Below are 115,343 nucleotides of genomic sequence, written 5' to 3'. Positions count from 1 at the left end.
CGTGGACTCTCTGATTACCATTCCTAACGACAAGCTGCTGAAAGTGCTGGGTCGTGGCATTTCCCTGCTGGACGCATTTGGTGCAGCGAACGACGTGCTGAAAGGCGCTGTTCAGGGTATCGCCGAACTGATTACCCGTCCGGGTCTGATGAACGTCGACTTTGCCGACGTGCGCACCGTCATGTCCGAAATGGGCTATGCAATGATGGGGTCTGGCCTGGCAAGCGGTGAAGACCGTGCGGAAGAAGCGGCTGAAATGGCTATCTCTTCTCCACTGCTGGAAGATATCGACCTGTCTGGTGCGCGCGGCGTGCTGGTTAACATCACCGCTGGCTTCGACCTGCGTCTGGATGAGTTCGAAACCGTGGGTAACACCATCCGTGCGTTTGCATCGGATAACGCGACCGTGGTTATCGGTACTTCCCTGGATCCGGATATGAACGACGAACTGCGCGTGACCGTAGTTGCTACCGGTATCGGTATGGACAAGCGTCCAGAAATTACCCTGGTAACGAACAAACAGCAGCAGCAACAGCCAGTGATGGATCGCTACCAGCAGCACGGCATGTCGCCGCTGACGCAGGAGCAGAAACCGGCTGCTAAAGTGGTTAACGACAATACGCCGCAGACCACCAAAGAACCGGATTACCTGGATATCCCAGCATTCCTGCGCAAGCAAGCTGATTAAGAATTAGCTGGAATTTGGGAATCTGCGCTCTTTGTGCTAAACTGGCCTGCCGAATGTATAGTACACTTCGGTTGGATAAGTAATTTGGCGAGATTATACGATGATCAAACAAAGGACTCTTAAACGTATCGTTCAGGCGACTGGTGTCGGTTTACATACTGGCAAGAAGGTCACACTGACGTTGCGCCCTGCGCCGGCAAATACCGGGGTCATCTATCGTCGCACCGACTTGAATCCACCGGTTGATTTTCCGGCAGATGCCAAATCTGTGCGTGATACCATGCTCTGTACTTGCCTTGTCAACGAGCATGACGTGCGGATTTCAACGGTTGAGCACTTAAATGCTGCCCTGGCGGGTCTGGGTATCGACAACATTATGATTGAAGTCGATGCGCCGGAAATCCCGATTATGGACGGTAGCGCTGCCCCGTTCGTTTATCTGCTGCTTGACGCAGGCATTGATGAACTGAACTGTGCGAAGAAATTTGTGCGCATTAAAGACACGGTTCGCGTAGAAGACGGCGACAAATGGGCTGAATTCAAACCGTTCAATGGTTTCTCGTTGGATTTCACCATCGACTTTAACCATCCAGCGATTGACGGCAGCAACCAGCGTTATGCTATGAACTTCTCTGCGGATGCGTTCATGCGTCAGATTAGCCGAGCACGTACTTTTGGTTTCATGCGTGATATCGAATATCTGCAGTCCCGTGGTTTGTGCCTGGGCGGCAGCTTCGATTGTGCCATCGTTGTTGACGATTATCGCGTACTGAACGAAGACGGTTTGCGCTTTGAAGATGAATTTGTACGCCACAAAATGCTGGATGCTATCGGTGACCTCTTTATGTGTGGTCACAATATCATCGGTGCATTCACCGCGTACAAATCAGGTCACGCACTGAATAATAAACTGCTGCAGGCAGTCCTGGCCAAACAGGAAGCCTGGGAGTTTGTGACCTTCGAAGACGACGCTGAACTGCCACTGGCATTTAAAGCACCGTCATTGGTTCTGGCTTAAGCCTGACACCAAACTGTAAATTCGACTGGTAACCTGGTACTCTCTCCGTCCAGGGAGCCAGTCGTTTTTTCTTTTTAGTTTCTGAAAATCCCTCATTCTCCAATTCTTCTTGTTTCTCACTTGCCCGACGTGTGCGATCGCTGCTTTCCTGAGCATATTTCCGCGTGGATTGCCCTCATTCGTGCTGCTGGCGTGAGCCATTAATGGTACTATCTGAACGCTTAGAAATTTTGAAGGGTTGCCTGGCAATCAAGGTGAAAAGGTAAGTGAACGGAATACTGACGCGCTGGCGACAGTTTGGCAGACGATATTTCTGGCCGCATCTCCTGTTGGGGATGGTCGCGGCAGGATTCGGCCTGCCTGCGATTGCCAATTCCGCAGAATCCACGCCACCGACCAAAACCGCCAGTAGCCACACGGCTACCACCAAAGTCAGTTTCACCCATCTGGCGTTACTGGAAGGCAACCGTCGTCCAACGTTTACCGTCGATTACTGGCATCAGCACGCCATCCGAACGGTCATTCGTCATCTTTCCTTCGCGATGGCGCCACAGGCGCTGCCGGTCGCAGAAGCGTCTGCGCCACTTGAAGTACATCACCTCGCCCTGCTGGATACGCTCAGCGCACTGCTGATGCGCGAAAGCCAGCAGCCGGTTATCGTACGCTCAGTGGCATACAGCGCTGATCCCATTTCACATCAAGCTTTTTCTGTCAGCGCCTGGGTAAGCCAGGTACACGGCATCCGCGCCGGACCTCAACGCCTTAGCTGAAAAAAATAAACTTCAACTAATGACTAAGACTCCGCATGGCGGGGCGATTGAGATTTTAATTATGCTTAATTTATTGACCAAAGTTTTCGGTAGCCGTAACGATCGTACACTGCGTCGTATGCGCAAAACCGTTGTTCAAATCAATGCCATGGAACCTGCGCTGGAAAAGCTCTCTGATGACGAGCTGAAAGCAAAAACCAACGAATTCCGTGAACGTCTGGAAAAAGGCGCAACCGTAGAAAGCCTGATCCCAGAAGCTTTCGCGGTCGTCCGTGAAGCCAGTAAACGTGTCTTCGGCATGCGTCACTTTGACGTACAGCTGCTCGGCGGTATGGTTCTGAATGACCGCTGCATCGCGGAAATGCGTACCGGTGAAGGTAAAACCCTGACCGCAACGCTGCCTGCGTACGTCAATGCCCTGTCAGGTAAAGGTGTTCACGTGGTCACCGTCAACGACTATCTGGCACAGCGTGATGCTGAAAACAACCGTCCGCTGTTTGAGTTCCTGGGGATGAGCGTTGCGGTAAACATGTCCGGTATGCCCGCTCCTGCGAAGCGTGAAGCGTACGCCGCCGACATCACTTACGGTACCAACAACGAATACGGTTTCGACTACCTGCGCGATAACATGGCATTCAGCCCTGATGAACGCGTTCAGCGCAAACTGCATTACGCATTGGTCGATGAAGTGGATTCAATCCTCATCGATGAAGCTCGTACCCCGCTTATCATCTCCGGCCCGGCTGAAGACAGCTCCGAGATGTACAAGCAGGTAAATAAAATTATCCCGCATTTGATCCGTCAGGAAAAAGAAGACTCCGATACCTTCCAGGGTGAAGGCCACTTCTCCGTGGATGAGAAATCGCGTCAGGTAAACATCACCGAACGTGGTCTAGTGCTGGTCGAAGAGCTGCTGGTTCGCGAAGGCATCATGGAAGAAGGTGAGTCCCTGTACTCGCCGACCAACATCATGCTGATGCACCACGTGACCGCCGCGCTGCGTGCCCACGTGCTGTTCACCCGTGATGTCGACTACATCGTGAAAGATGGCGAAGTGATCATCGTCGATGAACACACCGGTCGTACCATGCAGGGTCGTCGCTGGTCTGACGGTCTGCATCAGGCGGTTGAAGCCAAAGAAGGCGTGGATATTCAGAACGAAAACCAGACCCTGGCTTCTATTACCTTCCAGAACTACTTCCGTCTGTATGAAAAACTGGCGGGTATGACAGGTACTGCGGATACCGAAGCGTTCGAGTTCAGCTCCATCTATAAACTCGACACCATCGTGGTGCCAACCAACCGTCCAATGATCCGTAAAGATATGCCGGACCTGGTCTACATGACCGAATTGGACAAAATCGGCGCGATTATCGAAGACATTAAAGAGCGTACCGCTAACGGCCAGCCAGTACTGGTGGGGACCATCTCCATCGAGAAATCCGAAGTGGTTTCAAACGAGCTGACCAAGGCGGGTATCAAGCACAACGTGCTGAACGCCAAATTCCACGCCAACGAAGCAGGTATCGTTGCTCAGGCGGGTTATCCGGCGTCGGTGACTATCGCAACCAACATGGCGGGCCGTGGTACGGATATCGTGTTGGGCGGTAGCTGGCAGGAAGAAGTTGCTGCTCTGGAAGAGCCAACTCCTGAGAAAGTAGCCCAGATTAAAGCGGACTGGCAGGTGCGTCACGATGCTGTTCTGGCATCCGGCGGTCTGCATATCATTGGTACTGAGCGTCACGAATCTCGCCGTATTGATAACCAGCTGCGTGGTCGTGCAGGTCGTCAGGGGGACGCTGGTTCTTCCCGCTTCTACCTGTCGATGGAAGATGCCCTGATGCGTATCTTCGCCTCCGATCGCGTTTCCGGCATGATGCGTAAACTGGGTATGAAGCCTGGCGAAGCGATTGAGCATCCGTGGGTGACCAAAGCGATTGCCAACGCACAGCGTAAAGTGGAAAGCCGTAACTTCGATATTCGTAAGCAGCTGCTGGAATATGATGATGTGGCAAACGATCAGCGTCGCGCGATCTACTCCCAGCGTAACGAACTGCTGGACGTGTCTGATGTGAGCGAAACCATCGCCAGCATTCGTGAAGACGTGTTCAAAACCACCATCGATGCGCACATTCCGCCACAGTCTCTGGAAGAAATGTGGGATGTCGAAGGCCTGCAGGAACGCTTGAAAAACGATTTCGACCTCGACATGCCAATCAAAGAGTGGCTGGATAAAGAACCGGATCTGCACGAAGAAACACTGCGTGAGCGCATTCTGCAGAGTGGAATCGAAGTCTATCAGCGTAAAGAAGAAGTGGTTGGTACCGAAATGATGCGCCACTTCGAGAAAGGTGTAATGCTGCAGACGCTCGACTCCCTCTGGAAAGAGCACCTGGCAGCGATGGACTACCTGCGTCAGGGCATCCATCTGCGCGGCTATGCGCAGAAAGATCCTAAGCAGGAGTACAAGCGCGAATCGTTCTCCATGTTTGCGGCCATGCTCGAAACACTGAAATATGAAGTGATCAGCACCCTGTGTAAAGTGCAGGTGCGTATGCCGGAAGAAGTCGAAGCGATGGAAGAACAGCGTCGTGAAGAAGCTGAGCGTCTGGCACAGATGCAACAGCTTAGCCATGCGGATGACAACACCGCCGTCTCCGAAGAGCTGGCAGCCCAAACCGGCGAGCGTAAAGTCGGTCGCAACGATCCGTGTCCGTGTGGTTCAGGAAAAAAATATAAGCAGTGCCATGGCCGTATCAACTAAGCTCTGCTAAACACTCAGATCTGCGAAACAAAGGCGCTGGTGACAGCGCCTTTTTTATGGAATGAAGACAATGAAAAAACTGCAAATTTCAACCGGGATCCTGCGTAACGCCGCGGGCGAAATTTTTATCACCCAGCGTGCCGCCGATGCGCATATGGCAAACATGTGGGAATTCCCGGGTGGAAAGATTGAAGAAGGTGAAAGCCCGGAGCTGGCACTGGCACGAGAGTTATTCGAAGAAGTGGGGATCTTGCCGGAATCTGCAATGCTGTTTGATAAGCTGGAGTTTGAATTTCCGGACCGGCATATCACGCTGTGGTTCTGGCTGGTGGATAGCTGGCAGGGCGAGCCTTGGGGGAAAGAGGGTCAACCGGGACGTTGGGTCGCACAGAAAGATCTGTTGGCGGAAGAGTTTCCACCTGCCAACGAACCGGTTATTGCCAAACTGATAGCGCAGGCTTAAATCTGCTCTTCGCTCCAGTCGTCGCTCTCAGACAGATCGCCGCTGCTTGGGATCCGCTTCTCTTCGGCGGCCCACTCACCTAAATCAATCAGCTGGCAGCGTTTGCAGCAGAAGGGGCGAAACGGACTCTGTTCGCCCCAGATGATGGTTTTGCCGCAGGTGGGGCAGTTTACGTTAATCACGTCGCTCATGATGATTCCTTAACAACAAGCCAGTTCGAAATCCAGACGCTCTGGCACGGTGCCATTTTCGCTGTCCAGAGGCAGGAAACGGATGGCAAAACGGCTCTTGTGGCCGGAGATTTGTGGATACAGCTGATCGTCAAGCACCAGCTGGAGACGCAGAAGATCGGCATCTTCGCCGTTATCCTGGAAGAAACCATTCAGGCTGGTTTGCTTGCGGAACGCCGCAGAGTTACGGATCAGATCGACGATAAGCGTCAGCGCTTGATTCATCGGCTCAAGGCTTTCCAGCCAATGCGTTACCTGCGCGTCGCGCTTCGACTGTGGGGCATGCAGCCAGATGTGCAGCGTCGGTAAATCAAAGCTACAGCAGCCACCGGGAATGCTCAGACGCTGGCGGACCAGAGCAATCAGTTTGTCTTCGCGCAAAAGCTGACCCACGCGCGGGGCAGTCATAAGAATGCCGCTGCTGTTTTTCAACTGCTGGCGTAGGGATTCAATGCGGCTTTTATCGACGCCAGGGACTTCATCCCACTGCTTCAGTTTGCGCTGCTGGCGCTCCAGCTCTTTCAGTAAATCTGTACGAACCTCACCGCGTTCGAACACATCCAGTAAGTCCCCAATATTTCTAAAAAAATGCAATGCGCTGGCGTGATCGCGTACTGGCAGGTTGCAATTCAGTTGCTGAATCAGGAACTCAATGCGAAGCCAGGTGCGCATTTTCTCATTCAGGGGATGTTCAAAGAGGACGTGGGTGTGCATTACGATTTTTCCTGTGAATCGGCCTGATGCGCCAGCTTCAGATAGCGGGCGTGAAGGCGGGCTACATCCAATGCGATGGCATCTGGTGCGCCGTTGTTATCAATAACGTCGTCCGCCACGGCGAGGCGCTGTTCGCGCGTGACCTGGGCGGCTAGGATCTGTTTTGCATGTGCCTCTGACACATTATCGCGCTGCATCGTGCGCTGGAGCTGCGTTTCCTCAGAAACATCGACCACCAACACCCGGTCAGCTTTTTTCCAGAGCTGATTTTCCACCAACAGTGGAACCACCCACAGAACATAAGGCGAAGTTGCCTGCTGCATCTGACGCTGTGTTTCCTGCTGGATCAGGGGGTGAAGAAGGGCATTAAGCCAGGATTTCTCTGCGGGATTAGCGAAAATACGCTCCCGTAGTTGTCGACGATTCAGGCTGCCATCGGGCAAGCGTAGCGTATCGCCAAAGTGGCTGACAATGGCCTGTAACGCCGGCGTTCCGGGTTCGACAACCTGACGAGCGATGATATCGGCATCAATAACGTTAATACCTAAGTCGGCAAAGGCATTCGCAACGGTACTTTTTCCGCTCCCGATGCCGCCTGTTAACGCGACTGTATACCTCATACCATCCTATCCTGTGAATAATTACCGCTACAAATCAACCGGTTAAATTTAAGCTTTACGGTGACCAAAATGACAAACGTTAAAATCGCTGTTCACCAGGTAAATTTGTACGATTGTAGCGTAAAAAAAGTGAAAATCGCAGTCTTGCGAAGGGATGATTACTGCGTATGATAACGTCACTGGAGTTGTGCTTAGTCCATTTTTGCCTCTAACCCCAGGAATCCGTACATGCGTATCGAAGAAGATCTGAAGTTAGGTTTTAAAGACGTTCTTATCCGCCCTAAACGCTCTACCCTCAAAAGTCGTTCCGAAGTTGAACTGGAACGCGAATACACCTTTAAGCATTCTGGTCAGAAATGGTCTGGCGTTCCAATCATTGCTGCAAATATGGATACAGTTGGCACATTCGCAATGGCGAAAGCCCTGGCATCCTTCGGTATTCTGACCGCCGTGCACAAACACTATTCCGTTGAAGACTGGAAAGTTTTCGCTGGCAGCGTGTCTGAAGATGTGCTGAAACACGTAATGGTTTCTACCGGTACGTCCGACGCGGATTTCGAAAAAACCAAGCAGATTCTCAATCTGCATTCTGCGCTGAACTTCGTCTGCATCGACGTGGCGAACGGTTATTCCGAACACTTCGTTCAGTTCCTGATTAAAGCGCGTGAAGCCTGGCCGACCAAAACCATCTGTGCGGGTAACGTCGTTACCGGTGAGATGTGTGAAGAGCTGATCCTGGCTGGCGCTGACATCGTGAAAGTCGGTATTGGTCCTGGTTCCGTTTGCACCACCCGTGTAAAAACGGGCGTTGGCTACCCGCAGCTGTCTGCTGTTATCGAATGTGCCGATGCGGCACACGGCCTCGGCGGTCAGATCGTCAGTGATGGCGGCTGTACGACTCCGGGCGACGTAGCGAAAGCTTTTGGCGGCGGTGCTGATTTCGTGATGCTGGGCGGTATGCTGGCCGGTCATGAAGAAAGCGGCGGCACTGTAGTTGAAGAGAATGGCGAAAAATTCATGCTGTTCTACGGTATGAGCTCCGAGTCTGCGATGAATCGTCACGTTGGTGGTGTTGCTAAATACCGCGCGGCAGAAGGTAAAACCGTTAAGCTGGCACTGCGTGGCCCGGTAGAAAATACCGCCCGTGATGTCCTCGGTGGCCTGCGCTCTGCATGCACCTACGTCGGTGCATCACGCCTGAAAGAGCTGACCAAACGTACGACCTTTATCCGCGTTCAGGAACAAGAGAACCGCGTGTTCAACAGCTTGTAATGCCGTGAATCGCTGGCGTATCTTGCGCCAGCGATTACCCTCCACTGATAGCATCCCCCAGATGAAATATTGGCAGGTACATTGCCACCACCAGTGTTCCGATAATAATTCCCGTCACCAGTAACATCACTGGTTCGAGTAGCGTTGCCAGATTCTCAGCCTGCTGATGCGTTGTAGCACTGTGATAGTGCGCCAGATTCTCGAGCATTTTATCGAGAGAGCCCGATACCTCGCCGGTTCTGACCAGCTGCTTACACAGCGGCGTAAAGATTTTTTGCTGCTCCATTGCCTGCCAGATGGCACTGCCCTTGGTGATTGATTCGCTGGTCTGATGGATAACATCGCGCCACCACGGGCAGGTCAGGGTCTTTTCCACGCTTTCCAGCCCTTGCAGAAAAGGGATCCCGGCGTTCTGCGTTAAGGCGAGAACGGTATAAATCTGGCTGAGTCTTTGTCCGCGAATCAGTCCGGACACCACCGGAAGCGCTAACAGCAATTGCGGTCGAAGCCGCTGCCAGTGCGGGCTACGTCGCAAAAAAGGGCGCAGTAAAAAAGGCAGCGTTACCAGTAATCCAATCAGCGGTAATCCATTTTGTACTCCGGCTGACATCAACATCACCATCTGAGTCAGCATCGGAAGCGGCGTATTAAAGGTGCGATAAATGGCGGCAAACTCCGGCAATACAAAGGCACTCATTCCAATTACCACCAACAGCGCCAGTAGCAATATGATCAGCGGATAGCGCAGCGCCTTTTTCACCTTTTGGCTCAGCTTATTCTGTTCTTCCTGCTGACGGGCAAGATGGGCGCAGCAATAATCGAGCTTACCGGTCATTTCTCCGGCCTGGATCAGCGTGTGGTACAGCGGTGGAAAAGCCTCTGGCCACTGCTGCATGGCGTCGGAGAGTGACTCACCGTGCGCCAGGCGCTGGGCCAGATCCTGCATCATTGCTTGCCACTGCGCGACAGGGTGCTGCTCTGCCAACAGCATCAAACTTTCTGAAAGCGTAAGCCCTGCCTGCAGCAATGTGGCCAGTTGCTGCATTAGCTCGTTGCTGTATTGCGTCCGCCAGTGTGATTTTCGGGTAGCCCGGCGAGTGAGTGACAATGGCTGGACCCCGTCGCGCCCCGCACTCGCCATCGCGGCCATTTTATTTTCCGCCCAGACGCTACCCTGGCGGATTTCACCGAGCGACGTCACGCCCCGCCAGTGCCAGAGCTGTTTACTCGCCATCGGGGACGCCGATCACACGCAGCAGCTCTTCCACGGTGGTTTGTCCTTGTTCTACGGCTTCGCAGCCATGTTCAAACAGGGTCATCATGCCGGAATCACGCGCCAGACGCTGCACGTCTTCCGGACTGGCACCGCTGACAATAGCCTGTTTCAGAGAAGGCATAATGGTGAGTACTTCAAACAGCGCAATACGCCCGTGATATCCGTGATAACAGCGCTCGCACCCGACGGCTCGCCAGCGTGGCAATGCTTTGGGCCACAGGGAAACCGGGAGTGCGTCATGGTGTCCTTCTTGCTGGCAACAATGCGGGCATAAACGACGTACTAGCCGTTGGGCGATGACCAGCAACAGCGCCGAGGAGATCATCCAGCGGGCGACGCCCATTTGCTGGAGCCTGACCAGCGTTTCGGTGGTGGAGTTGGTGTGTAGCGTCGACAGCACAAGATGCCCGGTCTGTGCGGCGTTGATGGCGATTTCGGCAGTTTCGGTATCGCGGATTTCGCCCACCATCACGACGTCCGGATCCTGGCGCAACAGCGCTCGCAAAACGCTCTGGAAAGTCAGGCCTGCCCGGGTGTTGATCTGCGTCTGATTGATGCCATCGAGCGGGATTTCGACTGGATCTTCGACGCTACACAGATTTATCTCCGGGCGATTACGAGTCTGTAGCGCACTGTACAGCGTGACGGTTTTGCCGCTGCCGGTGGGGCCGGTGACCAGCATCAGACCCTGTGGTTGATGAAGCGCCTGAAGAAAGGCTTCACGCTGGGCGTTGTTCATTCCCAGCGTATTGATATCCAGTGCCAGCTTCACCTGATGCAGCAGTCGGAGAACCACTTTTTCACCGCCGCGACAAGGCAGGGTGGCAATGCGGAAGGAGACGCTGCGCCCTGATATGTCGACGGTAAATTGGCCGTCCTGCGGCAATCGCCGTTCGGCGATATCCAGATTGCCCAATACCTTGAGGCGGGCAATGAGTGGGGCGCTGAGCGTGGGAGAGAAATCCGGCAGGGAATGCAGCACGCCGTCCACCCGCAGCCGAATGCGCATAACGTCTTCCCCTGGCTCGACGTGAATGTCGGATGCACGCTGCTGGAGCGCCTGTTGAAAGGTCTGATTCAGCAATTCGACCACGTTGCTGTTGTCGTCCCTGGCGGCAGGTAAATGTGAATCATGAGCGGTGTGAAGATGCTGATCCATGCGGGGCTGATCCCAGCATTCAATATCGATGCGCTTTTGCGTGGCGAACCGCAGGGCGGCCATTAACTCACCCGGTGGCGTGCCGACCACCGCAATACTCAGAACCTGTTCGCCATTGCTGAGCAGTACCGCCTGGTGCCGCTGGCATAACGTGAGAAGTTTATCGTTTTTCATTTTCGCCTCTCAAGGTGCCGTGAAGCGGAATACGTCTTCACACGCCTGTTGCAGAGCGCCGTCGCTGGCGATGGTGCAGGTGCGCTGCCAGCCGGTTACGCCATTCGCATTGTCCCATGCGGGTTTCAGGGTAACGCTTAAGCCGTTCAGGCTTTCCTGGCCGGTTAATGTCACCGTTCCCTGTAGGACTTCCATGGCAGAGACATAGCGGCTGGTGGTGGGAGAAGGGATCCCGTTTGTGCCTCCATCGCAGGTGGTGGTTCCGCCATGGTCGAGAGCGCAAAGCTCAATGGCGGTGCGGTACGGCATAAACGTTTGTAGCATGTCAGTGAGGGCCGCTTTTCGCAGGTAGTTTTGATAAGCCGGAATGCCGATGGCACTGAGGATGGCAATGATACCGATAACAACCATCAGTTCGATCAGGGTGAATCCTTGCTGCTTGTCCATGTTTCGCTCCTTGTTAAACGGGAGCACTTTGGCAGGGAGAAATGCGGATGGCGAATAGCAAAAATGGGATCAGGAAGGCTGCTTCAAAGGTTTATGGCCGATTGCACGAGCGTTACATTTCGCTGCGAAGGGGCTCGCAAACCCCTTCGCAGAAGATGTTATTTAAAACGCATCGACAGGTCGAGTGCCTGCACGTGTTTGGTGAGTGCGCCAACGGAAATAAAATCCACGCCAGTTTCAGCAAATTCACGAATGGTGTCGAAGGTCACGTTGCCGGAGACTTCAAGTTGAGCCTGACCGTGGGTGATGTTCACCGCTTCGCGCATGTGTTCGATGTCGAAGTTATCCAGCATGATGATATCCGCCCCGGCTTTTAGCGCGGCCTGCAATTCTTCGAGGCTTTCCACTTCGACTTCCACCGGCACATCCGGGTGCAGCCAGAAGGCTTTTTCCACCGCCTGACGTACGGATCCGGAGGCAATGATGTGGTTTTCTTTGATCAAGAATGCATCCGACAGGCCGAGACGGTGATTGGTCCCGCCGCCGCAGAGCACTGCATATTTCAGCGCGGTACGCAGTCCTGGCAGTGTTTTACGGGTGTCGAGCAGTTGCGTTTTGGTGCCTTCGAGTAGATCGACATAGCGGCGGACGTTGCTGGCGACGCCGGAAAGGGTCTGCACAAAATTCAGCGCCGTACGTTCGCCGGTCAGCAGTACGCGCGATGGGCCATTCAGTTCAAACAGTGGCTGATTTTCTTCCAGTAAGTCACCGTCCTCAACGTGCCAGGTGATGCTGACGTCGTCTCCGGCGAGCTGAATAAACACTTCTTCCACCCAGCGTTTACCGCAGAATACGCCCGTTTCACGGGTGATCACGACGGCGTGAGAGCGCGTGTCTTCCGGCAATAACTGCGCGGTAATATCGTTCGCGGCGTTCACTTCGCCACCTAAATCTTCACGGAGAGCATGGGCAACGGCAGCAGGGATATCGAGGTTAATACGTTCCAGCAGTACGTCACGACGATGCTCAGGATTGTAGCGGCGAGGCGGCATGATAAAACTCCAAATGGTAAGGAATCATAAGTTATAAACATGCTACTCTGAACCGGATTTCTGCACCATATATTAAGGAGAGCCCGCATGCAGTTACACGGTGGCTGGCTGGAGAATGCCCGTCGCGTTCCATCGCCGCATCATGATTGCCGCCCGGATGATGAAGCGCCTTCGCTGCTGGTGGTTCATAATATCAGTTTGCCGCCCGGTGAATTTGGTGGCCCGTGGATTGACGCATTATTCACGGGAACTATAGACCCCGAAGCGCATCCTTTTTTCGCCGAAATTGCCCATTTGCGTGTTTCAGCCCATTGTCTGATTCGCCGTGACGGCGAAATCGTGCAGTATGTTCCCTTCGATAAACGCGCCTGGCATGCGGGTGTTTCACGCTACAACGGGCGCGAGAAATGTAACGATTTCTCGATTGGTATCGAGCTGGAAGGCACGGATACTCTGGCGTATACCGACGAACAATATCAGCAACTTGCGGCCCTGACCCAAGTGTTGATGTCGGCTTACCCGGCGATTGCCCGCAATATGACGGGCCACTGTGATATCGCACCTGAACGTAAAACCGATCCTGGCCCGGCGTTTGACTGGCCACGGTTTCGTTCTCTGGTGAGCCACCCGTCAGATAAGGAGATGACATGACGCTGTTTACCACCTTACTGGTGCTGATCGCCGAACGTTTGTTCAAACTGGGCGAGCACTGGCAACTCGATCACCGGCTGGAAGTTCTGTTCCGCCGCATCAAGAACTATTCCTTTACTGTCACCGTGCTGATGACCGTCATCGCGATGGCTATTGTGTATGTGTTGCAGCGCGCGCTGCTCGGGGTGTTGTTTAACGTTCCGCTGTTGGTGATGTGGATCCTGATTGGCCTGCTGTGTATTGGCGCGGGCAAGGTACGTTTGCATTATCACGCCTATCTGAAAGCCGCTTCCCGCAACGATGCCCATGCGCGTGATGCGATGGCCACCGAGTTGACGCTGATTCATGGCGTTCCGCCGGGCTGTGATGAGCGAGAGTTTCTGCGTGAGCTGCAAAATGCGCTGCTGTGGATTAACTATCGTTACTACCTCGCGCCGCTGTTCTGGTTCGTAGTCGGCGGTCCGTTCGGGCCTGCAACGCTGATGGGCTATGCATTCCTGCGTGCGTGGCAAACCTGGCTGGCGCGTTATCAGACGCCGCGGGATCGTCAGCAATCCGCTGTCGATGCCATTTTGCACCTGCTGGACTGGGTGCCGGTTCGGCTGGTGGGCGTTGTGTACGCGCTGATTGGCCATGGTGAAAAAGCGCTGCCTGCATGGTTTGCCTCGCTCGGCGATCGTCATACTTCGCAGTATCAGGTGCTGACACAACTGGCGCAGTTCTCGCTGGAACGTGAGACTCATGTCGATAAAGTAGAAACGCCGAAAGCGGCGGTGTCGATGGCGAAGAAAGCCTCTTATGCGGTGGTGGTTATCATGGCGTTGCTGACGATTTACGGCACGCTGGTTTAATACCCTGCAACTATTTGGGTATAGCAGCGTGCCGTTGTTTTTACAGTGAATCCGCATGCGGGATGCCGAAATCAGGCATCCCGTTTTCTTTCCAGCGGATAAGTTTTAAACGGGTATGACGGTTCGGATCGTACAGCGGGTCACCTTCGATTTCGGTGTAGTTGCGGGCGTGATAAACCAGCACATCGTCACCGTTCGGGGTTTGAGTAAAGCTGTTATGCCCTGGCCCGTACTGTTTGTTTTCATAGCTGGTCGTGAACACCGGATGCGGTGATTTATGCCAGTTGCTGGCCTGCATCGGGTCGGCGTCGAGCGCAATCCACAGCAGCCCCATGCAGTAGTTTTCATCGGTGGCGCTGGCGGAATAGCTAACGAACAGTTTGTCGTTATGAACCAGTACTGCCGGGCCTTCATTAACCAGAAAACCGCGACACTCCCAGTCAAATTCCGGTTTGCTGAGCATTAGCGGTGTGCCCTTAATCGTCCATGGATTTTCCAGTTCGGCCAGGTAGAGGTTGGTATTTCCGTCAATATCCGGATCTTTTTGCGCCCACAGATACCACTGTTTACCCTGATGCTCAAAGGTGGTGGCATCGAGGGAAAAGGTGTCGTATTGCGTCTTTATCTGGCCTTTCTCCCACCACATACCTGTCAGCGGATCGGCGTCGTCACAGGCCAGCGCATACATCCGGTGCTGGAACATGCCCAGCGTATCCAAATCATGGGTGTGGGTGGCGGCAAAATAGATAACCCAGGTGCCGTCGATACAGTGCAGTTCAGGTGCCCAGATAAGCTGGCTCATCGGGCCGGTGTCGGGTTTGCGCCACACCACCACCGGTTCGGCGGTGCGTAATCCGTCGATATCAGCGGCGCGGCGAATTTCCAGCCGGTCATATTCCGGCACCGAAGCAATGAAGTAATACAGGCCGTCATGGCGCAGGATAAAGGGGTCCGCGCGCTGCTCAATAAAGGGGTTGGGCCAGTGGCTCATTGTGGTTTCCTTACGAGTTCAGCCTCGGTCTGATAATCATTCAGTTCACGATAGTTCTGACGACGTTTTTCCAGGTCTGACTGGATCTGCTTCATCATTTCACGGTCCACTTTCAGCAGACGCACTACGCCTGCGGTAATCAAATACCCGACACCAGGGATAACGCTGAACAGCAGGACGATACCGTTGATGGCCTCCGGGCTCTGCGCTTTTGCACCCGCATCGTAACCGTACCAGGAGAGCAGGAAGCCGACCATCGCGCCTGCTACCGCCAGCCCGACTTTCAGGAAGAACAGATTACCCGAGAAGCTGATGCCGGTGATGCGTTTGCCCGTTTTCCATTCGCCGTAGTCATCGACGTCCGCCATCAGCGACCAGTGCAGCGGGGACGGGATCTGATGCAGGATGTTGAGCAGGAAGTAGAGAACCATAATCATCATCGTGGCGTGCGGGTCGAAGAAATAGAAGGCGCAGGAGAAAATCGCCAGCGCGATGTTGGTCCAGAAGAACACCTGCAGCTTGCACCAGCGGTCGGTCAGCACTTTCGCCAGCATACTGCCAATCATCATCCCCACCACGCCGAGGCTGATAAACAGCGTCGCAAAATGGGTACTTTGCTGCATCACCCAGGTAACGTAATACATGGTCGCCGCCATGCGGATAAAACCAGGACAGACGTTGCTCAGGGTCAGCAGCAGAATGCGCACCCACTGATCGTTTTTCCACACGTCTTTCAGGTCTTTCTTCAGTTCGTCGTTGCTTTGTACTGCCGGGCGGATGCGTTCGCGCACCGTAGCAAAACAAAACAGGAACATAAACAATGCGATAATCGCCATCACGCCCATCGACATCTGGTAGCCTTTGGCTTTATCGGCGCCGCCAAACCAGTCCGCCATCGGCAGTAAGGTCGAGGAGAGGATAAGCGTGGCGATACCCACCATAAAGAAGCGGTAAGACTGGCAGGCGACGCGCTCATGAGGATCGGCGGTGATCACTCCGCCGAGAGAGCAATAAGGAATATTGATGGCGGTGTAGGTCAGTGACATCAGGAAGTAGGTCACGAAGGCATAGACAACCTTGCTATGATAACCCCAGTCAGGCGTGGTAAACATCAGCACGCTAAACAGGACGTACGGGACGGAAATCCATAACAGCCAGGGTCTGAAACGGCCCCAGCGCGTGGAAGTTCGGTCGGCAATCGCGCCCATTATGGGGTCGGTCACGGCGTCAATGACGCGCACAGAAAGCAGCAGAATGCCCACCAGTGCCGGAGCCAGCCCGAAGACATCAGTATAAAAATAATTAAGAAACAACATGATGGCACCGCCAATCATGTTGCATCCGGCATCGCCCATGCCGTAGCCGATCTTTTCTCTCACTGACAGTTTAGTGTTGTCCATCAAGCGTTTCTCCCGTAGAGGTATGGGGGGAAGTATTCGCTTGTTCGTCAATAATAGCGTTGCAGAATCTAGGTGAAGAGATGGACAATTATGTCATGCAAAAAAAAGTGTGAGGCAGGTAACATGCTGTTGTAGCGGTTTTCAGCCGCTACAACATGTGGATAATTAGCGTAAATCCGTGGCGGAAACCAGCATACGACTCTTGCCGTACAGAATAGTCAGGATTGCCGGGACGCAGAAGGCCACCACAATCGCAATGACCTCGTAAATCGCTTTCGAATCCGGGCCGCTGAACAAACCGAGCTCAAAGACGTTCAGCACCGGCAGGAAGCTATAGGTTTTAACCCGCAGGAAGCCGGTGATAGCGCCACCCATTGCCGCACCGATACAGCCGAAGATAAACAGCATCCGGTATTTCAGATTTACGCCGTACAGCGCTGGCTCGGTGATGCCGAAGAACGCGGAGATAGATGCGGAAATCGCGAGCTGTCTGTCCTTCAGGTTACGGGCAATAAAGATGGCCCCGAAGGCCGCACCGAACTGGCCCATCACCGCTGACATAAACATCGCCATTACGGTGTCGTAGCCGTTGACCTGCATGTTGATGAGCGCAATCGGGATGATGCCCCAGTGTACGCCGAATACCACGAACAGCTGACCAATCCCCGCCAGTAGCGCGCCGGACAGGACCGGGCTCAGGTTATAAAGCCAGGTGTAACCGTTGGCGATGCCAATCCCCACGTAGTCGGCAATCGGGCCGATCACCGTGAACACCACAAACCCGCACACCAACAGAGACAGACACGGCACGAAAACCAGCGCCGCCACTTCCGGAACCACTTTCTTGAACCAGCGCTCGACGTAACTCAGGAACCACACCGCAAAAATTGCCGGGATCACCGCGCCGCCATAGATTTTTAGCGGGAAGGTGAGGTGGAATATCTCGATGCTGTTTGGCGTGGCGGCGTCCGTTAACGGGAAAATCATCGCCGCGGTCAGCGCCAGTGCGGTAAAGCGGTTAGTTTTGAATTTATCGGACGCGGTAACGGCGATAAACAGCGGCAGCATCACGAACACCCCGCTGGACAGCGCGTTCAGCACCACGAACAGCCAGGATTGGGTGGAAATCAGATCCATCGTTTGCAGTAAAACGACCAATCCTTTGACCACCCCGACGCCCGCCAATACGCCGATGTACGGCGTGAAAATGGCGGAGAGCGTCGCCAGCATTCGGTTGAACAGCGAGCTTTTTTGCGCAGGCTGCTCGGCGGGCGCGTTGCTGTCCGACAGCATTGGGCTCATCGCCGCGAAGACTTTCTCAACTTTAGGGCCGATAACAATCTGGAACTGGCTGCCGTTGTTCACCAGCTTCACCACGTCCTGCAGCATGTACAGCTGCTCTTCATTGATTTTGCTGTCGTCTTTCAGGTTCAGCCGCAGACGGGTGGCGCAATGGGTGGCGTGAACCACGTTTTCCTTACCGCCAACGGCGGCGAGGATCTGCTCTGCTATGGGTAAGTATGAAGTCGCCATGGTGAAGCACCTTATAAGTCAGAGGGTACGATCGGCTAATCAGGCGTAGTCGCCAGGTTTGGTTTTACTTTTTACGGCAATGCCAAAGTCGGTGAAGATACGCTGCGGCAGGTTGTTGCCTTTCCCCTCGGCGATGTGATGGGCGAGGATCTGGAAAGGAATAATCATCAGCAGCGGCAGCACGGTTTCCGGCACATCGACATTCAGAGCCAGCGTATGCGGGTCGTCGCTGCTGCCCGGCGTGACGGTGTAAACGTACTGGGTGTGGCGCTGCTCGTACTGGCGCAGCAGGTTCAGACGCTCACGGGCTACACTCGGCACATCGAGGAAAAACAGTCGGTGCTGCGGGTTAATTTCGAAATACGGGCCGTGCATAAACACTTCCATTTCAATGCCCTGAGACGGCACGCGCACGGTTTCAGTGAATTTGGTCGCCATCTCCATGCACACGCCTACCGCCGGGCCGTAGCCGATGCTGGTGAAGCGTGGGGAGGCGATGAGGCAGTCCTTCCAGCGGCTGAAAAATGATTCGGTGGTGTCGATAATGGCCGGGATTGCGTTCACGGCTTCGCGCAATGTCGCCAGCTCTTGCAGCTCCCGCGCATCATCAATCGCCCCGACGGCATGCGCATGGCGCAGACCCATCAGCATTAGCGTCAGAATGGTGGAGACGTAGCCTTTGGTCACGTAGCCCACGCGCTCTTCACCAATATCCAGCAGCACGAAAGTATCTGCCGTTTTCGCCAGCTCGCTTTGCGGTTTGCTGGTTACACCGACGGTTTTCACCGTGAAGCGCTTTTTCAGCGCTGCCAGGGCGTGCAGAGTCGAGGTGCTTTCCCCGCTTTGCGAAACAGCCACCACCGTACGAATGGCAGGATTATGCTTCTCGAAATGCTGGTAGTGGAATGGCTCAGCGATCGTTACCCGCACGTCAGACAGGCTTTCGATGTAGTACTTGGCGCTGACCGCTGCGTTGACGCTGGAGCCGGTGGCCAGCAGCAGCCACTCATTCTCGTCTTCGATTGCCGGGATTGATGCCGGATAGTTATTCAGAATTTGCGACAGCGTCGCATGCTCTTCGTGGATGTAAGTCATCATGGTCGGTTTCATCTTGCCCTCTCTGCGCTGAAAACCTGAAAACGTTTTCAGTAAAATATGATCAGGGAAAATGATTGGTCAATTTAATGATCTCAGATATGTGATTTGGATCGATTTGTAAGCCCGGTCAGGAGCGGTGCTACCGGGCAAGGTCGAGGGAAGAAATTAAGCAGATTCGCCCGTAATGAGCTGGGGGGTTATGTCGAGGGACTCGGGCAACATGTCCTGCAACAGGGTCATCATCTGGCGAATAACCTGTTGTCCTAACACATTATTCTGATGATCGACGGTGGTCAGGCGCGGAATATAATATTCGCTGCCGGGGAAGTATTCACAGCTGGCGACGGCGATATCGTCCGGCACGTTCAGGCCGTTGTCTTTGAGCGCACGAATGGCACCCATCGCCACACGGTCGTTGATCGCCAGTAACGCCTGGGGTAGGGCGCGCCCGGATTTCAGCAGGCGAGAAATGGCCTCATAACCATGCTGGGAGTAGAAGTTGGTTTCGATGATATGCGCGTTGTCCGCGTCGATCTCAGCCTGTCGCAGGGTGTCGCGGAAGGCGCTGACGCGCTGGCCGGTCATGTAGACGCCCGGCGAACCGCCGATAAACGCGATGTCGCGATGGCCTTTTTCCAGCAGATATTTGGTGACCATCTTCACGCAGTTCACCTGATCGCGCTGCAGGCAGGTGTAGTCGTAATGTGCCAGCTTACGGCCCACGACAATGACCGGCAGGGTGGCGATAAGCTTCTGTAAACCATCGAGATAGCCTTCGGGGATTTTCAGGTAGTCGATATTGCCGCCGAGGATAATTACCCCGTCGAGCTGGCTGTCGATGATGCTGCTGAAAATCTGATCTTCGGCAATCACCTGACTTGAATCAGTGCGCTTGTTGGCGGATTGCGTATCGAACAGCACGATTTTGTAGCCTGCCTGCAAACAGGCTTTTTCAATCTGTTCGACCAGAGTGGCAAAGTATGGGCTGGTGATGTCGGAAACCACAACGGCCAGCGTCATGCTCTTGCGGGAGATCATGCTGCGGGCCATCAGGTTCGGGCTGAAATTGTGATCGTCGATGACCTTCTGCACTTTCTCGCGCGTCTTGTCAGACACCCAGCTGTTGTTGTTCAGCACCCGTGAAACAGTCGCGATGGAGACGTTCGCCAGTTCGGCAATGTCTTTGATCGTCAGGTTCTTTTTCATCGGTCGCACGCATCCTTTTGTCGGCTGTTACCGCTGGATGGTACCTCTTTTTGGACAGGGGAGAAACGCTCTGTACCCGCAATGAGGTACAGAGCGTGAAAGGATTAAGCGCGGACGGCTTTAGCCCCTTTCTGTTTAACCATGTAGCCAATGCCCAGAATCACAATCCACACCGGGATCAGATACACGGAGATGGCCATGCCCGGCGTCATCAGCATGATGACCAGCACCGCAGCAACGGTAAACAGGCAAATCCAGTTCCCCAGCGGATAGAACAGGGCAGGGAAGCGCGTGGTGACGCCCTGCTGTTTCTTCGCGCGGCGGAATTTGATGTGCGCCAGGCTAATCATCGCCCAGTTAATTACCAGAGCAGAAACCACCAGTGCCATCAGCAGGCCAAATGCGGATTCCGGCGCCAGGTAGTTGATCAGCACGCACAGCGCGGTGAACAGTGCAGAAACCAGAATGGTGTTAACCGGCACGCCACGTTTGTCGACTTTAGACAGCGCTTTCGGGGCGTTGCCCTGCTGCGCCAGGCCGAACAGCATACGGCTGTTACAGTATACGCAGCTGTTGTACACCGACAGCGCGGCGGTCAGTACCACCACGTTCAGGGCGTTAGCCACGAAGGTGTCGCCGAGTTCGTGGAAGATAAGCACGAACGGGCTGGTGTCTGAAGTCACACGCGTCCACGGCAGTAGCGACAGCAGAACCGCCAGCGAGCCCACATAGAAAATCAGGATACGGTAGATAACCTGGTTGGTGGCTTTCGGGATGCTTTTCTGCGGATCATCGGCTTCAGCAGCGGTTATGCCGACCAGTTCCAGGCCGCCGAAGGAGAACATGATGATCGCCATCATCATCACCAGCCCGTGTATGCCGTGCGGCAGGAAACCTCCCTGATCCCACAGATTACGTACGGTAGCCTGCGGGCCACCGTTGCCGCTGAACAGCAGCCAGCCGCCGAACAGGATCATCGCCACAACCGCGACGACTTTGATGATGGCAAACCAGAACTCCATCTCACCGAACACTTTAACGTTGGTCAGGTTGACGGCGTTGATCACCACGAAGAACACCGCAGCAGACGCCCAGGTTGGGATTTCAGGCCACCAGAACTGGATGTATTTCCCGACCGCCGTCAGCTCGGCCATTGCGACCAGCACGTACAGCACCCAGTAGTTCCAGCCGGAGGCGAAACCGGCAAAGTTGCCCCAGTACTTATAGGCAAAGTGGCTGAAAGAACCGGCAACCGGCTCTTCTACCACCATTTCACCTAACTGACGCATGATCAGAAAGGCCACAAAACCTGCTATCGCATAGCCGAGAATAATCCCCGGTCCTGCGGATTGAATAACGGAGGCGCTGCCCAGAAACAGGCCCGTTCCGATAGCTCCACCCAGCGCGATCAGCTGAATGTGGCGGTTTTTAAGGCCGCGCTTCAGCTGATCGCCTTGCTGTTGACCTTCCATCATGAAAACCTCGTGTGTGGTTGATTTTTCTACACTTTTATAAGAACTCAGGTTCTAAGCGCGTGTCGTTATGAACTTTCCATATTCTGTACATTATTTTTTACAGGGCAGAGATCTGAAAGTTATTCAGGTGTCTTCCGCAGTTGGGAGAATAGTGGTAAGTGCGACTGAATGCACCTGCTTTATGAAGGGGTGATGACGAGTTGCATAAAAAGAAAGCAAATGTAAATGCGGGAAGGGAGTCGATCGGCCGTTTGATATTCAGAAATTGCCGGGAGAACATGAATTTTCATGCATTTTTTGTGGTGTTGAATCGCTTCAGGCTGCACATTTTTTCGTTTCTGCCTGGTTAAATCTCCTCCTTTATAGGTAAACGCGACATTTTTGCAAAGTTACATTTCTGAAACGTGTCTTCTGTAAGGTTGTTAAAATGTGCCGGGTTTACTGATTTCAATCAAAACCTGTATGGACAGAAGGTGAATACTTTGTTACTTTAGCGTCACGAACTATGAATTGGTAAGACCAATTGACTCCGGGTAAAATGGCTTGAGACAGGGAACCATGGCCTACAGCAAAATCCGCCAACCAAAATTATCCGATGTGATTGAGCAGCAGCTGGAGTTTTTGATTCTTGAGGGGACGCTGCGCCCCGGTGAAAAACTTCCGCCTGAACGCGAACTGGCAAAACAGTTCGACGTGTCCCGTCCCTCTCTGCGTGAGGCGATTCAACGTCTCGAAGCGAAGGGCCTTCTGCTTCGTCGCCAGGGCGGCGGTACCTTTGTTCAAAGTAGCCTTTGGCAGAGCTTCAGCGATCCGCTGGTAGAATTGCTCTCCGACCACCCTGAATCCCAATTTGATCTGCTGGAAACCCGCCACGCACTGGAAGGTATTGCCGCGTACTATGCTGCGTTACGCAGTAACGAAGAAGATCGTACGCGCATCCGCGAGCTGCATCGCGCGATTGAAGTCGCTCAGCAGTCTGGCGATCTTGATGCCGAATCCAGCGCTGTCGTCCAGTATCAAATTGCCGTCACCGAAGCCGCCCATAATGTGGTCTTACTCCATCTGCTACGCTGCATGGAACCAATGCTCGCGCAGAACGTTCGACAGAACTTTGAATTGCTGTATGCCAGCCGGGAAATGCTTCCGCTGGTCAGCAGCCATCGCACTCGTGTTTTCGAGGCGATAATGGCCAGAGAGCCGGAGCAAGCGCGAGAAGCTTCGCACCGTCACCTGGCCTTCATTGAGGAAATCTTGCTGGACCGCAGCCGTGAGCAAAGTCGTCGAGACCGCTCGCTTCGCCGCCTACAGCAACGGAAGGACTAGCAACACCTGATTTTTATGCGCCAGTATTTAGAGCGCGGCAACTAAACGCAGAACCTGTCTTATTGCGCTTTTGCACAGCGAAAACGCAATGGGACAGGTTCCAGACAAATCAACGTTATTAGATAGATAAGGAATACCCCCCATGTCAGACCGTTTGCAAAATGACGTGGATCCGATCGAAACTCGCGACTGGCTACAGGCGATCGAATCGGTCATCCGTGAAGAAGGTGTTGAGCGCGCTCAGTATCTGATTGATCAGCTGCTTTCCGAAGCCCGCAAAGGCGGCGTGAGCGTGGCAGCTGGAGCCGGGGCAAGCAATTATGTGAATACAATTGCCGTTGAAGATGAGCCGGAATATCCGGGCGATCTGGATCTGGAACGCCGCATTCGTTCAGCTATCCGCTGGAACGCGATCATGACCGTTCTGCGCGCATCCAAAAAAGATCTGGAACTGGGTGGCCACATGTCCTCCTTCCAGTCTTCTGCGACCATTTATGAAGTGTGCTACAACCACTTCTTCCGTGCACGCAACGAGCAAGATGGCGGCGACCTGGTGTACTTCCAGGGCCACATCTCTCCAGGCGTTTACGCACGTGCATTCCTTGAAGGTCGTCTGACCGAAGAGCAGATGAACAACTTCCGTCAGGAAGTTCACGGTAACGGTCTCTCTTCTTACCCGCATCCAAAACTGATGCCAGAATTCTGGCAGTTCCCGACCGTATCCATGGGTCTGGGCCCAATTGGTGCTATCTACCAGGCTAAATTCCTGAAATATCTGGAACACCGTGGCCTGAAAGATACCTCTAAGCAGACCGTTTATGCCTTCCTGGGCGACGGCGAGATGGATGAACCAGAATCCAAGGGTGCTATCACCATTGCAACCCGCGACAAGCTGGACAACCTGTGCTTCATCATCAACTGTAACCTCCAGCGTCTGGATGGCCCGGTCACCGGTAACGGCAAAATCGTTAACGAACTGGAAGGCATCTTCAGCGGTGCTGGCTGGAACGTAGTGAAAGTCATGTGGGGCGGTCGTTGGGATGAGCTGCTGCGTAAAGACACCAGCGGTAAGCTGATTCAGCTGATGAACGAAACCGTTGATGGCGACTACCAGACCTTCAAATCCAAAAACGGCGCTTACGTACGTGAGCACTTCTTCGGTAAATATCCTGAAACTGCCGCACTGGTTGCAGACTGGACTGATGAGCAGATCTGGGCGTTGAACCGTGGTGGTCACGATCCGAAGAAAGTCTACGCTGCACTGAAAAACGCGCAGGACACCAAAGGTAAAGCGACTGTCATCCTTGCACATACCGTTAAAGGTTATGGCATGGGTGAAACTGCCGAAGGCAAAAACATCGCTCACCAGGTGAAGAAAATGAACATGGACGGCGTTCGTTACGTCCGTGACCGTTTCAACGTACCCGTTACCGATGCTGACATCGAAAAACTGCCGTACGTCACCTTCGCTGAAGGTTCTGAAGAACACACCTACCTGCACGCACAGCGTCAGAAGCTGCATGGCTACCTGCCAAGCCGCCAGGTGAACTTCTCCGAGAAACTGGAAATGCCTGCGCTGGCAGACTTCTCTCAGCTGCTGGAAGAGCAGAACAAAGAGATTTCGACCACCATCGCTTTCGTTCGTGCCCTGAACGTGATGTTGAAGAACCCGTCTATCAAAGAGCGTCTGGTTCCGATTCTCGCCGATGAAGCGCGTACCTTCGGTATGGAAGGTCTGTTCCGTCAGATTGGTATCTACAGCTCCAACGGCCAGCAGTACACCCCGCAGGACCGTGAGCAGGTAGCGTATTACAAAGAAGACGAGAAAGGTCAGATCCTGCAGGAAGGTATCAACGAACTGGGTGCAGGCGCATCCTGGCTGGCGGCTGCGACGTCTTACAGCACCAACAATCTGCCAATGATCCCGTTCTACATCTACTACTCCATGTTCGGTTTCCAGCGTATCGGCGACCTGTGCTGGCAGGCAGGCGATCAGCAGGCTCGTGGCTTCCTGGTCGGCGGGACTTCCGGTCGTACCACCCTGAACGGTGAAGGTCTACAGCACGAAGATGGTCACAGCCATATTCAGTCTCTGACTATCCCGAACTGTATCTCTTATGACCCGTCTTACGCGTACGAAGTTGCTGTCATCATGCATGACGGCCTGGTTCGCATGTACGGTGAAGCGCAAGAGAACGTGTTCTATTACATCACCACCCTGAACGAAAACTACCACATGCCGGCGATGCCGGAAGGTGCCGAGGAAGGTATCCGTAAAGGTATCTACAAACTTGAAACCGTTGCGGGTAACAAAGGTAAAGTTCAGCTGCTGGGCTCCGGTTCTATCCTGCGTCACGTTCGTGAAGCAGCGCAGATCCTGGCCAACGACTACGGCGTGGGCTCTGACGTGTACTCCGTCACCTCCTTCACCGAACTGGCCCGTGACGGTCAGGACTGTGAGCGCTGGAACATGCTGCACCCGATGGAAACTCCGCGCGTTCCGTACATCGCTCAGGTGATGAACGACGCACCGGCAGTGGCATCGACTGACTATATGAAACTGTTTGCTGAACAGGTTCGTACTTATGTACCGGCTGATGATTACCGCGTACTGGGTACCGACGGCTTTGGTCGTTCTGACAGCCGTGAAAACCTGCGTCACCACTTTGAAGTTGATGCTTCTTATGTGGTTGTTGCAGCCCTGGGCGAACTGGCCAAACGTGGTGAAATCGACAAGAAAGTGGTAGCGGAAGCGATCACCAAGTTCAACATCGATGCAGATAAAGTTAACCCGCGTCTGGCGTAAGAGGTAAGAAAATAATGGCTATCGAAATCAATGTGCCGGACATCGGGGCTGATGAAGTTGAAATCACCGAGATCCTGGTCAAACCAGGCGACAAAGTTGAAGTTGAACAGTCGCTGATCACCGTGGAAGGCGACAAAGCCTCTATGGAAGTTCCGTCTCCGCAGGCTGGCATCGTCAAAGAGATCAAAGTCTCTGTCGGTGACAAAACCGAGACCGGTAAACTGATCATGATTTTCGATTCCGCCGACGGTGCAGCAGCTGCTGCACCTGCTCAGGCAGAAGAGAATAAAGACGCGGCACCTGCTGCTGCCCCAGCTGCGGCTGCGGCAAAAGACGTTAACGTGCCGGATATCGGCGGCGACGAAGTTGAAGTCACCGAAATCCTGGTCAAAGTGGGCGACACCGTTGCCGCTGAACAGTCCCTGATCACCGTTGAAGGCGACAAAGCCTCAATGGAAGTTCCGGCCCCGTTCGCAGGCACAGTGAAAGAGATCAAAATCAACACCGGCGACAAAGTGTCTACCGGCTCGCTGATTATGGTCTTCGACGTAGCGGGTGAAGCACCTGCTGCCGCTCCGGCACAGTCTGCAGCTCCGGCTGCGGCAGCAGCACCTGCTGCGACTGGCGCAAAAGACGTTAACGTACCGGACATCGGCGGTGACGAAGTTGAAGTGACCGAAGTGATGGTAAAAGTGGGCGATAAAGTTGCCGCTGAACAGTCACTGATCACCGTAGAAGGTGACAAGGCTTCAATGGAAGTTCCGGCCCCATTCGCAGGTACCGTAAAAGAAATCAAAATCAGCACCGGTGACAAAGTGTCTACCGGCTCTCTGATCATGGTCTTCGAAGTGGAAGGCGCTGCACCGGCTGCGGCTCCAGCTTCAGCACCAGCGGCCGCCGCTCCGGCACCCGCTAAAGCAGCACCTGCAGCGGCCCCGGCTACGAAAGCAGAAGGCAAATCAGAGTTCGCTGAGAACGACGCGTACGTTCACGCGACTCCGCTGATCCGCCGTCTGGCACGCGAATTCGGCGTGAACCTGGCGAAAGTGAAAGGCAGCGGTCGTAAAGGTCGTATCCTGCGCGAAGACGTTCAGGCTTACGTGAAAGACGCGGTGAAACGCGCTGAGTCAGCACCTGCTGCCGCAACCGGTGGTGGTCTGCCAGGCATGCTGCCATGGCCGAAAGTGGACTTCAGCAAGTTCGGCGAAATCGAAGAAGTGGAAATGGGCCGCATCCAGAAAATCTCTGGTGCTAACCTGAGCCGTAACTGGGTGATGATCCCGCACGTTACCCACTTCGACAAAACCGATATCACCGATCTGGAAGCGTTCCGTAAACAGCAGAACGAAGAAGCGGCTAAGCGCAAGCTGGACGTGAAGTTCACCCCTGTGGTGTTCATCATGAAAGCGGTTGCGACTGCACTTGAGCAGATGCCACGCTTCAACAGCTCTCTGTCTGAAGACGGCCAGAAACTGACACTGAAGAAATACATCAACGTCGGCGTAGCGGTTGATACCCCGAACGGCCTCGTTGTTCCGGTCTTCAAAGACGTGAACAAGAAGAGCATCACCGAACTGTCTCGCGAACTGATGGCTATCTCCAAGAAAGCCCGTGATGGCAAGTTGACCGCTGGCGAAATGCAGGGCGGTTGTTTCACCATCTCCAGCCTCGGCGGGATCGGGACGACTCACTTCGCGCCAATCGTGAATGCGCCAGAAGTGGCCATCCTCGGTGTCTCCAAGTCGGCGATGGAGCCGGTGTGGAACGGTAAAGAGTTCGTACCGCGTCTGATGATGCCTATGTCTCTTTCCTTCGACCACCGTGTCATCGACGGTGCTGATGGTGCTCGCTTCATTACCATCATCAACAACACCCTGGCTGACATTCGCCGCCTGGTGATGTAAGCGAAAAAGCCGGCCAATCGGCCGGCTTTTTTCTGGTAATCTCATTACGCACCATGAGGTTATCGTCGCAAAAAGACAATTCGTTTGCCGTTTGTTGTTTCAAAATTGTTAACAATTTTGTAAAATACGGGCGGATAGAACATCCCGGTGGCAATGGGCGAAGTAAGACCAGGGATCGTCGGGAATAAATAACAGAGGTCATGATGAGTACTGAAATCAAAACTCAGGTCGTCGTACTTGGGGCAGGCCCGGCAGGTTACTCCGCTGCCTTCCGTTGCGCTGATTTAGGTCTGGAAACCGTCATCGTCGAGCGTTACAGCACCCTCGGTGGTGTTTGTCTGAACGTCGGCTGTATCCCTTCTAAAGCGCTGCTGCACGTCGCGAAAGTTATCGAAGAAGCGAAAGCGCTGGCTGAACACGGTATCGTCTTCGGTGAGCCGAAAACCGATATCGACAAAATTCGTACCTGGAAAGAAAAAGTTATCACTCAACTGACCGGTGGCCTCGCTGGCATGGCCAAAGGCCGTAAAGTGAAAGTGGTAAACGGTCTGGGTAAATTCACCGGTGCGAACACGCTGGAAGTGGAAGGCGAAAACGGCAAAACCGTTATCAACTTCGACAACGCTATCATCGCGGCGGGTTCCCGTCCGATCGAACTGCCGTTCATTCCGCATGAAGATCCGCGCGTGTGGGATTCCACCGACGCCCTGGAACTGAAAACCGTACCAAAACGCCTGCTGGTTATGGGCGGCGGCATCATCGGTCTGGAAATGGGTACGGTGTATCATTCTCTGGGTTCAGAGATTGACGTGGTTGAAATGTTCGACCAGGTTATCCCGGCTGCCGATAAAGATGTTGTTAAAGTCTTCACCAAGCGCATCAGCAAGAAATTCAACCTGATGCTGGAAACCAAAGTGACTGCCGTTGAAGCGAAAGAAGACGGTATTTACGTTTCCATGGAAGGCAAAAAAGCGCCTGCTGAAGCACAGCGTTATGACGCCGTGCTGGTCGCTATCGGCCGTGTGCCGAACGGTAAAAACCTCGACGCGGGCAAAGCTGGCGTGGAAGTGGACGACCGTGGTTTCATCCGTGTCGACAAGCAGCTGCGTACTAACGTCCCTCACATCTTTGCTATCGGCGATATCGTCGGTCAGCCAATGCTGGCACACAAAGGTGTTCACGAAGGCCACGTTGCCGCTGAAGTTATCGCGGGCATGAAGCACTACTTCGATCCGAAAGTGATCCCATCTATCGCCTACACTGAGCCAGAAGTTGCCTGGGTTGGTCTGACTGAGAAAGAAGCGAAAGAGAAAGGCATAAGCTACGAAACGTCCACCTTCCCGTGGGCAGCTTCTGGCCGTGCTATCGCTTCCGATTGCGCAGACGGTATGACCAAACTGATTTTCGACAAAGAAACTCACCGTGTTATCGGTGGTGCGATTGTCGGTACTAACGGCGGCGAGCTGCTGGGTGAAATCGGTCTGGCTATCGAAATGGGCTGTGATGCAGAAGACATCGCTCTGACCATCCACGCTCACCCGACTCTGCACGAGTCCGTTGGTCTGGCGGCAGAAGTGTTCGAAGGTAGCATTACCGACCTGCCGAACCCGAAAGCGAAAAAGAAATAAGATTTCTGAATGTAAGAAGCGGCCTGCGGGCCGCTTTTTTTATTTCTGCGCAAAGCCAGACGGGGCATAGCGAAGCGGTAAGTCATTTATTTATAAACATTTCTGCGTAAATATCTGTGCACATCTGTTCATTACTCTGAAAATAATCACGGTGTAAACTTATAGCGTAAAAACTATAGCGAGGTGCTCCATGAAAACTTTTCTGACTACTGCTGTCTTGGCCACAACTCTGTTTTCTGGTCTGGCGCTGGCTGACGATCCGGTAATCCCGTGGGCGGACAACAGCGGTGGTACTGAAACCACCCATATTGCCAACATGGGTCAAAACCTGAATGCCCAGCATCAGGCTATCTCCAAAACCCAGGAAGGCGTTTGGGCTGCAAACTCCGGCAGCATTAAAGCCGATGAAAATGCGCTGACCAGCACACGTCCTGCCGTGGTCGCACAGCCTGGCCTGATGCCACATCAGGGCTAAATTACTGCTTAGCGGGCGATAAAAAAGCAGAAGGATGTTTTCACATTCTTCTGCTTCAGTGTTCTGATCGACCAGATGTTTTACAACTTCATGTTATCCAGTGCCGCTTGCGCACAGGCTTCGTCCAGATTGCCACCCGGCGCACCGCCGATACCGATAGCGCCAATCACCTCATCGCCGTCTTTGACCGGTAAACCACCGGCCAGCAACAGCAGGCCCGGGATATCCTTTAAGTTCTGCGCGCCCGCATTGCTTTGCGCTGCTTCCATGACTTTGCCGCTGGCTTTTTTCATGGTCAGGGCGGTGAAGGCTTTCATTTCACTGGCCTTCACGGTGTGCGGCCCGGCGTTGTCGGTTCGCTGTACGGCTTTCACCACACCCGCTCTGTCGACCACGGTAACCGTCACCTGATAATTCTTCGCGCTGCAGGCGCTGATGGCTTCCTGCGCCAGGCTGTTGGCCTGCGTCAGGGAGATGTTTTTCTGGCTCAGGGGGGCAGCCTGAGCCGCGGCAGAGACTAAACCGGCCATCAGGGCGGTGGAGATGATGAGTTTTTTCATTGCGGGCTTCCTCTTTGTCGTGTTCAGCCATGCTAACAAGGCAAAGCAGAAAGCGTAATTCGGGGGAATACGGGGCTGTCCTGGTAATTATACGTAGTCCAGTTTGTCGTGTTCGCGAATAGCCTGCACCAGACTGCTGACGCCGAGCTTGCTGAAAATAGCCGCCCGGTGCGCTTCGACTGTGCGGGTTGAGAGCGCCAGGCGCACCGCGACCTCTTTGTTGCTGGCTCCGGTCATCAACTCATGCAACACGTCCGTTTCTCTGGCGGTGAGCAGGGCGAAGAGCGCTTTGGCACGAGTGTGTTCCCGCCATCCGCGTTGGCGTTTTTCGCTTTCGGCAAACGCCAGATGAACCGTCTCGATGAGCAGATCGGCGTCCAGCGGCTTGGTGAAAAACTCAAACACGCCGTGATGAAACGCCCGACGGCAAGCGTCGATTGAGCCGTGGCCAGTCATCATCACCACTGGCAGCAGCGGGTGCGACGCGCTGTGTTTTTCGATCCACGCCAGCCCACTTTGGCCCGGCATCCGCATATCCAGCAGCAGACAGCCGGTTAACATGCTTTCCGGCTTGCAGGCCGCACTAAAGGCGTCAATGGCGTCGAAGCACTGCGTTGACCACTGCAGGGTCGAGAACAGAAAAGAGAGCGATTCGCGAATCGACGCGTCGTCGTCCACCACGTAGATAATGTTTTCCATCGATAGTTACGTCTCTCTGATAAACCACAAACTGATTTCGGCCCCGCCGTCCGGAGTATTCGCCAGCTGAATATTGCCATTCATTCGCGTCATCAGCGATTCTGTGAGCGTCAGTCCCAAACCTAATCCGCCTTCGCGTTCGCTGAACAGCGGCATTAGCGCCAGCTTAAGCGCCTCCGGGCTAAAGCCGGGACCACCGTCGGCGATAGTCACCTTGACCCGATCGCCAACCGCAGCGCTGGCAATATGCACCCAACCACGTCCGCTTGCCATCTGGGCCTGAATGGCGTTGTTGAGCAAATTATGCAGCACCTGTTCCAGCCAAAGACGATCGGCCTGGATTATCCGCGCGCTGAAATCATGGGTGAGGCGAATGTGTTTTGAGCCAGGCTCGTGTTCAAGCAGATTGCCGACTCGCTGCCAGCTGTGCTCCAGGTTGACCCTGGTCATCGCGACCGCTTCCTGGGTCAGATGTGCGCGAAAACGGGTAAGTAACTCGCTTATTCGCTGAGTCTGAGTCAGCGCCGAGCGCATGGCGTGGAGCGCTTCCGCGTTGTGCCCCTGATCCAGCTGGCGCATTCCGCCCTGGATCCACATTTGGGTCGCCGTCAGTGGTTGGTTAATTTCATGCACCACGCCGGCGGCCATTTCACCGAGCGTGTTGAGCCGCGCGTGCTGATAAAAATCTGCGCGCTGGCGATCGGTACGTTGTTGTTCACGGCCCCACAAAAGCAGCATTATCATGCCGATAACCATAGTCCAGGCGGCGACGATCAGGAAATACGGTAAACGCGCCACGCCGAGCCAGTCAGGGTTCGCGCTGGCCTGCAAAATGAACGGCTGAAAGTGCTGCGGGAACTGCCGTGTCCAGTGCCAGCGATATTTCCCTTGGGCTGGCGGGACGCGTAGGCTGAGCTGAATATCGGCAAAGCGTGAGTCGGTTTGCAGCAGCGGCGCGAGATTGATTTGCACCCGAATCTGGCGATAAGGGTTATACAGCCAGTAGCTCATCGGCGAAAGCATTTCGACGCGCAGCGCATTCAACGGGCGCTGAACGGTTTTTTCCAGCACCTGAATTTGCGGGAATTTTTGCTGTAGCAGCGAAAGCGATTCATCATCGTTGAGAATGGGAATGACCGATTCATTTTGCGTGAGGGCGGTACTGATGGTACTGAACAATCCGTTGAATGCGCGATCGCACGCCCAATACTGACGGCGGATCTGCTCTGCATACAGCAGAGCGCTGCTCAGCAGGCAGGCTATGAGCCAGATAAGCACTCCTCGTTGAAGATACGCGCGTTTAGTTGTCATTCTGCATCCGAAAAATCCCGCCACTGATGATGACTAGTATCACAGAGAGCAAGGCGGCTCGTCAGCAGGATAGTGAAATGTGCGCGAGTTCACGCGATTGGGCGGGGGGTAATGAAAAAGGGCCCGCCTGATGCGAGCCCTTCGGTGTTTACTGATTAATTTCCTGCCACGGTTTTTCCGGCGCGAACAGGCTGATCGCCTGCGCTTTGCTGGTTGACTCCTCACCCAGATTGGCCTGCCAGACTTGATCGTTCTGATCTATCATAAAACTCATGATCCCCGTCTCGCCAAAGGCCACCGGCCAGGCAATAAGGGCAAAGCCTTGTTTATCCTTATCGGGGATCATGCGGAAACGATAGCCATGATAGCCTTCACCCGGCACCGCCGGACTGTAGGCCGGGCCTAATGGGCTGGGTTCATCGCCTGGCTGAGTCGGCCAGTACAGCCCATCTTTTTTACCTTCACTGCTGGTAAATTTCTGGGCGTACACCTGGAAGCGCTGATGGTAATCATTTTGCGCATCCACATAGGCATGCATCGCCTGGATCGCCGCCAGCTCGTTGCGACCGATTTCGCGGGTCTGAATTTCGTCTTCCGCCTGCGCCATGTCAAAGTGCCAGCCTTCTGCGGTTTTCAGCATCGGGATGGGCAGTTGCCACTCCTCACGCCCAACGTTCAGATACGCGGTAGCGCCCTGTTCAACAATCTTGTGGCCGACTTTCCAGTCCCGCAGGAAACGCGCGACTGCCTGCGGATCAGCCCCTTCCGGCGGCAGGTATTGCTGCCAGTTTTCACCGAGCAGGTCGTTAAGCGCCGCCTCGTTCTGGTTGGAGATTGCTTCTACCAGCGCTGAGGAGGCTTTGTCCGGCGAGTCAAAATGCTGTTGGGCGAGGGCGGGCAGAGCAAACAGCATCAGCCAGCCAGACATCATCAGTTTTTTCATAGCTGCTCCTTAGCGGTGACGCAATTCGCGATGTTGAGAGACATTATGCTGGACCGCCGAGCGTTGATTGTTGTTCAGATGCGCGGTATTGCGGCTCTGCACTCCCCGTTGACGCTGAGCCTCCCACGATGGGGAACGGCTGTCATTGCCGCTCAGGGCGTTGGAACGGACGTTCTGTGCTCTCTGTTGGCGCTGCTGATGCTGCTCCGGCGTAACAGAGGCGTGGTGCTGCTGAACCTGAGATTTCGCCGCTGCGCGGTGCTGCTGTTGCTGTGCTGTCGGATGCTGGACCCGTGATTTTGCTTCCTGACGGTGCTGCTGCTGTTGCGCCGTCGGGTGCTGTAACTTCTCTTTTGCCGCCGTGCGGTTTTCTGGCGTGTCGTAGCCCCGATAGTTACTGCGCTGGGTGATTTTGTTGAGCTGCTGTGACGCAGCCTTACGTTGAACGTCGCGGTTCCCCACAACAGCTGCCGCGCCGCCTGCTGCCAGCCCGGCTGCGGCACCATTATGGGTACGCTGCTGGAATTGGTTCAGGGCTTCCTGACGCTGGTCGGTTCGGTTTGCAGGCAGGCGTTGCGTTGCGCTCAGGCCGCCGGCAACGTCGGTTTGATGGAAACGCTGCGCCACATTGTTGTTCGGGTAAGGCACGTTATTACGGAATGCCGGGTTGTGCTGCCAGTTCACGTTTTTGCCATCTAAATGCTGGTTGGTGAAGTGGTTGTAGTTATTGACGTTGATGTCGATATTGTTATTACCGCCACCGTGATAGCCGTCGTGATGGTAATAATCGTCATCGTGATGATGATAATCGTCATCCCAGTCGATGCTGCTGAACAGCGCCCAGGTGGTGGCGACGCCGAGGCTGTAACCGAGGCCATTCATGTAACTGTTGGTGAATTGCTGCCCTGGTGTCGGAGGTAGATAAACTGGCGGATAGCTGGTATTCGGCCAAGTACCGTACACGGTGTTCGGGTTGTAGGTCGGGACATACACCACATTCGGATCGGCGGACTCAATCTTGATGATTTGCGTGGTCGGTGCCGGTTCGACAACGGTGGTGCTGCTTCGGGTCGTCGACGTCGTTGATGTCGATGTCGTGTCCGGCGGCGGCGGAGCGATTTGGGTGGTGGTTACTTTCTGCTGCGGGGACGATTTCAGCGTCCCGGTTTGCTGCGCGACGGCACGCAATTTCTGCACCGAATCCATTACGTCCTGCGGCTGGGCCAGAAACGCATTACCCAGATCCTGTACCCACTGTGGGTTTTCGCCCATCAACGACAGTAACGCCGGGAAGGCGGCCAGCGATTTCACGCTCGGGTCCCATGGCTGATTCGCGACGGCCTGCACGGCGGCATCGCCCTGCATGGTGGGGTTATCCTGCGACCATTGTACAGCCTGTAACACGTTGCTGGGGTAGGTCGATGCCATCAGCACCTGTGATAACAGGTTATCCGGATAGAGAGCTACCGGGGCGACCCACTGATCGATTTGCGCAGAGGTGTAGGTGGTGGCTACCGGTTGGGTGGCCGCTGCTGCGACGGGGGTTGCCGGCGCAGGCGCAGGCGTTGCGGGTTGGGCAACGGGGGCGGGAGGCGTCTCGGCGGCACGGCTTTTGATATACAGCGTACCCGAGGCGGCAAGAAGCCCGGCACTGCACACTAGCGCGAGAATATGGGGCTTAAAAGGCAACGTCATTTTTGTCTCCTGGCGCAAAAAATTTGGCCTGTTGCACAGAGTATTACCGAAAATGGCAATGTTAATGGGAGTATAGAGGGACTTATTTTTTGTTTTTGACTTTAGTTGTGTTTTTGCGCAAGAACGGGCGAATCAGGGGAATTATTATGTCCAAAAATAGCATTTCGACCTCTTTTATACTGGCCTTAACGATTCAGCTATTTTTTAATGTTGCTTTTTTGTAAACGGATTAACACCCCCCCTAAATCCTGCTATGCTGCCCGACGCGGTATCGGGCAAAGTACCCTACAAACTGCTGTCTCACAGGAGCGTGAAGAGAACGCCGGCCGCATATGACAATGAGAGTGAGGAGATACCGTCGTGCTAGAAGAATACCGTAAGCACGTAGCTGAGCGTGCCGCCGAGGGGATTGTTGCAAAACCTTTAGATGCAACCCAAATGGCCGCACTCGTCGAGCTGCTGAAAGCACCGCCCGTGGGCGAAGAAGAATTCCTGTTAGATCTGTTGATTAACCGTGTACCGCCTGGCGTTGATGAAGCCGCCTACGTGAAAGCCGGTTTCCTTGCCGCTGTCGCCAAAGGCGAAGCCACCTCCCCCCTGGTGACCCCTGAAAAAGCCATCGAACTGCTGGGTACGATGCAGGGCGGCTACAATATTCACCCCCTGATTGACGCGCTGGACAGCGCCACGCTGGCACCGATTGCCGCTAAAGCCCTGTCTCATACGTTGCTGATGTTCGATAACTTCTATGACGTCGAAGAAAAAGCGAAAGCGGGTAATGCCTACGCCAAACAGGTGATGCAGTCCTGGGCCGACGCCGAATGGTTCCTGAACCGTCCACAGCTGGCTGAAAAACTGACCGTTACCGTGTTTAAAGTGACTGGCGAAACCAACACCGATGACCTGTCTCCGGCGCCGGATGCCTGGTCACGCCCGGATATCCCACTGCACGCCCTGGCGATGCTGAAAAACGCCCGTGAAGGCATCGATCCGGATCAACCGGGTGCCGTCGGCCCGATCAAACAGATCGAAGCGCTGCAGGCAAAAGGCTTCCCGCTGGCCTACGTCGGTGACGTGGTCGGTACCGGTTCTTCCCGTAAATCCGCCACCAACTCGGTGCTGTGGTTTATGGGTGATGACATTCCTAACGTGCCGAACAAGCGCGGCGGCGGTCTGGTTCTGGGCGGTAAAATTGCACCTATCTTCTTCAACACCATGGAAGATGCGGGCGCGCTGCCGGTAGAAGTGGACGTTAACAACCTGAACATGGGCGACGTGATTGACGTTTACCCATTCAAAGGTGAAGTGCGTAACCACGAAACCAATGAACTGCTGGCCAACTTTGAGCTGAAAACCGATGTGCTGGTTGACGAAGTGCGTGCCGGTGGCCGTATCCCGCTGATCATCGGTCGTGGCCTGACCACCAAAGCGCGTGAAGCGCTGGGTCTGCCGCACAGCGACGTATTCCGTCAGGCGAAAGATGTGGCTGAAAGCAGCCGCGGCTATTCGCTGGCGCAGAAAATGGTTGGCCGTGCATGTGGCGTAGAGGGTGTGCGCCCAGGCAGCTATTGCGAACCGAAAATGACCTCTGTAGGCTCTCAGGACACCACCGGCCCAATGACCCGTGATGAACTGAAAGACCTGGCATGTCTGGGCTTCTCTGCGGACCTGGTGATGCAGTCCTTCTGCCACACCGCGGCGTATCCGAAGCCCGTTGACGTGACCACGCACCACACCCTGCCGGACTTCATCATGAACCGCGGTGGTGTATCCCTGCGTCCGGGTGACGGCGTTATCCACTCGTGGCTGAACCGTATGCTGCTGCCGGATACCGTCGGCACCGGTGGTGACTCCCACACCCGTTTCCCAATTGGCATCTCCTTCCCAGCCGGTTCTGGGCTGGTGGCGTTTGCTGCTGCGACCGGCGTAATGCCGCTCGACATGCCGGAATCCGTACTGGTGCGCTTCAAAGGCAAAATGCAGCCGGGTATTACTCTGCGTGATCTGGTCCATGCTATCCCGCTGTATGCCATCAAGCAGGGCCTGCTGACCGTTGAGAAGAAAGGGAAGAAAAACATCTTCTCTGGCCGCATTCTGGAAATTGAAGGACTGCCGGATCTGAAAGTGGAGCAGGCGTTCGAACTGACCGATGCCTCCGCTGAACGTTCTGCTGCGGGCTGTACCATCAAACTGAACCAGGCGCCGATCGAAGAGTACTTAAGCTCTAACATCGTGCTGCTGAAGTGGATGATTGCGGAAGGCTACGGCGATCGTCGTACGCTTGAGCGTCGCGTTCAGGGCATGGAAAAATGGTTGGCGGATCCGCAGTTGATGGAAGCCGATGCTGACGCGGAATACGCGGCGGTTATCGACATCGATCTGGCGGATATCAAAGAGCCAATCCTGTGTGCGCCGAACGATCCGGACGACGCGCGTCTGCTGTCTGACGTGCAGGGCGACAAGATTGACGAAGTGTTCATCGGTTCGTGCATGACCAACATCGGTCACTTCCGTGCGGCAGGTAAACTGCTGGATGCCCATAAAGGCCAGCTGCCAACCCGCCTGTGGGTGGCTCCGCCGACCCGTATGGATGCAGCACAGCTGACGGAAGAAGGCTACTACAGCATCTTCGGTAAGAGCGGTGCGCGTATCGAGATCCCGGGCTGCTCCCTGTGCATGGGCAACCAGGCGCGTGTGGCGGACGGTTCAACGGTAGTTTCCACCTCGACCCGTAACTTCCCGAACCGTCTCGGTACTGGCGCGAACGTCTATCTGGCTTCTGCTGAATTGGCGGCCGTTGCGGCGCTGATCGGCAAACTGCCAACGCCAGAAGAGTACCAGACCTTCGTGTCGCAGGTTGATAAGACCGCGGTGGATACTTATCGCTATCTGAACTTCGATAAGCTGACTCAGTACACCGAGAAAGCCGACGGCGTGATTTTCCAGACCGCAGTGTAAAAGCTTCAACCCTCCTCAAACTAACCCTCTCCCTTTCAGGTAGAGGGTTAGTTTTTTATTTCCATTCCTTACACCCGCCACGCTTTTTTTCTCCTCCCTAACTGCGATAATTAGCACAGGTGCAATGCAGCTGTGGCGCGTTGCCGTTTACGAGGAACATACTATGGAATACGAATTTCTGCGCGATATTACCGGAGGCGTAAAAGTGCGGATGTCGATGGGCCACGAAGTCGTCGGGCACTGGTTCAACGAAGAGGTGAAAGATAACCTCGTACTACTGGATGAAGTTGAACAGGCGGCTGCGACGGTCAAAGGCACTGAGCGTTCCTGGCAGCGAACTGGCCATGAATATACGCTGTGGCTGGACGGTGAAGAAGTGATGGTCCGCGCGAATCTGCTGGAGTTTTCTGGCGATGAGATGGAAGAGGGGATGAGCTACTACGACGAGGAAAGCCTGTCCATGTGTGGCGTGGAAGACTTTCTTCTGGTGATTGCAGCGTATCGCGAGTTCATGAGTCAGAAATAAACGCGATTGCCGGGCGGAGCATCCCTGCTCCGTGCTGCCTTACACGGCCGGAATATTGCGGCCGTAGTAGATTTCGCGCATCTCTTTCCAGAGCAGGGCGGTAATTGCCTGCCGCTCTTCTTCACTTAAGTCTTCCGGTTTGGTGTGGAACATGTAGTGCTTCAGGTCGAACTCTTTGAGTAACATCTTGGTATGGAAGATGTTTTCCTGGTACACGTTCACATCCATCATGTCATACAGCGCCTTCATGTCATCGGACATAAAGTTCTGAATGGAGTTAATTTCGTGATCGATAAAGTGCTTCATGCCGTTCACGTCGCGGGTAAAACCGCGCACGCGATAGTCGATGGTCACGATATCCGACTCCAGCTGATGAATCAGGTAATTCAGTGCATTCAGCGGTGAAATCACCCCGCAGGTCGACACTTCTATATCGGCACGGAACGTACACAGGCCGCCTTCCGGATGGCTTTCCGGGTAGGTGTGCACGCAAATATGGCTTTTATCGAGATGGGCAACCACGGCTTCCGGCAGCGGGCCGGGATGTTCGGTGGTGTCGATAAGCGTCGGGTCAACCGGCTCTTCGCTCACCAGAATGGTGACGCTGGCGCCCTGCGGTTCGTAATCCTGACGGGCGATGTTGAGAATATTGGCGCCGATTATTGCGCAGGTTTCAGACAGGATTTCGGTCAGACGGTTGGCGTTATAGAGTTCGTCGATATAGGCGATATAACCATCGCGCTCTTCTGCCGTTTTCACGTAACAGATATCGTAAATACAAAAACTCAGGCTTTTGGTCAGGTTGTTAAAGCCATGCAGTTTAAGCTTTTTCAATTGGGTTCACCTCCTCAAGGGCAGACAGCGCGTTCTGCAGGTATTGCGGTAGGGCAAAGGCCGCGGTGTGAATCGCCGGATTGTAGTAGCGACAGGTTAAATTAGCCTGATGGAATCGGGCCTGGATAATCTCGGTAGAGAGATGGCGCAGCGCTTCGTTGTCCGTCGCCCAGGCGAAGGTCATGATGCCGCCGTAGTACGTTGGGATGGCCGCCTGGTAGAAGCTGACGTCGCCAAAGTAGCGGCTGAGCTTGCGATGGCTGTCGAGGGCTTCGTCCTGTTGCAGGAAGCACACGCCGTTCTGCGCCACGAAAATCCCGCCCGGATTCAGGCAGCGTTTGCAGCCTTCATAAAATGCCGAGGTAAACAGACTTTCACCGGGACCGATCGGGTCGGTACAGTCGGAAATGATCACGTCAAACGTTTGCGTGGTCTGGTTAACAAAATTGACGCCGTCGTCAATAACCAGGCTGAAGCGCGGATCGTCGTAGCTTCCGGCATTGTGGTTCGGCAGATACTGGCGGCAGAAGGACACCACGCCCGCATCAATCTCGACCATGGTGATGGTTTCGATGTTTTTGTGACGGCTTACTTCACGCAGCATTGCGCCGTCGCCACCGCCGATGATCAGCACATGTTTCGCATGACCGTGGGCCAGCAGAGGAACGTGAGTCATCATTTCATGGTAGATAAACTCGTCGCGCTCGGTGGTTTGCACCACACCGTCCAGCGCCATCACGCGGCCAAAGGCGGCGTTCTCGAAGATAATCAGATCCTGATGATCCGTCTTCTCATGATAGAGCACGTTATCAACGGTAAAGTACTGACCAAACTGGTCGTGCAGCGTTTCATGCCACTGGGAATTGTCGGCCATTGGTGGATACCTCCTTCGTTAACACCCTTTCAAAATAGGCGCAACATCATAGCCAACAATGACCGGTGATGCACGGTCATTATTTCAGCAGAAGGGGTTACTTGACGTAGGCGAGCAGGCTCAGAGAATCGCGAGCCAGCGCTTTGCACTTTTTGGTGGTAGGGATGCGGATGCCGCTGAGATCACGATAGCTGTCTTCACCGAGCGCCTTCATGTTAAAGGTGTCGTAGTTGCTCAGATCCCATTGGTTTTGCTGGGCAAAAAAGACCAAAGCACGGCGAATTTGCTGGTTCGGCAGATTCTGGTAGCCGCAGTCGTTTTTCAGGAACACAAATACCGCCGTGAGATCGGCCATATCTTCGGCCTCGGATTCGCTCAATGCATAGCTGTTAGCAGAGATAGCAAGCAGAGTTCCGAGTACCACAGTTCTAAAAAACGTCTTCATTTTAGTTACCAATGCATCCACGAAATTCAACGTTAGCACACTTCTAAAACCTGCGCAGGGCTTTATTAATGGGATTATGCTTGACCTTCCGCTAAGGGAAAGGTTTAAGCTCAATAAATCGCCTGCAGACGAAAAGGGAGTGAAGATGCAACGTCGTGAATTTATCAAATTAGCCGCCGCAGTAGGGGTCGCCAGCGCATTACCGTTATGGAGTCGAAGCGCACTGGCGGCCGATCGCCCCGCGTTACCGATCCCCAATTTACTCACCACGGATTCCCGCAGTCACATTTCGCTGACGGTGCAAAGTGGCACGTCCCAGTTTGGGCCGCACAACGCGACCACCTGGGGATATAACGGCAATCTGTTGGGCCCGGCGCTGCAATTGCAGCAGGGCAAACCGGTCACCGTGGATATCCATAATCAGCTGGCCGAAGAAACCACCGTGCACTGGCACGGACTGGAAATTCCCGGTGACGTTGACGGTGGCCCGCAGGGCGTTATCAAGCCCGGAGCCACGCGTACCGTCACCTTTACCCCGACGCAACAGGCCGCAACCTGCTGGTTCCATCCGCATCAGCACGGCAAAACCGGGCATCAGGTGGCGATGGGGCTGGCGGGGCTGGTGCTGATTGAAGACCCGCTGATCCATTCGCTGCTACTGCCTAAACAGTGGGGTATTGACGATGTGCCGGTGATTATCCAGGACAAGCGTTTTACCGCCGAGGGGCAGATTGATTACCAACTGGATATCATGAGCGCCGCGGTGGGCTGGTTTGGCGATACGCTGCTGACCAATGGCGCGATTTACCCGCAGCATGCGCCGCCTAAAGGCTGGCTGCGTCTGCGCTTGTTGAACGGTTGTAACGCGCGCTCGCTGAACCTGGCGACCAGCGATAATCGTCCGCTGTACGTGATTGCCAGCGATGGCGGTCTGTTAGCCGAACCGGTAAAAGTGACCGAATTGCCGATGCTGATGGGCGAGCGTTTCGAAGTGCTGGTGGACACCAGCGACGGCAAACCATTTGACCTGGTGATGTTGCCCGTTAATCAAATGGGGATGGCGGTGGCGCCGTTTGATAAGGCTCACCCGGTGATGCGCATTCAGCCGCTGCCGATCCCGGCATCTGCAAATCTGCCGGACACCCTGGCGAAGCTGCCTGCACTACCTTCCCTCGAGGGACTGACGCAGCGTAAATTCCAGCTGTCGATGGACCCAATGCTCGACATGATGGGCATGCAGGCGTTGATGAAAAAGTACGGCAAGCAGGCGATGGGCGGCATGGATCACGGCCAAATGATGGGCCACGGCGATATGAAAATGGAAGGGATGGACCACGGCAACATGGGCCATATGAATCACGGCGCTCAGGGCTTTGATTTCCAGAATGCCAACCGCATTAACGGCCTGGCCTTTGATATGAATAAGCCGATGTTTGCCGCCAGCCGAGGACAGTTTGAGCGTTGGACGATTTCAGGCGAAGGCGACATGATGCTGCACCCGTTCCATATTCACGGAACCCAGTTCCGCATTCTGTCAGAAAATGGCAAACCGCCAGCGGCCCATCGGTCAGGCTGGAAGGATACGGTTCGCGTGGAAGGGGACGTCAGTGAGGTGTTAGTGAAGTTTGACCACGAAGCATCGAAAGAGCATGCCTATATGGCGCATTGTCATTTGTTAGAGCATGAAGATACGGGAATGATGCTTGGGTTTACGGTGTAAAAAATGCCCGGTAGCGCAAGCGTACCGGGCATAGAAAATCCTGTGCTTTAGGCCCGGTAAGCATAGCGCTACCGGGCGTCAGGATGTTACTTCGCGTCGTCCGGAAGAGCGTAGGCCACAATGTAGTCGCCCATCTTCGTACCAAACGAACCGTGACCGCCCGCTGAGATGACAACGTACTGCTTGCCATTCGCTTCATAGGTCATCGGCGTTGCCTGTCCACCCGCTGGCAGACGGCCTTCCCACAGTTTGTCACCGTTGGTCATGTTGTACGCGCGCAGATAGTTATCCGCAGTTGCCGCGACAAACAGGACGTTACCGGCAGTGGAAATTGGGCCACCCAGCATTGGCATCCCCAAATTGAACGGCAGTTTAAACGGCATTGGGAAGCCCAGGCTGTCCTGCGGCGTACCGATACGTTTTTTCCATGCAATCTGGTTAGTTTTCAGATCCAGTGCGGAGATATAACCCCAGCCCGGCTGTTTACACGGCAGGCCAAACGGCGACAGGAACGGGTTCAGCGTCACGCCATACGGCACGCCGTACTGTGGCTGAATACCGGTTTCGGTGCCGGAACCTTTCGCATCTTTAGGCGGCTCAATCGGGTTACCCGGACCGCGCGGCATCAGACGAGAAACGAACGGCAGCGCGATTGGGTTAGCAATAGCCACTTGACGGTTTGGATCGACGGAGATACCACCCCATTCGAACATCCCCAGGTTGCCCGGGAATACCAGCGTGCCCTGCTCAGACGGTGGCGTGAAGATACCGTCGTAGCGCAGTTGGTGGAACATCACGCGGCACACCAGCTGGTCGAACATGGTCGCACCCCACATATCCGCGCCAGAAAGATTTTTCTTCGGACGGAAGGTGAGGTCGGAGAACGGCTGAGTCGGGCTAGTACGATCGCCTTTCGCCGCCCCCTGCGGAACCGGTTTTTCCGGCGCAGGGACAACCAGCTGTCCGTTACGACGGTCGAGTACAAAGATGTTACCGGTTTTCGCCGGAGCGTAGACCACCGGCACGGTTTTGCCGCCCACGGAGATATCTGCAAGGGTAGGCTGCGACGGCTGGTCCATATCCCACAGATCGTGGTGAACGGTCTGGTAGCTCCAGGCGAGCTTACCGGTGGTTGCATTCAGCGCCACGATCGCGCTCGCATAACGTTCCTGATCCGGTGTGCGGTTTCCACCCCAGATGTCCGGAGTCGTCACGCCCATCGGCAGATACACCAGATCCAGCTTCGCGTCATAGGCCGCTGGTGCCCATGAGTTCGGCGAGTTCAGGGTGAAGTGATGTTCGTCATCCGGAATCGCATTTGGATCTTTCGCGCCCGGATCGAAGGCCCACTGCAGTTTACCGGTGTTCACGTCGAAACCACGGATAACACCTGATGCTTCACGGTTCGAGAAGTTATCCGTTACGGAACCGGCGATGACGATAGTGGTATCGGTCACAATCGGTGGCGACGTCGGTTCGTACATCCCCGGCGTGGTCACTGGTTGGTTAGTCTGCAGATTCAGCACGCCTTTGTTGCCGAAGGTTTCGCACAGCTTGCCGGTATCGGCATTCAGCGCGAACAGACGACCGTCGTTCACTGGCAGCAGAATACGACGCGGGCAGTCAGCCACCACGTCAGCCGGCGCGCTGTTGGCTTTGGCTTCGTGATACGACACGCCGCGGCAGGTTACGTGCTGGAAGAAGGTGTTGGTGTTGAGCTGCGGGTCGAAGTGCCATTTCTCTTTACCGGTCGTGGCATCCAGAGCGAATACACGCTGGTGCGCGGAGCAGAGATACAGCATGTCGCCGACTTTAATTGGCGTCACTTCGTTGGTGATTTCACCCGGATCGTTCGGCTGCTTCAGGTCGCCGGTCCGGAAGACCCACGCTTCTTTCAGCTGATGAACGTTGTCGGCGTTGATTTGCTTGAGTGGAGACCAGCGCTGGCCTTCCTGATTACGGCCATACGCAGGCCAGTCCTGATCGGCCACCTGAGAAATCGGGGCCGCTGGCGTTACGTCGGTGCTCAGCGTCCCGTTGATTTCCTGCGGATCGTGGAAGCCCGCCCAGGTCAGAATGCCGGCGGTAATCAGCAGCACCACCACCAGAGCGGCAACCGCTCCGCTGGATGGCACAATCAGGCGACGCCAGACAAATGGCAAAATCAGCCAGATGCCGAAGAACACCAGAATGTCACTGCGCGGCGTCAGTGCCCAGAAGTCGAAACCGACTTCCCAGACGCCCCAGACCATGGTGACGAGCAGCACCAGCGCATACAGCCACAGGGCGGAACGTTTACCCCGCCACAGCATGGCGGTGACGGCGAGCATCACCAGCCCGACGATAGGGTAATACCAGGAGCCGCCCAATGAGACGAGCCAGACTCCGCCGATTAAGAGATACAGCCCGCAAAAGGCTGCAAACAGAGCCGTCAGCTTCACAAGAAGCCCGCTCTGTTGTGGTTTTGTTTCTGCCATAGAAAGCACACCTGTATGTTGTTAATTTTTTAGTAGCAATTAATTATAGGATTTAACAAGTGTGATCGGAATCACAAATTGAACTTTCTTATCTCATACACCCGATAAATGGTTTTACTGGTATACTGCATGGCTTGCCGATCAACGGCGCAGGCACTGGCCCGCGTGGTTGAGAGATTGACCCTGAAATCATATGGTTAGTGTTATGAAACATACTGTTGAAGTGATGATCCCGGAAGCGGAGATCAAAGCGCGTATCGCCGAATTGGGCCGTCAAATTACCGAACATTATCAGGACAGCGGCAGCGAAATGGTGCTGGTTGGCCTGCTTCGCGGCTCATTTATGTTTATGGCGGACCTGTGTCGTGAAGTGCACGTCCCCCACGAAGTCGATTTTATGACGGCTTCCAGCTACGGCAGCGGTATGTCGACCACCCGTGATGTGAAAATCCTTAAAGACCTGGACGAAGATATCCGCGGCAAAGACGTGCTGATTGTTGAGGACATCATCGACTCCGGAAACACGCTTTCCAAAGTCCGTGAGATCCTGAGCCTGCGTGGACCGAAATCCTTAGCGATTTGTACTCTGCTCGATAAACCAGAACGTCGCGAAGTTGAAGTTCCGGTGGAATTCGTGGGTTTCTCAATTCCTGATGAGTTCGTTGTGGGCTATGGCATTGATTACGCGCAGCGTTATCGCCATCTGCCGTACGTCGGGAAAGTGGTACCGCAAGACGAGTAAATAAAAAGCCCGGCTGCGCGAATGCGAACCGGACTTAAAGAATGCTCCGTCGTAGGCCGGGTAAGGCGAAATCGCTACCCGGCTTTTTTACAGGCTTATTTGTGATTGATGTGGCGAGTGTGCAGGTTAGAGATCGCCATGCGATAACCCTGCTCCAGGCTTTCGCGGTTGGTCGCGGTGACGTCGAGGTCACGCAGCAGGCCATCATGAATGCCGTAAGCCCAGCCGTGGATCGTCACTTTCTGCCCACGTTTCCAGGCAGACTGCATGATCGTAGAGTGGCCGAGGTTATACACCTGCTCCATCACGTTCAGTTCGCACAGGGTGTCCATGCGACGTTCCTGCGGCATTTCACCCAGTAATGAACTGTGCTTGAACCAGATATCGCGAATGTGCAGCAACCAGTTGTTGATCAGACCCAATTCAGGGTTCTCAACCGCCGCCTGGACACCGCCGCAGCCGTAGTGACCGCAAATGATGATGTGTTCGACTTCCAGCACATCTACCGCATACTGAACCACGGAAAGACAGTTTAAGTCGGTATGGACAACCAGGTTGGCCACGTTACGGTGAACAAACAGTTCACCCGGCTCCAGACCCGTCAGACGTTCCGCTGGAACGCGACTGTCTGAGCATCCAATCCATAGAAAGCGCGGTTTCTGCGCCTGTGCCAGTTTCTGAAAGAAACCAGGATCCTCTTCATTCAGCATTTTTGACCATAGTGCATTATTGCTGATGAGTGTATCTATGTCGTTCATGGAGGTTAATGACCTGTAACCAAGTAAGTGCGTTGCGCTAATATAGGTCAACTCGGCTTTATTTAAAACCATACATCGATTGCAAGATTTGAATAAGAGACACTGAATGACCATTGCACTTGAATTGAAACAGCTTAAAAAGACTTACCCAGGTGGCGTTCAGGCGCTGCGTGGCATTGACCTGACGGTCGAAGCCGGGGACTTTTATGCTTTGCTAGGCCCAAACGGTGCGGGGAAATCCACGACGATAGGGATTATCAGCTCGCTGGTGAACAAAACCTCCGGTCAGGTAAATGTATTTGGCTACGATCTGGCGAAAGACGTGGTCAACGCCAAGCGCCAGCTCGGACTGGTTCCGCAAGAGTTCAACTTCAACCCGTTCGAGACGGTACAACAGATTGTTGTTAACCAGGCGGGCTACTACGGCGTAGAGCGTAAAGACGCGATTGAACGTAGCGAAAAGTACCTGAAACAGCTCGATCTGTGGGAAAAACGTAACGAACGTGCGCGGATGTTATCCGGCGGTATGAAGCGTCGTCTGATGATTGCCCGTGCGCTGATGCACGAGCCCAAACTGTTGATTCTGGATGAGCCTACCGCGGGCGTCGACATCGAACTGCGTCGTTCAATGTGGGGCTTCCTCAAAGATCTCAACGACAAAGGTACCACCATCATTCTGACCACGCACTATCTGGAAGAAGCTGAAATGCTGTGCCGCAACATTGGCATCATTCAGCACGGCCAGCTGGTGGAAAACACCTCGATGAAAAACCTGTTGTCGAAGCTGAAGTCTGAAACCTTCATTCTCGATCTCGCGGCGAAAAGCCCGCTGCCGCACCTCGAAGGCTATCAGTATCGTCTGGTCGATACCTCAACACTTGAAGTGGAAGTGCTGCGTGAGCAGGGGATCAACAGCGTTTTTGCTCAGCTGAGCGAGCAAGGCGTGCAGGTATTGAGTATGCGTAACAAGGCCAACCGTCTGGAAGAGCTGTTCGTCACGCTGGTTCATAATAAGACAGGAGAACAGGCATGATGCAGCTCTATTGGGTGGCGCTGAAAAGTATCTGGGCCAAAGAAATTAACCGCTTCATGCGCATCTGGATCCAGACTCTGGTACCGCCGGTCATCACCATGACCCTTTATTTCATCATCTTCGGCAACCTGATTGGTTCGCGCATTGGCGAGATGCATGGCTTTACTTACATGCAGTTCATCGTGCCAGGACTGATAATGATGGCGGTAATCACCAACGCCTATGCCAACGTGGCCTCTTCGTTCTTCAGCGCTAAGTTCCAGCGTAACATTGAAGAGCTGCTGGTGGCCCCGGTGCCAACGCACGTGGTTATCGCCGGATACGTCGGCGGTGGCGTGGCGCGCGGGCTGTGCGTCGGCGTGCTGGTGACAGCGATTTCGCTGTTCTTCGTGCCGTTCCAGGTGCATTCCTGGCTGTTCGTTGGTTTGACGCTGCTGCTGACGGCGATCCTGTTCTCACTCGCAGGCCTGCTGAACGCGGTATTCGCCAAAACGTTCGATGATATCAGCCTGATCCCGACCTTCGTGCTGACGCCGCTGACCTATCTTGGCGGGGTGTTCTACTCGCTGACGCTGCTGCCGCCGTTCTGGCAGGCGCTGTCGCATCTGAACCCGATTGTCTACATGATCAGCGGTTTCCGCTTCGGCTTCCTCGGCATTTCCGACGTTCCGCTGTTCACCACCGTCGGTGTGCTGGTCGTGTTTATCGCCGCGTTCTACGCCCTGTGCTGGTACTTGATTCAGAGTGGCCGTGGACTGCGTAGCTAAGTCTGTCTTTAGCCGGGCGGCGTACCGTTGCCCGGCCTCAAACCTTGATCAATCGCACCCCTCCTGAACCTTCACTCCGCTAAACTGCTTGCCTGCAAAGGAGCTGGGCTATGTTGGGTTGGGTGATTACCTGTCATGACGATAGGGCGCAGGTGCTGCTGGATCGTCTGGAAAAGAAATTTGGGCCATTGCCGCAGTGCCGGGTGGTGAGTTTCTGGCGCGGTCTCAGCACCAATATGCTCAGTCGTATGATGTGTGATGCGCTGCATGAAACCGATTCCGGTGATGGCGTTATTTTTCTGACCGACAGTGCGGGGGACGCGCCCTATCGCGTTGCCGCGCTAATGAGCCATAAACACTCCCACTGTGAAGTCATTTCCGGTATCAGCTATTCGCTTATTGAAAGAATGGTACCGTTGCGCGCTACACTGAGTAGCGAGGCATTTCGTAATGCTTTCGTGACCTTAGGCTATCCCGATGCCAGCAGTCTGTGGCATCAACAGCAAAAAAATCCCCCGTTTGTCCTGCTGCATGACCTGTATGCAAATTAACCATTGGTATTGATGGCACTTTTGTTAAACTAACCGCTTCATATCGCACCGGTTAGAGCGCATGCTGATTCGCGTTATTTTCTCTTTTTTAGTCCTTCTTTCTGGCAGTGCCACTGCCAGTTTGTTAAGCCAACATGGGCAGCCCGCCCGCTACATGCAAACCACCGAAGACGCCATAATCTGGGCACAGGTGGGTAATGACGTCGTCACCGTCGGAACCGTAGAAGAGGGGCAAATTCTCGCGGTGGTACCGACTGCGGCCGATTACTACGAATTCAGCTTTGGCTTTGGCACCGGGTTTATCGATAAAGGTCATCTCGAGCCGGTGCAGGGTAAACAGCGGGTGGAAGACAGTCTCGGCGATTTGAACAAACCGCTCAGTAATCAGAATCTCGTTACCTGGCGGGATACAAAGGTGTATAACGCGCCAAATCTGGGCAGTGCGCCGTTTGGCGTGCTGGCAGACAATATCCGCTACCCGATTATTGCCAAACTGAAAGACCGTCTGAATCAGACCTGGTTTCAAATCCGTATTGGTAACCGGCTGGCGTGGGTCAGTAGCCTGGATGCGCAGCAGGATAACGGCATTCCGATCCTGACGTATCACCACATTTTGCGCGACGAAGAAAACACCCGTTTTCGCCATACCTCTACGACGACCTCGGTGCGTGCATTCAGCAACCAAATGACCTGGCTGCGCGATCAGGGCTACACCACGCTGACGATGTACCAGCTCGAAGGTTATGTGCGTAATAAGATGAATTTACCCGCTCGTTCAGTAGTCATTACCTTCGATGATGGTCTGAAATCGGTCAATCGCTACGCCTGGCCGGTGCTAAAAGAGTACGGTTTCAAGGCCACGGCGTTCATCATCTCGTCGCGTATCAAGCGTCATCCGCAGAAGTGGGATCCTAAGTCGCTGCAGTTTATGAGCATTTCAGAGTTGAGGCAGATTCAGGATGTGTTTGACGTTCAGTCGCACACCCACTTTTTGCACCGCGTGGACGCGTACCGTCGGCCTATTTTGCTGAGCCGCAGCTATCACAATATTTTGTTTGATTTCGAACGTTCACGCCGAGCGCTGGGGCAGTTCAACCCGCACGTGCTGTATCTGTCCTATCCGTTTGGTGGCTATAACACCACGGCGGTGCAGGCGGCGAACGACGCCGGTTTTCATATGGCAGTGACGACGGTGAAAGGGAAGGTGAAGCCGGGAGATAATCCGTTCTTACTGAAACGCCTGTACATCTTAAGAACGGATTCGTTAGAGACGATGTCGCGGCTGATAAGCAACCAGCCGCAAGGATAGAACTTACGCGACCTGAACCGGAATGGCTTTCGCCGTGCGCTTCATTTCGTTGTCGCCCTCAAAGTAGGCCACGTTTGGACGCCAGGTACGTGCCTCGGCGTCAGACATGGTCACAAAGCTTGCGATAATCACGATGTCGCCCACGTCAGCATTGTGTGCCGCCGCGCCGTTCACGGAAATGATTTTCGAGCCGCGCTCTGCCGCGATGGCATAGGTTGAGAAACGCTTGCCGTTGTTCACATTCCAGATATCAATGGCTTCGTTTTCAAGGATACCGGCGGCGTCGAGGAAATCCTGGTCGATGGCGCAAGAGCCTTCATAATGCAGGTCCGCATGAGTGACTTTCACGCGATGGAGCTTGCCCTGCAGCATAGTGCGAATCATAACTTTACCTTTGTTGCTGTGTTGCCCCCACTCCGCTTTGGCGAGAGGGCCGGGGATATATTCACCACATCGATAGGCAGTATTGCCCGTTTTTTAACCCCTGTCTACAGAGTTAATTCAACCGTTTTGTTGTCGATAAGACGCGCCTGGCCAAGCCATGCCGCCATCAGGATAACGGCTCGCTGGCTGGAGTCTGAGAGCTCTAAAAGCGTATCTGCATCGCGGATCTGAATGTCGTCGGCGCGGAAGCCTTTCTCGTTTAAATCCTGTTCTGCCAGCGTAATCATCTCTTCCAGACCACGATCGCCTTCGCGTAGTTTATCCGCCATGGCATTCATCACTTTGCTCAGGCCCGGCGCGATTTTACGCTGGTCGCTGGTGAGATAGCCGTTACGGGAACTGAGGGCCAGACCGTCTTTCGCGCGTACCGTTGGCACGCCGATGATGTCGATGTCGTAGCCCATGTCGGCCACCATCTTGCGGATCAGTGCCAGCTGTTGGAAATCTTTCTCGCCAAAGCAGGCGACGTCCGGCTGAACCAGGTTGAACAGCTTACTGACGATGGTGGAGACGCCACGGAAATGGCCTGGACGGCTCGCACCTTCCAGCATGGTAGAAATGCCCGGCACATCGACAAAGGTCTGAGTATCGGTGCCTTGCGGATAAATATCCGCCGGGGCAGGGGAGAACACGAAATCGACTTTACGCTTGTTCAGCTTCTCGCTGTCTTCCTGCAAGGTACGCGGATAGCGGGCCAGGTCGTCGGCTCTGTCGAATTGCATCGGGTTCACAAAGATACTGACCACCACCACATCGGCAGCGGCTTTCGCTTCATCAATCAGCTTCATATGACCGTCGTGCAGGTTGCCCATGGTGGGCACCAGCGCGATGCGTTTGCCTTCCTGACGAAGACGGCGGATGTGCTGGCGCAGCAGCGGCAGGGTTTCGATAATCAACACAACAAACTCCTTAATGGAAACTGTGTTCTTCGCCCGGATAGACTCCGGACTCGACCTCGGCAATATACTGCCGCACCGCGGCGCGCATGTCGCCTGCATCGGTCAGGAAATTTTTCGCAAATTTAGGGATATGGCCGCCGGTAATACCGAACGCGTCGTGCATCACCAGAATTTGCCCGTCGGTGACGTTCCCGGCACCGATACCGATAACCGGAATGGTCAGCGCGTCGGTAATGCGTTTCGCCAGCGCGACCGGTACGCATTCCAGCACCAACAGCTGAATGCCTGCAGCTTCCAGCGCCAGCGCATCGTCAAACAGGGTTTGTGCGGCGTCGCCACGGCCCTGCACTTTATAGCCGCCAAAGACGTTAACCGATTGTGGGGTCAGGCCGAGATGACCGCACACCGGCACGGCGCGTTCTGTCAGCATTTTTACGGTGGCAGCAAGCCAGGCCCCGCCTTCAAGCTTCACCATATTGGCACCGGCGCGCATGACCACGGCAGAATTATCAAACGCCTGTTCCGGCGTGGCGTAAGCCATAAACGGCAGGTCAGCCAGCAGCAGGCAGTTTGGCGCACCACGGCGCACTGCACGGGTGTGATAAGCGATATCGTCGACGGTGACAGGCAACGTCGAGTCGTGGCCCTGAACGGTCATACCCAATGAATCACCAACCAGCATGACGTCGATTCCGGCATCGGCGAACAGTTTCGCGAAGCTGAAATCATAGGCAGTGATGGTGGCGAAGCGTTTCTTTTCCTGTTTGCATTTCTGCAGCAGGGAGATGGTGGTGGGTTTCATAGCGTTTCCTGATAACGAAAGCCGAATCTTGCGGCATTGTATCAGTCACATTGAGGCGGGCAATGGTTTTGCTCTTTACCAGTGAGCAGGTTTTGTACAGTTAAGGCGTTGCAGAAGCGTTGTCAGCGAGGTGCCGTCGGGGAAAGTGAGGTCTGGCGCGATTTCCGCCAGCGGCCACAGCATAAAGCCGCGGTTGTGCATGTCGTAATGCGGCACGGTCAGGCGCCCGGTGTTCAGCGTCAGCTCACCAAACAGCATAATGTCGAGGTCCAGCGTGCGCGGTCCCCAGCGTTCGGCTTTGCGGGTGCGGCCCTGCTCGAGTTCGATGCGTTGGGTGTTATCCAGCAGCGCTTCTGGTTCGAGGTCGGTATCCAGCACCACGGCGGCATTGAGATAGTCAGGCTGATCCTGCGGACCCAGCGGCGGCGTGCGATAAAACGACGAAACCGCCACAACGGCGGTTTGCGGGATTTCGCCCAGGGCCGCAATCGCCGCGTTCACCTGATCGAGCGGTGAAGCCAGATTGCTGCCGACGGCGATATAAACGCGTGTCACGCGGTGCCGCCCTGACGAGGCGCACGCTTGCGTGGACGACGATGACGACGACGCGAAGCCGGTTCTTCATCCAGACCGTTGAGCATATCTTTCTGCGCCGGTGGTGCAGCCACCTGGAATTCTCCCCACCACTGCGTCAGACGTTGCAGTTCATGGTTGTTTTCCGCTTCGGCACGCAGCGCCAGCAGATCGTAGGCTGCGCGGAATTTAGGATGCTCCATCAGTTTCCATGCGCGTTTACCCTGACGACGGGACATACGCAGCTGCAGCTGCCAGATATCACGCACCAGCGCGGTAATACGTTTCGGGATCGCCAGCGAACGGCAGGCTTCGTCCAGCACGTCATTCATTGCCATGGCGAATGCGTCGAAATAGGCCAGACCGCTTTCCTGTGTGATGCGCTGTGCGGTTTCGAGCAGCGGATACCAGAACATTGCGGCAAACAGGAACGCCGGGTTTACGCGCATGTCGTTGTGAATGCGGGTATCGGTGTTTTTAAATACCTGGCTGACGATGCGCTCCATCGGGCTATCACCGTTTTCGGTGAAGTAGCGGGTGATGGTCGGGAACAGCGGCTGGAACAGACTGTATTCGCGCAGCAGTTTATAGGTTTCGTAACCGTAACCGGCCTGCAGCAGCTTCAGAGATTCTTCAAACAGACGCGCCGGTGGCACGTCGTTGATAAGGGTGGCCAGGCGTGGAATCGGCTCGGCGGTGTCCGGGCTGATACGCATATTCAGCTTGGCGGCAAAGCGCACCGCGCGCAGCATCCGCACCGGATCTTCACGGTAGCGGGTTTCTGGATTGCCAATCAGGCGAATGACGCCGTCCTGCAAATCGCGCATCCCGCCGACGTAATCACGGACGGTGAAATCCGCCACGCTGTAGTAAAGGCTGTTGATGGTGAAGTCGCGACGCTGGGCATCTTCTTCGATGGAACCGAAGATGTTGTCACGCAGGAGCATACCGTTCTGGCCGCGCTGCGAGGTGGCGCGATCGTCCGGCGTCCCTTCGTGATGGCCACGGAAGGTTGCCACTTCAATAATTTCCGGGCCAAACATCACGTGGGCCAGACGGAAACGGCGGCCGATCAGACGGCAGTTACGGAACAGTTTACGCACCTGCTCCGGCGTGGCGCTGGTGGTCACATCGAAATCTTTGGGTTTTTTGTCCAGCAGCAAATCACGCACGCCGCCGCCCACGAGGTAAGCCTCGTAGCCCGCTTTGTTCAGACGGTAGAGCACCTTGAGGGCATTTTCACTGATATCTTTGCGGGAAATAGCGTGCTGCTCACGCGGAATAACCGTCATTTCTGGTTTTATCTCGACGGTTTCAGCCCCGGTTTCTTCACGGGTAAGCACCTTACGGCAAAAATTAGCGACTCGGGTAAAAATGTTGCACCTCGGTTTTCAAGTCAGTCGGAAGTCATGAGGACAAAAAAATAGCGGCTAATCATAGCTCAGCAAGAGGCATTTGAGAATGCTCCATTTATGCAACTGATGAAAGGTTCCAGTTTTGCACCGCGTTTTTCAGCAGATCCTCGAGCGTTATGTCCTGCCACTCTTTAACAATAGTCTGGTTAAGAAACTGTAAGGCCCGGATTAATTCCGGGCGCGGGTCGCCGGTAGATAACGCTGGCGCATGATTTTGTTTGGACAGTTTGTTACCGTCGTTATTCAGCGCCAACGGCAGATGAATATAGTCCGGCACCGTCCAGCCGAAATGGCGATACAGCGAAATTTGTCGCACCGTCGGCTCAATTAAATCTGCGCCGCGCACGATTTCCGTCACGCCCTGAAAATGATCGTCGACCACCACGGCAAGATTGTAGGCAAATAAGCCATCGCGGCGGTGAATAATAAAATCTTCTCGCGCCAGCGGCTCATTGGTGACAATTGTGCCGCGCAGTTTATCGTTGAACTGCAATACCGGTTGAGTCTGGCGTAAACGCAGCGCCGCATTCTGCGGGCCGAGATGCAGCGCCCGGCAGTGGCCGTCGTATATGCCACCGACGCTCTGAATTCGCGCCCGGGTGCAGGTGCAGTAATAGCTCAGCCCCTGTTCGCGCAGCCAGGCGAGCCGTTCACGGTAGGTGTCATGGCGTTGAGACTGCCACACAACGTCGCCATCCCAGTGCAGACCATAATGTTCCAGCTGATGCAGAATGGTATTTGCAGCACCGGGAACTTCACGGGGAGGATCAATATCTTCAATACGCACTAACCACTTTCCCTGACGGGCGCGGGCCTGCAAATAGCTGCCAAGCGCGGCAATCAGTGAGCCAAAATGGAGTTCGCCAGAAGGGGAAGGGGCAAAACGCCCTGTATAATCTGAATTTGCCATATGCCAAAAAAGAACAAGGCGGGAGAAAACTCCCGCCATGGTGATGTTATGCGAAACGAATGGCTTAGCCAGCCATCTGCTTTTCGCGGATTTCCGCCAGTGTTTTGCAGTCGATGCACAGATCGGCAGTCGGACGCGCTTCCAGACGACGGATACCGATTTCAACTCCGCAGGACTCGCAGAAGCCGAAATCTTCGTCTTCGACCTTCTTGAGCGTTTTTTCGATCTTTTTGATCAGCTTGCGCTCACGGTCGCGGTTACGCAGTTCGAGGCTGAATTCTTCTTCCTGTGCGGCACGGTCGACCGGGTCCGGGAAGTTAGCTGCTTCGTCTTGCATATGAGTCACGGTACGATCAACTTCATCCCTGAGTTGGTTACGCCACGCTTCAAGAATACGCTTGAAGTGAGACAGCTGGGCTTCGTTCATATACTCTTCACCCGGCTTCTCTTGGTATGGCTCCACCCCAGCGATGGCGAGAATACTCAGGGACGATGTTTTACGGATTTGCCCTTCTTGCATGTTGCTTCTCCTTAACACGCACTATCGATCCCCATGTGGGGGAAAAATCAGGCCGCTATAAATAGCAGATGCTTTTCAGGATAGCAATTGTCTAAACGTTACACTTGACAACCCTGTGAGGAAAAGCGTATTTGCGCACGCGACCAGCACATTTATTACTCAGCCGTTATCACCGGTGTTAACACCACGGGCAACGGCTCTTTCAGAGTCATATTATCGGCAGAAAGTTCCGCTTTATAAGCCAGAATTTCGACCCCCTTTTTTTGTGCCTCATTCAACAACTGCGCGTACGTCGGATCGATATGGCGCGCGGGTGAAAATTGGGTGATGGCAGAGTGAAGTACCGCAAATAATACCACGGCACGGTCACCTGAGGCCGCCACGCCCATCAACTCTCGCAAATGCTTCTGACCACGTTCTGTCACCGCATCGGGGAAATAACCGTACTCTTGTTCCGCTAACGTAACCGATTTCACTTCAATATAGCAGTCAGGACGCTCCTCCGCCTCTAGCTTGAAATCAATCCGGCTGCGCTCTGAACCGTATTTCACTTCGCTTTTCAACACGCTATAACCCTTCAGTTCGGGAATAGCATCGGACTGAATAGCTTCTTTTACCAGCTGATTGGCCCGTAATGTGTTGACACAAATAAATGCACCCGTTTGCGTCTCGGTGATTTCCCAGGTGTGCGGGTATTTGCGCGTTTTACTGTCCGAAATCGAGTACCAAACGGTATCGCCTGGGGTGGCGCAGCCGGTCATCGCACCGGTGTTTGGACAATGCAGGGTTAATTCTTCACCTTCGGGGGTGATAACGTCGGCCAGGAAACGTTTATAGCGCTGAATAAGGCGGGCGTGTTTTAACGGCGGCAGAAACTGCATGACGATTCCTTGTTATTCGGTAAGAGTCCAGTGCGTAAGCCGGGTATAACGGGTGCGTCCGCGAGAATATTCAGAAGAGTACAGCGCAAATTCAGAGATGGGCACCTGCCAGCTAAAACCCGGTGCGGGAATGGGCACGGCGGTCGCCGTATTGCGCAGCAGCGTAATGTGCGGGTGGAACGGCTGCGGGCTTTGATAGCAGCCGCTGCGGGCCGCCTGAGCGCGCAGCATATTCGCCAGCTGTAATAACCCGCGTGGCGGCTGGCGCGTGCCGAGCCACACCACCTGCGAACGCAGCCACTGCCCGGCATCGTTGAGATCTACTGTGAAACCCGGCTGGCGGATGCGCCCGGCCAGCGTCTCTAACGCCCGCTGTTTGTCTGCACTCACTTCGCCAAGGAACGCCAGGGTCAGATGTAAATTCGCGGCAGCCACCGGACGCCCGCTGTCGGCGGGGAAGTTCGCGGCGCGCCAGTGAATAATCTGCTGCTGCACGTCATCGGGAAGCTCAAGGGCGAAAAACAGTCTTTTGGGTTCGGGCATGCCAGGGTCTCGGTAATGATTTAGCGCAATGCTACAATGCCCGACCATTTAAAGTCACCCACTGGAGCCCTTTGTGTCGTCATTGCCGGTCGCCTCTGTCCTTCCCGAACTTCTCCAGGCGCTAAAAACGGCGCCCCAGGTGCTGCTGAACGCGCCCACCGGTGCCGGTAAATCGACCTGGCTGCCGCTGCAAATCCTGCATTCTGGCGGCATTGAAGGCAAAATTATCCTGCTGGAACCGCGCAGACTGGCGGCGCGAAACGTTGCCCAGCGATTAGCGGAACTGCTGAATGAAAAGCCGGGCGACACCGTGGGATATCGAATGCGCGCCGAAACCTGCGTCGGTAAAAACCCCCGCCTCGAAGTGGTGACGGAAGGCATTCTCACCCGCATGATCCAGCGCGACCCAGAACTGAGCGGCGTTGGGCTGGTTATCCTCGATGAATTCCATGAACGCAGCCTGCAGGCCGATTTAGCGCTGGCGCTGTTGCTCGATGTGCAGCAAGGGCTGCGAGACGATTTAAAACTGCTCATCATGTCCGCGACGCTGGATAACGTCCGATTGCAGACGCTTTTGCCCGACGCGCCGGTGATTTCGTCCGAGGGCCGTGCGTTCCCGGTGGAAAGACGCTATCAGGCGCTAGCCACACATCAGCGTTTTGATGAAGCCGTGGCGGCGGCTACGGCGGAACTGCTGCGCAATGAGGCGGGCTCGCTGCTGCTGTTTTTACCGGGAGTGGGTGAAATCCAGCGTGTACAGGATCAGCTCGCGGGGCGGGTCGGCACTGATGTGGTGCTGTGCCCGTTGTACGGGGCGCTGTCGTTAAGCGAACAGCGCAAGGCTATCCTGCCCGTAGAAAAAGGGCTGCGAAAAGTGGTGCTGGCGACCAACATCGCAGAAACCAGTCTGACCATTGAAGGCATTCGTCTGGTCGTCGACTGCGCCCAGGAGCGCGTGGCGCGTTTCGACCCTCGCACCGGATTGACGCGTTTACTTACCCAGCGTGTCAGCCAGGCATCAATGACCCAGCGTGCTGGCCGTGCCGGGCGACTGGAGCCGGGGATTTGTCTGCATCTGCTGGGCAAAGAGCAGGCTGAACGCGCGGCGGCGCAGGGCGAGCCGGAAATCTTACAAAGCGATCTCTGCGGGCTGGAGCTCGAACTGTTGCAGTGGGGCTGTCAGGATCCGGCGCAGCTGAACTGGCTGGATCAACCGCCTGCCACCAATCTGGCGGCTGCGCGAACGTTGTTGTCCCAGCTTGGCGCGTTCGACGGCAAGCAGCTGACGGCGCAGGGGCAGAAAATGGCAACCCTCGGTAATGACCCGCGTCTGGCGGCGATGCTGGTGGCGGCAGCTTCGCCGGACGAGGTGGCGACTGCCGCAAAACTGGCCGCGATTCTGGAAGAGCCACCGCGCGGCGGAAATGCTGATCTCGGAATGGCGTTTTCCCGCAATCAGCCGAACTGGCAGCAGCGCGCCAAAGTACTGAGCCAGCGCATTGATAAGCCATCCGGCCAGCCCGATGCCGGGCGAATAACGGCACTGCTGGCGAAAGGGTTTGCCGATCGCATCGCGCGACGACGCGGTCAGGAAGGGCGCTACCAGCTGGCGAACGGCATGGGTGCGATGCTGGATGCCGACGATGCACTGGGCCGCCATGAATGGCTGATTGCGCCACTTCTATTGCAGGGCAGTCAGTCCCCGGATGCGCGAATTTTACAGGCGCTGGCGCTCGACATCGACACGCTGGTGGCCGAATGCCCTGAACTGCTTTCGCAGTCTGACACCATCGAATGGGATGAAAACCAGGGCACGCTGAAAGCCTGGCGTCGCAGCCGTATCGGACAGCTGACAGTAAAGGTGCAGCCGCTGGCGAAACCTTCCGAAGACGAACTGCATCAGGCAATGCTCAACGGCCTGCGTGATAAAGGCCTGAGTATCCTTAACTGGACGCCGGAAGCAGAGCAGCTACGCTTGCGTATTCAGAGCGCCGCCCGTTGGCTGTGCGAAGATGAATGGCCCGCTGTGGATGATGAAGTATTGTTGGCTGGGCTCGAGTCCTGGCTGCTGCCGCATATGACCGGAGTACATTCGCTGAAAGCTCTGAAGGCGCTAAATATCACCCAGGCATTACAGGGTTTACTGCCCTGGTCATTGCGACAACGTCTGGATAGTGAGCTACCCACGCATTACACTGTGCCGACCGGAAGCCGGATTGCCCTGCGTTATGATGCGGATAACCCACCGGTTTTGTCGGTGCGAATGCAGGAAATGTTTGGCGAGGCGAATACGCCGACTATCGCGCAAGGCCGTGTGGCGCTGGTGCTGGAGCTACTGTCTCCGGCACAGCGACCGTTGCAAATCACACGCGATCTCAGTGCGTTTTGGGCGGGCGCTTACCGCGAAGTGCAGAAAGAGATGAAAGGGCGTTACCCGAAACACGTCTGGCCGGATGACCCGGCGAGCACGGCACCGACGCGACGCACGAAAAAGTATTCGTAAAGTGAGGGGGAGTGCGGTCTGATACCCTCATCCAGCCCTCTTCTACAAGAAGAGGGAGAAAACATTTTGAGAGATTTCTTCTTTCACCACGACGTGAAAGGAAAGAGAATCAGGCGCTTACGCCTGAATTTAGCGGAGAAAAAGTATGGCGGGGAATGACCGCGAGCCGATTGGACGTAAAGGCAAGCCTGCACGTCCGGCTAAGCAGAAGGTTAGCCGTCGTCGTCTCAGGGACGAAGAGTACGACGATGATGATTACGAAGATGAGGATGACGAACCGATGCCGCGTAATGGAAAAGGTAAAGGCAAGAAGCCTCGTCGCAAATACGGTTGGTTCTGGCTGCTGGTCAAATTAGGCATCGTTTTTGCGGTGTTGATGGCCATTTACGGCGTCTATCTGGATCAGAAAATCCGTGCCCGTATCGACGGTAAAGTGTGGCAACTGCCAGCGGCGGTCTATGGCCGTATGGTTAACCTCGAACCGGATATGCCTGTCAGCAAGAATGAGATGGTGCGACTGCTGACGGCCACGCAGTACCGCCAGGTGACGGCGATGACCCGTCCGGGCGAATTTACGGTGCAGTCCAACAGCATCGAGATGATCCGTCGACCGTTTGATTTCCCGGACAGTAAAGAAGGGCAGGTGCGCGCGCGTCTGACCTTTGATGGCGATCATCTGGATTCCATCACTAACATGGATAACAACCGTCAGTTCGGTTTCTTCCGTCTCGATCCGCGCCTGATAACCATGATGTCATCGCCTAACGGCGAGCAGCGCCTGTTTGTGCCGCGCAGTGGTTTCCCGGACTTGCTGATCGACACGCTGATTGCGACCGAAGACCGTCACTTCTACGAGCATGACGGCATTAGCTTCTACTCGATGGGGCGTGCGGTACTGGCGAACCTGACGGCGGGCCGAACGGTGCAGGGCGCAAGTACCCTGACCCAACAGCTGGTGAAAAACCTGTTCCTCTCCAGCGAACGCTCCTACTGGCGTAAAGCCAACGAAGCGTACATGGCGCTGATCATGGATGCCCGTTACAGCAAAGACAGGATCCTTGAGCTGTATATGAACGAGGTGTACCTCGGTCAGAGCGGCGACAACGAAATCCGCGGCTTCCCGCTGGCGAGCCTGTACTACTTTGGCCGCCCGGTGGAAGAACTGAGCCTTGACCAGCAGGCGCTGCTGGTGGGCATGGTGAAAGGGGCGTCGATCTACAACCCGTGGCGTAACCCGAAACTCGCGCTCGAACGTCGTAACCTGGTCCTGCGCCTGCTGCAACAGCAGAAGGTTATCGATCAGGAGCTGTACGACATGCTCAGCGCGCGTCCGTTGGGCGTGCAGCCGCGCGGTGGGGTAATTTCTCCACAGCCTGCGTTTATGCAGATGGTTCGTCAGGAGCTGCAGGCGAAGCTCGGTGACAAGGTGAAAGATCTTTCCGGTGTGAAAATCTTTACCACCTTCGATTCCGTGGCCCAGGATGCGGCAGAAAAAGCGGCGACCGAAGGCATTCCTGTCCTGAAGAAGCAGCGCAAGCTGAGCGACCTCGAAACCGCGATGGTGATTGTCGACCGTATGACTGGCGAAGTCCGGGCGATGGTTGGCGGTGCAGAGCCGCAGTATGCGGGTTATAACCGCGCGATGCAGGCGCGTCGTTCGATTGGTTCTCTGGCAAAACCGGCGACCTATCTGACCGCGCTGAGTCAGGCGAATACCTATCGTCTGAATACCTGGATTGCCGATGCGCCCGTCACGATTCATCTGTCGAACGGCCAGACCTGGTCGCCGCAGAACGATGATAAGCGCTTTAGCGGTCAGGTAATGTTAGTCGACGCGTTGACCCGTTCGATGAACGTGCCGACGGTAAACCTCGGGATGGCGCTTGGCCTGCCAGCGATCACCGATACCTGGCAAAAACTCGGCGTGCCGAAAGATCAGCTGCATCCTGTTCCGGCGATGATTCTTGGGGCACTGAACCTGACGCCAATCGAAGTGGCGCAGGCGTTCCAGACTATCTCCAGCGGCGGTAACCGTGCGACGCTGTCTGCGCTGCGTTCGGTCATTGCGGAAGATGGCACCGTGCTGTACCAGAGCTATCCGCAAGCTGAACGTGCCGTTCCGGCACAGGCGGCTTACATGACGTTGTGGACCATGCAGCAGGTTGTGCAGCGCGGTACCGGTCGTCAGCTTGGCGCGAAGTACCCGAATCTGCATCTGGCGGGTAAAACCGGGACCACGAACAACAACGTCGACACCTGGTTCGCTGGGGTTGACGGACGTGAAGTGGTGATCACCTGGGTTGGCCGCGATAACAACCAGCCAACTAAGCTGTATGGGGCCAGTGGTGCGATGTCCATTTATCAGCGTTATCTGTCCAACGAGTCGCCGATCCCACTGGATCTGACGCCACCGGAAGATATCGTCAATATGAGCGTCGACGACAACGGCAACTTTATCTGTGATGGAGCAGGCATGCGTCAGCTGCCGGTCTGGACGACCAATCCGGATCAGCTGTGTCAGCAGAGCGAGGCGATGCAACAACAGCAGCAGGACGGAAATCCGTTCGGCGGCCAAACGCAGCAGCAGCCACAGCAGCAGCCTCAACAACAACAACAACAGCAACAGCAGCCAGCGAAGCAGGAAAAAAGCGACGGTGTAGCGGGCTGGATTAAAGATATGTTCGGCGGTAACTAAGACCTTACCCCTCACCCTAACCCTCTCCCCCAAGGGGAGAGGGGACAGTCCGGTTTTCTCCCTCGCCCCTTGGGGGAGAGGGCCGGGGGAAGGGGCAATTTTTAACCTTCCTTTAACTCCCTACTTACCATCAGGTTATTTTTTAAACCCTCAATTCTGGTAGGGGCGTATTCCGCTTGCCATGACTTCCGCGTTTCGCCTATTATTCTGCGGGCATAATAATAATTCTCGTTTACGTTATCATTCACTCAATATCATCAGAGAACAATAATGGCGCGTCTCAACACTGCTCAGCCAATGAATACCTCAGTGCGCAAGCTCGCATGGGTAGTAGCCACAGCGGTTAGCGGCATGTCTGTCAACGCACAGGCGGCAACACAACCGAAGGAAGAAACCCTGACTGTGACGGCCGCCCCTGCGGCGCCGCAGGAAAGCGCGTGGGGCCCAGCGGCCACCATCGCCGCCAAACATTCCGCCACCGCCACGAAAACCGACACCCCGATTGAAAAAACCCCGCAGTCTGTCTCGGTGGTCACGCGCGAAGAGATGGATACCCATCAGCCAAAGTCAGTGAAAGAAGCCTTAGGCTATACTCCGGGCGTAATGGTCAACAGTCGTGGTGCATCCAGCACCTATGATTTTGTCATCATTCGTGGTTTCTCTTCCGTCGGGCTCAACCAGAATAACTATCTTGATGGCCTTAAGCTGCAAGGTAACTTCTACAACGATGCGGTTGTTGATCCCTATATGCTGGAGCGCGTTGAACTGATGCGTGGCCCAACCTCGGTGCTTTACGGCAAAAGTAACCCAGGTGGCATTATTTCTATGGTCAGCAAACGCCCGACCACTGACTCTCTGAAAGAAGTTCAGTTTAAGATGGGGACAGACAACCTGTTCCAGACGGGCTTTGACTTCAGTGATGCGATTGATGACGACGGCGTTTACTCCTATCGTCTGACCGGTGTGGCGCGTTCAAATAACGAACAGCAAGTCAATGCGGAGCAGCAGCGTTATGCTATCGCGCCGTCTTTCTCGTGGCGCCCGGACGACAAAACCAACTTCACTTTCCTCTCGTACTTCCAGAACGAACCGGAAACGGGCTATTACGGCTGGTTGCCTAAAGAGGGCACAGTAGAGAAGCTGCCAAACGGGTCTCGCCTGCCGACGAATTTCAATGAAGGCGCCAGTAACAATAGCTATTCCCGCAATGAAAAAATGGTAGGTTACAGCTTTGAACATGGCTTTAACGACACCTTCACCGTGCGTCAGAATCTGCGTTTTGCAGAGCTGAAAACAGCGCAACAGAGCGTATACGGGACCGGTATTGCTGCGGATGGGCACACGCTGAATCGTGGGACCGTGGTGGATAACGAACGCCTGCAAAACTTCAGCGTTGATACACAGCTTGAAAGCAAATTTGCCACTGGCGACATGAGCCACACGTTGTTAACGGGCGTCGACTTTATGCGCATGCGTAACGACATTAATGCTGCTTTCGGTTCCGCTCCACCTATCGATCTGTACAGTGGTTACACGCCGGAACATTATGATTTTGGTGACGCAGAGCCTTACCAGATGAATGAAACCAAACAGACGGGTCTGTATGTTCAGGATCAGGCTGAATGGAATAAATGGGTGTTTACCCTTGGTGGTCGTTACGACTGGTCGCAGCAGGCAACAACGGTTCGCCAGAACTCGACCACGCCACAGGCCGGTTACGTTGAACGTAATGATGAGAAATTTACCTGGCGTGGTGGGGTGAACTATCTGTTCGACAATGGGATCTCCCCGTACTTCAGCTACAGTCAGTCTTTCGAACCAAGCGCATTTGATTTGTGGAGTACACCGCGTGCTTCTTATGCTCCTTCCAAAGGTGAGCAGTATGAAGCGGGGGTAAAATATGTACCGAACGATCGTCCGATTGTGCTCACGGCAGCGGTTTACCAGCTGACCAAAACCAACAACCTGACTGCCGATCCGAATAATCCATTGGGCCAGGTCCCTGCGGGTGAGATTCGCGCACGGGGTGTGGAACTTGAAGCCAAGGCGGCTCTCAATGCCAACATTAATCTGACGGCGTCGTATACCTACACTGATGCAGAGTACACCAAAGACACCAATCTGAAAGGTAACACGCCAGAGCAGGTGCCAGAAAATATGGCTTCGCTCTGGGGGGATTACACGTTCTATGAAGGCGCACTTTCGGGTCTGACTTTAGGAACTGGCGCCCGCTACGTCGGCTCATCCTATGGCGATCCAGCGAACTCGTTCAAGGTGGATAGCGCAACCGTGGTGGATGCTGTTGTGAAATATGACCTGGCACGCTTTGGTATGGCGGGTTCAAGCCTCGCGGTTAACGTGAATAACCTGTTCGATAAAGAATACGTTGCCAGCTGCTTCCAGACCTACGGTTGTTTCTGGGGCGCAGAGCGTCAGGTTGTGGCGACAGCCACCTTCCGTTTCTAATCTCCTCTTTGGGCACGGTTCGCCGTGCCCTTTTAACAAGTTGGCCGCTATGCAGGACACCACAACTCAGACCGACACCACGTTCGCCCTGAACGATGTCACCTTCCGTGTACCAGGCCGTACGCTGCTGCACCCGCTTTCGCTGACCTTTCCACCCGGAAAAGTGACCGGCCTTATCGGCCATAACGGCTCGGGAAAATCCACGCTGTTAAAAATGTTGGGCCGTCACCAGCCGCCGTCAGAAGGCGATGTTCTGCTGGACGGACAACCGCTGGAAAGCTGGAACAGCAAAGCGTTTGCCCGCAAGGTAGCCTATTTGCCGCAGCAGTTGCCGCAGGCTGAAGGGATGACGGTACGTGAGCTGGTGGCGATTGGCCGCTATCCATGGCACGGTGCGTTGGGGCGATTTGGCGCAGCGGACCGCGAGAAAGTGGAAGAAGCGATTTCGTTGGTTGGATTGAAACCGCTGGCCCATCGCCTGGTGGACAGTCTTTCCGGCGGTGAGCGTCAGCGCGCGTGGATTGCGATGCTGGTGGCGCAGGACAGCCGTTGTCTGCTGCTGGATGAACCGACGTCGGCGCTGGATATTGCTCATCAGGTCGACGTCCTGGCGCTGGTGCATCGTCTCAGTCAGCAACGCGGTCTGACGGTGATTGCGGTACTGCATGACATCAACATGGCGGCACGCTACTGCGACTATCTGGTGGCGTTGCGCGGCGGTAAAATGATTGCCCAGGGAACGCCGGAAACGCTGATGCGTGGCGAAACGCTGGAAAAAATTTACGGAATTCCGATGGGGATCCTGCCGCATCCGGCGGGTGCTGCCCCGGTAAGCTTTGTTTATTGATGAATGATTCCCTCTCGATAAGCCGTCGTCGTTTATTGACGGCTATGGCGCTGTCTCCGCTGCTCTGGCAGATGAAAAGTGCGCACGCCGCGACGGTGGATCCGCACCGCATCGTGGCCCTCGAATGGCTGCCGGTAGAACTGCTGCTGGCGCTGGGCGTAACGCCGTACGGCGTGGCCGATATTCCCAATTATAACCTGTGGGTGAACGAACCGGCGCTGCCTGCGTCGGTGATTGACGTTGGCCTGCGTACCGAACCTAACCTCGAACTGCTGACCGAAATGAAACCGTCGTACATGGTGTGGTCGGCAGGTTATGGTCCGTCGCCAGAAAAACTGGCGCGTATCGCACCAGGGCGCGGGTTCAATTTTAGTGACGGTAAAAATCCGCTGCTCAAGGCCCGTCAGTCGTTGGTGGAAATGGGCCAGTTGCTGGGCATGGAAAACCAGGCTCATGCGCATCTCAACCATTTCGATGAATTTGTGGCGCAGCATAAACCGCGTTTTGCCGTGCGCGACGAACGACCGTTGCTGATGGTAACGCTGCTCGATGCCCGTCATGTACTGGCCTTCGGTCCGAACTGCCTGTTCCAGCAAATCCTTGATGAGTACGGGATAGTGAATGCCTGGCAGGGCGAAACCAACTTCTGGGGCAGTCAGGTGGTCGGCATCGACCGACTGGGCGAGTTTAAAGATGCAGACGTTATCTGTTTCGACCACGGCAACGAAGCCGACATGCAAAAACTGATGGCCACGCCGCTGTGGCAGGCGATGCCGTTTGTGCGTCAGCAGCGCTTCCAGCGTGTGCCAGCCGTGTGGTTCTACGGTGCGACGCTGTCGGTGATGAATTTTATCCGTATTCTCGATAACGCGTTGGGAGGCAAGGCATGAGCCAGCGCATCGCGCGTTTCCCGGCATTCATTCTCTGCGTGCTGTTTATCGCCTCGGCATGGCTGAGCTGGCACAACTTTAACGTGGCGCTGCCTCGCGGGCAGTGGCGGGAAGCGCTGTGGCAGCCGAACGTCGATAGCATCCGTCAGATGCTGTTCCACTACAGTTTGCTGCCGCGTGTGGTTATCTCGTTGCTCGTCGGCGCCGGGCTTGGGCTGGTCGGCGTCCTGTTCCAACAGGTTTTACGTAACCCTCTCGCCGAACCGACGACGCTCGGCGTCGCCACCGGTGCGCAGCTCGGTATCACGATCACCACGCTGTGGGCCGTTCCGGGCGCATTCTCAACGCAGTTTGCGGCTCTGACGGGGGCCTGTGTGGTCGGCGCGTTGGTGTTTGGCGTTTCCTGGGGCAAGCGTTTGTCGCCGGTGACGCTGATCCTCGCCGGGCTGGTGGTGAGCATGTACTGCGGCGCGGTGAATCAGCTTTTGGTGATTTTCCACCACGACCAGCTGCAAAGCATGTTCCTGTGGAGTACCGGCACGCTGACGCAAACCGACTGGAGCGTGGTGCAGCAACTTTGGCCGCAGCTGCTCGGCGGCGTGATGCTCACACTGCTGCTGCTGCGCCCGTTAACCCTGATGGGGCTCGACGACGGCGTAGCGCGCAACCTGGGCCTGGCGCTTTCGCTTGCGCGGCTTGGGGCGTTGACGCTGGCGATCGTTATCAGTGCGCTGCTGGTGAATGCGGTGGGCATTATCGGTTTTATCGGCCTGTTCGCGCCGCTGCTGGCGAAAATGCTCGGCGCGCGACGTTTGCTTTCGCGCCTGATACTGGCCCCGCTGATTGGGGCGTTGATCCTCTGGCTTTCTGACCAGCTGATTTTGTGGCTCTCACAGGTATGGATGGAAGTCTCTACCGGCTCCGTCACCGCGCTGATTGGCGCCCCGTTGCTGCTGTGGTTGCTGCCGCGTCTGCGCAGCATCAGCGCACCGGCGATGGATGCGGGCGATCGCGTCGCGGCTGAACGCCAGCGGGTGCTGGTGTGGGCGCTGGCCGGTTGTGGCGTGCTACTGGTGGGTATGCTGGCTGCGCTGTCGCTCGGGCGTGATGCGCAGGGCTGGCATTGGGCGACGGGCGATTTACTCCATGCGCTGATGGAATGGCGTGCACCGCGAATTCTGGCGGCGCTGATTGCCGGGATAATGCTGGCGGTCGCGGGCTGCATCATTCAACGTCTGACCGGCAACCCGATGGCGAGCCCAGAAGTGCTGGGGATTTCTTCTGGTGCGGCATTTGGCGTGGTGCTGATGCTGTTCTTCGTGCCGGGTAATGCCTTTGGCTGGCTGCTGCCGGCGGGGAGTCTGGGCGCGGCAGTGACGTTGATGATTATCCTGATTGCCTCAGGTCGGGGCGGATTCTCTCCGCACCGAATGCTGCTGGCCGGGATGGCGCTCAGTACCGCGTTTACAATGCTGCTGATGATGCTGCAGGCGAGCGGCGATCCGCGCATGGCGCAGATCCTGACCTGGATTTCCGGTTCCACCTATAACGCCTCTTATCAGCAGGTGCTGCATACCGGGCTGGTGATGGTGGTGCTACTGGCGCTGACGCCGTTGTGTCGGCGCTGGCTGACGATACTGCCTCTCGGTGGCGATACTGCCCGCGCGGTAGGTATGGCGCTGACCCCGGCGCGTGTGGCGCTGCTGCTGTTAGCCGCCAGCCTGACGGCTACGGCGACCATGACCATTGGTCCGCTGAGCTTTATTGGCCTGATGGCGCCGCATATCGCGCGGATGATGGGCTTCCGTCGGACGATGCCGCACATGATTCTTTCTGCGTTGGTGGGGGGAATTATGCTGGTGATCGCTGACTGGTGCGGGCGGATGGTGCTGTTCCCGTACCAAATCCCGGCTGGGCTGTTGTCGACGTTTATCGGCGCGCCGTACTTTATTTATCTGCTGAGGAAGCAGAGCCGGTAAACATGTATTGTGCGGGCTGAAGCCCTCACCCCGACCCTCTCACGGGGAGAGGGAGCAAACACTAAAAACGGCAACCGAGGGCTGCCGTTTTGCGTTACAGTTGTAGGCCGGGCAAGCGTAGCGCCGCCAGGCATCCAGCGTTACAGTTTGGCAAACACCTTACGCGCCGCGTCGATGGTGTTGTTGATATCCTGCTCGGTATGCGCCACGGACATAAAGCCCGCTTCGAACGCTGATGGCGCCAGATAAACGCCTTCTTCCAGCATCAGATGGAAGAATTTCTTGAAGCGTTCCACATCGCATTTCACCACGTCCTGATAGCAGGTTACGGTTTTCGCATCAGTGAAGAAGATGCCGAACATTCCGCCCACATTATTCACCACCAGTGGGATCCCTGTATCACGCGCAGCACGCAGCAGGCCTTCCGCCAGCTGGTTGGTCAGGCTGGTCAGGGTTTCGTGAATACCCGGCTGGGCGACTTCCGTCAGACAGGCGTAGCCGGCAGCCATCGCAATCGGGTTACCGGACAGCGTTCCCGCCTGGTAAACCGGACCGGTTGGCGCCAGCGCGTCCATCACTTCGCGACGGCCACCAAAGGCACCGACTGGCATCCCTCCACCAATGATTTTGCCCAGACAGGTCAGGTCAGGCACCACATCGTAGTAATCCTGAGCGCCAGCCAGTGCAACCCGGAAGCCAGTCATCACTTCATCGATAATGAACAGCGCGCCAAATTCGTCGCACAGGGCGCGCAGGCCCGGCAGGAAGTCAGGCTGCGGTGGAATACAGTTCATGTTGCCCGCAACAGGTTCGACGATGATGCAGGCGATATCCTGTGGATACTGCTCGAACGCTTCACGCACGGACGCCAGATCGTTATAGGTGCAGGTCAGGGTGTGTTTGGCAAAATCCGCCGGAACGCCCGGAGAGTTTGGCTGGCCGAGGGTCAGCGCGCCGGAGCCAGCTTTCACCAGCAGGCAGTCAGCGTGGCCGTGATAGCAGCCTTCGAATTTGATGATTTTGTCACGCCCGGTGAAACCCCGCGCCAGACGGATGGCGCTCATGGTCGCTTCCGTGCCGGAGTTCACCATGCGCACCATGTCCATGGTTGGAACCAGTTCGGTCACCAGCGCAGCCATTTTCACTTCCATTTCGGTCGGCGCGCCGAAGCTCAGACCGCGTGATGCCGCTTCAATCACCGCGTTACGAATGGCCGGGTGGTTGTGGCCGAGTACCATCGGGCCCCAGGAACCGACGTAGTCGATGTAGGCTTTACCATCCACATCGTACAGATACGCGCCGTCGGCACGTTCGACAAACAGTGGGGTACCGCCGACGCCGGTAAAGGCGCGGACCGGCGAGTTGACGCCGCCGGGGATCAGTTCGCGGGCCGCACTGTAGAGATTCTCAGATTTGCTCATTCGAGGTTCCTGGTTCGTAGAAAGCGTGTTAGCGGGCTATTCTAATTTATTCCCGGAAGGTTATGAAAGTTTTGCCCAATTGAAACAATGTAATAATGAAGGAATTTTAACGCGACGTACCGCCATAGGGTGGTTACAATGCAATCTGCAATTTGTCCTGGCAATTAATGATAATGGCATGAAAGCAGAAACTCCCTCTTTTGAATCACAGCAAATCGTTCGATTGCGCCGCGGGGATGCGGTACGCCGTTTAGTTCGCAGGGATAAAACACCGTTAGCCATCCTGTTGATGGCCGCACTGGTTGGCACCTTAGCCGGCCTGGTGGGGGTCGCTTTTGAAAAAGCCGTGAACTGGGTGCAAAACGTGCGCATTGGCACGTTGGCACAGGTGGCGGATCACTGGTTCTTAGTCTGGCCGTTGGCCTTTATTCTTTCCGGGCTGCTGGCGATGGTCGGCTATATCCTGGTGCGTCGTTTCGCGCCGGAAGCGGGCGGGTCAGGCATTCCTGAAATCGAAGGCGCGCTCGAAGAGCTACGCCCGGTTCGCTGGTGGCGCGTCATTCCGGTGAAATTTATTGGCGGCATGGGCACGCTGGGGGCCGGAATGGTGCTCGGTCGTGAAGGCCCGACGGTGCAACTTGGCGGCAATATTGGGCGCATGGTGCTGGATATCTTCCGTTTGCGTACCGCAGAAGCGCGTCACTCGCTGCTGGCAACCGGTGCGGCCGCAGGTCTGGCCGCGGCGTTTAATGCTCCCCTGGCGGGCATTCTTTTTATCATCGAAGAGATGCGCCCGCAGTTCCGCTACAACCTGATTTCGATTAAGGCCGTTTTCATTGGCGTTATCATGTCCAGCGTGGTGTTCCGTATCTTCAACGGTGAAACCGCCGTCATTGAGGTTGGAAAGCTCGCGAATGCGCCAGTAAACACCCTGTGGCTGTATCTGGTGCTGGGGATGATTTTCGGCTGCGTCGGACCGCTGTTTAACAACCTGGTGCTGCGTACACAGGATTTGTTCCAGCGTATTCACGGCGGCGATATCAAGAAATGGGTGCTGATTGGCGGCTTGCTCGGCGGTATCTGTGGCGTGCTCGGCCTGATTGAGCCGGAAGCGGCAGGCGGCGGGTTCAACCTCATTCCTATCGCGGCGGCGGGGCATTACACCGTCGGCCTGCTGATGTTTATCTTTATTGCGCGCGTCGTGACGACGCTGCTGTGTTTCTCGTCGGGCGCGCCTGGCGGCATTTTTGCCCCGATGCTCGCACTCGGCACGCTGCTCGGTACCGCATTCGGCATGGCGGCAACGGCGTGGTTCCCGCATTATCATCTGGAGCCGGGCACCTTTGCCATTGCTGGAATGGGCGCGCTGTTCGCGGCATCTGTGCGTGCGCCGCTGACCGGTATCGTGTTAGTTCTGGAAATGACAGACAACTATCAGCTCATTTTGCCAATGATTATTACCTGTCTTGGCGCAACACTATTAGCCCAGTTCCTGGGCGGGAAACCGCTGTACTCCTCGATTCTGACCCGTACTCTTGCAAAGCAGGAAGCCGAAAAAGCAGAGAAAGAGGAGAAAGAAAAACAGACCGTCGGGGAGAATACTTGAACGATTTAGTCAGGTATTGGATAATGAGCAAAAGACCTGGCGAGACTTTAGCCAGTGCGAATTAACCGGAGTGTGAAATGAGTGATGACGTAGCGCTGCCTCTGCAGTTTACTGATGCGGCCGCCAGCAAAGTAAAAAACCTGATTGCGGATGAAGAGAATCCGAACCTGAAACTGCGCGTCTATATCACCGGCGGTGGTTGCAGCGGGTTCCAGTACGGCTTCACTTTTGACGATCAGATTAACGATGGTGATATGACCATTGAGAAAGAAGGCGTCGGCCTGGTCGTTGACCCGATGAGCCTGCAATATCTGGTGGGCGGTTCAGTGGATTATACCGAAGGTCTGGAAGGTTCACGTTTCATCGTGACCAACCCGAATGCCAAAAGCACTTGCGGGTGTGGTTCCTCCTTCAGCGTTTAAGTTCAGGAATGCTGAAACAAAAAAGCCGTGTCATCGACACGGCTTTTTGCTATCTGGAATTCTCGTCTAAGGCGAAGGTCGGAAGTTTCAGGTGCCAGTGAATCGCCGCCAGGCGAATCACGAGCGTCACCAACATGCCGAGCATGGCCGCGTTCTCCAGCGGTATTCCGAAAGTGAAATACGCGGTAGCGTGCACGATCCCACCCAGAATACAGGCGGTGGCGTAGATTTCGGTCCGCAGGATCATCGGCACTTCGCGTGCCAGAACATCACGGATAATCCCGCCGCCGACGCCCGTTATCACGCCCATGCAGATAGCGACCAGCGGGCCGGTTCCGGCAATAAATGCTTTGTTCACGCCGATACCGACAAACACTGCGAGGCCGACCGCATCCAGCACTGGCAATATCCATTTCGGCAGGCGACGCGGCTGACGCACCAGCAAAATGGTCAACATGCTGGTGACCATCGCCACCACCAAATCGGTGGGATCTTTTACCCAGAATACCGGGCCGTGTGCCAGCGCCATATCGCGGATCGTTCCGCCGCCCACTGCAGTCACCACGCCGAGCACCAGCACGCCAAATGGGTCCATGCGTAGCTTACCAGCCAGCAGAACTCCGGAAATGGCAAATACGGCAGTACCCACGATATCCAGCCAATAGACAAGCATTGATGCGTTTCCCGTTAATTGACCTGCGCCATTGCGGTGCAGAGTTGTTTCGCGGCGAGGATAATACGCGGGGAGGCGCGTTCAAACCAGTCGCTGTTTACGGGAATGACCGGAATTTTGAGCTGACTCCCCCAGTACTGCTGAATTTTTGTCACTTCGGTGTCGCTTCCGGCGGTGATAATCAGCTGAGGCTGCCGGGCGAGAACCTGTTCGCGGCTAACCTGCGGCCACGGAACGCGGCTGGTGGCAAAAATATTTACTCCCCCGCAGGCCTCAATTACTTCGTTCTGTATCGAGCTTTTATTACTGGTAAACAACGGATTAGTGCCAAATTGCAGGAATACCCTTTTTTTCGGGCGGTGAGCATACTCTTGCTTCAGCGCAACAAAATTATGGCGCAACGACTGCGCTGCCTGTTTCGCCTGTTCGGGTACTGGACTCCAGGCCGCCAGCTGCTGCAACGCGTCAGCAATGTGCTCCACACTGCCGGTCTCTACCCACACCACTTTAATGCCCAATGCGCTCAGTTGGTTCACCTGTCGCTCGGCATTGCCGCCACGCCAGGCCAGCACTATATCGGGCTTGAGCGCCACAATGCGTTCCAGATTCATCCCCTGCCAGCTGGCGATTTCTTCGATGTGGCGGGCTTCAGGGGGATAATTAGAGAAGCTGCTCACCCCCACAGGCGTAATGCCTGCGGCAAAGGCCAGTTCAGTATTGGCGGGGGAAAGGGTGATAACCCTCGGCGCGGCTATCAGCCACGCCGGAAAGGTCAACAGCAGGGCGAAAAGGCCCGATGTCAGGCCGTTACGCATTCGCCAGATTCTGGACCAGCGTTTCGACCATCAGGGTCGACTGTTTAGCGGCGACGGCGAGGAACTCATCGAAGCTTAGGTGTGACTGCTGATCGGCGACGTCAGAAATGGCGCGAACAACAACGAACGGCACGCCGAAGTTATGACAGACGTGTGCGATAGCGGTGGCTTCCATTTCCACGGCAACCGCCTGCGGGAAGTTGTGGCGGATTTTCGCCAGGCTGACGGAACCATTAATGAATGCATCGCCGCTGACGATAAGCCCACGTACGGCATTCAGGTTAAGTTGTTTGATGCAATTTTCTGCTGCTTCAATCAGTTTCGCATCAGCCGCGAAGCCTGCCGGGCAGCCCGGTAGCTGGCCGTATTCATAGCCAAATGCGGTGACATCGGCATCGTGATAGCGCGCTTCATCGGAGACGACGATATCGCCCACTTTCAGCGTAGAGGCCAGGCCGCCTGCAGAACCGGTGTTAATGATGACGTCTGGTTTGCAGCGTTCGATCAGTAGGGTGGCACCCATCGCGGCAGCCACTTTGCCGATCCCTGATTTCAGCAGGGCAACGTCAACGCCATTCAGCTGGCCGGTGTAAATTTCGCTCCCGCCGATGGTGATAGTCTGACGGTTCTGGATTTTGTCACGCAGCAGCGTCACTTCTTCTTCCATTGCACCAATAATGCCGATTTTCATAGATTTACTCGCGATGTGATGGGTTTAAAGGCATAGTTTATCATGGAGCACGCATTTCCGGACCGGGAGAGGCTATGGCCACAATTGATTTTCGCACAAAGATAAACTGGCGTCGGCGTTACCGCTCGCCGCAGAACGCCGCGACGGAGCATGAAATCCTGCGGATCTTCGAAAGCGATCGCGGGCGCATCGTCAATTCCCCGGCTATCCGTCGGCTGCAGCAGAAAACCCAGGTCTTCCCGCTGGAACGCAATGCGGCGGTGCGCACGCGGCTGACGCATTCTATGGAAGTTCAGCAGGTCGGGCGTTATATCGCTAAAGAAGTGCTGAGCCGCCTGAAAGAGCGCAAGCTGCTGGAGGCATACGGGCTGGATGAACTGACCGGACCGTTTGAAAGTATCGTCGAGATGGCCTGTTTAATGCACGATATTGGCAATCCGCCGTTTGGGCATTTTGGTGAAGCGGCGATTAACGACTGGTTCCGCCAGCGCCTGTGGCCTGCGGATGCCGCCAGTCAGCCGTTAAGCGACGATCGTTGCCTTGTCGGCACGCTGCGTCTGCGCGACGGGGAAGATACCCTGAACGAACTCCGTCGTCGGGTGCGTCAGGATCTCTGCCAGTTTGAAGGTAACGCCCAGGGTATTCGCCTGGTACATACGTTGATGCGTATGAATCTCACCTGGGCGCAGGTCGGCTGTATTCTGAAGTACACGCGTCCTGCATGGTGGCGAGGCAAGCCGCCAGAAAGTCACAGCTATTTAATGAAGAAGCCAGGCTATTATTTCGCCGAAGAGGCCTATATTGCGAGGTTACGTCAAGAACTCGATTTAGCCCCTTACAGTCGCTTTCCATTGACGTGGATTATGGAAGCTGCCGACGATATTTCTTATTGCGTGGCCGACCTGGAAGACGCCGTTGAGAAACGCATCTTCAGCGTGGAGCAACTTTATCAGCACCTGTACGACGCATGGGGCACGCACGAAAAAGGCTCGTTATTCTCACAGGTTGTCGAAAATGCCTGGGATAAATCTCGGTCTAATACCTTAAGCCGCAGTACAGAAGATCAGTTCTTTATGTATTTGCGGGTGAATACGCTGAATAAGCTGGTGCCTTATGCCGCGCAGCGATTTATCGATAACCTTCCGAAGATATATACCGGGGATTTCAACCACGCCCTGCTAGAAGACGAAAGTGACTACAGCCAGCTGCTTGAATTATATAAAAACGTCGCCATTAAACAGGTATTCAGCCATCCCGATGTTGAGCAGCTAGAATTGCAGGGATACCGCGTGATTAGCGGGCTGCTGGAAATTTACCAGCCGCTGTTGAAATTATCGCTGGCGGACTTTCACGAGCTGGTGGAAAAAGAGCGTTTGCGCCATTTGCCGATTGAAAGCCGTCTGTTTCAGAAACTGTCGACGCGACATCGCCTGGCGTACGTTGAAGCGGTAAATAAAATCCCGCGTGATGCCACCGAGTATCCGTTGATGGAGTACTATTATCGCTGTCGTTTGATTCAGGATTATATCAGCGGCATGACCGATCTCTATGCCTGGGATGAATACCGCCGCTTGATGGCTGTGGAATAACGCGAAAGTTTTGTAAAGGCGGACAATATTTTTTTACTTTTTCCAGAAACTTAAATCCGGAACTTAGCGTTATAAATTGAATCTGACAGTCACATACACAGCAACTTTTGCTTTATCTGACATTTAGAGATTACGAGATATGAAAAAAACAACGTTAGCAATGAGTGCACTGGCTCTGAGTTTAAGTTTGGCCCTTTCCCCGCTGTCTGCATCGGCCGCGGAAACCGCATCCTCCGCCACGACCGCCCAGCAGATGCCAAGCCTGGCACCGATGCTGGAAAAAGTGATGCCTTCCGTTGTGAGCATTAATGTGGAAGGGAGTACCACGGTGAATACCCCGCGTATGGGGCGTAACTTCCAGCAGTTCTTTGGTGATAATTCCCCATTCTGCCAGGACGGTTCGCCTTTCCAGAACTCTCCGTTCTGCCAGGGCGGTGGACAGGGTGGTCCAGGCGCACCAAGGGGTAATGGTGGCTCCCAGCAAGAAAAATTCATGGCGCTGGGTTCTGGCGTAATCATTGATGCGGCGAAAGGCTATGTGGTTACCAACAACCACGTGGTGGATAACGCTACCACAATCAAAATTTCCCTGAGCGATGGCCGTAAATTTGATGCGAAAGTGGTGGGTAAAGACCCTCGCTCTGACATCGCGCTGATTCAAATTCAGAATCCAAAAAATCTGACCGCGATTAAACTCGCCGATTCCGATGCACTGCGCGTCGGCGACTATACCGTCGCTATCGGTAACCCGTTTGGTCTCGGCGAAACCGTGACGTCCGGTATCGTATCGGCACTGGGTCGTAGCGGCCTGAATGTTGAAAACTACGAAAACTTTATCCAGACCGATGCGGCCATTAACCGCGGTAACTCCGGCGGTGCGCTGGTGAACCTCAACGGTGAGCTTATTGGGATTAACACCGCGATCCTTGCCCCGGACGGCGGCAACATCGGTATCGGCTTCGCTATCCCAAGCAATATGGTGAAAAGCCTGACTGAGCAGATGGTCAAATACGGCCAGGTTAAACGTGGCGAGCTGGGCATTATGGGTACCGAATTGAGCTCTGACCTCGCGAAAGCGATGAAAGTTGACGCTCAGCGCGGCGCATTCGTAAGCCAGGTGCTACCGAACTCTTCTGCGGCGAAAGCGGGCATTAAAGCAGGCGACGTGATCACCTCGCTGAACGGCAAACCGATCAGCAGCTTCTCCGCGCTGCGTGCTCAGGTCGGCACCATGCCTGTTGGCAGCAAGATTGAGCTGGGCCTGGTTCGTGATGGTAAGCCGGTCAATGTGTCCCTTGAACTGCAGCAGAGTAGCCAGACTCAGGTTGATTCCAGCAGCATCTTCAACGGTATTGACGGCGCTGAGATGAGCAACAAAGGCGCAGACAAAGGCGTGGTGGTGAGCAGCATCAAATCGGGTACGCAGGCTGCGCAAATTGGCCTGAAAAAAGGTGATGTGATCGTTGGCGCTAACCAGCAGCCGGTGAAAAACATTGCTGACCTGCGTAAGCTGCTTGAAAGCAAACCGAGCGTTCTGGCGTTGAATATTCAGCGTGGCGACAGCACTATCTACCTGCTGATGCAGTAAACTTTCAGGTCCTTCTCCTGACGGGGGAGGGCACAGTAAAAAAACGGTAACCCTTGGGTTACCGTTTTTTTTTACTGTTTGCTGCCGCCGGACATGCCTGCAAGAGTTATTTATTGCGGGTCAATTTTTCAAGGTCAGATTCAATCTCGCTGATCTTATTGGCAACCACGCTTTCGAGATGGCGCAGGTCGTCGAGGATTTTACGCTTCAGATCCACTTCGGTGCGATCGCGTTTGCAAATCTGATCCAGCTCGTCGATCACATAGCGCAGGTTCGGGCTGATTTCCTGCACTTCTTTGTAACCCTGACCTACACCGTCGGCCACTACCGTTTTACGCTGGCGCGGATATTTGAACTTCACGCTTTTCGCGAAAAACTCGCCTTTATCCTTCTGAAAATAGATTTTCAGAATATCGTTGTTGGCTTCCTGCCGGAGGCTGTAACGATCGATTTCATCAGGATTGGTAATGCCCAAACTTTTCAGATTGTCGTACATAGCGGTTCCTTCGGTTAAACATAACCTTTGAATAATTAACGGAAAAATTATTTTCCGCCAGCGTCAGGTATAAAAAAAGCGGGGTTGCCCCCGCTTTTTTTACGACTGATTTAGTCGATGGTGCGCAGCAGTTCGTTAATGCCGACTTTGCCGCGGGTTTTCGCATCCACTTTCTTCACGATAACTGCACAGTACAGGCTGTATTTGCCATCTTTTGACGGCAGGTTGCCGGAAACAACAACCGAGCCTGCCGGTACGCGACCGTAGAACACTTCGCCGGTTTCCCTGTCGTAGATTTTGGTGCTCTGGCCGAGGTAAACACCCATCGAAATCACGGAGCCTTCTTCAACGATAACGCCTTCTACCACTTCAGATCGTGCGCCGATGAAGCAGTTGTCTTCGATGATGGTTGGGTTAGCCTGCAGTGGCTCAAGCACGCCACCGATACCTACGCCACCGGACAGGTGAACGTTTTTACCGATCTGCGCACAGGAACCCACAGTCGCCCAGGTATCAACCATGGAGCCTTCGTCGACGTAAGCGCCGATGTTGACGTAGGACGGCATCAGCACGGTGTTACGTGCAATGTATGCGCCCTGGCGTACGGCTGCCGGTGGCACCACGCGGAAACCTTCTTTCTGGAAACGCGCTTCGTCGTAATCGGCGAATTTCATCGGGACTTTATCGAAGTAGCGGCTTTCCGCTCCGTCGATAACCTGGTTATCGTTGATACGGAAAGAGAGCAGTACCGCTTTCTTCAGCCACTGATGCGTAACCCACTGGCCGTCAATCTTTTCCGCTACGCGCAGCGCGCCGGAATCCAGCAGGGAAATAACCTGGTTAACCGCTTCGCGGGTAACGGTATCTACATTCGCCGGAGTGATGTCGGCGCGGCGCTCAAAAGCGGACTCAATAACGTTCTGTAACTGCTGCATTGTTAAACTCTTTCCATTAAAAAAACACACTACCCTTTATCGTTTGGATTGAGGGCCGCTGTCAACCGCTGTTGTACTTCTTGCTGAAGCACATTATTAAGAGCACGCCGGTCGGCTGTCGCGATTATAAATAAATCTTCTACTCGTTCACCAATTGTCGTAATTCTCGCCCCATGGAGCGAAATGCCGAGGTCCGCGAAGACCTGGCCGACGCACGCGAGTAAACCCGGCTGGTCGAGCGCAATCAGTTCGAGGAACGATTTTCTGTCGGTATGTGTTGGCAGGAAATTGACTTCGGTATCGACGGTAAAATGACGCAATTTTGCCGGCTGACGACGTGGGGCAGGGGCCTGCCACGAATACTGAGTAATGGCCTGCTCAAGGCCGTGACGAATGGCTTCGTGCCTGTCGCCGGACAGTGGACTGCCGTCAGGTTCAAGCACGATAAAGGTGTCCATCGCCATCCCGTCGCGGGTGGTAAAAATCTGTGCGTCGTGCACGCTGAGATTACGCCGGTCCAGTTCAGCGCAAACGGCGGCGAACAGATATGGGCGGTCCGGGCTCCAGATAAATATTTCCGTGCCGCCGCGTGTCGCCTGCGGGCTCAGCAGGATCATCGGATCGTTCAGATCGTGTTGAAGCAGGTGACGGGCATGCCACGCAAGCTGGTTTGGTGTGTGGCGTACAAAGTAGTTGGCCCGACAGCGCGCCCAAATATGATGCAGCGCCTCTTCGTCGATATTGTCCATTCGCAGCAGGGCTAACGCCTGAAGCTGATGATGACGCACGCGTTCGCGCATGTCCGGCGTGTTCTGCATTCCACGGCGCAGCTGTTTTTCGGTGGCGAAATAGAGTTCACGCAACAGGCTCTGCTTCCAGCTATTCCACAGTGTTTCATTGGTGGCGCAGATATCGGCGACGGTCAGGCAGACCAGATACCGCAAGCGGTTTTCGGTCTGCACTTCTTCGGCGAACTGTTTGATAACTTCCGGATCCTGAATATCACGGCGTTGGGCGGTGACGGACATCAGTAGATGATGGCGTACCAGCCATGCAACAAGCTGTGTTTCGCGCGAGTTCAGACCGTGCAGTTCTGCAAATTTGAGGATGTCCTGAGCGCCGAGCACCGAGTGATCGCCGCCGCGGCCTTTGGCGATATCGTGGAACAGAGCGGCAATCAGGATCAGTTCCGGGTGATTAAGGCGCGGCCATAGTTCGACACAGAGCGGATGGCGTGAACGCGTTTCCTCTTTGGCGAAGCTTTCCAGCTTTAGCAGCACGCGAACGGTGTGTTCATCAACGGTGTAGGCGTGGAACAGGTCAAACTGCATCTGGCCGACGATGTGCGACCACTGCGGCATATACGCCCACAGCACGCTGTGACGGTGCATCGGCAGCAGCCCCCGGCTGACGGCGCCCTGGTGACGCAACATGCTCAGGAACAGCTCGCGCGCTTCGGGGATGTAGCACAGCGGCTGTTGCAGATGGCGGCGGGCATGGCGCAGATGACGCAGCGTCGTCGAATAAATACCGGTAATGCTGCTGTTGCGCACCATGATGTGGAACATGCGCAGAATCGCCTGCGGCTCGCGCATGAACAAGGTATCGTCACGCAGGTCGATAAGCGTGCCGCGCAGCTGGAAATCATCGTCAATCGGGCGCGGTTTTTCATCGGCGGTCAGCGCGAGGATCGCCTCATCAAACAGCTGGAGCAGCATCTGGTTGAGCTCGCCCACCCGGCGGGTGACGCGATAGAAATCCTTCATCATTTGCTCAACCGGCTGATTGCCTTCGCCGCTGTAGTTGAGCCGTTGGGCCACGTTCAACTGGCGATCGAACAGCAAACGGTTGTCGTAGCGGTTAATTTCCAGATGCAGCGCAAAACGGATGCGCCATAGCAGGTGTAAACACTCGTTCAGCTCGTTGCGTTCGGCTTCGGTCAGGAAGCCAAAGCCGACCATTTCATCCAGCGAGGTTGCGCCGAAATGACGACGCGCCACCCATTGCAGGGTGTGGATATCACGCAGGCCGCCGGGGCTGCTTTTGATATCAGGCTCGAGGTTGTAGCTGGTGCCGTGATAGCGCTGGTGGCGACCGTTTTGTTCTTCGACTTTAGCGGCAAAGAACTTTTCCGATGGCCAGAAGCCTTCGCTGAAAATATGTTTTTGCAGCTCGAGAAAGAGGGTGACGTCGCCGATCAGCAGGCGTGATTCAATCAGGTTAGTGGCGACAGTGAGATCAGAAAGCCCTTCCAGCAGGCACTCTTCGAGGGTGCGCACGCTGTGGCCGACTTCGAGTTTGAGATCCCACAGCAGTGTCAGCAGCTCGCCAATCTTTTGTGCCAGCTCGTCGGGCAGCTTTTTACGGCTGAGGATGAGCAAGTCGATATCCGAAAGCGGATGCAGTTCGCCGCGGCCATAGCCACCGACGGCAACCAGCGCTGCGTCTTCTACCTCACCAAAACCGTAATGCAACCAAAGACGCTGGAGCATCTGATCGATATATTCCGTACGGGCGGTCATCAGTTGTTCGGCAGAGGTACCGCTGTCGAAAGCGTCACCCAGCCAGCGCTGGAACGCATCGAGACGCGCCTTGATACTGGCGCAGTTCAGCTCCGCGTCTGCCCAACTGACCGGGTTTTCCGGCTGGCCTGGCAGAACAGGTAAGGCTGTGTCAGGTAAGGAATTGCTCATTGCGCCACCCATAAGAAAAAACGATTACCCATAAAAAATCGCCGGGAGCGATTTTTAACGTCGCTTGCGGCGGCCCGGAGGGGGGCGGGCAGGACGCCCGCCATAAAAAAACCGGCTTTCGCCGGCTTCTTATCATTCGTTGTGCGAGATTATCGCCGGGATAGTGTCATCCTTGCGTAACGTCATTATTTCGCAGCCGTTGTCTGTCACCACAATAGTATGCTCGTACTGTGCAGACAAGCTCCGGTCTTTGGTTTTCACCGTCCAGCCATCTTTCATGGTGCGGATACGGTAGTCGCCAGAGTTGACCATCGGCTCGATGGTGAACGTCATCCCGGCCTGAAGTACTACGCCGCCGTCATCAGCATCATAGTGCAGAACCTGCGGTTCTTCATGGAACACGCGGCCAATACCGTGCCCGCAATATTCACGTACCACGGAGAAACCTTCCGCTTCTGCAAATTTCTGAATGGCTGCACCCAGTGTGCGAAGACGGATACCCGGCTTCACCATACGCAGGGCGAGGTACAGGCTTTCCTGCGTCACACGGCACAGACGCTCGCCGAGGATGGTCGGTTTGCCGACGATGAACATTTTGGAGGTGTCGCCGTGGTATTCATCTTTAATGACGGTCACGTCGATGTTAACGATGTCGCCATCTTTCAGCAGCTTTTCGTCATCCGGAATACCGTGGCACACCACTTCATTAATAGAGATGCACACGGATTTCGGGAAGCCGTGATAGCCCAAGCAGGCGGAGACCGCATGCTGAGTATTTACGATGTAATCGTCACAGATACGATCCAGCTCGCCGGTGCTGACACCTGGCTTGATGTACGGTTCGATCATTTCCAGCACTTCGGCAGCCAGACGGCCCGCCACGCGCATTTTTTCAATTTCTTCTGAGGTCTTAATAGAGATAGCCATGAATTCTGTCCATCGAGGCCGATTTATCGGCAATACGAGTGTAAGTGCTGACAATGGTAACAGCCGTCGCTATCGACTGCCAAATTGAGAATCATTACAGCGCTTCGCACCAACATTTATTGGTTTCCGCTCGCAATTTATGGTATAAAGCGCGCCGAACTTCCATTCCGTTTGAAATACACAGAAACGGTCTGGCAGCGACAAATCTCACATTGTGTAATAACACACACGTATCGGCACATACGCCGGGGTGCCCTTAGGGGTCGGTCGTATGGGATACGTGGAGGCATAACCCCAACTTTTATATAGAGGTTTTAAACATGGCAACTGTTTCCATGCGCGACATGCTCAAGGCTGGTGTACACTTCGGTCACCAGACCCGTTACTGGAACCCGAAAATGAAGCCTTTCATCTTCGGCGCGCGTAACAAAGTTCACATCATCAACCTTGAGAAAACTGTACCAATGTTCAACGAAGCTCTGGCTGAACTGAACAAGATCTCCTCTCGCAAAGGTAAGATTCTGATCGTTGGTACCAAGCGCGCAGCAAGCGAAGCGGTAAAAGAAGCTGCTCTGAACTGCGATCAGTTCTTCGTGAACCATCGCTGGTTGGGCGGTATGCTGACTAACTGGAAAACCGTTCGTCAGTCTATCAAGCGTCTGAAAGACCTGGAAACTCAGTCTCAGGACGGCACCTTCGACAAGCTGACCAAGAAAGAAGCGCTGATGCGCACTCGTGAGCTGGGCAAGCTGGAAAACAGCCTGGGCGGCATCAAAGACATGGGCGGCCTGCCGGACGCACTGTTTGTTGTCGATGCAGACCACGAGCACATCGCTATCAAAGAAGCAAACAACCTGGGTATCCCAGTATTTGCTATCGTTGATACCAACTCTGATCCAGATGGCGTTGATTTCGTTATCCCGGGTAACGACGATGCAATCCGTGCAGTTAGCCTGTATCTGAATGCCGTTGCTCAGACCGTACGTGAAGGCCGTTCTCAGGATCTGGCTTCTCAGGCGGAAGAAAGCTTCGTAGAAGCTGAATAATAAGGTTTAAGCCCTTATTAGTACCGAGTATGGATAGGGGCCCTCTTAAGCGGCCCCTTTTTCACTTTTATAACCGTTTGGCCTTACGCCGGGCGGTTTCAATTTCCCGAGGATTTTAGAATGGCTGAAATTACCGCCTCCCTGGTTAAAGAGCTGCGTGAACGTACTGGCGCAGGCATGATGGATTGCAAAAAAGCCCTGACTGAAGCTAATGGCGACATCGAGCTGGCAATCGAAAATATGCGTAAATCTGGTGCTATCAAAGCTGCGAAAAAAGCAGGCAACGTTGCTGCTGACGGCGTGATCATCACTAAGATCAATGGCAACTACGGCATCATTCTGGAAGTTAACTGCCAGACTGATTTCGTTGCTAAAGACGGCGGTTTCCAGGCTTTCGCTAACAAAGTTCTGGATGCAGCAGTTGCTGGCAAAATCACTGACGTTGAAGTTCTGAAAGCACAGTTCGAAGAAGAACGTGTTGCTCTGGTTGCTAAAATCGGTGAGAACATCAACATCCGTCGCGTTTCTGCTCTGGAAGGCGAAGTGCTGGGTAGCTACCTGCACGGTGCTCGCATCGGTGTTCTGGTGTCTGCTAAAGGCGCGAGCGAAGAGTTGGTTAAGCAAGTTGCAATGCATATCGCAGCTAGCAAGCCAGAATTCGTAAACCCAGAAGACGTGTCTGCTGACGTGGTAGAAAAAGAATACCAGGTACAGCTGGATATCGCGATGCAGTCCGGTAAGCCGAAAGAAATCGCAGAGAAAATGGTTGAAGGCCGCATGAAGAAATTCACCGGCGAAGTTTCTCTGACCGGCCAGCCTTTCGTTATGGAACCAAGCAAGACCGTTGGTCAGTTCCTGAAAGAGAACAACGCTACCGTGACTAACTTCATCCGCTTTGAAGTGGGCGAAGGTATCCAGAAAGTTGAGACTGACTTCGCAGCAGAAGTTGCTGCAATGTCCAAGCAGTCTTAATGATCGACAAGGAGCCGCCTGAGGGCGGCTTCTTTTTGAGCCCCATTAAGTAAAAATTAGTCAGGCTCCTATAGGCTTGTACTGATGCGCGACATATCCTTGTCGCCAGAATTTACCCCTTTCAAACGTTGACAGTCCCAGGAAAGAAATATGGCTACCAATGCAAAACCCGTCTACAAACGCATTCTGCTTAAGCTCAGTGGCGAAGCACTGCAGGGAACTGAAGGCTTCGGTATCGATGCCAGCATTCTCGATCGTATGGCGCAGGAAATTAAAGAACTGGTCGAACTGGGGATCCAGGTCGGTGTGGTGATTGGTGGTGGTAACCTTTTCCGTGGTGCGGGTCTGGCAAAAGCGGGTATGAACCGCGTTGTGGGCGACCACATGGGCATGCTGGCAACCGTCATGAATGGCCTGGCTATGCGTGATGCACTCCATCGCGCCTATGTGAACGCCCGCCTGATGTCCGCCATTCCGCTGAATGGTGTGTGTGATAACTACAGCTGGGCAGAGGCTATCAGTCTGCTGCGTAATAACCGCGTCGTTATCCTCTCCGCCGGTACCGGTAACCCGTTCTTCACCACCGATTCCGCAGCTTGCCTGCGGGGCATCGAAATTGAAGCGGACGTGGTATTGAAAGCCACCAAAGTCGACGGCGTATTTACCGCTGACCCGGCAAAAGATCCTTCTGCGACAATGTACGATCAGTTGAGCTACGCTGAAGTACTGGATAAAGAGCTGAAAGTGATGGATCTTGCTGCGTTCACGCTGGCTCGTGACCATAAACTGCCGATTCGTGTCTTCAACATGAACAAAGCAGGCGCGCTGCGTCGCGTGGTGATGGGTGAGAAAGAAGGTACATTAATTACGGAATAATTTCCGTAAACAACAAATAAAGGTAAGATTCCGCTTTAATTTTGCGATGCTTACCAGGCCGCCCTTTTCGGCGCCAGGAATTATACGGGCTATACTTACCACACTCGCAAATCGGCGAGTGTGGCGTATGGTCAGCCTGAGACAAGATTTCAAGGATTCGTAACGTGATTAGCGATATCAGAAAAGATGCCGAAGTGCGCATGGAAAAATGCGTAGAATCATTCAAAAACCAGATCAGCAAAATCCGCACGGGCCGTGCTTCTCCAAGCCTGCTCGATGGCATCGTTGTCGAATACTACGGTACACCGACTCCGCTGCGTCAGCTGGCAAGCGTGACGGTAGAAGATTCCCGTACCCTGAAAATCAACGTATTCGATCGCTCTCTGAGCCCGGCCGTTGAGAAAGCGATTATGGCGTCCGATCTCGGTCTGAACCCGAGCTCTGCGGGCACCGACATTCGCGTTCCGCTGCCTCCGCTGACTGAAGAACGTCGTAAAGATCTGACCAAGATCGTACGCGGTGAAGCAGAACAAGCGCGTGTTTCCGTGCGTAACGTCCGTCGTGATGCGAACGATAAAGTTAAAGCGCTGCTGAAAGACAAAGAGATCAGCGAAGATGATGACCGTCGCTCCCAGGACGATGTGCAGAAAATGACCGACGCCGCTATCAAGAAAGTGGACGCGGCGCTGGCAGAAAAAGAAACGGAACTGATGCAGTTCTGATTTCTGACGTTATCTGATGAACGCCGTTCAGGAAACCTTCGGGTTTTACTGGCGGCGTTTTGCTTTTTAGACTTTCTTCTTCGGATTTTTCATGAAGCATTTAACCGTTCTGGGCTCCACAGGCTCTATCGGCTGTAGCACGCTGGATGTGGTGCGTAATAATCGCGGCCTTTTCTCTGTTACCGCGCTGGTGGCCGGGAAAAACGTCGAGCGTATGGTTGAGCAATGCCTTGAGTTCTCCCCGCAATACGCCGTTATGGACGATGCACAAAGCGCCGCTGCGCTGATTGTTGCTCTGCGTCAGCACGGGAGCCAGACGGAAGTTCTGAGCGGCCAACAGGCTGCCTGCGATGTCGCTGCGCTGGATGATGTCGACCAGGTGATGGCGGCGATTGTCGGTGCCGCAGGATTGATGCCGACGCTGGCGGCTATCCGCGCCGGAAAAACCATTCTGCTTGCCAATAAAGAGTCGCTGGTCACCTGTGGACGTTTGTTTATGGACGCCGTGAAAGAGAGTGGGGCGCGTCTGCTGCCAGTCGACAGCGAGCACAACGCCATTTTTCAGAGTTTACCGGAAACAATTCAAAATCAGCTGGGTTACGCTTCCCTTGAGCAGAATGGCGTTTTGTCTATTCTGCTTACCGGATCTGGTGGCCCGTTCCGTGAAACGCCTTTGTCTGAACTGCGCGATATGACGCCGGATCAGGCCTGTCGTCATCCGAACTGGTCGATGGGACGTAAAATTTCAGTCGATTCTGCCACCATGATGAATAAAGGTCTGGAATACATAGAAGCACGCTGGCTATTTAATGCCTCAGCTCAACAGATGGAAGTCATTATCCATCCGCAGTCTGTGATTCATTCGATGGTGCGCTACCGTGACGGCAGCGTGCTGGCCCAGCTTGGTGAGCCGGATATGCGCACGCCAATTGCCCATACTATGGCCTGGCCGGGGCGCGTTGAGTCTGGCGTTAATCCATTGGATTTCAAAGCATTAAGCGAACTGTCATTTGCAGAGCCTGATTATCAGCGTTACCCGTGCCTGAAGCTGGCAATGGACGCATTTGATCAGGGCCAGGCGGCAACTACCGCGCTGAACGCCGCCAATGAAGTGAGCGTTGAGGCATTTCTGACGTCGAAAATTCACTTCACGGACATTGCTGCCGTGAACCTCGAGGTCCTGTCAATTCTGGATTTGCAAGAGCCAGAAGGTGTGGATGAGGTGATGGAAGTCGACGCGCGTGCAAGAAGTGTCGCAAACCAGCAGGTGATGCGCTTCGCAAGCTGATGATTATCCGTGCAACGGGCACGCAGGCATTTGTTAGCGCTGGGCTTCAGTGTTATAGTCTGCGCCATCCGATAACACTGTAACGGCAAAGTGTTATCGAGGGAGCCGTGGATTTACACGGCTTTTTTGCGCTAAGCGTCTGTATTCCGGTACCGCTAATTCCTTTTCATGGACTAATAACGCGTTATGTTGTCTGCTAACCAACCAATCAGCGAGAACCTGCCATCCCACGGCTGCCATCATGTGGCCATCATTATGGACGGCAATGGTCGCTGGGCGAAGAGACAAGGCAAGATCCGTGCCTTCGGCCATAAAGCCGGAGCAAAATCGGTGCGTCGTGCCGTCTCTTTTGCGGCAAATAACGGTATTGAGGCGTTAACGCTTTATGCCTTTAGCAGTGAGAACTGGAATCGCCCTGAGCAGGAAGTCAGCGCATTGATGGAACTGTTCGTTTGGGCGCTGGATAGTGAAGTAAAAAGCCTGCACAGACACAACGTACGCTTGCGTATTATCGGTGATACTCGCCGCTTTAACGCCCGTTTACAGGAGCGTATTCGCAAAGCAGAAGCGTTGACCGGGAACAACACCGGACTGACACTGAATATTGCTGCGAATTATGGTGGGCGCTGGGACATTATTCAGGGAGTTCAGCATCTTGCTACACAAGTCCAGGAAGGGCTGTTGCGTCCTGACGATATCACCGAAGATTTGCTGGGTCAGCAAATCTGCATGCATGAACTGGCTCCCGTAGATTTAGTAATTAGGACAGGGGGAGAGCATCGCATTAGTAACTTTTTGTTGTGGCAAATTGCCTATGCCGAACTTTACTTTACAGATGTTCTCTGGCCCGATTTCGATGAACAAGACTTTGAAGGGGCGTTGCATGCCTTTGCCAATCGAGAGCGTCGTTTCGGCGGCACAGAGGCTGGTGACGACAAAGCCTGATGGGGGTAGCTCTTGCTGAAGTATCGCCTGATCTCTGCTTTCGTTTTAATACCCGTTGTTATTGCGGCGTTGTTTCTTTTGCCGCCAATAGGTTTCGCTATTGTCACCCTGGTGGTGTGCATGTTGGCGGCCTGGGAATGGGGTCAATTAAGCGGTTTTAAATCTCGTTCACAGCGAGTATGGCTGGCGGTGCTTTGCGGATTAATTCTTTCCGCGATGCTCTTTTGGCTTCCGGAATATCATCACAACGTCCATCAACCGCTGGTTGAAGGCTCCCTTTGGGCCTCGTTGGGCTGGTGGATAGTCGCACTGCTGCTGGTGTTGTTTTATCCGGGTTCTGCTGCGCTGTGGCGTAATTCTAAAACGCTGCGTCTGGTGTTTGGTCTGTTGACCATTATTCCTTTCTTCTGGGGAATGCTGACGCTGCGTGCCTGGCATTATGATGATAACCATTACAGCGGTGCGATTTGGCTGCTCTACATCATGATTCTGGTGTGGGGAGCTGACTCCGGCGCCTACATGTTCGGTAAGCTGTTCGGTAAACATAAACTGGCGCCAAAAGTCTCCCCGGGCAAGACCTGGCAAGGTTTTCTCGGTGGACTGTTCACTGCGGCGGTGATCTCCTGGATTTATGGTCTGTGTGTGAACCTGGACGTTGCGCCGACGACGCTGTTAACGTGTTCTCTGGTTGCCGCGCTGGCATCCGTGCTGGGCGATTTAACAGAAAGTATGTTTAAGCGAGAAGCCGGCATCAAAGACAGTGGGAATTTGATCCCTGGGCACGGTGGCATTCTTGACCGAATTGACAGCCTGACGGCTGCGGTTCCGGTGTTTGCTTGCCTGCTACTTTTAGTCTTCAGGACGATTTGACGGAAGGGTTTATGCTGAGCATTCTCTGGAATCTGGCGGCATTCATTGTTGCACTGGGTGTATTAATCACTGTGCATGAATTTGGTCATTTCTGGGTTGCTCGTCGCTGCGGCGTCCATGTGGAGCGCTTTTCCATTGGTTTTGGTAAAGCGCTCTGGCGTCGAGTTGACCGTCAGGGAACCGAATATGTCATCGCCCTTATCCCTCTGGGCGGTTACGTCAAAATGCTGGATGAGCGCGTCGAACCGGTAACTCCGGAGATGCGTCACCACGCTTTCAACAATAAAACCGTTGGCCAGCGGGCGGCTATTATTGTCGCCGGTCCGGTTGCCAATTTCATCTTTGCCATTTTCGCCTATTGGTTGGTGTTTATCATCGGTGTCCCTGGTGTGCGCCCGGTTATTGGTGAAATAACACCCAATTCGATTGCTGCAGAAGCACAAATTGCACCAGGCACGGAACTTAAAGCCGTTGATGGTATCGAAACGCCTGATTGGGATGCAGTCCGTCTGGCGCTGGTGACAAAAATTGGCGATGAGCAAACGACGCTCACCGTTGCACCTTTTGGAACACAGCAGCGTCAGGATAAAATTCTTAATCTGCGCCACTGGGCATTTGAGCCTGATAAGGAAGATCCCGTCACGTCACTGGGGATTCGACCACGCGGTGCACAAGTCGAGACGGCACTGGCTGAAGTGCAAATTGACTCTGCTGCGCGCAAAGCAGGTTTGCAAGCAGGCGACAGGATCGTTAAAGTCGATGGTCAGCCACTCACACAGTGGATGACATTTGTCACTTTGGTGCGAGACAATCCCGGCAAGCCGCTGCGATTGGAGATAGACAGACAGGGGAGTCCCTTGTCTTTAACGCTGATACCAGATACAAAGCCCGGTAAAGGGAAAGCTGAAGGGTTTGCGGGTGTGGTTCCAAAAATCATCCCGTTACCCGATGAGTACAAGACAGTGCGCCAGTACGGGCCGTTCGCTGCCATCATTCAGGCCACGGATAAAACCTGGCAGTTGATGAAGTTGACGGTTCAGATGCTGGGGAAATTGATAACCGGTGACGTAAAACTGAACAACCTCAGTGGGCCAATTTCGATTGCTCAGGGGGCTGGGATGTCAGCGGAGTTTGGGTTGATTTACTATCTGATGTTTCTTGCGCTCATCAGTGTGAATCTGGGCATTATCAACCTGTTCCCGCTACCCGTTTTAGACGGGGGTCATCTGCTCTTCCTGGCGATTGAAAAGCTGAAGGGCGGACCGGTATCCGAGCGAGTTCAAGACTTTAGTTATCGCATTGGCTCAATATTGCTGGTGCTGTTAATGGGGCTTGCACTTTTCAATGATTTCTCTCGGTTGTAGAGAGAGTGTTAGGAAGAACGCATAATAACGATGGCGATGAAAAAGTTGCTCATAGCGTCGCTGCTGTTCGGCAGCGCGACCGTATACGGTGCTGACGGATTCGTAGTGAAGGATATTCATTTCGAAGGCCTGCAGCGAGTCGCTGTTGGTGCGGCCCTCCTCAGCATGCCAGTTCGTCCTGGCGATACGGTTACTGATGAAGACATCAGTAACACCATCCGTGCGCTGTTTGCCACTGGCAACTTCGAGGATGTTCGTGTTCTGCGTGATGGTGATACGTTGTTGGTGCAGGTCAAAGAGCGCCCAACGATTGCCAGCATCACTTTCTCCGGTAACAAATCGGTGAAAGATGACATGCTCAAACAGAATCTCGAAGCCTCTGGCGTTCGCGTTGGCGAATCTCTCGACCGTACCACTCTCGGTGATATCGAGAAGGGACTGGAAGACTTCTATTACAGCGTCGGTAAGTACAGTGCGAGCGTTAAAGCCGTTGTGACTCCGCTGCCGCGTAACCGTGTTGACCTGAAACTGGTCTTCCAGGAAGGCGTATCGGCCAAAATTCAACAGATCAACATCGTCGGTAACCATGCGTTCAGCACCGATGAGCTGATCTCTAACTTCCAGCTGCGTGACGAAGTGCCGTGGTGGAACGTCGTCGGCGATCGTAAATACCAGAAACAGAAGCTCGCGGGCGACCTTGAAACCCTGCGCAGCTACTATCTGGATCGTGGTTATGCACGTTTCAATATCGATTCCACTCAGGTCAGTCTGACGCCGGATAAAAAAGGTATCTACATCACCGTCAACATTACCGAAGGCGATCAGTATAAGCTGTCGGGCGTTGAGGTCAGTGGAAACCTGGCAGGCCACTCTGCGGAGATTGAAAGCCTGACCAAAGTAGAGCCAGGTGAACTCTACAACGGTGCGAAAGTGACCAAAATGGAAGATAACATCAAGAAACTTCTGGGTCGCTACGGCTACGCCTATCCACGCGTACAGTCACAGCCTGAAATCAACGATGCTGACAAAACCGTCAAGCTGCACGTGAGCGTTGATGCGGGTAACCGTTACTACGTACGTAAGATTCGCTTTGAAGGTAACGATACCTCCAAAGATGCGGTCCTGCGTCGTGAAATGCGTCAGATGGAAGGCTCATGGCTTGGCAGTGACCTCGTTGATTCAGGTAAAGATCGTCTGAACCGTCTGGGTTACTTCGAAACCGTTGACGTGGATACGCAGCGCGTACCAGGCAGCCCGGATCAGGTTGATGTTGTCTACAAGGTGAAAGAACGTAACACCGGTAGTTTCAACTTTGGTGTGGGTTACGGTACCGAAAGCGGCATCAGCTTCCAGGTTGGCGTTCAGCAGGATAACTGGCTGGGTACAGGTTACTCTGTCGGTATCAACGGTACCAAGAACGACTACCAGACCTACTCTGAGTTTTCTGTGACCAACCCGTACTTTACGGTTGATGGCGTGAGTCTCGGCGGTCGTATCTTCTACAATGACTTTAAAGCCGATGATGCGGATCTCTCCTCGTACACCAACAAGAGCTACGGCCTTGATGGTACGTTGGGCTTCCCGATTAACGAATACAACACGCTGCGCGCGGGTCTGGGCTACGTGCATAACGACCTGTCCAACATGCAGCCGCAGGTGGCTATGAACCGCTACCTGGATTCGATCGGTCAGGGTACAAGCACCACCAACGACGATTCGAGTTTCTCTGCGGATGACTTCACTTTCAACTACGGTTGGACGTATAACCATCTTGACCGTGGGTTCTTCCCGACGGAAGGTTCACGCGTTAACCTGAACGGTAAAGTGACTATTCCTGGCTCCGATAACGAGTTCTACAAAGTGACGCTCGATACCGCTTCCTACTTCCCGATCGATAACGATCACAAGTGGGTGCTGTTGGGTCGTACACGTTGGGGCTACGGTGATGGTTTAGGTGGCAAAGAACTGCCATTCTATGAAAACTTCTATGCCGGTGGTTCAAGCACCGTACGTGGTTTCCAGTCGAACAACATCGGTCCTAAAGCGGTTTACTACGGCCCGAATCAGGATAACTGCGATAACGAAACCTTGTGTAAATCTGACGACGCCGTCGGTGGTAACGCAATGGCCGTGGCCAGCGCTGAGCTGATTGTTCCAACGCCGTTTATCAGTGATAAATATGCTAACTCAGTCCGTACGTCATTCTTCTGGGATGCCGGTACCGTCTGGGATACAAACTGGGAAAACACCGCGCAGATGCAAGCCGCAGGGGTGCCTGATTACGGCGACCCGGGCAATATCCGTATGTCTGCAGGTATCGCATTACAATGGATGTCGCCATTGGGGCCGTTGGTCTTCTCCTACGCCCAACCGTTTAAAAAGTACGATGGGGACAAAGCAGAACAGTTCCAGTTTAACATTGGTAAAACCTGGTAATTGTTTTGTGCAAAGGAATGCAAGTAGCAGTAGTAGCGATGACATCTGACGATCACTCGCGTGGTTGCATGACTTCGCAAAAAACGGTGCCTTCGGGCATTCATGGGATGGTAAGGAGTTTTATTGTGAAAAAGTGGTTATTAGCTGCAGGTCTGGGTTTAGCAATGGCAGCGTCTGCGCAAGCAGCAGATACTATTGCAATTGTTAACATGGGTGATTTGTTCCAGCAGGTTGCACAGAAAACAGGTGTTTCTGCGACTCTGGAAAACGAGTTCAAAGGTCGTGCAAGCGAACTGCAGCGTCAAGAATCCGATCTGCAGAGCAAAATGCAGCGTCTTCAGCGTGACGGCTCTACCATGAAAGCGAGCGAACGCAGCAAGATGGAAAAAGACATCATGTCTCAGCGCCAGGCGTTCTCTCAGAAAGCCCAGGCTTTTGAGAAGGATCGTGCACGTCGTTCTAACGAAGAACGTGGCAAACTCGTTACTCGTATCCAGTCTGCAGTGAAGAGCGTAGCGGCTGACCAGAAAATCGATCTGGTTGTTGACGCAAACACCGTTGCTTACAACAGCAGTGACGTTAAAGACATCACCGCTGATGTGCTGAAACAGGTTAAATAAGTAATGCCTTCAATTCGACTGGCTGATTTAGCTCAGCAGTTGGATGCAGAATTACACGGTGATGGCGATATCGTCATCACCGCTGTTGCGTCCATGCAATCCGCTAAAGCAGGCCATATCACATTCATGGTAAATCCTAAATACCGTGAACACCTGGCCTTGTGCCAGGCCTCTGCTGTTGTGATGACGGCGGACGACTTACCTTTTGCCAAAAGCGCGGCGCTGGTAGTGAAGAATCCCTACCTGACTTACGCCCGTATGGCCCAAATTCTCGATTCCACGCCGCAACCGGCGCAGGATATCGCCCCGAGCGCGGTGGTTGATGCGACTGCGAAAGTCGGTCAAAACGTCTCTATCGGGGCAAATGCGGTTATCGAATCCGGGGTTGTTCTCGGCGATAACGTCCGCATTGGTGCGGGTTGTTTCATAGGTAAAGACACGACTATCGGTGCCGGAACGCGCCTGTGGGCGAACGTCTCCGTTTACCATGAAATTGCGATCGGTGAAAATTGCCTGATCCAATCCAGTACTGTTATCGGCTCAGACGGCTTCGGCTATGCCAACGATCGTGGCAACTGGGTGAAGATCCCCCAGTTGGGCCGCGTCATTATTGGCGATCGCGTGGAGATCGGTGCATGCACCACTATCGATCGCGGTGCGCTTGACGATACCGTGATCGGCAATGGCGTTATCATTGATAACCAGTGCCAGATTGCGCACAACGTGGTCATCGGTGACAATACCGCCGTTGCTGGCGGCGTTATCATGGCAGGCAGCCTGAAAATTGGCCGTTACTGCATGATCGGCGGTGCGAGCGTTATCAATGGCCACATGGAAATCTGCGACAAAGTCACAGTGACCGGAATGGGCATGGTTATGCGCCCGATCACTGAGCCTGGTGTATACTCCTCAGGCATTCCGCTGCAGCCGAATAAGGCCTGGCGTAAAACCGCTGCGCTGGTGATGAATATTGATGACATGAGCAAGCGTCTCAAAGCTCTTGAGCGTAAAACTAGTCAACAAGACTAACGACTCACCTTAAGCGCCAACCTTCCCGGCCTGTCTGATTTCTTATAATCCGGCAGGCCGTGTTATTATTGCATTTCAGTATATTTAGACAGGAAGAGTATTTTGACTACTGACACTCATACTCTGCACATTGAAGAGATTCTGGAACTTCTGCCACACCGTTACCCGTTCTTACTGGTCGATCGCGTGCTGGATTTTGAAGAAGGTCGTTTTCTGCGCGCAGTTAAAAATGTCACCGTGAATGAGCCGTTTTTCCAGGGGCATTTTCCGGGCAAACCGATTTTTCCAGGCGTGCTGATTCTGGAAGCCATGGCGCAAGCCACTGGTATTCTGGCATTCAAGAGCGTGGGTAAACTCGAACCAGGTGAACTTTACTACTTCGCAGGTATTGATGAAGCGCGCTTTAAGCGTCCAGTCGTGCCTGGAGATCAGATGATCATGGAAGTCACCTTTGAGAAAACTCGCCGTGGCCTTACCCGCTTTAAAGGCGTGGCGATGGTTGATGGTAAAGTTGTTTGCGAAGCGACGATGATGTGTGCTCGTAGCCGGGAGGCCTGATACGTGATTGATAAAACTGCCTTTATCCATCCTACTGCCATTGTGGAAGAGGGTGCCGTTATCGGTGCCAACGCTCACATTGGTCCGTTTTGTATTGTAGGTCCAGACGTCAGCATTGGCGAAGGGACCGTACTGAAGTCTCATGTTGTGGTTAACGGTCATACGACTATTGGCCGTGACAATGAAATCTATCAGTTTGCTTCCATCGGGGAAGTTAACCAGGATCTTAAATACGCTGGCGAACCGACTCGTGTGGAGATTGGCGATCGCAACCGCATCCGCGAAAGCGTCACCATTCATCGTGGCACAGTACAGGGCGGCGGATTGACGAAGGTAGGCAGCGACAACCTGCTGATGATCAATGCCCACGTGGCGCATGATTGCACAGTCGGCGATCGCTGTATCCTTGCCAACAACGCAACACTGGCAGGTCACGTATCTCTGGACGACTTTGTGATTGTCGGCGGCATGACGGCTGTCCATCAGTTCTGCACCATTGGTGCACACGTGATGGTTGGTGGCTGCTCCGGCGTAGCTCAGGACGTCCCTCCGTACGTTATCGCGCAGGGCAACCACGCCACGCCTTACGGTGTAAACATCGAAGGGCTGAAGCGCCGTGGTTTCAGCAGAGAAGCGATCATTGCGATTCGCAATGCGTATAAAGTGCTGTACCGCAGCGGTAAAACGCTGGAAGAAGCCAAACCAGAAATTGCTGAACTTGCAGAGCAACACCCTGAAGTGAAAGCTTTCTCTGACTTCTTCGAACGCTCTACGCGTGGTTTGATTCGTTAATGTCTGAACGTCCATTAACGATTGCCCTGGTCGCCGGAGAAACCTCCGGCGATATTCTTGGTGCCGGTCTGATTCGCGCACTGAAAGCGCGGGTGCCGAATGCTCGATTCGTCGGTGTCGCCGGGCCATTAATGCAGGCGGAAGGCTGTGAAGCCTGGTACGAAATGGAAGAGCTGGCGGTGATGGGGATTGTCGAAGTCCTCGGTCGTCTGCGTCGTCTGCTGCACATTCGTGCCGATCTCACCCGTCGTTTTACCGAACTTAAGCCGGACGTTTTCGTCGGCATTGATGCGCCTGACTTCAACATCACCCTTGAAGGGAATCTGAAGAAACACGGCATCAAAACGATTCATTACGTCAGCCCGTCCGTCTGGGCCTGGCGCCAAAAACGTGTTTTCAAAATTGGCAGAGCCACCGATCTGGTGCTCGCATTTCTGCCTTTCGAAAAAGCGTTTTATGACCGATTCAATGTTCCCTGCCGCTTTATCGGTCACACCATGGCGGATGCCATGCCGTTGGACCCCGATAAAAACGCCGCCAGAGACACGCTGGGCATTGCCCACGATGTCCATTGTCTGGCACTGCTGCCAGGCAGTCGCGGCGCTGAAGTGGAAATGCTCAGTGCCGATTTCCTGAAAACCGCACAGCTACTGCGCAATCACTATCCCGATCTGGAAGTGGTAGTGCCGCTGGTGAACGCCAAACGCCGCGAGCAGTTTGAGCGTATCAAAGCGGAAGTGGCGCCTGATCTGAACGTTCACATGCTCAACGGTATGGGGCGGGAAGCGATGATTGCCAGCGATGCTGCTCTGTTGGCCTCAGGTACAGCCGCGCTCGAATGCATGCTGGCGAAATGCCCGATGGTGGTTGGCTATCGTATGAAGCCATTTACCTTCTGGCTGGCGAAGCGACTGGTGAAAACCGACTATGTGTCGCTGCCTAATCTGCTGGCAGGCCGGGAACTGGTGAAAGAACTCTTGCAGGATGAGTGTCAGCCGGAGCTGCTCGCAAAAGCGCTACAACCGCTGCTGGCGGATGGCAAAACCCGCCACGCTATGCATGACACCTTCCGTGAACTGCACCAGCAGATTCGCTGCAATGCCGACGAGCAGGCAGCCAACGCGGTGCTGGAGCTGGCACAATGACAGACATCTTTATCTATCCGCATACCCATCTGGTGGCGGGTGTCGACGAAGTGGGGCGCGGTCCGTTAGTGGGCGCGGTGGTTACCGCTGCGGTGATCCTCGATCCGGCGCGGCCGATTATCGGTCTGAATGATTCCAAAAAATTGAGTGAAAAACGCCGCCTGGCGCTGTTCGATGAAATCAAGGAGAAGGCGCTTAGCTGGAGCCTTGGTCGTGCGGAGCCGCACGAAATCGACGAACTCAACATTCTGCATGCCACGATGCTGGCGATGCAGCGCGCCGTAGCAGGCCTGCACATTTCACCGGAATACGTGCTGATTGACGGCAATCGCTGTCCGGCGTTGCCGGTTCCGTCAATGGCGGTAGTTAAAGGCGACAGCCGGGTAGCTGAAATCAGTGCAGCGTCTATTCTGGCGAAAGTGTCCCGCGATGCGGAAATGTCCGCGCTGGACATGACCTTCCCCGAATATGGCTTCGCGCAGCACAAGGGATACCCTACGGCTTTCCATCTGGAAAAGCTGGCTCTACATGGCGCCACCGAACATCACCGGCGCAGCTTCGGGCCTGTTAAACGCGCTCTGGGCATTGCCTGAATAAGTAAAGCGGGATTCTGAAGATGGCTGAACCACGTTTCGTACACCTGCGGGTGCATAGCGACTACTCCATGATTGATGGGCTGGCGAAGACCGGGCCGCTGGTGAAAAAGGCGGCCGCTCTCGGCATGCCTGCGCTGGCGATCACCGACTTCACCAACCTCTGCGGCCTGGTGAAGTTTTACGGCGCGGGTCACGGAGCCGGTCTAAAGCCGATTATCGGTGCGGATTTCCACGTTCAAAGCGAGCTGTTTGCCGATGAACTGACACAGCTGACGGTCATTGCCAGCAATAACGAAGGCTATCAGAACCTGACGTTGCTGATTTCACGCGCCTATCAGCGTGGGTACGGCGCACAAGGGCCGTATATCGACAGAGACTGGCTGGTCGAGCAGAAAGAAGGGCTGATCCTGCTGTCCGGCGCACGAATGGGCGATGTGGGCCGGGCATTGTTGCGCGGCAACATGGCGCTGGCCGAACAGTGTGCGGCGTTTTATCAGGAGCATTTCCCGGATCGCTACTATCTGGAACTGATCCGTACTGGTCGTCAGGACGAAGAAAATTACCTGCACGCGGCGGTAAAACTGGCTGAAGAGCGTGGTTTACCTGTCGTAGCAACCAACGACGTGCGGTTTATCGATGCCAGCGACTTTGACGCGCATGAAATTCGCGTGGCCATTCACGACGGTTTCACGCTCGACGATCCTAAGCGCCCGCGCAACTATTCTGCGCAGCAGTACATGCGTAACGAAGACGAGATGTGCGAGCTGTTTTCCGATATTCCGGAAGCGCTGATCAATACCGTTGAAATCGCTAAACGCTGCAACGTCACCGTCCGTCTCGGTGAATACTTCCTGCCGCAGTTCCCGACCGGGGATATGACCACCGAAGATTTCCTCGTCGTGAAATCGAAAGAAGGTCTGGAAGATCGTCTTGAATTCCTGTTCCCGGACCCGGCCGTACGCGCTGAAAAACGCCCGCCGTACGATGAACGTCTGGACATCGAACTTCAGGTTATCAACCAGATGGGGTTCCCGGGCTACTTCCTTATCGTCATGGAATTTATCCAGTGGTCGAAGGATAACGGCGTGCCGGTAGGCCCGGGACGTGGTTCCGGTGCAGGCTCGCTGGTGGCGTACGCGCTGAAAATTACCGACCTCGATCCGCTGGAATTCGACCTGCTGTTCGAACGTTTCCTTAACCCGGAACGTGTATCCATGCCCGACTTCGACGTTGACTTCTGTATGGAGAAACGCGATCAGGTAATCGAACACGTAGCGGAAATGTACGGTCGTGACGCGGTATCGCAGATTATTACCTTCGGTACGATGGCGGCGAAAGCGGTTATCCGCGACGTGGGCCGCGTGCTCGGCCACCCGTATGGTTTCGTTGACAGAATATCCAAACTGGTGCCGCCCGACCCGGGCATGACGCTTGCCAAAGCCTTTGAAGCTGAACCCCAGTTGCCGGAAATCTACGAGGCAGATGAAGAAGTTCGCGGGCTGATTGATATGGCTCGTCAGCTCGAAGGGGTCACCCGTAACGCCGGTAAGCACGCTGGGGGCGTGGTTATCGCGCCGACTAAAATTACCGACTTTGCCCCGCTGTACTGCGATGAATCCGGGCTTCATCCGGTGACCCAGTTCGATAAAAACGACGTGGAATATGCCGGGCTGGTGAAGTTTGACTTCCTGGGGCTGCGTACGCTGACGATCATCGACTGGGCGTTGAAGATGATCAACCCGCGCCGGGCGAAGCAGGGCTTAGAGCCGATTGATATCGCCGCTATCCCGTTGGAAGATAAGAAAAGCTTCGACATGCTGCAACGCTCGGAAACCACGGCGGTGTTCCAGCTTGAATCTCGCGGCATGAAAGACCTGATCAAGCGTCTGCAGCCTGACTGCTTCGAAGATATGATAGCCCTGGTGGCCCTGTTCCGTCCGGGGCCGCTGCAGTCCGGCATGGTAGATAACTTTATCGACCGTAAGCACGGGCGCGAAGAGATTTCCTATCCTGACGTACAATGGCAGCACGAAAGCCTGAAACCTGTACTGGAGCCAACCTACGGTATCATCCTGTACCAGGAACAGGTGATGCAGATTGCCCAGGTACTGTCAGGTTATACCCTCGGCGGTGCGGATATGCTGCGTCGTGCTATGGGTAAGAAAAAGCCCGAAGAGATGGCCAAGCAGCGTGGCACGTTCGAAGAAGGCGCAATCAATAACGGCGTCGACGGCGAACTGTCGATGAAAATCTTCGACCTGGTGGAAAAATTCGCCGGATACGGTTTTAACAAATCGCACTCCGCGGCCTACGCACTGGTCTCTTACCAGACGCTGTGGCTGAAGGCGCACTATCCGGCTGAGTTTATGGCGGCGGTCATGACCGCGGATATGGATAACACCGAGAAAGTCGTCGGGTTGGTGGATGAATGCTGGCGCATGGGGCTGAAAATTCTGCCGCCGGATATTAACTCCGGGCTGTATCATTTCCACGTCAATGACGAAGGAGAAATCGTGTACGGTATCGGCGCAATTAAAGGCGTCGGCGAAGGCCCGATTGAAGCGATTCTTGAAGCACGTAACGAAGGCGGTTATTTCCGCGAGCTGTTTGACCTCTGCGCCCGTGTAGACACCAAAAAGCTCAACAAACGTGTGCTGGAGAAACTGATCATGTCCGGGGCCTTTGACCGCCTCGGACCGCACCGCGCGGCGTTGGCAAACTCGCTGCCTGACGCATTAAAAGCGGCAGATCAGCATGCCAAAGCCGAAGCCATCGGCCAGGCGGATATGTTCGGCGTTCTGGCCGATGAGCCGGAGCAGGTGGAACAGTCCTACGCCAGCTGCCAGCCGTGGCCGGAACAAATCGTACTGGATGGCGAACGGGAAACGTTGGGCTTATACCTGACCGGCCACCCGATCACCCAGTATCTCAGAGAAATTGAGCGCTATGTCGGCGGCCTGAGGCTTAAAGACATGCATCCGACCGATCGTGGTAAAGTGACCACGGCGGCGGGGCTCGTGATTGCTTCGCGGGTAATGGTCACCAAGCGAGGCAATCGTATCGGCATCTGTACGCTGGATGACCGTTCCGGGCGGCTGGAGGTGATGTTGTTCACCGACGCGCTGGATAAATACCAGCATTTGCTGGAAAAAGACCGCATACTTATCGTCAGCGGACAGGTCAGCTTTGATGACTTCAGCGGGGGGCTTAAAATGACCGCCCGTGAAGTTATGGACATTGACGAAGCCCGGGAAAAATATGCTCGCGGGCTTGCTATCTCGCTGACGGACAGGCAAATTGATGACCAGCTTTTAAACCGTCTCCGTCAGTCTCTGGAACCCCATCGTTCGGGGACAATTCCAGTACATCTCTACTATCAGAGGGCGGATGCACGCGCACGGCTGCGCTTTGGCGCGACCTGGCGTGTTTCTCCGAGCGACCGTTTACTGAACGAGTTGCGTGGCCTCATTGGGTCGGAGCAGGTGGAACTGGAGTTTGACTAATACAGGAATACTATGAGTCTGAATTTCCTTGATTTCGAACAGCCGATTGCAGAGCTGGAAGCGAAAATCGATTCTCTGACCGCCGTGGGCCGTCAGGATGAAAAACTGGATATTAACATCGACGAAGAAGTGCATCGTCTGCGTGAAAAAAGCGTAGAACTGACACGTAAAATTTTCGCCGATCTTGGTGCATGGCAAGTGGCCCAACTGGCACGCCATCCGCAGCGCCCATATACCCTGGATTATCTGCGCCTGGCGTTCGATGAGTTTGACGAGCTGGCGGGCGATCGTGCCTATGCCGACGACAAAGCTATCATCGGCGGTATCGCACGTCTGGAAGGGCGCCCGGTGATGGTCATTGGCCATCAGAAAGGCCGTGAAACCAAAGAGAAAATCCGCCGCAACTTCGGTATGCCGGCTCCGGAAGGTTACCGTAAAGCGCTGCGCCTGATGGAAATGGCTGAACGCTTCAAAATGCCTATCGTGACCTTCATCGACACCCCGGGCGCATACCCTGGCGTGGGCGCGGAAGAGCGCGGTCAGTCTGAAGCGATCGCCCGCAACCTGCGTGAAATGTCTCGCCTGAAGGTGCCGGTAATCTGCACCGTAATTGGTGAAGGCGGCTCCGGTGGTGCACTGGCGATCGGCGTGGGCGATAAAGTGAATATGCTGCAATACAGCACCTATTCCGTTATCTCTCCGGAAGGTTGCGCCTCCATTCTGTGGAAAAGCGCTGACAAAGCGCCACTGGCTGCTGAAGCCATGGGCATCATCGCGCCGCGTCTGAAAGAGCTGAAGCTTATCGATACCGTTATCCCGGAACCACTGGGTGGCGCACATCGTAAGCCGGAAGCGATGGCTGCCAGCCTGAAAGCCCAGCTGTTGGCCGATCTGGAAGATCTGGACGTGCTGAGCACCGAAGACCTGCTCAACCGTCGCTACCAGCGACTGATGAGCTACGGCTACGCGTAAGCGTATAGAGTGCTCCGAAAAAGCCACACACTGTGTGGCTTTTTTTATACCTGCGGTTCAGCTGCGCTATGATTAGCACAGGTTTTTTTCCAGGAGGAATGCGTGAATATCATCGCCATCATGGGGCCGCACGGCGTCTACCATAAAGATCAGCCGGTTAAGGACCTGGAAGCGTCGCTGACGCAGCAGGGATTCAAAATTATCTGGCCGCAAAACAGCGCTGACCTAATCAAGTTCATTGAGCAGAATCCGCGAATCTGCGGGGTTATCTTCGACTGGGATGAATACGGTGAAGAGCTGTGCCGCGATATCAATCAGCTCAACGAATATTTGCCGCTCTATGCATTTATCAACACCCATTCCACGCTGGATGTCAGCGTCAACGATATGCGCATGGCGCTGTGGTTCTTTGAGTACGCGCTGGGTGCGGAAGAAGACATCGCCACGCGTATACGCCAGTACACCACCGAATACCTCGACAATATCACCCCGCCGTTTACCCGGGCGCTGTTTAATTATGTCAAAGAGGGGAAATATACCTTCTGTACGCCAGGACACATGGCGGGCACGGCATATCAAAAAAGCCCGGTAGGCTGCCTGTTTTACGATTTCTTCGGCGGAAATACCCTGAAGGCGGATGTCTCGATATCGGTGACTGAGTTGGGCTCGCTGCTCGATCATACCGGCCCGCATCTGGAAGCGGAAGAGTATATCGCGCGTACGTTTGGTGCCGAGCAGAGCTACATGGTAACCAACGGCACGTCGACGTCGAACAAAATCGTTGGCATGTATGCAGCGCCGACGGGAAGTACGCTGCTGATTGACCGCAACTGTCATAAGTCGCTGGCGCATTTACTGATGATGAGTGACGTAGTGCCGCTGTGGCTGAAGCCAACCCGTAATGCGCTCGGTATTCTGGGCGGGATCCCGAAGCGGGAGTTTACCCGCGACAGCATCAGGCAAAAAGTCAGCGCCACTTTTGGGGCGGAATGGCCAGTTCACGCGGTTATTACCAATTCCACCTATGACGGCCTGCTGTATAACACCACCTGGATTAAAGAGACCCTCGACGTGCCGTCGATTCACTTTGATTCTGCGTGGGTGCCGTACACCAATTTTCATGCGATTTATGACGGCAAAAGCGGGATGAGTGGCGATCGCGTGCCGGGCAAAGTTATCTACGAAACGCAGTCCACGCATAAAATGCTGGCGGCGCTGTCGCAGGCATCGCTTATCCACATCAAAGGCGACTATGATGAAGATACCTTCAATGAAGCCTTCATGATGCACACCTCGACGTCGCCGAGTTACCCGATTGTAGCCTCGATTGAAACCGCCGCGGCGATGCTGCGTGGAAATCCGGGCAAGCGCCTGATTAACCGTTCTGTTGAACGCGCGCTGCATTTCCGTAAAGAGGTGCAACGTCTGCGCGAAGAGTCTGACGGTTGGTTCTTTGACATCTGGCAGCCGGAAAAGGTGGATGAAGCCGAATGCTGGCCGGTATCGCCTGGGGAAGACTGGCACGGATTTGCCGACGCCGATGCGGATCATATGTACCTCGATCCGGTGAAAGTCACGATCCTGACACCGGGGATGGACGAGCAAGGCAACATGAGCGAAGAGGGGATCCCAGCGGCGCTGGTGGCGAAATTCCTCGATGAGCGAGGTGTGGTGGTTGAGAAAACCGGGCCGTATAATTTGCTGTTCCTGTTCAGCATCGGGATCGACAAAACCCGGGCGATGGGCCTGCTGCGTGGCCTGACGGAGTTTAAACGCTCCTACGATCTGAATTTGCGGGTCAAAAACATGCTGCCGGATCTGTATGCTGAAGATCCTGATTTCTATCGCAACATGCGCATTCAGGATCTGGCTCGGGGGATCCACAAGCTTATCTGCCAGCATCAGCTTTCGCATCTGATGCTGCGCGCGTTCGACGTACTGCCGGAAATGAAAATGACGCCGCACAAAGCCTGGCAGCGGCAGATCAAAGGTGAGGTGGAAACAATCCAGATAGAGCAGCTAGTGGGCCGCGTTTCGGCTAACATGATCCTGCCGTATCCGCCGGGTGTTCCGTTGCTAATGCCGGGAGAGGTGATCACCGAGGAAAGCCGGGCGGTGCTCGATTTCCTGCTGATGCTGTGCTCCATTGGACGTCATTATCCTGGCTTTGAAACCGACATCCACGGCGCGAAGCGTGATGAAGAGGGCGTGTACTGGGTACGAGTCTTAAAAGAGGCCTGATGTCTTGCGTCAGGCGGCTCGCCGCAGGTAACGTGCTGCGGATATCAATAAGGAGAAAACATGCTGGGTTTAAAACAGGTTCACCACATCGCCATCATCGCAAGCAACTACGCCAGGAGTAAGGCGTTCTACTGCGATATTTTGGGTTTCACCCTGCAGGGCGAGTTTTATCGTGAAGAGCGCGATTCCTGGAAAGGCGATTTGGCGCTTAACGGCCAGTACACTATCGAGCTATTTTCTTTTCCGTTTCCACCTGCACGTCCTTCACGCCCTGAAGCGTGCGGTCTGCGCCATCTGGCCTTTAGTGTGGATGACCTTGATGCTTCCGTTGCCCATCTCGAAAGCCATGGCGTGAAATGTGAGGCGATTCGTATTGATCCGTTTACCGACCGCCGCTTTACTTTCTTTAGCGATCCGGACGGACTGCCGCTGGAGCTGTATCAGCAATAACTCATGAGCCTGAAATCTGTCATCGATGCGTTACAACCTTATCGACATTTTCTGGTCGCCTTCAGCGGCGGCCTGGATTCGACGGTGCTTTTGCACCAGTTGGCGTGCTGGCGAGAGCAATCACCTGATGTCACGCTACGCGCTATCCACATTCATCATGGGTTGAGTGCGAACGCTGACTCCTGGGTGGCGCATTGTCAGCAGATTTGTACCGGGCTGAAAGTTCCGCTGGACGTGGTAAGGGTAACGCTGGCAGACGAAGGGCTTGGTGTAGAAGCTCACGCCCGTGAAGCGCGCTACGACGCCTTCCGTGCGGCATTGCAGCCGGGCGAAGCGCTGGTCACGGCGCAGCATTTAGACGATCAGTGTGAAACGCTGCTGTTGGCGCTCAAGCGTGGCAGTGGTCCGGCGGGGCTGTCGGGCATGTATGTAGAATCGGCCTTTGCTGGAACGACGCTACTGCGCCCATTGCTCAACCTGCGTAGAGAAGCGCTTGAGCAGTGGGCTGCCAAACACCGGTTACGCTGGATTGAAGATGAAAGTAATGGCGACGACGCTTATGATCGTAACTTCCTGCGCCTGCGGGTAGTGCCGCTCCTGACGGAACGTTGGCCGCATTTTGCCGAAGCGGCGGCACGCAGCGCGGCGTTGTGCGGTGAGCAGGAACACTTACTGGATGAGCTGCTGGCTGAAGAACTGGCCACGCTTACCGGTGCGCAAGGACAGCTTGCAATCGAACCGCTGTTGAAGGTGAGCGATTCCCGCCGCGGGGCGTTGCTTCGTCGCTGGCTGGCGGGGCATCAGGCGATGATGCCTTCGCGTGCGATGCTGGAGCGAATCTGGCGGGAAGTGGCGCTGGCGCGTGATGATGCGAATCCGCTGGTGCGCCTGGGCGATTTCGAGGTTCGACGCTATCAGCAGCAGCTGTGGTGGGTCCCGACGTACGAACGGCAAAATGCCACGCAGCTGGAGTGGGCTGATATTGCTCAACCGCTGCCGCTACCCAATGGTGATACGCTTCGATTCAGTGAGGGAGCTGAGATCCGCGCGCCAAATGTCGATGAGCACGTCAGCGTGCGTTACACCGCGTCCGGCACGTTGCATATTGTTGGGCGCAGCGGGGGGCGTAAGCTCAAAAAAATCTGGCAGGAGCTGGGCGTCGCGCCGTGGTTGAGAGAAACCACACCGCTGCTTTTTTATAATGAGACGTTAATTGCAGCGGCGGGATACTTTGTGACGCTCGACGGGCAGTGCAGGGAAGGGGAAGTTGGTTTGGCAATGATCAGACAAAAAAACGGGCAGTAGCACTGCCCGTCTGCGGATTACTCTTCGCTTACCACCACGGTACCGATATCCGGGTGGCTAAAGCTGGCTATCTTGTCAAGTCGCAGCTCGCGGCTTTCGCCTGAGGTTTCAATGACAAGGTACTCAACGTTTTTGCGTGAGACTAGATCGTTTGCTTTCGCCTTCAGCACTTCGCCATCTTTCAGCTCCAGCGCCAAAACGAGATGGTTCTGACAGGCGAGCTCGAGATTGTCATAGTCATCACAGTTGATGGGTTGATAAGACTCATTCATTGACATAATCGCTCACCAGTAAGTTTGCCGCCGCAAAGGCCGCTTTTTCCCTGACCGACTCTGAAATCGCGTCATCTGACGCCACTTCATTTAATACTTTTAGCACACATCCCAGCGAATCAGGTATATATCCCAGGTCTCCGCTGGCGATTTCCGCATACCGCTTGCGTATTAACTCACAATACTTTTCCACATGCCCTCCTGTCAGCGCTCTGACTTAACTGTGGGATGCAAGTTTAAGCCTACGAAGATAAACTCTGTTTAGCAAGGTGACTATACCATACTCATTTAAGCAATATCAGCAGGATGAGCTGTCTTGCGGTGAATTGGCGACAGCCTTTTGCGGCTGATTTCGGTACAATGGCCGCCAATTTTCAGGAGTAAAATCATGGCGCTGAAAGCGACAATTTATAAAGCGATGGTCAATGTTGCCGACCTCGACCGTAACCAATTTCTCGATGCCAGCCTGACGCTGGCACGGCATCCGTCAGAAACCGAAGAGCGCATGATGCTGCGCCTGCTGGCATGGATCATGTATGCCGACGATCGTCTGCAGTTTACCCGTGGTCTGAGTGCGGATGACGAGCCGGAAGTGTGGCTGCTCAACGACCACTTGGGTATCGACCTGTGGATTGAACTCGGTTTACCCGAAGAACGCCGCATTAAGAAAGCCTGTTCGCGTTCGAAGCAGGTAGCGCTGTTCACCTACAACAGCCGTGCCGCGGAAATCTGGTGGCAGCAAAATCAGTCCGCGCTGGCCGGGTTCAAAAACCTGAGCATCTGGTACTTTGACGATACGCAACTGTCGCAGCTGACGGCGTTTGCGGCGCGCAATATGTCACTCCAGGCTACGCTTCAGGAAGGTACGCTGTGGCTGTCCGACGATCAGAATAATCTGGAAATCGTCCCAACCTGCTGGCAGCAGCCGAAATGATTGTTATCTCCCAGTCGGTGTCTCTGGGCGACGAAGAGGTGGAGATCACCGCGATTCGTGCGCAGGGCAACGGCGGGCAGAACGTGAATAAGACCTCAACGGCAATTCACCTGCGCTTTGACATTCGGGCCTCCAGCCTGCCAGAGTATTACAAAGAGCGACTGTTGGCCGCCAGCCACCACCTGATTACCGCCGATGGCGTGATAATCATTAAGTCGCAGGAATATCGCAGTCAGGAAATGAACCGTGAAGCGGCCGTCGCGCGGCTGGTCTCGGTGATTCAGACCCTGACCGTTGTACAAAAACACCGTCGGGCAACGCGCCCAACGCGGGCATCGAAAGAGCGCCGGCTGGCGTCTAAGTCGCAGAAGTCATCGGTAAAAGCGATGCGCGGCAAAGTCCGGAGTTCCGGGGACTGACCCCAAATTGAGCCACATAAGGAAATTAAGGTGAAGAAGGTACTGGTGACCCTCGCAGCGATTAGCATGCTTTGCGCATTGCCTGGCTGTAATAACCGTTCAGATGAACAGACGTTAAAAACAGCGCAGAACATCGCTCTGCAACCAATGCAGCAAAGCTGGCGTGGCGTTCTGCCATGCGCTGATTGCGAAGGGATTGAAACGTCGCTGTTCCTGGAAAAAGACGGTACTTGGGTGATGAATGAGCGTTATCAGGGCGTTACGCGTGAGCCTTCATCGTTCGGTTCCTACGGTACATGGGCCCGCACGGCTGAAAAGCTGGTGCTGACCGACAGCAAAGGCGAGAAGTCTTACTATCGTGCGAAAGGCGATAAGCTGGAAATGCTGGACAGCGAAGGCAATCCGATTGTCTCGTCGCTGAATTACACGCTGGAGCCGGTGAAATCCAGCCTGCCAATCACGCCAATGGCGATGCGCGGGATGTATATCTACATGGCGGATGCAGCCGTCTTTACCGATTGCGCGACGGGCAAACGTGTGGCGGTGGCGAATAACGCCCAGCTGGAACGTGATTATGCTGCTGCGCGTGGCACGGAAAGCAAGCCTGTGCTTCTGACCGTTGAAGGGCATTTCACGCTGGAAGCGAATCCGGATACTGGCGAACAGGTGAAAACCCTGAAAGCCGATAAAGACGCGAAGTTCATGCCTGGTAAAGCGTGCGGTAACTGAAGCAGAACGTAAACTGCAGATAAAAAAATGCCAGCCGCATAATGGGCTGGCATTTTTTATGCCTGAAGGACGGCAGACTTAGCCTTTAATCGACTGAACCAGGTAGTTGAGGATATCCCCGGTTTTGATCATCTGCTTCTCGCCGTTACGACGGTATTTGTATTCAATTTCGTCGCTGTCGAGGTTACGGTCGCCGATGACCACGGTATGTGGAATACCGATCAGTTCCATATCAGCAAACATCACGCCCGGACGCTCTTTACGATCATCCATCAGCACTTCAATACCCTGAGCGCGTAGCTCGGCGTACAGTTTCTCTGCCAGTTCCTGAACGCGATAGGATTTGTGCATGTTCATTGGCAGGATTGCAACCTGGAACGGAGCAATGTTGTCCGGCCAAACGATACCGCGCTCGTCGTGGTTCTGCTCGATAGCTGCTGCAACCACGCGGGTCACACCGATACCGTAACAGCCCATGGTCAGAGTCTGGTTACGACCGTCTTCACCCTGCACCGAGGCTTTCATCGCTTCGGAATACTTGGTCCCGAGCTGGAAGATGTGACCGACTTCGATCCCGCGTTTGATAAGCAGCGTGCCTTGACCGTCTGGGCTTGGATCGCCTGCCACCACATTACGGATATCAGCCACTTCCGGAGTCGCTACATCGCGGTCCCAGTTGATGCCGAAGTAGTGTTTACCGTCGATGTTTGCGCCAGCGGCGAAATCGCTCATTGCGGCAACGGTACGGTCAATAACCACTGGAATGGTCATGTTGACCGGGCCGAGGGAACCCGGGCCGGCATCGACGATGGCACGAATTTCAGCCTCGGTTGCGAAAGTGAGCGGGCTGGCAACCTGGGCCAGTTTTTCTGCTTTAACTTCGTTCAGTTCATGATCGCCACGCACCAGCAGGGCTACCAGCGGGTACGCGCTGTCTTCAACTGCTTTCACCAGCAGAGTTTTAACGGTTTTCTCAACCGGAAGATTGAACTGCTCAACCAGCTCGGCGATGGTTTTTGCGTTCGGCGTTTCAACCAGCGTCATTTCCTGGGTAGCCGCCGCACGCGGTGCTTTTGGTGCCAGTGCTTCAGCAAACTCAATGTTTGCTGCGAAGTCTGAGGTGTCAGAGAAGATAACGTCATCTTCACCGCTGGACGCCAGTACCTGGAATTCGTGAGATGCGCTACCGCCGATAGAACCGGTATCTGCCTGAACAGCACGGAAATCCAGACCCATACGGCTGAAGATTTTGCTGTAAGCCGCGTACATCGCGTCATACGTTTCCTGCAGGGATTCCTGAGACGTATGGAACGAGTAGGCGTCTTTCATGATGAATTCACGGGAGCGCATCACACCAAAACGGGGACGAACTTCATCGCGGAATTTGGTCTGGATCTGATAGAAGTTCAGCGGCAGCTGTTTGTAAGAGCTCAGCTCGTTACGAATCAGGTCGGTGATGACTTCTTCATGCGTTGGGCCGAGAACAAATGGACGATCGCCGCGATCGACAAAACGCAGTAGCTCAGGACCGTATTGCTCCCAGCGACCGCTCTCCTGCCACAGGTCAGCAGGCTGAACCACGGGCATGGACACCTCGATTGCACCGGCGTTATCCATTTCTTCACGCACGATGTTTTCGACTTTTTTCAGGACGCGCAGGCCGGTCGGCAGCCAGGTGTACAACCCGGAAGCGAGCTTACGAATCATCCCGGCGCGCAGCATCAGCTGGTGGCTGATAACCTCGGCATCGGCAGGTGTCTCCTTCAGCGTGGAGAGCAAGTATTGACTAGTACGCATGTTATTACGGTTCCATTTGAACGATCGACACTGGCGGGAAAGCCCGCCAGATACAAAAAAAGTGGTTTAGTTTATCAGCCTGGCAGAGTTGTCAAAAGAGAGGAGAAGAAAATTAGCGCGCTTCCAGAGCAAAGACTTCGAACCCGGCGTCGGTGACGCGCCAGCGAACGTTAAAATCATGCAGCCAGACGGCGTAAGTTTTTCCTGTCTCCTCCCCTTTACGGTAGGCCGGACGCGGGTCCTGAGCCAGTACATCCATTATAAAGGCGCGAAGATGAGGATAACGCTTTTCAAGTGACGGAAATGCGCTGTCGAGTTCTGCGCTGAAACTGACGTTCACGCTGGCAACCGGTGCCTGCTGCGCGTAGCTCGCCTGGGCATCCGGTAGCGCTTCAACAAACGGCAGATACGGTTTGATATCCACGACCGGCGTGCCGTCTACTAAGTCCAGACTGCCAAGTTGCAGAATGACCTGATCTTTATGACAGCGAATGTCTTTTAGTTCGACCAGTGACATCCCGACAGGGTTAGGACGGAAAGTGGACCGGGTTGCAAACACGCCCAATCTTGCATTTCCGCCAAGACGGGGAGGGCGAACGGTCGGACGCCAACCGCCTTCCATGGTTTGATGAAACACGAACAGCACCCAGAGGTGGCTGAAGGCTTCAAGACCGCGAACGGCATCTGGCTGATTATAGGGGGGCAGCAAGTGAAGTTCGCCGTTACCGTGTTGCACCAGACCAGGCTGGCGCGGGACGGCAAACTTCTCTTTATACGGCGAGCGGATAACGCCTATCTGCTCAAAGGAAAATGCACTCATTTCGCCGAAACGTTGAGGGCGCTTCCGAGGCAAACGGCCTGGCGATAGCAGCCTGGCGTGCCGCTGGTGATTTCACAGCTATGCAGCAGAACCGCGTTGGCTTTCATTTTGGCCGCGTTAATTTGCAGACGCTTGCGGGCGGTTGGGATATTCGGTGGAGAATCCTGGTTTGATGCCTGGCAGGATTCGCCACTGACTTCGCCGAGATCGCGGAACGGTTTGCCAAGCAGGTCTTCGGCGCTGTTATAGATTTTTACCGGGGCAGGGCGCGGTGCTTTCGGTTTGGCAGTCTCGGTTTTTGGCTGAGTTGCGGTGCTTTGTACAGGTTCTACGGGAGATCTGTTTAACATGGAACAGCCGCTCAGGATGAGCGCTACAAAACAGATCGGTAAAGCACGCATAGTATTTCCTCAATGTATTAAAAAGCCGAACTTATTGAATCAGCTGCCCGCCAAAATGACAAGACGGGCAAAAGCCCGTCCTGAATGATATTACTTTGTGAAAAGATTACCAGCCTTTAACCGCGCCACCGTTGAAGATCTTGTTGGCGGCTTCGTAGACTTCGTCAGACTGATACGCTTCAACGAATTTCTTCACGTTTTCCGCGTCTTTGTTGTCTTCACGGCTCACGATCAGGTTTACGTACGGGGAATCTTTGTCTTCAACAAAGATGCCGTCTTTTGCCGGGGTCAGGCCAATCTGGCTTGCGTAAGTGGTGTTGATAACGGCCAGTGCAATCTGAGCATCGTCGAGGGAGCGCGGCAGCTGCGGGGCTTCCAGCTCAACAATTTTCAGGTTTTTTGGGTTCTCGGTAATGTCCAGAGAGGTTGGCAGCAGACCAACACCTTCTTTCAGTTTGATCAGGCCCACTTTCTGCAGCAGCAGCAAGGAACGACCGAGGTTGGTTGGATCGTTAGGCACGGCAACCTGAGAACCAGGCTGGAGTTCGTCCAGAGATTTGATTTTTTTGGAGTAACCAGCAATTGGGTAAACGAAGGTGCTGCCGACCGGAACCAGTTTGTAGCCGCGATCTTTGATTTGCTGGTCCAGGTATGGTTTGTGCTGGAAGGCGTTGGCGTCGATGTCGCCTTTGCTCAGCGCTTCGTTCGGCAGAACGTAGTCGTTGAAGGTCACGAGTTCAACGTCAAGGCCATACTTCTCTTTTGCTACTTTCTGAGCAACTTCAGCAACCTGCTGCTCTGCACCCACGATCACACCGACTTTAATATGGTTAGGGTCTTTTTGATCCGGACCACAACCCACCAGTGCCAGAGAACCAATCAGGGCACCCACGGCCGCAAAGGTTTTTAACTTGAACGCCATTTTCTTTCCTTAACTCTTAGAGTTGTATGTTGTGTGTAACGTTACTTGTGAGTGACAGCCCGGACGATGCGATCGCCAGAGAATTGAATTAAATAAACCAGAACAACCAGTAATACCAGCACGGTGTTCATTACCGTAGCGTTATAGCCGATGTAACCGTACTGATAGCCAATCTGACCCAGACCACCGGCACCGACGGCACCGCCCATCGCCGAGTAGCCGACCAGAGTGATGAGCGTAATGGTGGCCGCGTTCACCAGACCCGGCAGCGCTTCTGGCAACAGGACTTTGCGAACGATCTGCATGACCGTTGCACCCATTGCGCGGGAAGCTTCAATCAGGCCGGTCGGGATTTCCAGCAGGGCGTTTTCCACCATACGGGCGATAAACGGTGCTGCACCTACGGTCAGCGGAACGATCGCTGCCTGCAGGCCGATAGAGGTCCCGACAATCACGCGGGTAAATGGAATCATCCATACCAGCAGGATAATGAATGGAATCGAACGGAAGATATTCACCATCGCAGAGAGGATGCTGTACAGCTTCACGTTCTCAGCAATCTGGCCAGGACGAGTGACATACAGCAGCACGCCCACAGGCAGACCCAATACGAAACCAAAGAAACCGGAAACAAAGGTCATTGCCAACGTTTCCCAGACGCCACGCGCCAGTAACCACATCATCGGCTCAGACATAACCCAGTACCTCTACTTTCACATGGTGTTCCTGCAGCCAGGCAATGGCGGCTTGTGTATCTTGTTGTGTACCGTGCATTTCAGTCAGCATGATGCCGAACTTCACGCCACCGGCGTAATCCATCTGTGCACTAATAATGTTGTTATTCACATTAAAGCGGCGGGCGGTTTCTGACAGCAGAGGTGCATCAACGGACTGGCCGGTAAATTCCATACGCAGCATTGGCACGCTGTCCGCCAGCTGTTCTGGTTTCAGGCGAGTCAGATAGTCTTCCGGAATGTCCAGGTGCAGCGTGGACTGAATGAATTGTTGCGCCAGTGGCGTTTTCGGATGAGAGAACACTTCACTCACCGTATCCTGCTCAATCAGCTCACCGTTACTGATAACCGCCACGCAGTCACAGATACGCTTAACCACGTCCATTTCGTGCGTGATCAATAGAATGGTCAGGCCGAGACGACGGTTAATGTCTTTCAACAGTTCGAGAATAGAACGGGTAGTAGCCGGATCCAGTGCGCTGGTGGCTTCATCACACAGCAGAACTTTTGGATTGCTTGCCAGCGCACGGGCGATGGCCACACGCTGTTTCTGACCACCGGAAAGGTTTGCCGGGTAGCTGTCATGCTTATCTGACAGACCAACCAGCTCCAGCAGTTCCGTCACGCGACGCTTCACTTCTACTTTAGAGGTGTTGTCCAGCTCAAGCGGCAGGGCAACGTTCCCGAAAACGGTACGTGATGCCAGCAGGTTAAAATGCTGGAAAATCATGCCAATCTGGCGACGTGCTTTGGTTAATTGTGACTCGGAAAGGGCAGTTAAGTCCTGCCCATCAACAAGAACGCTTCCCTGGGTTGGGCGCTCGAGTAAATTGACGCAGCGGATCAGCGTGCTTTTACCTGCACCTGATGCTCCGATGACGCCGTAAATTTGCCCGGCAGGCACATGCAGGCTGACGTTATTCAACGCCTGAATGCTTTTATTGCCTTGCTGGAACACTTTGGTGATACTCGAAAGTTTTATCATTAGCTATTTATTATCGTATGGTGATTTGCCGTGGCATTTTCTGCTGCTGTAGCGTGCAGCGACCGTCAATGAAATGGATGTTAAGGCATCCAGACGTCTAAATCAATCCGGGAGGGTAATAATGAGCACTTTCTTGGCGCAGGAAAAATGAGATACTAGCGGCACAAGCCTTACTCAGGAGCAAACCGGTGGCAAAAACCGTACCCGCTATTTTTTTAGACCGTGATGGCACTATTAATGTCGATCACGGTTACGTCCACGAAATCGACGCATTCGAATTTATCGATGGCGCCATTGACGCTATGCGTGAGCTAAAAGAGATGGGCTATGCGCTGGTGTTGGTGACCAACCAGTCTGGAATTGCGCGTGGCAAATTTACCGAAGCCCAGTTCGAAACATTAACTGAGTGGATGGACTGGTCTCTTGCCGATCGTGGTGTTGACCTGGACGGCATCTATTTCTGTCCGCATCATCCGCAAGGAACAGTAGAAGAGTACCGCCAGGTTTGCGATTGCCGTAAGCCACATCCGGGAATGTTGATTTCTGCCCGTGATTTCCTTCATATCGATATGGACGCCTCCTTTATGGTTGGCGACAAAGTTGAGGATATGCTGGCGGCTGCAGCTGCAGGCGTGGGTACTAAAGTATTAGTGCGTACCGGCAAGCCAGTAACCGAAGAGGCTGAAAATGCAGCAGATTGGGTGCTTGATAGCCTTGCAGCGCTGCCTGCAGCCATCAAAAAGCAGAATAAGTAAGCGTTCAGGTGAAAAGATGAGCGGTTGAAATAAAAATGCATTTTTCCGCTTGTCATTCCTCAGCAGCTCCCTATAATGCGCCTCCATCGACACGGAACATGTGAACAACTTCACAGTGTACCGGCGGCGATGAGAGTTAAAAATCCTGAAATTAAGGGTTGACTCTGAAAGAGGAAAGCGTAATATACGCCACCTCGAGTTAGCAAGCGAAAGCGCGTAACTCACTGCTCTTTAACAATTTATCAGACAATCTGTGTGGGCACTCAAAGTGACATGGATTCTTAAACGTCGAAAGACGCTAAATAGAATACCAAGTCTTATGAGTGAACATACGTAATTCATTACGAAGTTTAATTCATGAGCATCAAACTTAAATTGAAGAGTTTGATCATGGCTCAGATTGAACGCTGGCGGCAGGCCTAACACATGCAA

103 protein-coding genes (1 of these 103 running past the window's edge) are annotated in these 115,343 nt (G+C 54.5%); 55 read left to right on the top strand and 48 right to left on the bottom strand.

All coding sequences use genetic code 11. The annotated features are described in order from the left end of the window. The 5 genes from ftsZ to mutT form a co-directional block, all read left to right on the top strand. Positions 1-688, top strand: the 3' portion of a protein-coding gene (ftsZ, locus tag MUU51_RS12445) for a cell division protein FtsZ (protein ID WP_110510770.1). The gene continues 467 nt to the left of window position 1, outside the view; the window shows 688 of its 1,155 coding nt (coding positions 468-1,155); the start codon falls outside the window, past its left edge; its stop codon occupies positions 686-688. 100 nt (positions 689-788) lie between these two features. Next, positions 789-1,706 (top strand): UDP-3-O-acyl-N-acetylglucosamine deacetylase, encoded by a 918-nt coding sequence (gene lpxC, locus MUU51_RS12440; RefSeq protein ID WP_110510771.1) that lies wholly within the window; start codon positions 789-791, stop codon positions 1,704-1,706. A gap of 266 nt (positions 1,707-1,972) precedes the next feature. Then, positions 1,973-2,476 carry a secA translation cis-regulator SecM gene (gene secM / locus MUU51_RS12435; RefSeq protein WP_258967852.1) on the top strand — a complete coding sequence of 168 codons (504 nt, stop codon included), beginning with the start codon at positions 1,973-1,975 and terminating at the stop codon, positions 2,474-2,476. Positions 2,477-2,537: 61 nt separating this feature from the next. Beyond that, entirely contained in the window at positions 2,538-5,240 is a 2,703-nt protein-coding gene (gene secA, locus MUU51_RS12430) for a preprotein translocase subunit SecA (protein WP_374684569.1), read from the top strand. Positions 5,241-5,310: 70 nt separating this feature from the next. Beyond that, a complete protein-coding gene (mutT, locus tag MUU51_RS12425; RefSeq protein WP_159761065.1) occupies positions 5,311-5,703 on the top strand; it encodes an 8-oxo-dGTP diphosphatase MutT in 393 nt (130 codons plus the stop codon). Here mutT and yacG read toward each other — a convergent pair. The 3 genes from yacG to coaE are packed head-to-tail and all read right to left on the bottom strand — an operon-like array spanning position 5,700 to position 7,267. Beyond that, entirely contained in the window at positions 5,700-5,894 is a 195-nt protein-coding gene (yacG, locus tag MUU51_RS12420; RefSeq protein WP_159771079.1) for a DNA gyrase inhibitor YacG, read from the bottom strand. The two genes, mutT and yacG, sit on opposite strands and share 4 nt — an antisense overlap. A 9-nt stretch (positions 5,895-5,903) precedes the next feature. Continuing rightward, a complete protein-coding gene (gene zapD / locus MUU51_RS12415; protein ID WP_159771076.1) occupies positions 5,904-6,647 on the bottom strand; it encodes a cell division protein ZapD in 744 nt (247 codons plus the stop codon). After that, positions 6,647-7,267 carry a dephospho-CoA kinase gene (gene coaE / locus MUU51_RS12410; protein ID WP_258967851.1) on the bottom strand — a complete coding sequence of 207 codons (621 nt, stop codon included), beginning with the start codon at positions 7,265-7,267 and terminating at the stop codon, positions 6,647-6,649. Before coaE ends, zapD begins: the two co-directional genes overlap by 1 nt. A gap of 228 nt (positions 7,268-7,495) precedes the next feature. Between coaE and MUU51_RS12405 the strand changes: the two genes are divergently transcribed. Beyond that, positions 7,496-8,539, top strand: a complete 1,044-nt coding sequence (locus MUU51_RS12405; protein WP_159771070.1) for a GMP reductase — start codon at positions 7,496-7,498, stop codon at positions 8,537-8,539. A gap of 34 nt (positions 8,540-8,573) precedes the next feature. Here MUU51_RS12405 and hofC read toward each other — a convergent pair whose 3' ends face one another. The 4 genes from hofC to nadC all read right to left on the bottom strand — a co-directional run bounded on the left by hofC (position 8,574) and on the right by nadC (position 12,647). Then, complete coding sequence (gene hofC / locus MUU51_RS12400; RefSeq protein WP_258967850.1) at positions 8,574-9,773, bottom strand: protein transport protein HofC; 1,200 nt, start codon at positions 9,771-9,773, stop codon at positions 8,574-8,576. Further along, positions 9,763-11,148 (bottom strand): type II secretion system protein GspE, encoded by a 1,386-nt coding sequence (gspE, locus tag MUU51_RS12395; RefSeq protein ID WP_258967849.1) that lies wholly within the window; start codon positions 11,146-11,148, stop codon positions 9,763-9,765. Before gspE ends, hofC begins: the two co-directional genes overlap by 11 nt. 9 nt (positions 11,149-11,157) lie before the next feature. Further along, positions 11,158-11,595 (bottom strand): prepilin peptidase-dependent pilin, encoded by a 438-nt coding sequence (gene ppdD, locus MUU51_RS12390; RefSeq protein WP_159771061.1) that lies wholly within the window; start codon positions 11,593-11,595, stop codon positions 11,158-11,160. Between the two features lie 158 nt (positions 11,596-11,753). Next, the gene (nadC, locus tag MUU51_RS12385; RefSeq protein WP_159771058.1) at positions 11,754-12,647 is read right to left on the bottom strand and encodes a carboxylating nicotinate-nucleotide diphosphorylase; all 894 of its coding nucleotides are present in this window, start codon (positions 12,645-12,647) and stop codon (positions 11,754-11,756) included. 87 nt (positions 12,648-12,734) lie between these two features. Here nadC and ampD point away from each other — a divergent pair, with 87 nt between their 5' ends. Both ampD and ampE read left to right on the top strand, forming a co-directional pair. After that, positions 12,735-13,298: a 1,6-anhydro-N-acetylmuramyl-L-alanine amidase AmpD gene (gene ampD, locus MUU51_RS12380; protein ID WP_159771055.1), complete on the top strand. Its 564-nt coding sequence runs from the start codon at positions 12,735-12,737 to the stop codon at positions 13,296-13,298. Continuing rightward, on the top strand, positions 13,295-14,149 hold the full coding sequence (ampE, locus tag MUU51_RS12375) for a beta-lactamase regulator AmpE (protein ID WP_159771034.1): 855 nt from the start codon (positions 13,295-13,297) through the stop codon (positions 14,147-14,149). The genes ampD and ampE overlap by 4 nt, the downstream gene beginning before the upstream one ends. Positions 14,150-14,189: 40 nt before the next feature. Here the strand turns inward: ampE and MUU51_RS12370 are convergent, their stop codons facing one another. The 6 genes from MUU51_RS12370 to aroP form a co-directional block, all read right to left on the bottom strand. After that, positions 14,190-15,140 (bottom strand): glycoside hydrolase family 43 protein, encoded by a 951-nt coding sequence (locus MUU51_RS12370; RefSeq protein WP_159771031.1) that lies wholly within the window; start codon positions 15,138-15,140, stop codon positions 14,190-14,192. Further along, the gene (locus MUU51_RS12365; RefSeq protein ID WP_159771028.1) at positions 15,137-16,540 is read right to left on the bottom strand and encodes an MFS transporter; all 1,404 of its coding nucleotides are present in this window, start codon (positions 16,538-16,540) and stop codon (positions 15,137-15,139) included. The genes MUU51_RS12370 and MUU51_RS12365 overlap by 4 nt, the downstream gene beginning before the upstream one ends. Positions 16,541-16,705: 165 nt before the next feature. Continuing rightward, positions 16,706-18,073, bottom strand: coding sequence for a PTS transporter subunit EIIC (locus tag MUU51_RS12360; protein WP_258967848.1), 1,368 nt, complete (start codon positions 18,071-18,073; stop codon positions 16,706-16,708). A 39-nt stretch (positions 18,074-18,112) separates the two neighbouring features. Next, on the bottom strand, positions 18,113-19,183 hold the full coding sequence (locus MUU51_RS12355; protein WP_258967847.1) for an SIS domain-containing protein: 1,071 nt from the start codon (positions 19,181-19,183) through the stop codon (positions 18,113-18,115). Positions 19,184-19,336: 153 nt separating this feature from the next. Continuing rightward, a complete protein-coding gene (locus tag MUU51_RS12350) occupies positions 19,337-20,377 on the bottom strand; it encodes a LacI family DNA-binding transcriptional regulator (RefSeq protein ID WP_159771019.1) in 1,041 nt (346 codons plus the stop codon). 104 nt (positions 20,378-20,481) lie between these two features. Beyond that, positions 20,482-21,852: an aromatic amino acid transporter AroP gene (gene aroP / locus MUU51_RS12345; RefSeq protein ID WP_200849677.1), complete on the bottom strand. Its 1,371-nt coding sequence runs from the start codon at positions 21,850-21,852 to the stop codon at positions 20,482-20,484. Positions 21,853-22,410: 558 nt separating this feature from the next. On the opposite strand from aroP, the gene pdhR reads away from it, so the two are divergent. The 5 genes from pdhR (at position 22,411) to MUU51_RS12320 (ending at position 29,988) form a co-directional block, all read left to right on the top strand. After that, on the top strand, positions 22,411-23,175 hold the full coding sequence (gene pdhR / locus MUU51_RS12340; RefSeq protein ID WP_110510788.1) for a pyruvate dehydrogenase complex transcriptional repressor PdhR: 765 nt from the start codon (positions 22,411-22,413) through the stop codon (positions 23,173-23,175). A gap of 142 nt (positions 23,176-23,317) precedes the next feature. Next, positions 23,318-25,981 (top strand): pyruvate dehydrogenase (acetyl-transferring), homodimeric type, encoded by a 2,664-nt coding sequence (aceE, locus tag MUU51_RS12335; RefSeq protein ID WP_159771016.1) that lies wholly within the window; start codon positions 23,318-23,320, stop codon positions 25,979-25,981. A gap of 14 nt (positions 25,982-25,995) precedes the next feature. After that, positions 25,996-27,885: a pyruvate dehydrogenase complex dihydrolipoyllysine-residue acetyltransferase gene (aceF, locus tag MUU51_RS12330; protein ID WP_258967846.1), complete on the top strand. Its 1,890-nt coding sequence runs from the start codon at positions 25,996-25,998 to the stop codon at positions 27,883-27,885. Positions 27,886-28,088: 203 nt separating this feature from the next. Next, positions 28,089-29,513, top strand: coding sequence for a dihydrolipoyl dehydrogenase (lpdA, locus tag MUU51_RS12325; protein ID WP_159761264.1), 1,425 nt, complete (start codon positions 28,089-28,091; stop codon positions 29,511-29,513). Positions 29,514-29,703: 190 nt separating this feature from the next. Beyond that, positions 29,704-29,988, top strand: coding sequence for a hypothetical protein (locus MUU51_RS12320; protein ID WP_159771010.1), 285 nt, complete (start codon positions 29,704-29,706; stop codon positions 29,986-29,988). An 80-nt stretch (positions 29,989-30,068) separates the two neighbouring features. Here the strand turns inward: MUU51_RS12320 and MUU51_RS12315 are convergent, their stop codons facing one another. From MUU51_RS12315 to MUU51_RS12295, 5 genes are all read right to left on the bottom strand, one after another. Further along, positions 30,069-30,548: a GlcG/HbpS family heme-binding protein gene (locus MUU51_RS12315; RefSeq protein WP_258967845.1), complete on the bottom strand. Its 480-nt coding sequence runs from the start codon at positions 30,546-30,548 to the stop codon at positions 30,069-30,071. An 87-nt stretch (positions 30,549-30,635) separates the two neighbouring features. Beyond that, positions 30,636-31,247 carry a response regulator transcription factor gene (locus MUU51_RS12310; RefSeq protein WP_159771004.1) on the bottom strand — a complete coding sequence of 204 codons (612 nt, stop codon included), beginning with the start codon at positions 31,245-31,247 and terminating at the stop codon, positions 30,636-30,638. Between the two features lie 6 nt (positions 31,248-31,253). Beyond that, positions 31,254-32,558, bottom strand: coding sequence for a sensor histidine kinase (locus MUU51_RS12305; RefSeq protein WP_159771001.1), 1,305 nt, complete (start codon positions 32,556-32,558; stop codon positions 31,254-31,256). Positions 32,559-32,706: 148 nt separating this feature from the next. Then, positions 32,707-33,501 (bottom strand): DUF2950 family protein, encoded by a 795-nt coding sequence (locus MUU51_RS12300; protein WP_258967844.1) that lies wholly within the window; start codon positions 33,499-33,501, stop codon positions 32,707-32,709. Positions 33,502-33,510: 9 nt separating this feature from the next. Continuing rightward, a complete protein-coding gene (locus MUU51_RS12295) occupies positions 33,511-35,196 on the bottom strand; it encodes a DUF3300 domain-containing protein (RefSeq protein ID WP_258967843.1) in 1,686 nt (561 codons plus the stop codon). A 360-nt stretch (positions 35,197-35,556) separates the two neighbouring features. Here MUU51_RS12295 and acnB point away from each other — a divergent pair, with 360 nt between their 5' ends. Beyond that, entirely contained in the window at positions 35,557-38,154 is a 2,598-nt protein-coding gene (gene acnB / locus MUU51_RS12290) for a bifunctional aconitate hydratase 2/2-methylisocitrate dehydratase (RefSeq protein WP_258967842.1), read from the top strand. Positions 38,155-38,317: 163 nt separating this feature from the next. After that, a complete protein-coding gene (yacL, locus tag MUU51_RS12285) occupies positions 38,318-38,680 on the top strand; it encodes a protein YacL (RefSeq protein WP_159770990.1) in 363 nt (120 codons plus the stop codon). A gap of 39 nt (positions 38,681-38,719) precedes the next feature. Here the strand turns inward: yacL and speD are convergent, their stop codons facing one another. From speD to MUU51_RS12270, 3 genes are all read right to left on the bottom strand, one after another. After that, the gene (gene speD, locus MUU51_RS12280; RefSeq protein ID WP_258967841.1) at positions 38,720-39,514 is read right to left on the bottom strand and encodes an adenosylmethionine decarboxylase; all 795 of its coding nucleotides are present in this window, start codon (positions 39,512-39,514) and stop codon (positions 38,720-38,722) included. Next, complete coding sequence (gene speE, locus MUU51_RS12275) at positions 39,501-40,388, bottom strand: polyamine aminopropyltransferase (RefSeq protein WP_159770984.1); 888 nt, start codon at positions 40,386-40,388, stop codon at positions 39,501-39,503. The genes speD and speE overlap by 14 nt, the downstream gene beginning before the upstream one ends. Positions 40,389-40,485: 97 nt before the next feature. After that, entirely contained in the window at positions 40,486-40,833 is a 348-nt protein-coding gene (locus tag MUU51_RS12270; protein ID WP_110510803.1) for a YacC family pilotin-like protein, read from the bottom strand. Between the two features lie 145 nt (positions 40,834-40,978). Between MUU51_RS12270 and cueO the strand changes: the two genes are divergently transcribed. Continuing rightward, positions 40,979-42,553 (top strand): multicopper oxidase CueO, encoded by a 1,575-nt coding sequence (gene cueO, locus MUU51_RS12265; protein ID WP_258967840.1) that lies wholly within the window; start codon positions 40,979-40,981, stop codon positions 42,551-42,553. Between the two features lie 86 nt (positions 42,554-42,639). Here the strand turns inward: cueO and MUU51_RS12260 are convergent, their stop codons facing one another. Then, on the bottom strand, positions 42,640-45,030 hold the full coding sequence (locus tag MUU51_RS12260; RefSeq protein WP_258967839.1) for a glucose/quinate/shikimate family membrane-bound PQQ-dependent dehydrogenase: 2,391 nt from the start codon (positions 45,028-45,030) through the stop codon (positions 42,640-42,642). Positions 45,031-45,235: 205 nt separating this feature from the next. Here MUU51_RS12260 and hpt point away from each other — a divergent pair, with 205 nt between their 5' ends. Then, entirely contained in the window at positions 45,236-45,772 is a 537-nt protein-coding gene (gene hpt, locus MUU51_RS12255; RefSeq protein WP_168927193.1) for a hypoxanthine phosphoribosyltransferase, read from the top strand. A gap of 95 nt (positions 45,773-45,867) precedes the next feature. On the opposite strand, the gene can is transcribed toward hpt, so the two are convergent. After that, positions 45,868-46,530: a carbonate dehydratase gene (can, locus tag MUU51_RS12250; RefSeq protein WP_125355767.1), complete on the bottom strand. Its 663-nt coding sequence runs from the start codon at positions 46,528-46,530 to the stop codon at positions 45,868-45,870. Positions 46,531-46,636: 106 nt separating this feature from the next. On the opposite strand from can, the gene MUU51_RS12245 reads away from it, so the two are divergent. The 4 genes from MUU51_RS12245 (at position 46,637) to MUU51_RS12230 (ending at position 50,190) form a co-directional block, all read left to right on the top strand. Next, a complete protein-coding gene (locus tag MUU51_RS12245) occupies positions 46,637-47,563 on the top strand; it encodes an ABC transporter ATP-binding protein (protein ID WP_110510808.1) in 927 nt (308 codons plus the stop codon). Then, complete coding sequence (locus MUU51_RS12240; protein ID WP_258967838.1) at positions 47,560-48,330, top strand: ABC transporter permease; 771 nt, start codon at positions 47,560-47,562, stop codon at positions 48,328-48,330. Before MUU51_RS12245 ends, MUU51_RS12240 begins: the two co-directional genes overlap by 4 nt. A 110-nt stretch (positions 48,331-48,440) precedes the next feature. Further along, complete coding sequence (locus MUU51_RS12235; protein ID WP_159770975.1) at positions 48,441-48,881, top strand: PTS sugar transporter subunit IIA; 441 nt, start codon at positions 48,441-48,443, stop codon at positions 48,879-48,881. Between the two features lie 61 nt (positions 48,882-48,942). Further along, positions 48,943-50,190: a polysaccharide deacetylase family protein gene (locus tag MUU51_RS12230; RefSeq protein WP_159770972.1), complete on the top strand. Its 1,248-nt coding sequence runs from the start codon at positions 48,943-48,945 to the stop codon at positions 50,188-50,190. A 3-nt stretch (positions 50,191-50,193) separates the two neighbouring features. Here MUU51_RS12230 and panD read toward each other — a convergent pair whose 3' ends face one another. The 9 genes from panD to thpR form a co-directional block, all read right to left on the bottom strand. Next, entirely contained in the window at positions 50,194-50,574 is a 381-nt protein-coding gene (panD, locus tag MUU51_RS12225) for an aspartate 1-decarboxylase (RefSeq protein ID WP_159770969.1), read from the bottom strand. Between the two features lie 104 nt (positions 50,575-50,678). After that, positions 50,679-51,533: a pantoate--beta-alanine ligase gene (gene panC, locus MUU51_RS12220; RefSeq protein ID WP_258967837.1), complete on the bottom strand. Its 855-nt coding sequence runs from the start codon at positions 51,531-51,533 to the stop codon at positions 50,679-50,681. A 10-nt stretch (positions 51,534-51,543) separates the two neighbouring features. After that, positions 51,544-52,335, bottom strand: a complete 792-nt coding sequence (gene panB / locus MUU51_RS12215; protein ID WP_159770963.1) for a 3-methyl-2-oxobutanoate hydroxymethyltransferase — start codon at positions 52,333-52,335, stop codon at positions 51,544-51,546. A 75-nt stretch (positions 52,336-52,410) separates the two neighbouring features. Next, positions 52,411-52,890, bottom strand: coding sequence for a 2-amino-4-hydroxy-6-hydroxymethyldihydropteridine diphosphokinase (gene folK / locus MUU51_RS12210; protein WP_159770960.1), 480 nt, complete (start codon positions 52,888-52,890; stop codon positions 52,411-52,413). Further along, entirely contained in the window at positions 52,887-54,284 is a 1,398-nt protein-coding gene (gene pcnB / locus MUU51_RS12205) for a polynucleotide adenylyltransferase PcnB (RefSeq protein WP_159771621.1), read from the bottom strand. Before pcnB ends, folK begins: the two co-directional genes overlap by 4 nt. A gap of 94 nt (positions 54,285-54,378) precedes the next feature. Beyond that, the gene (gene gluQRS / locus MUU51_RS12200; RefSeq protein ID WP_159770957.1) at positions 54,379-55,233 is read right to left on the bottom strand and encodes a tRNA glutamyl-Q(34) synthetase GluQRS; all 855 of its coding nucleotides are present in this window, start codon (positions 55,231-55,233) and stop codon (positions 54,379-54,381) included. Between the two features lie 64 nt (positions 55,234-55,297). Continuing rightward, on the bottom strand, positions 55,298-55,753 hold the full coding sequence (dksA, locus tag MUU51_RS12195) for an RNA polymerase-binding protein DksA (protein ID WP_110510818.1): 456 nt from the start codon (positions 55,751-55,753) through the stop codon (positions 55,298-55,300). A gap of 155 nt (positions 55,754-55,908) precedes the next feature. Continuing rightward, entirely contained in the window at positions 55,909-56,634 is a 726-nt protein-coding gene (gene sfsA / locus MUU51_RS12190) for a DNA/RNA nuclease SfsA (protein WP_258967836.1), read from the bottom strand. A gap of 12 nt (positions 56,635-56,646) precedes the next feature. Next, positions 56,647-57,177: an RNA 2',3'-cyclic phosphodiesterase gene (thpR, locus tag MUU51_RS12185; RefSeq protein ID WP_159770951.1), complete on the bottom strand. Its 531-nt coding sequence runs from the start codon at positions 57,175-57,177 to the stop codon at positions 56,647-56,649. A 73-nt stretch (positions 57,178-57,250) separates the two neighbouring features. Between thpR and hrpB the strand changes: the two genes are divergently transcribed. The 6 genes from hrpB to fhuB all read left to right on the top strand — a co-directional run bounded on the left by hrpB (position 57,251) and on the right by fhuB (position 68,557). After that, positions 57,251-59,680, top strand: coding sequence for an ATP-dependent helicase HrpB (gene hrpB / locus MUU51_RS12180; RefSeq protein WP_258967835.1), 2,430 nt, complete (start codon positions 57,251-57,253; stop codon positions 59,678-59,680). 145 nt (positions 59,681-59,825) lie between these two features. After that, a complete protein-coding gene (gene mrcB / locus MUU51_RS12175) occupies positions 59,826-62,375 on the top strand; it encodes a bifunctional glycosyl transferase/transpeptidase (RefSeq protein ID WP_258967834.1) in 2,550 nt (849 codons plus the stop codon). 270 nt (positions 62,376-62,645) lie between these two features. After that, positions 62,646-64,841 carry a ferrichrome porin FhuA gene (gene fhuA, locus MUU51_RS12170; protein ID WP_258967833.1) on the top strand — a complete coding sequence of 732 codons (2,196 nt, stop codon included), beginning with the start codon at positions 62,646-62,648 and terminating at the stop codon, positions 64,839-64,841. A gap of 49 nt (positions 64,842-64,890) precedes the next feature. Further along, positions 64,891-65,688 (top strand): Fe3+-hydroxamate ABC transporter ATP-binding protein FhuC, encoded by a 798-nt coding sequence (gene fhuC / locus MUU51_RS12165; RefSeq protein ID WP_159770939.1) that lies wholly within the window; start codon positions 64,891-64,893, stop codon positions 65,686-65,688. Then, complete coding sequence (gene fhuD / locus MUU51_RS12160) at positions 65,688-66,578, top strand: Fe(3+)-hydroxamate ABC transporter substrate-binding protein FhuD (protein WP_258967832.1); 891 nt, start codon at positions 65,688-65,690, stop codon at positions 66,576-66,578. Before fhuC ends, fhuD begins: the two co-directional genes overlap by 1 nt. Continuing rightward, the gene (fhuB, locus tag MUU51_RS12155; protein WP_258967831.1) at positions 66,575-68,557 is read left to right on the top strand and encodes a Fe(3+)-hydroxamate ABC transporter permease FhuB; all 1,983 of its coding nucleotides are present in this window, start codon (positions 66,575-66,577) and stop codon (positions 68,555-68,557) included. The genes fhuD and fhuB overlap by 4 nt, the downstream gene beginning before the upstream one ends. Before the next feature lie 140 nt (positions 68,558-68,697). Here fhuB and hemL read toward each other — a convergent pair whose 3' ends face one another. Then, positions 68,698-69,978: a glutamate-1-semialdehyde 2,1-aminomutase gene (hemL, locus tag MUU51_RS12150; protein ID WP_258967830.1), complete on the bottom strand. Its 1,281-nt coding sequence runs from the start codon at positions 69,976-69,978 to the stop codon at positions 68,698-68,700. Positions 69,979-70,156: 178 nt separating this feature from the next. On the opposite strand from hemL, the gene clcA reads away from it, so the two are divergent. Continuing rightward, positions 70,157-71,584 (top strand): H(+)/Cl(-) exchange transporter ClcA, encoded by a 1,428-nt coding sequence (clcA, locus tag MUU51_RS12145; RefSeq protein ID WP_159770927.1) that lies wholly within the window; start codon positions 70,157-70,159, stop codon positions 71,582-71,584. A gap of 77 nt (positions 71,585-71,661) precedes the next feature. Further along, positions 71,662-72,006 carry an iron-sulfur cluster insertion protein ErpA gene (erpA, locus tag MUU51_RS12140; protein WP_110510828.1) on the top strand — a complete coding sequence of 115 codons (345 nt, stop codon included), beginning with the start codon at positions 71,662-71,664 and terminating at the stop codon, positions 72,004-72,006. 49 nt (positions 72,007-72,055) lie between these two features. On the opposite strand, the gene MUU51_RS12135 is transcribed toward erpA, so the two are convergent. From MUU51_RS12135 to mtnN, 3 genes are read right to left on the bottom strand one after another with little or no spacing between them, the layout of a single operon-like run. Continuing rightward, a complete protein-coding gene (locus MUU51_RS12135) occupies positions 72,056-72,679 on the bottom strand; it encodes a TRIC cation channel family protein (protein ID WP_159770924.1) in 624 nt (207 codons plus the stop codon). A gap of 14 nt (positions 72,680-72,693) precedes the next feature. Further along, positions 72,694-73,494: a vitamin B12 ABC transporter substrate-binding protein BtuF gene (gene btuF / locus MUU51_RS12130; protein WP_159770921.1), complete on the bottom strand. Its 801-nt coding sequence runs from the start codon at positions 73,492-73,494 to the stop codon at positions 72,694-72,696. Continuing rightward, entirely contained in the window at positions 73,487-74,185 is a 699-nt protein-coding gene (gene mtnN, locus MUU51_RS12125) for a 5'-methylthioadenosine/S-adenosylhomocysteine nucleosidase (RefSeq protein ID WP_258967829.1), read from the bottom strand. Before mtnN ends, btuF begins: the two co-directional genes overlap by 8 nt. A gap of 74 nt (positions 74,186-74,259) precedes the next feature. On the opposite strand from mtnN, the gene dgt reads away from it, so the two are divergent. Next, the gene (gene dgt / locus MUU51_RS12120; protein ID WP_159770915.1) at positions 74,260-75,774 is read left to right on the top strand and encodes a dGTPase; all 1,515 of its coding nucleotides are present in this window, start codon (positions 74,260-74,262) and stop codon (positions 75,772-75,774) included. Positions 75,775-75,913: 139 nt separating this feature from the next. Further along, positions 75,914-77,362 carry a serine endoprotease DegP gene (degP, locus tag MUU51_RS12115; protein ID WP_258967828.1) on the top strand — a complete coding sequence of 483 codons (1,449 nt, stop codon included), beginning with the start codon at positions 75,914-75,916 and terminating at the stop codon, positions 77,360-77,362. 106 nt (positions 77,363-77,468) lie between these two features. On the opposite strand, the gene MUU51_RS12110 is transcribed toward degP, so the two are convergent. The 4 genes from MUU51_RS12110 to map all read right to left on the bottom strand — a co-directional run bounded on the left by MUU51_RS12110 (position 77,469) and on the right by map (position 82,413). Further along, entirely contained in the window at positions 77,469-77,858 is a 390-nt protein-coding gene (locus MUU51_RS12110) for a DUF3461 family protein (protein ID WP_159770909.1), read from the bottom strand. 110 nt (positions 77,859-77,968) lie between these two features. Continuing rightward, a complete protein-coding gene (gene dapD / locus MUU51_RS12105) occupies positions 77,969-78,793 on the bottom strand; it encodes a 2,3,4,5-tetrahydropyridine-2,6-dicarboxylate N-succinyltransferase (protein ID WP_052285401.1) in 825 nt (274 codons plus the stop codon). A 29-nt stretch (positions 78,794-78,822) separates the two neighbouring features. Next, positions 78,823-81,486 carry a bifunctional uridylyltransferase/uridylyl-removing protein GlnD gene (gene glnD, locus MUU51_RS12100; protein ID WP_258967827.1) on the bottom strand — a complete coding sequence of 888 codons (2,664 nt, stop codon included), beginning with the start codon at positions 81,484-81,486 and terminating at the stop codon, positions 78,823-78,825. Between the two features lie 132 nt (positions 81,487-81,618). Continuing rightward, entirely contained in the window at positions 81,619-82,413 is a 795-nt protein-coding gene (gene map / locus MUU51_RS12095) for a type I methionyl aminopeptidase (RefSeq protein WP_159770903.1), read from the bottom strand. Between the two features lie 320 nt (positions 82,414-82,733). On the opposite strand from map, the gene rpsB reads away from it, so the two are divergent. The 20 genes from rpsB to tilS all read left to right on the top strand — a co-directional run bounded on the left by rpsB (position 82,734) and on the right by tilS (position 106,143). Further along, positions 82,734-83,459, top strand: coding sequence for a 30S ribosomal protein S2 (gene rpsB, locus MUU51_RS12090; protein ID WP_110510838.1), 726 nt, complete (start codon positions 82,734-82,736; stop codon positions 83,457-83,459). A 120-nt stretch (positions 83,460-83,579) separates the two neighbouring features. Continuing rightward, on the top strand, positions 83,580-84,431 hold the full coding sequence (gene tsf / locus MUU51_RS12085; RefSeq protein WP_159770900.1) for a translation elongation factor Ts: 852 nt from the start codon (positions 83,580-83,582) through the stop codon (positions 84,429-84,431). 150 nt (positions 84,432-84,581) lie between these two features. Next, positions 84,582-85,307 carry a UMP kinase gene (gene pyrH, locus MUU51_RS12080; RefSeq protein WP_110510840.1) on the top strand — a complete coding sequence of 242 codons (726 nt, stop codon included), beginning with the start codon at positions 84,582-84,584 and terminating at the stop codon, positions 85,305-85,307. A 164-nt stretch (positions 85,308-85,471) separates the two neighbouring features. Continuing rightward, on the top strand, positions 85,472-86,029 hold the full coding sequence (frr, locus tag MUU51_RS12075) for a ribosome recycling factor (protein ID WP_159770897.1): 558 nt from the start codon (positions 85,472-85,474) through the stop codon (positions 86,027-86,029). A gap of 91 nt (positions 86,030-86,120) precedes the next feature. Beyond that, positions 86,121-87,317 (top strand): 1-deoxy-D-xylulose-5-phosphate reductoisomerase, encoded by a 1,197-nt coding sequence (gene ispC / locus MUU51_RS12070; protein ID WP_159770894.1) that lies wholly within the window; start codon positions 86,121-86,123, stop codon positions 87,315-87,317. Between the two features lie 186 nt (positions 87,318-87,503). Further along, on the top strand, positions 87,504-88,262 hold the full coding sequence (gene ispU, locus MUU51_RS12065; RefSeq protein ID WP_159770891.1) for a (2E,6E)-farnesyl-diphosphate-specific ditrans,polycis-undecaprenyl-diphosphate synthase: 759 nt from the start codon (positions 87,504-87,506) through the stop codon (positions 88,260-88,262). Positions 88,263-88,274: 12 nt separating this feature from the next. Then, a complete protein-coding gene (gene cdsA / locus MUU51_RS12060; protein WP_110510844.1) occupies positions 88,275-89,132 on the top strand; it encodes a phosphatidate cytidylyltransferase in 858 nt (285 codons plus the stop codon). A gap of 11 nt (positions 89,133-89,143) precedes the next feature. Next, the gene (gene rseP, locus MUU51_RS12055; protein ID WP_258967826.1) at positions 89,144-90,496 is read left to right on the top strand and encodes a sigma E protease regulator RseP; all 1,353 of its coding nucleotides are present in this window, start codon (positions 89,144-89,146) and stop codon (positions 90,494-90,496) included. Positions 90,497-90,526: 30 nt separating this feature from the next. After that, on the top strand, positions 90,527-92,932 hold the full coding sequence (gene bamA, locus MUU51_RS12050) for an outer membrane protein assembly factor BamA (protein WP_159770885.1): 2,406 nt from the start codon (positions 90,527-90,529) through the stop codon (positions 92,930-92,932). Between the two features lie 125 nt (positions 92,933-93,057). After that, positions 93,058-93,552 (top strand): molecular chaperone Skp, encoded by a 495-nt coding sequence (skp, locus tag MUU51_RS12045; RefSeq protein WP_110510847.1) that lies wholly within the window; start codon positions 93,058-93,060, stop codon positions 93,550-93,552. Between the two features lie 3 nt (positions 93,553-93,555). Further along, complete coding sequence (lpxD, locus tag MUU51_RS12040; RefSeq protein WP_159770882.1) at positions 93,556-94,581, top strand: UDP-3-O-(3-hydroxymyristoyl)glucosamine N-acyltransferase; 1,026 nt, start codon at positions 93,556-93,558, stop codon at positions 94,579-94,581. A gap of 102 nt (positions 94,582-94,683) precedes the next feature. After that, the gene (gene fabZ / locus MUU51_RS12035) at positions 94,684-95,139 is read left to right on the top strand and encodes a 3-hydroxyacyl-ACP dehydratase FabZ (protein ID WP_110510849.1); all 456 of its coding nucleotides are present in this window, start codon (positions 94,684-94,686) and stop codon (positions 95,137-95,139) included. Positions 95,140-95,142: 3 nt separating this feature from the next. Continuing rightward, on the top strand, positions 95,143-95,931 hold the full coding sequence (lpxA, locus tag MUU51_RS12030; protein ID WP_159770879.1) for an acyl-ACP--UDP-N-acetylglucosamine O-acyltransferase: 789 nt from the start codon (positions 95,143-95,145) through the stop codon (positions 95,929-95,931). Beyond that, positions 95,931-97,076, top strand: a complete 1,146-nt coding sequence (lpxB, locus tag MUU51_RS12025; protein WP_258967825.1) for a lipid-A-disaccharide synthase — start codon at positions 95,931-95,933, stop codon at positions 97,074-97,076. The genes lpxA and lpxB overlap by 1 nt, the downstream gene beginning before the upstream one ends. Next, complete coding sequence (gene rnhB, locus MUU51_RS12020) at positions 97,073-97,669, top strand: ribonuclease HII (protein WP_159770873.1); 597 nt, start codon at positions 97,073-97,075, stop codon at positions 97,667-97,669. Before lpxB ends, rnhB begins: the two co-directional genes overlap by 4 nt. Positions 97,670-97,692: 23 nt before the next feature. Further along, entirely contained in the window at positions 97,693-101,175 is a 3,483-nt protein-coding gene (gene dnaE / locus MUU51_RS12015) for a DNA polymerase III subunit alpha (RefSeq protein ID WP_258967824.1), read from the top strand. Between the two features lie 12 nt (positions 101,176-101,187). Continuing rightward, positions 101,188-102,147: an acetyl-CoA carboxylase carboxyl transferase subunit alpha gene (gene accA / locus MUU51_RS12010; RefSeq protein ID WP_159770867.1), complete on the top strand. Its 960-nt coding sequence runs from the start codon at positions 101,188-101,190 to the stop codon at positions 102,145-102,147. Between the two features lie 102 nt (positions 102,148-102,249). Further along, positions 102,250-104,388, top strand: a complete 2,139-nt coding sequence (locus MUU51_RS12005; RefSeq protein WP_159770864.1) for a lysine decarboxylase LdcC — start codon at positions 102,250-102,252, stop codon at positions 104,386-104,388. A gap of 60 nt (positions 104,389-104,448) precedes the next feature. After that, positions 104,449-104,838, top strand: coding sequence for a VOC family protein (locus MUU51_RS12000; protein ID WP_258967823.1), 390 nt, complete (start codon positions 104,449-104,451; stop codon positions 104,836-104,838). 3 nt (positions 104,839-104,841) lie between these two features. Beyond that, on the top strand, positions 104,842-106,143 hold the full coding sequence (gene tilS, locus MUU51_RS11995) for a tRNA lysidine(34) synthetase TilS (protein WP_258967822.1): 1,302 nt from the start codon (positions 104,842-104,844) through the stop codon (positions 106,141-106,143). A gap of 17 nt (positions 106,144-106,160) precedes the next feature. Here the strand turns inward: tilS and rof are convergent, their stop codons facing one another. Both rof and MUU51_RS11985 read right to left on the bottom strand, forming a co-directional pair. Then, entirely contained in the window at positions 106,161-106,421 is a 261-nt protein-coding gene (gene rof, locus MUU51_RS11990) for a Rho-binding antiterminator (protein ID WP_159770855.1), read from the bottom strand. Next, the gene (locus MUU51_RS11985; protein ID WP_110510859.1) at positions 106,408-106,608 is read right to left on the bottom strand and encodes a YaeP family protein; all 201 of its coding nucleotides are present in this window, start codon (positions 106,606-106,608) and stop codon (positions 106,408-106,410) included. The genes rof and MUU51_RS11985 overlap by 14 nt, the downstream gene beginning before the upstream one ends. A gap of 195 nt (positions 106,609-106,803) precedes the next feature. Here MUU51_RS11985 and MUU51_RS11980 point away from each other — a divergent pair, with 195 nt between their 5' ends. Genes MUU51_RS11980 through nlpE form a run of 3 tightly spaced genes read left to right on the top strand, consistent with a single transcriptional unit; the run spans position 106,804 to position 108,497 of the window. Then, positions 106,804-107,349, top strand: coding sequence for a YaeQ family protein (locus tag MUU51_RS11980; protein ID WP_159770852.1), 546 nt, complete (start codon positions 106,804-106,806; stop codon positions 107,347-107,349). Then, a complete protein-coding gene (arfB, locus tag MUU51_RS11975) occupies positions 107,346-107,768 on the top strand; it encodes an alternative ribosome rescue aminoacyl-tRNA hydrolase ArfB (RefSeq protein WP_159761238.1) in 423 nt (140 codons plus the stop codon). The genes MUU51_RS11980 and arfB overlap by 4 nt, the downstream gene beginning before the upstream one ends. A 30-nt stretch (positions 107,769-107,798) precedes the next feature. Further along, complete coding sequence (gene nlpE, locus MUU51_RS11970) at positions 107,799-108,497, top strand: envelope stress response activation lipoprotein NlpE (RefSeq protein WP_258967821.1); 699 nt, start codon at positions 107,799-107,801, stop codon at positions 108,495-108,497. A 78-nt stretch (positions 108,498-108,575) separates the two neighbouring features. On the opposite strand, the gene proS is transcribed toward nlpE, so the two are convergent. The 6 genes from proS to metN form a co-directional block, all read right to left on the bottom strand. Further along, complete coding sequence (gene proS / locus MUU51_RS11965) at positions 108,576-110,294, bottom strand: proline--tRNA ligase (RefSeq protein ID WP_258967820.1); 1,719 nt, start codon at positions 110,292-110,294, stop codon at positions 108,576-108,578. A gap of 112 nt (positions 110,295-110,406) precedes the next feature. Further along, positions 110,407-111,114: a tRNA (N6-threonylcarbamoyladenosine(37)-N6)-methyltransferase TrmO gene (tsaA, locus tag MUU51_RS11960; RefSeq protein WP_258967819.1), complete on the bottom strand. Its 708-nt coding sequence runs from the start codon at positions 111,112-111,114 to the stop codon at positions 110,407-110,409. Further along, on the bottom strand, positions 111,111-111,515 hold the full coding sequence (gene rcsF / locus MUU51_RS11955) for an envelope stress sensor lipoprotein RcsF (RefSeq protein ID WP_258967818.1): 405 nt from the start codon (positions 111,513-111,515) through the stop codon (positions 111,111-111,113). Before rcsF ends, tsaA begins: the two co-directional genes overlap by 4 nt. A 106-nt stretch (positions 111,516-111,621) precedes the next feature. Continuing rightward, entirely contained in the window at positions 111,622-112,437 is an 816-nt protein-coding gene (metQ, locus tag MUU51_RS11950) for a methionine ABC transporter substrate-binding lipoprotein MetQ (protein WP_159770837.1), read from the bottom strand. A gap of 41 nt (positions 112,438-112,478) precedes the next feature. Beyond that, positions 112,479-113,132 (bottom strand): methionine ABC transporter permease MetI, encoded by a 654-nt coding sequence (locus MUU51_RS11945; RefSeq protein WP_159770834.1) that lies wholly within the window; start codon positions 113,130-113,132, stop codon positions 112,479-112,481. Then, positions 113,125-114,156: a methionine ABC transporter ATP-binding protein MetN gene (gene metN / locus MUU51_RS11940; protein WP_258967817.1), complete on the bottom strand. Its 1,032-nt coding sequence runs from the start codon at positions 114,154-114,156 to the stop codon at positions 113,125-113,127. The genes MUU51_RS11945 and metN overlap by 8 nt, the downstream gene beginning before the upstream one ends. 188 nt (positions 114,157-114,344) lie before the next feature. Here metN and gmhB point away from each other — a divergent pair, with 188 nt between their 5' ends. Next, complete coding sequence (gmhB, locus tag MUU51_RS11935; protein WP_159770827.1) at positions 114,345-114,911, top strand: D-glycero-beta-D-manno-heptose 1,7-bisphosphate 7-phosphatase; 567 nt, start codon at positions 114,345-114,347, stop codon at positions 114,909-114,911. Positions 114,912-115,343: the final 432 nt, after the last annotated feature.

Origin of the sequence: Scandinavium manionii, assembly GCF_024764775.1 — a bacterium.
In the GTDB taxonomy this organism is placed as follows: domain Bacteria; phylum Pseudomonadota; class Gammaproteobacteria; order Enterobacterales; family Enterobacteriaceae; genus Scandinavium; species Scandinavium manionii.
The sequence above is the reverse complement of the archived record's forward strand: the minus strand, read 5'-3'. Positions and strand labels throughout refer to the sequence as shown.

Excerpts from the sequence above, each read along its gene's own strand:
- ispU (WP_159770891.1), top strand. The coding sequence starts at position 87,504 with ATGTTGTCTGCTAACCAACCAATCAGCGAGAACCTGCCATCCCACGGC.
- btuF (WP_159770921.1), bottom strand. The coding sequence starts at position 73,494 with ATGCGTAACGGCCTGACATCGGGCCTTTTCGCCCTGCTGTTGACCTTT.
- aceE (WP_159771016.1), top strand. The coding sequence starts at position 23,318 with ATGTCAGACCGTTTGCAAAATGACGTGGATCCGATCGAAACTCGCGAC.
- nadC (WP_159771058.1), bottom strand. The coding sequence starts at position 12,647 with ATGCCGCCTCGCCGCTACAATCCTGAGCATCGTCGTGACGTACTGCTG.
- tsf (WP_159770900.1), top strand. The coding sequence starts at position 83,580 with ATGGCTGAAATTACCGCCTCCCTGGTTAAAGAGCTGCGTGAACGTACT.
- MUU51_RS12405 (WP_159771070.1), top strand. The coding sequence starts at position 7,496 with ATGCGTATCGAAGAAGATCTGAAGTTAGGTTTTAAAGACGTTCTTATC.
- degP (WP_258967828.1), top strand. The coding sequence starts at position 75,914 with ATGAAAAAAACAACGTTAGCAATGAGTGCACTGGCTCTGAGTTTAAGT.
- dapD (WP_052285401.1), bottom strand. The coding sequence starts at position 78,793 with ATGCAGCAGTTACAGAACGTTATTGAGTCCGCTTTTGAGCGCCGCGCC.
- fhuC (WP_159770939.1), top strand. The coding sequence starts at position 64,891 with ATGCAGGACACCACAACTCAGACCGACACCACGTTCGCCCTGAACGAT.
- panD (WP_159770969.1), bottom strand. The coding sequence starts at position 50,574 with ATGATTCGCACTATGCTGCAGGGCAAGCTCCATCGCGTGAAAGTCACT.
- MUU51_RS12230 (WP_159770972.1), top strand. The coding sequence starts at position 48,943 with ATGCTGATTCGCGTTATTTTCTCTTTTTTAGTCCTTCTTTCTGGCAGT.
- MUU51_RS12320 (WP_159771010.1), top strand. The coding sequence starts at position 29,704 with ATGAAAACTTTTCTGACTACTGCTGTCTTGGCCACAACTCTGTTTTCT.
- zapD (WP_159771076.1), bottom strand. The coding sequence starts at position 6,647 with ATGCACACCCACGTCCTCTTTGAACATCCCCTGAATGAGAAAATGCGC.
- yacL (WP_159770990.1), top strand. The coding sequence starts at position 38,318 with ATGGAATACGAATTTCTGCGCGATATTACCGGAGGCGTAAAAGTGCGG.
- MUU51_RS12315 (WP_258967845.1), bottom strand. The coding sequence starts at position 30,548 with ATGAAAAAACTCATCATCTCCACCGCCCTGATGGCCGGTTTAGTCTCT.
- MUU51_RS12370 (WP_159771031.1), bottom strand. The coding sequence starts at position 15,140 with ATGAGCCACTGGCCCAACCCCTTTATTGAGCAGCGCGCGGACCCCTTT.
- coaE (WP_258967851.1), bottom strand. The coding sequence starts at position 7,267 with ATGAGGTATACAGTCGCGTTAACAGGCGGCATCGGGAGCGGAAAAAGT.
- MUU51_RS12260 (WP_258967839.1), bottom strand. The coding sequence starts at position 45,030 with ATGGCAGAAACAAAACCACAACAGAGCGGGCTTCTTGTGAAGCTGACG.
- proS (WP_258967820.1), bottom strand. The coding sequence starts at position 110,294 with ATGCGTACTAGTCAATACTTGCTCTCCACGCTGAAGGAGACACCTGCC.
- erpA (WP_110510828.1), top strand. The coding sequence starts at position 71,662 with ATGAGTGATGACGTAGCGCTGCCTCTGCAGTTTACTGATGCGGCCGCC.
- mrcB (WP_258967834.1), top strand. The coding sequence starts at position 59,826 with ATGGCGGGGAATGACCGCGAGCCGATTGGACGTAAAGGCAAGCCTGCA.
- speE (WP_159770984.1), bottom strand. The coding sequence starts at position 40,388 with ATGGCCGACAATTCCCAGTGGCATGAAACGCTGCACGACCAGTTTGGT.
- dksA (WP_110510818.1), bottom strand. The coding sequence starts at position 55,753 with ATGCAAGAAGGGCAAATCCGTAAAACATCGTCCCTGAGTATTCTCGCC.
- ampE (WP_159771034.1), top strand. The coding sequence starts at position 13,295 with ATGACGCTGTTTACCACCTTACTGGTGCTGATCGCCGAACGTTTGTTC.
- sfsA (WP_258967836.1), bottom strand. The coding sequence starts at position 56,634 with ATGCAGTTTCTGCCGCCGTTAAAACACGCCCGCCTTATTCAGCGCTAT.
- MUU51_RS12235 (WP_159770975.1), top strand. The coding sequence starts at position 48,441 with ATGTTGGGTTGGGTGATTACCTGTCATGACGATAGGGCGCAGGTGCTG.
- rnhB (WP_159770873.1), top strand. The coding sequence starts at position 97,073 with ATGACAGACATCTTTATCTATCCGCATACCCATCTGGTGGCGGGTGTC.
- aroP (WP_200849677.1), bottom strand. The coding sequence starts at position 21,852 with ATGATGGAAGGTCAACAGCAAGGCGATCAGCTGAAGCGCGGCCTTAAA.
- MUU51_RS12355 (WP_258967847.1), bottom strand. The coding sequence starts at position 19,183 with ATGAAACCGACCATGATGACTTACATCCACGAAGAGCATGCGACGCTG.
- lpxB (WP_258967825.1), top strand. The coding sequence starts at position 95,931 with ATGTCTGAACGTCCATTAACGATTGCCCTGGTCGCCGGAGAAACCTCC.
- dgt (WP_159770915.1), top strand. The coding sequence starts at position 74,260 with ATGGCCACAATTGATTTTCGCACAAAGATAAACTGGCGTCGGCGTTAC.
- map (WP_159770903.1), bottom strand. The coding sequence starts at position 82,413 with ATGGCTATCTCTATTAAGACCTCAGAAGAAATTGAAAAAATGCGCGTG.
- gspE (WP_258967849.1), bottom strand. The coding sequence starts at position 11,148 with ATGAAAAACGATAAACTTCTCACGTTATGCCAGCGGCACCAGGCGGTA.
- MUU51_RS12350 (WP_159771019.1), bottom strand. The coding sequence starts at position 20,377 with ATGAAAAAGAACCTGACGATCAAAGACATTGCCGAACTGGCGAACGTC.
- dnaE (WP_258967824.1), top strand. The coding sequence starts at position 97,693 with ATGGCTGAACCACGTTTCGTACACCTGCGGGTGCATAGCGACTACTCC.
- rof (WP_159770855.1), bottom strand. The coding sequence starts at position 106,421 with ATGTCAATGAATGAGTCTTATCAACCCATCAACTGTGATGACTATGAC.
- MUU51_RS12270 (WP_110510803.1), bottom strand. The coding sequence starts at position 40,833 with ATGAAGACGTTTTTTAGAACTGTGGTACTCGGAACTCTGCTTGCTATC.
- MUU51_RS11945 (WP_159770834.1), bottom strand. The coding sequence starts at position 113,132 with ATGTCTGAGCCGATGATGTGGTTACTGGCGCGTGGCGTCTGGGAAACG.
- MUU51_RS11980 (WP_159770852.1), top strand. The coding sequence starts at position 106,804 with ATGGCGCTGAAAGCGACAATTTATAAAGCGATGGTCAATGTTGCCGAC.
- MUU51_RS12135 (WP_159770924.1), bottom strand. The coding sequence starts at position 72,679 with ATGCTTGTCTATTGGCTGGATATCGTGGGTACTGCCGTATTTGCCATT.
- ispC (WP_159770894.1), top strand. The coding sequence starts at position 86,121 with ATGAAGCATTTAACCGTTCTGGGCTCCACAGGCTCTATCGGCTGTAGC.
- ppdD (WP_159771061.1), bottom strand. The coding sequence starts at position 11,595 with ATGGACAAGCAGCAAGGATTCACCCTGATCGAACTGATGGTTGTTATC.
- lpxD (WP_159770882.1), top strand. The coding sequence starts at position 93,556 with ATGCCTTCAATTCGACTGGCTGATTTAGCTCAGCAGTTGGATGCAGAA.
- accA (WP_159770867.1), top strand. The coding sequence starts at position 101,188 with ATGAGTCTGAATTTCCTTGATTTCGAACAGCCGATTGCAGAGCTGGAA.
- hofC (WP_258967850.1), bottom strand. The coding sequence starts at position 9,773 with ATGGCGAGTAAACAGCTCTGGCACTGGCGGGGCGTGACGTCGCTCGGT.
- fhuD (WP_258967832.1), top strand. The coding sequence starts at position 65,688 with ATGAATGATTCCCTCTCGATAAGCCGTCGTCGTTTATTGACGGCTATG.
- gluQRS (WP_159770957.1), bottom strand. The coding sequence starts at position 55,233 with ATGGCAAATTCAGATTATACAGGGCGTTTTGCCCCTTCCCCTTCTGGC.
- fhuA (WP_258967833.1), top strand. The coding sequence starts at position 62,646 with ATGGCGCGTCTCAACACTGCTCAGCCAATGAATACCTCAGTGCGCAAG.
- bamA (WP_159770885.1), top strand. The coding sequence starts at position 90,527 with ATGGCGATGAAAAAGTTGCTCATAGCGTCGCTGCTGTTCGGCAGCGCG.
- pdhR (WP_110510788.1), top strand. The coding sequence starts at position 22,411 with ATGGCCTACAGCAAAATCCGCCAACCAAAATTATCCGATGTGATTGAG.
- clcA (WP_159770927.1), top strand. The coding sequence starts at position 70,157 with ATGAAAGCAGAAACTCCCTCTTTTGAATCACAGCAAATCGTTCGATTG.
- MUU51_RS12310 (WP_159771004.1), bottom strand. The coding sequence starts at position 31,247 with ATGGAAAACATTATCTACGTGGTGGACGACGACGCGTCGATTCGCGAA.
- mtnN (WP_258967829.1), bottom strand. The coding sequence starts at position 74,185 with ATGAAAATCGGCATTATTGGTGCAATGGAAGAAGAAGTGACGCTGCTG.
- MUU51_RS12300 (WP_258967844.1), bottom strand. The coding sequence starts at position 33,501 with ATGAAAAAACTGATGATGTCTGGCTGGCTGATGCTGTTTGCTCTGCCC.
- aceF (WP_258967846.1), top strand. The coding sequence starts at position 25,996 with ATGGCTATCGAAATCAATGTGCCGGACATCGGGGCTGATGAAGTTGAA.
- pyrH (WP_110510840.1), top strand. The coding sequence starts at position 84,582 with ATGGCTACCAATGCAAAACCCGTCTACAAACGCATTCTGCTTAAGCTC.
- mutT (WP_159761065.1), top strand. The coding sequence starts at position 5,311 with ATGAAAAAACTGCAAATTTCAACCGGGATCCTGCGTAACGCCGCGGGC.
- hemL (WP_258967830.1), bottom strand. The coding sequence starts at position 69,978 with ATGAGCAAATCTGAGAATCTCTACAGTGCGGCCCGCGAACTGATCCCC.
- rcsF (WP_258967818.1), bottom strand. The coding sequence starts at position 111,515 with ATGCGTGCTTTACCGATCTGTTTTGTAGCGCTCATCCTGAGCGGCTGT.
- yacG (WP_159771079.1), bottom strand. The coding sequence starts at position 5,894 with ATGAGCGACGTGATTAACGTAAACTGCCCCACCTGCGGCAAAACCATC.
- MUU51_RS12245 (WP_110510808.1), top strand. The coding sequence starts at position 46,637 with ATGACCATTGCACTTGAATTGAAACAGCTTAAAAAGACTTACCCAGGT.
- MUU51_RS12305 (WP_159771001.1), bottom strand. The coding sequence starts at position 32,558 with ATGACAACTAAACGCGCGTATCTTCAACGAGGAGTGCTTATCTGGCTC.
- glnD (WP_258967827.1), bottom strand. The coding sequence starts at position 81,486 with ATGAGCAATTCCTTACCTGACACAGCCTTACCTGTTCTGCCAGGCCAG.
- metQ (WP_159770837.1), bottom strand. The coding sequence starts at position 112,437 with ATGGCGTTCAAGTTAAAAACCTTTGCGGCCGTGGGTGCCCTGATTGGT.
- ampD (WP_159771055.1), top strand. The coding sequence starts at position 12,735 with ATGCAGTTACACGGTGGCTGGCTGGAGAATGCCCGTCGCGTTCCATCG.
- metN (WP_258967817.1), bottom strand. The coding sequence starts at position 114,156 with ATGATAAAACTTTCGAGTATCACCAAAGTGTTCCAGCAAGGCAATAAA.
- lpxC (WP_110510771.1), top strand. The coding sequence starts at position 789 with ATGATCAAACAAAGGACTCTTAAACGTATCGTTCAGGCGACTGGTGTC.
- MUU51_RS12295 (WP_258967843.1), bottom strand. The coding sequence starts at position 35,196 with ATGACGTTGCCTTTTAAGCCCCATATTCTCGCGCTAGTGTGCAGTGCC.
- secA (WP_374684569.1), top strand. The coding sequence starts at position 2,538 with ATGCTTAATTTATTGACCAAAGTTTTCGGTAGCCGTAACGATCGTACA.
- tsaA (WP_258967819.1), bottom strand. The coding sequence starts at position 111,114 with ATGAGTGCATTTTCCTTTGAGCAGATAGGCGTTATCCGCTCGCCGTAT.
- fhuB (WP_258967831.1), top strand. The coding sequence starts at position 66,575 with ATGAGCCAGCGCATCGCGCGTTTCCCGGCATTCATTCTCTGCGTGCTG.
- rseP (WP_258967826.1), top strand. The coding sequence starts at position 89,144 with ATGCTGAGCATTCTCTGGAATCTGGCGGCATTCATTGTTGCACTGGGT.
- lpdA (WP_159761264.1), top strand. The coding sequence starts at position 28,089 with ATGAGTACTGAAATCAAAACTCAGGTCGTCGTACTTGGGGCAGGCCCG.
- MUU51_RS12365 (WP_159771028.1), bottom strand. The coding sequence starts at position 16,540 with ATGGACAACACTAAACTGTCAGTGAGAGAAAAGATCGGCTACGGCATG.
- can (WP_125355767.1), bottom strand. The coding sequence starts at position 46,530 with ATGAACGACATAGATACACTCATCAGCAATAATGCACTATGGTCAAAA.
- tilS (WP_258967822.1), top strand. The coding sequence starts at position 104,842 with ATGAGCCTGAAATCTGTCATCGATGCGTTACAACCTTATCGACATTTT.
- panB (WP_159770963.1), bottom strand. The coding sequence starts at position 52,335 with ATGAAACCCACCACCATCTCCCTGCTGCAGAAATGCAAACAGGAAAAG.
- thpR (WP_159770951.1), bottom strand. The coding sequence starts at position 57,177 with ATGCCCGAACCCAAAAGACTGTTTTTCGCCCTTGAGCTTCCCGATGAC.
- arfB (WP_159761238.1), top strand. The coding sequence starts at position 107,346 with ATGATTGTTATCTCCCAGTCGGTGTCTCTGGGCGACGAAGAGGTGGAG.
- rpsB (WP_110510838.1), top strand. The coding sequence starts at position 82,734 with ATGGCAACTGTTTCCATGCGCGACATGCTCAAGGCTGGTGTACACTTC.
- cueO (WP_258967840.1), top strand. The coding sequence starts at position 40,979 with ATGCAACGTCGTGAATTTATCAAATTAGCCGCCGCAGTAGGGGTCGCC.
- hpt (WP_168927193.1), top strand. The coding sequence starts at position 45,236 with ATGAAACATACTGTTGAAGTGATGATCCCGGAAGCGGAGATCAAAGCG.
- MUU51_RS12000 (WP_258967823.1), top strand. The coding sequence starts at position 104,449 with ATGCTGGGTTTAAAACAGGTTCACCACATCGCCATCATCGCAAGCAAC.
- MUU51_RS12240 (WP_258967838.1), top strand. The coding sequence starts at position 47,560 with ATGATGCAGCTCTATTGGGTGGCGCTGAAAAGTATCTGGGCCAAAGAA.
- MUU51_RS12110 (WP_159770909.1), bottom strand. The coding sequence starts at position 77,858 with ATGTACGACAATCTGAAAAGTTTGGGCATTACCAATCCTGATGAAATC.
- MUU51_RS12360 (WP_258967848.1), bottom strand. The coding sequence starts at position 18,073 with ATGGCGACTTCATACTTACCCATAGCAGAGCAGATCCTCGCCGCCGTT.